This window comes from Streptomyces sp. NPDC019937 (assembly GCF_040631655.1).
Classification (GTDB): domain Bacteria; phylum Actinomycetota; class Actinomycetes; order Streptomycetales; family Streptomycetaceae; genus Streptomyces.
Genome location: NZ_JBEYAL010000005.1, coordinates 55,972 through 170,533, shown reverse-complemented (window position 1 = coordinate 170,533; position 114,562 = coordinate 55,972). Strand labels below are relative to the sequence as shown.

Sequence of the window (114,562 nt, the reverse complement as noted above, 5' to 3'; positions counted from 1 at the left end):
TGACGGCGGTGGTCTTGCCCGCGCCGTTCGGGCCGAGCAGGGAGAAGACCGTTCCGGTCGGCACCGCCAGGTCGATGCCGTCGAGCACGACCTTGTCGCCGTAGGACTTGCGCAGCCCGTTCGCCGCGATGGCCAAGCTGGTCATGAAGGGGGCTCCTTCCAGGGACCGCGGATCAGAGGTCGCGGGTCAGAGGCTGCGGGCGGTGATGTCGCCCCGGGAGGTGGTGGCATGGATGTCGAGCTGGGCGGTGCCGTCGTTCCTGAGGTCGTTGCTGACGCGGCCGGAGGCGGTACCGGCGTCCAGGGAGGCCGAGATTCCGGCGGCGGCGCCGACCGAGATGTCGCCGGACTGGGTGCGGAGCACGACCGTGCTGCGCACGGCCTCGGCGATCCGGATGTCGCCCCTCGCGGTGCTGATCTCCGCGGGGCCGTTGAGCCGGCCGACCTCGACGTCGCCGTCGACCGCGGTGAGGCGGACGCTCGCGGCCTCGTCGATCTTTATCTGGCGGTACGCGCCGTCGAAGGCGATGTCGCCGAGGCGTCCGACGGCCCGGAATTCGGTGCTGGCCGCTCTCGCCTCCACGCGGGAACCGGCGGGCAGTTGGACCGTCACCTCGATGGTTCCGGAGGGGCCGACGTACTGGTTCTTCGCCGGGACCGCGATCCGCAGGACGCCGTCGGCATAGTCGACCCTGGTCCGCTCCGCCGCCTTCACGTCGCGGTCCTTCGAGGCGTTCGTGGGCAGGACCTCGACCGCGGTGTCGGACCGGTCGGCGGCGATGATCTGGACGCGCCCCGCGGGGATGTCGAGGACGGTGGAGATCGGGGCGGGGGTGGCGAACTTCTGCATCGTGCTCTCCTTGCGGCTCGTCGTTTCTGACATGAGAAAAGCTACGTTGCGTTCGACATTACGGCAACGCACTTGTTGCATCGAATCATCATCGACACAGCTCAGAGGCATTAAATCGTTGCAGTGACCTTGAATGTAATGCAACAGACCATCCCCCTTGCGTTGCAATAGATTGGGGGTGAACGCTATGCTGACGGCCCCAGGGAACACGAAGGAGGCTGCGATGCCGGGAGGCAGGCTCACCCAGCAGGACCGTCAGCAGATCGCGCTGGGGCTCGCCGACGGCCTCGCTTACGCGGAGATCGCCAGAGGTCTGGAGCGTCCGACCTCGACGATCACGCGTGAGGTGATGCGCAACGGCGGCCCCACCGGCTACCGCGCGGACCTGGCCCACCGCGCCACGGAACGGCGCGCCCACCGGCGCAGGCCCGCCTCGTCCCGAGGCGCGGACCCGGCTCCCCTGCCCCACGGACGCGACGCCGACGCCGTCCGCGAGTACGAGGAGCTGTTCACCACCGTGATGATGCAGTCGGGCCTGCCCAAGATGATGGCGCGGGTGATGGTCTGTCTCCTCACCACCGATACCGGAAGCCTGACGGCGTCCGAACTCGCCCAGCGCCTTCAGGTCAGCCCGGCGACCATCTCCAAATCGATCACGTTCCTGGAGGGCCAGGCCCTGCTCCGCAGGGAACGCGACGAACGACGCCGCGAGCGCTACGTCGTCGACGACGACATCTGGTACCAGACGACGGTCGCCAGCATCCAGTCCCTCAACCAGCAGGTCGAGATCGCACGGCAGGGGGTCGGCATCCTCGGCCCCGGCACTCCGGCCGCCGTCCGCCTGGAGAACGTGGCCCGCTTCCTCGACTTCGTCGGCGAGAGCCTCGGCCGCGCCGCGGAGCAGGCCCGCGAGGTCCTCTACACGAAGGCCGAAACGACCTCGGGCGGGACCGCCACGTCAGGCGCGGATCGCGAATGACGCATCGTTGACGGCAGTCCTGCGTGGCGTCCCCCACATGGCGTCAATTCCTGCGGCGACGCCCCTGTCCATGGGGCCCGTGGCGATCGTGTGCCCGCCGCTCCTCCTCGTGGATGTCGCGGTTTCTCACCGTTCTGCTTCCGCACCCGCGTGACCCGTACGACCTGATGGGCCCTGCGGGGCCGAGCAGCCATGGGAGGCAACCCGATGAATCTCGCTGACATCGCTCCCGACGAGCCTGACCTGCCCGTTCCCGGCATAGGCGACGGCGCCATGGGCGTCGTGCTCCCCTGACCTGCCGCTTTCGTCACCGTTCCGCAACAGACGTGAACCACCCCGGCAGGTGCCCCGTAGAGCCCGGTGTACGCGGCCCAGCGGCCGCCACGACGGAGCGACGGAAGGAATCGGCATGGCCGGCGGCAACATCAAGATCAGCCCGGAGGAGATGCAGGAGGCCTCGACCTGGCTGCAGCACCAGAAGGAGCTGATGCAGCAGAGCCTCGAGGAGGCCAACACCAAGATGGACGAGATGGTCGAAGCGGCCTACGCCACCCCGGGCTCCGAGAGCAAGTTCCGTCCGTACTGGGAGGAGTACAAGAACGGCACCGAGAAGGCCATCGAGGGTCTGCAGGGTGTCAGCGAGTTCATCAAGCAGGTCGCCGACGCGTTCGTCGACACCGACGACCAGACCGCCGGCTCCATCGGCTGAAGCGCTCCGCATCGTCCGGCCCCGCTCTCCCTGTGAGGGCGGGGCCGGGCGGCCGGGACAGGAGAGGAGACACCGGTGGGCAACATCAGCGTGCCTGTGCAGGACCTCAAGGACACCGTCAAGGAGCTCCAGAACATCGGGGATCTGATCGGGAACTCCGCGACGCTCTACAACGCCACCGGCGGTGCGGGGGACTTCAAGAGCCTGGCCGGCGACAGCACGCTCGCGGACGCCCTCGACGCGTTCGACAAGGCGTGGGTGGCGGGTCACGAGCGGGTTCACGACAACGTGAAGACGTTCGCCGACAACACGGACACGATCGCCGAGAACTTCACGCAGACGGACGACGAGACCATCAAGTCGCTCGACGAAGACAAGCAGGACGCGTGACGGAGGAACGTCGCGCCGAAGGGAAAAGCGCCATGACGGAACCGGCCACGGAGCAGTCGGAGGCGGCCGCGCCCGCGGAATACAGCCTGAGATTCCCCGACTCGTGGTGGCAGCTCGACCTCGACCCGAGTACCCGGGATGCGTCGATCCGTCGCCGTATCGAGGAACAGGTCGAGAAAGCCCCGCAGCTGACCCGCGAGCAGGTGGACGGGCTGATCCGCAGCACGCGGCGCACCGCCCGCGAGGCGCACGCGAAGGGCGCGCTGCGGGCGTCCGGAATGATCAGGATCCTGCGCGCGGGCAGCGGCCCGCTGGTGCTCAGCGCCACCACGGTGGTGCTGCGGATCACCGTTCCGGAGGGCGAGTCGGAGGATCTGGCGGACCTCGTCATGGCCGCAGGCGTGCAGCTCGGCACCGACGCGGAGGGCACTGGACTGCCGCCCGGCGAGGTGGAGTTGGTGGAACTGCCGCATGCCGGGGCGGCCGGGCGGATCTCCCGCGTCGAGGACGTGGACTACCAGGGGAAGCGGGTTCCCACCGCGGTGCGGCACACCCTCGTCCCGGTGCCCAACACCCACGACTACCTGGTGATCGCCAGCTCCACTCCCAACGTGGATCTGGCGGAGCAGTTCTACGAGGTCTTCGACGCGATCGCGGAGTCGCTCCGCTTCGACGGCCAGGCCGACACGACCGACGCAGCAAAGGGAAAGTGAGGTCGCGGCCATGGCGCGTCCGGCGGTGTCCGATTGGGAAGACGTCTTCGGGTTCTCGGACGACCCGACCCCGGGTGATGCGGACATGCTCGGAGACCTGGCCCGCCAGTACCGCTCCGTGGCGGACAACGCGGGCGATGCCCTGCCCCTCGTCTCCGCCCTGGAGAACAACCAGGTCGGCGAGGGCAAGACGATGGACAAGCTCCGGGACAAGCTGGGCGACCTGGCCAACCAGGTCCGCAAGCTGCACAGTTCCTACGACCAGGCCGCCGGCGCCCTGGACACGTACGTCAACTCGCTGCGCGACCAGCAGCGCAACGCCGACAACGCCCTGGAAAAGGGGCGCGAGGCCAAGGACCGGCTCGAATCCGCCACCGATGTGGTCAAGGCGGTCACTGCTGACATCAGTCATCTCGACGGCCAGAAGCATCCGCCGGACGACAAGGAAGCCCGGGCCAGCACCCGCCGCGCCCTCGACGAGGCCCACAGCAAGCAGTCCGGCGCGCAGGCGCAGGCCGACGACGCCCAGGCCGACCTCGACGCCGCCCGCATGCTCGCCGAGGACGCCCGCCAGGTGCGCGAGGAGGACGCCGCCGTCGCCGCCCAGAAGCTGGACGACGCCCGCGACGAGTCCGTCGACGGCTACAGCCTCTGGGACAAGATCAAGAAGGCGTTCAGCAAGGCTCTCGGCATCATCAGCGCGGTGCTGGGTGTGCTGGCGCTGCTCATCCCCGGACTGCAGGGTCTCGGCATCGCCCTGACGATCGGTGCCATCGTGACCGGTGCGGTGTCACTGGGCATCAATATGTCGATCATGGCCGAGACAGGCGACTGGGACATCGGCGAGATCGTCCTCGGCGTCGTCGGCCTCGTCGCGGGCGGCGGCGCACTGTTCAAGGGGCTCGGAAGCGTCGGCTCGGCGCTCAAGGGCATCAAGCCCGGCGCGATGAAGAACATCGGTTCCGGCGCCACCCGTTCCGTCAGCCGGGAGGGGATCGGCAAGAAGTGCGCGACCGACCCGGTCGACGTGGCCACGGGCGAGATGCTGCTGACGCAGACCGACCTGGAACTCCCCGGCGAACTGCCGCTGATGCTCGCCAGGACGTACCTGTCGACCTACCGCTACGGGCAGTTCTTCGGCCCGTCCTGGGCCTCCACGCTGGACGAACGCCTCGAAGTCGACGATCGGGGCCGGGTGCGGTGGGCGCGGGAGGACGGGTCGATCCTGACCTACTCGCGGCTCCCCGAGGCAGGCTCGGACGACCTGGTGTGGCCCGAAGAGGGCCCCCGCCTGCCGCTGGCGGCCGAGGAGACGGCCGAGGGCGGGGTCGCCCACGTGGTCCGCGATTCGCGCACCGGCCTCGTCCACCACTTCGCGGACCGCGCCACGGACGGCGCCGACGAGACCGCCGTGCACTGGCTGGTCCGCCGGCACGACCGCAACGACAACGAGGTGCGGATCGAGCGGGAAGAGGACGGCACCCCGACGGCGATGGTCCACTCCGGCGGCTACCGCGTGGAGTTGAACTGCGTCGCCGGACTGCTGCTGGACACCTCCGTGGCCACACCCGAGGGCCCGGTGAAGGTGACGTCCTACGAGCGCGACACGGAGGGCAACCTCAGCCACGTCGTCAACTCCTCCGGCAAGGCGCTGGTGTTCGGCTACGACGAGCACTCCCGCATCGTCTCCTGGACCGACCGGAACAACTCCATGTACCGGTACGTCTACGACGAGAACCACCGCATCACCGAGACCATCGGCCCGGACGGGTACCTGTCCTCGCAGTGGTCCTACGATCCGGTCGAGCAGCGCACCCACTACACCGACGCCACCGGCGCCCTCACCGTCTACCAGCTCAACGACCTCCACCAGGTCATCGGCGAAACCGACCCCCTCGGCAACACCACCACCTCCGAGTGGGACCGCTACGACAAGCTCCTGTCCCGGACCGATCCACTCGGGCGCACCACCCGCTACGAGTGGAGCCGCGGCGAGGACCTCACCGTCGTCGAGCACCCCGACGGCCGCCGCACCGAGGCCACCTACAACTCCCTGCACCTGCCCACCGAGATCGTGCTGCCGGACAGGACGACCTGGCGGCAGGAGTACGACGCCCGCGGCAACCGCACCGCCGTCACCGGACCCGACGACGCCGTCACCCGTTACACCTACGCTCCCACCGGCGCCGTGGCCACCCACACCGGGCCGGACGGCACCGAGACCCGGATCGACAGCGACCCCGCGGGCCTGCCGGTGCGCGTCGTGGGCCCTTCGCCGGTCTCCGGCCGGGGAGAAGGTCCCTCGGACGTCGGGACGACGTGTGTCCGGGACGCGTTCGGCCGCCCGGTGAAGGTGACCGATGCCCTGGGCGCGGCCACCTGTCTTGAGTGGACGGTCGAGGGCCTGCTGTCCCGGCGTACGGCCGCGGACGGCAGCGTCGAGACGTGGCAGTGGGACGGGGAGGGCAACTGCCTCTCCCACACCGACCCGGGCGGCGGCACGACCGCCATGCGCTACACCCACTTCGACCTGCTGGCCGAGCGCACCACCCCCGACGGCGTCACGTACGCGTTCGCCTACGACGCCGAACTGCGCCTCACCAGCGTCACCAATCCTCAGGGGCTGACCTGGGACTACACGCACGACAGCGCGGGGCGGGTCATCGCGGAGTCGGACTTCGACGACCGCCGCTTCAGCTACACCTACGACGCGGCCGGTCAGCTGACGGCCCATTCGACCCCGCTGGGTGAGGAGATCCGCCTCGAGCGGGACGTGCTGGGACAGGTCACCGCGAAGGACGCCGCCGGTGCCGTCACCCGTTACACCCACGACGCGGGCGGACGCATGATCCGCGCCGAAGGCCCCGGGACGACGCTGGAAAGGGCCTACGACGCCGAGGGCCGGCTGCTGTCGGAGACCGTCGATGGCCGCACCATGCGCTACGGCTACGACCCCGTCGGACAGCTCGTCTCCCGCACCACTCCCACCGGCGCCACCTCCACTTACACCTACGACGCCGCCGGCAACACGACCGGCGTGTCCACCGACGGACACCAACTGACATTCGCACACGACGAGTTGGGACGGGAGACCGAACGGTTCTTCGGCGCGGACGTCCGGCTCTCCACCGCCTACGACTCCCTGGGCCGGCTCACCCGCCAGCACCTGACCTCAGGTCACGAGCTGCGCCGCGGTCGCTCCTACGGCTACCGCCCCGACAACCGCCTCACCGCGATCACCGAGGAGGTCACCGGCCGGACCCGCCGCATGGACCTCGACCCCGTGGGGCGTCCACTCGCGGTGACGGCGGAAGGCTGGTCGGAGGCTTACGCCTACGACGCCGCCGGCAACCAGACCGCGGGCGACTGGCCCGGCCGGCGGGCCGACGACGACGGTGCGCGCGGCGAGCGCACCTACCAGGGCATGCGGCTCCTCTCCGCGGGTGGTGTCCGCTACGAGTACGACGCCGCCGGGCGCGTGACGCTGCGCCAGAAGACACGGCTCTCGAAGAAGCCGGACACCTGGCGCTACGAGTGGGACGCCGAGAACCGGCTGACCGCGTGCACCACCCCCGACGGCACCCGCTGGACCTACACCTACGACCCGCTGGACCGCCGCACGGCGAAGTACCGCATGGGCGAGGACGGGGCGCCGGTCGAGGCGGTCCACTTCACCTGGGACGGCACCAGCCTGGCGGAGGAGTCCACCTCACGCACGGGCGTCACCGTGACCTGGGACTACGACGACCAGCGGCCGCTGACGCAGTACGAGCGCCGGCTGACCGCGGCCGACGGGCAGGCGCTGCCGCAGGACGAGATCGACTCCCGCTTCTTCGCGATGGTCACCGACCTCGTCGGCACCCCCACCGAACTCGTCGACGAATCGGGGGAGATCGCCTGGCACACGCAGGCAACCGTGTGGGGCACCACCAGCTGGAATCGCGGCGCCACCGCCTACACGCCGCTGCGCTTCCCCGGCCAGTACGCCGACTCCGAAACCGGTCTTCACTACAACGTTCACCGGCACTACGACGCGGACGTCGGGCGGTACATATCGCCCGACCCCCTGGGGCTCGTGCCGGACCCGAACCCCTACGGGTATGTGAACGATCCTTTCCAGGTATGCGACCCCCTCGGGCTGGCTCCCTGCACCACCGTATTCAGGAACCTGAACGACAAGGACAACCCCGCCGAAGGACTGGTGGCGAAGAACCCGGACGCCAATTACAGGCCGGCGGCGCACGTCATGATGGGAAGCAAGGAGGGCTTCAAATCGCAGTTCATTTCCACGACGAACAGCATGGAAGTCCTCAATAAGTGGAAGAAGCAATACGGCCAGGTCAAAATCGACCTGACCAAGTTCGACGGAACGGTCCACGACCTCACGACGGATGCGGGACGCAGGGCCGCTGGAATCAAGCCGCGAGGCAGGCCGATCAATTACGCCAAGTCTTCGCAGGAAGTACTTCTCGTGGGACGCGTACCCCCGGAAGCAATCACTTGGATCAAGAAGCCTGGAGAATGATGACTGAATCCGGTCCGGCGGATGAGCTGACCGAAGCTCTCAACTCGCTCACATTGCCTCTTCAGTCCAACGAGGGCCTTGACGAGGAAGCGCTGGAGAAAGTATTCGACACAATCCGACAGTGCGAACAGGAGTGGGACGGGTCTTCCCTGATTCCCAGAGACGCGCTGGCCGAACTCGTGGACGTGTACGCGGCGCTCGACGGGTTGGCCGATGCGTACCCGGAGCCCGCACGCTCGGCGATCGGCCGTGCGGCCCGCGAACTCCAGGGACTGGCCCTGTCGGCGGTGAAGAAACAGCGGGTCGAGGACGAGGTGAACCTGCCGCCCGAAGCGCTCTCACTGGCCGACAGGTGGGACAGCGTTCTCCGTGAAACTCGGGATCGCCAGGAGGTCCCGTCGGAGAAGCTGTCCGACTTCCTCGGCGTGCTGGACGCCCTGGCCGAAGAATTTCAGGACCAGGACGGCATCCCTCGCACCGTCGCACGCACATTGATCACCGCATACCCTTCGCTCATCGAAATCGCCGCCGAATGTGATTCCGCGGCGAAGCAGGAAGTGCTGAATTCCGCGTTCGAGGTCCAGGAGCACGTCTGGGACTTCGTGAACGCGGACGACGACGAGGACGATTCCTGACAGAAAGCGAGGTGACGTCCACGGCGCGTCCCCCGGCGTCCGACTGGCAGGACGTGTTCGGGTTCTCCGACGACCCGACCCCGGCGATGCGGAGATGCTCGGCAGACTCGCGCGCAGCTACCGCTCGGTGGCCGACGACGCGGGGGACGCCCTGCCCCTGCTCGCCGGGCTGGAGGGCAGCGCGCGGCGAGCAGTCCTCGGCGCAGGGACCCGCACGGACGTGGCCGGCTTCGCCCTGGGCGTGGTCGGCCTGGGCCACGGGCCGCTGGCCTACACCGGTCACACCACCCCGCCGGTGAACGACGACAGCTACCTGCCCGGCACCCCCCTGACCGAGACGCGTGCACGGGCGCCCGCACCCGCGCACCGTCCCGCACACAGCGCGAGGGCCCCGCACCGGCTTCGGCCGGTGCGGGGCCCTCGCGCATGCCGTCCCCGTCGGGTCAGCTGCCGGGCTCCGGCAGGACCGTCTCCGGGACCTGAACCGTCCGCAGCACCCCGTCGCCCAGGTGCAGGATGGCCCGGCCCGGGCGGGTCGCGCCCAGGCGGCTGCGGGGCACCTTGACGCCGATCAGTTCTCCGTCGCTCATGTTCTGCGGCTTCAGCAGCAGTCCGCACCGGTTGCGGCGGGCCTCGGTGTGCCAGCCGGAGAAGCCGGAGGAGAGCCGGTCGGTCTGCCCGGCGATCACCAGGCCCCGGCCGTTCTCGGCACCGGACTTGGCGATCGAGGTGAGGACGGACTCGGCCTTCGACTTCAGCAGCAGGTCGGCGTCGTCCAGGATCACCACGGCCCCGTCGGGCGCGGAGGACAGCGCCTCCTCCAGGGCCGTGGGGTCGATGTCGGACTCGTCGAACACCGCGAGCACGCCCGGCCGCCCGGCCAGGGCGCGCAGCGGCGAGCGGGCGGGGGCGCCGATCACGACCGGGGTGCCGGACGCGAGCAGCGACAGCGCGACCGTCGACAGGACGGTGCTGCGCCCGGACCGGGCCGGGCCCGCCACCAGGAAGGTCGGCGTCACCGAGAAGTCCGGTCCGAAGGCGGTCAGTTCATCACCGCCGACGCCGGCCACCGCCCACCGCGGGTGCGGCCACGGCTGCGGCGCGTACCCGGCGGCCTCCTCCCAGGTGAGCCGGTCCGGCAGGGTGTCGACGCGGAACGGCCGGGTGGCGGCGGGCAAATGAGCCGACCGTTCACGGCACTGCCCGGCGATCTGCTGGAGCGCCGCGGCCTGCGCCTGGCCTTCCGGGTTCTCCGTGAGCAGCGCGATCTGTACCTCGGCCTTGTCGGCGGCGCGGAACGCGCGGCCCGGCGGGATCTCGTCGGGCACGTTCCGCTGGGTGATGCCGATCATGCCGTACTCGGACTTCTCGTTCAGCTTCAGCACGAGCTTGTCCTCGGTGGAGCCGTTGACCCGGCTGGAGAACAGTGCCCGGTCACCGGTCATGACCAGGTGGATGCCGGCGCTCGCGCCGTCCCGGAGCAGGGTCTGCACCCCGGACAGCAGGTTCCCGGAGTCGTACTCGCCGAGCTGCTTGTCGAAGACCTCCCACCGGTCGATGAACAGCACGATGTGCGGCGGCCGTTCGTCCTCGGGCAGTGCGCGCCGGAGTTCGGGGAGGTCGGCGCTGCCGCGGGCGGCGAGCATCTCCTGCCGCCGGGCGAGCTCCCCCGTCAGCCGGGCGAGCAGCCGGGCCACCCGGTCCGGCTGGGTGCGCTGGGTGACGGCGCCGGCGTGCGGCAGCCCCTCCATGGCCAGCAGTGCGCCGTTGCCGCAGTCGATGCCGTACATGTGCAGCTGGGCCGCGGTGTGGGTACGGGCGAGCATGGCGGCGAGCGTGCGCAGCGTCTGCGACCGGCCCTGCCGGGGCGAGCCGACGATGTGCAGGTGCCCGAGCGTCGCCGGGTCGATCACCAGGGGGAGCCGGGCCTGCTGGGCGGGCAGATCCACCACGCCGTAGGCGACGGGCTGGAGGTCGTAGTCCGAGGGCGGGGCCGGCGGCAGTTCGCCGGTGACCAGCTTCTCGGGCAGCGGCGGCAGCCAGGGGCTGTGCTGTGCGGGGATGCCCAGCTCCCGGTCCGCGTCGCGGATCGCCTTGACGAGTCCGGTGAGGTCGGTCTCCACCTCCGCGGGGGCGGCCGCGGCCCGGGGCCGTGCCGGGAGCGGTTCGCCGAGCCGTTCCCAGCCGACCGCCACCGCCCAGGGTGCCGGCAGCGAGGCCGCCGCGGCGCCGGGCCGGCGGCCACCGACCCGTCCGGACTGGAACGGCACGAGAGAGTTCTGACCGAAGCGCACATAGGCGCGGCCGGGTGTGCTCTGCGCGATTCCGGCGGCCTCGGGGGAGTTGATGACGTCCTGGCTCTCGCCGGAGTCCGTCACCCGGAGCGCGATGCGCAGGTTGGTGTTGGCGCGGATCTCCGAGGAGACGACGCCACTGGGGCGCTGCGTCGCCAGGATCAGGTGGATGCCGAGGCTGCGGCCCCGCTGAGCGATGTTGACCAGGCCCTTCACGAAGTCCGGCAGGTCACGCACCATCGAGGCGAACTCGTCGATGACGATGAGCAGCCGGGGCATCGGGGTGCGGCCTACCGGGTTCCGCTCCAGCGACTCGACGTAGTCCTCGATGTCCTTGGCGCCGGCCGCGGCGAGGATGTGCTCGCGCCGGGTGAGTTCCGCCGTCAGCGACACCAGGGCCCGCTCGACGAGGTGGGCGTCGAGGTCGGTGACCATGCCGACGGTGTGCGGCAGGTGCTCGCAGTCCTTGAACGCGGAGCCGCCCTTGTAGTCGACGAGGACGAACGTCATCGCGTCCGGACGGTTCGCCACCGCGAGCGAGGCGACCAGCGTCTGGAGGAGTTCGGACTTGCCTGAGCCGGTGGTGCCGGCGACCAGCCCGTGCGGGCCGTCGCGCCGCAGGTCCAGGTAGAACGGGCCGTCCAGGGAGACGCCGACGGCCGCCCGGGTCGAGCGGCCCCCGGCGTTCCAGCGCGCCCGGATGCCGTCGGCCCGCGGCGGGTCGAGGGCGATGACATCGAGCAGCCGCGCGGCACCGGGGAGCACCGCGGCCTCCTCGTCGGCCCCGCCCGGGTCCCGCAGCGGGCCCATCGCGCGGGCCAGCGAACGGCACCAGTCCAGGGACACCGCGTCGGGCCGGATGCCCCCGACGGTGCCCCTCCCGGAGCGTCCCACCCGTACGGTTCCGCCGGGCTCCTCGACGACGACGGCGTGGCACTCCTCGGGCAGCAGCCGTTCCTCGGCGTCCAGGCAGACCGCGCGGACGCCGACGGACGGTCCGTCGCGCAGGATCTGCGCCACGCCGGGCAGCGAACGCAGGCTGCGGGCTCCGTCGAGGACGACGAGCACGTCGGGCCCGGCGGACCGGCTGCGCCGGTCCTCCCGTCCGGCGCGCTCGGCGATCAGCGTGGTCAGTTCGGCGACTCGCCGGGCGCAGGTCTCCGTGCCGTAGCCGATGCTGGCCGGGGTGTCGCCGGCCTTCTTCCGCACGTGCGGCAGCCAGCGCAGCCAGGACCAGCCGTCCCGGCCCGGGCCGCCGGTCGTCAGCAAGTGGATCTGGAGGTCACGGGGGCTGTGCAGGGCGGCGGCCTGGGCGACCGTCCACCGTGCCACGGAGCGCGCGACCGGGCCCTCGCCGGCGATTCCCAGTACGTCGTGCTCACGCAGCGGAACGGTCACCGGGACGTCGTACGCGGTCCACGGGTCCTGGCGGCGGTGTTCGTCCTTGGTCGGGTCCTGGAGCACCACGTCGGAGGGCAGGTCGGCGGTCCCGACGCGCAGTTCCAGGAAGTCGGCGTCCGAGGTGCGGCGTTCCCACAGGCGGTGCCGGGGGCCGACGGCGGTCAGGACGACCTCGGCCGGGTCCGGGAAGCCGCGTCGCCGGGCGGTGCGTTCGGCCGCCAGGGCCTTCTCCGCGTCGCCCTCGATGCGCTCCTTCTTCTCCTCGTAGGCGGCGACCGCGTCGGAGTGGGACTGGCGTCCGTTGCGCCGGCTCATCACGTAGTTGCCGATGATCGCGACCGGGGAGAGCAGCCCGAACAGCAGCATCGTGTAGCGGCCGAAGATCAGCGCCGCGGCCACCGCCATCACCACCGGGGCGGCCGCGGTGATCCACGGGAGCGGCCGGGCACCGGGCGGCGCGGGCGGGAAGGGCAGGGAGAAGCGGGTGGCGTTCTCGGCCGGCCGCAACCGCGGCGGCCGGTTGTAGTCCCAGCCGGTGCCGTCCTCCGAGGGCTCCACGGCCGCGTCCGGCCGCTGCGGAAGGACGAGTTCGAGCAGGCAGCCCCCGACGAGGAGCTGCGCGCCGGCCGGCCAGGCGGTGGCCTCGGTGAGGTCCTCGCGGTCCAGCTGCACGGTGCCGCCGTCCGGCGCGGACGGGTCGGGAGCCACGCGGCAGCGTCCTCCGGGGCCCACCGCCAGGACGGCGAACGGACGGCTCGGTACGGAGCGCAGCACCTGGGCGGTCCCGTCGTGGGCCAGTCCGATCCGGTACTCGCCCATGTCGAGCCGGTGCACCGCGCCCGCCCCGGTCCCGCCGACCGCACGGACCTCCACCAGCCCGTCCGGTTCGGCCGACGAGGTACCGGCCGGGCGGCCCAGGCCCACGACGGCCGCGTGGTGGAGCGGCGAATCCCGCAGCGGCATGTCCGCGGGCAGCAGCCGGTCGCCGACGTACAGGCCGATGCCTTCCGGGGGCCGGTGGACGCCTCCCGCTCCGGCCAGCGCCTCCGCGACGCCGCCCACGGGCGTGTCGGGGTCGGCGTCGAGGTGGACGTCGAACGCGTCACTCTCCCCATCGACCACGGTCAGCATCAACGACACGAAAGGTCCTCCAGCTTGCGCGATTGCGGGGGCGCGGGAGCCGTGCTCGGCGGCTCTCGCGCCACTGACGGGACCTACGGCGCCCACCCGCAGATGGTTCACGGAAGGGTGCTCCGACGTGCGGGTGAACCGTCCGGGGCCGCGCCCCGTAGTGGCCTTCGGGTGCACGGCGCCGCGACTCCGCCGCGGTCCCGCCCCTGATTTCGACCGTCCCGGCTCCACCGCCGGGGCGTCCCGACAAGGAGTAAGAAGATGATCTGGTACGTCCTGGCCGTGGTGCTGGGGCTGGCGCTGATCGGAGCGGTGGCCGCGCTGATCGTCACCGAGCGGCGGCCCCGCCCGCCGAAGCCCGCCGCCGCCTCGGACGCCGTCGTGGAGCGGGGGGCTCTGGACGTGGTCGACGCGGGCCTGCGCCGGCTGACGGGCGAGTGCCTGCGCTCCGGCCGGTCGCTGCCCGACGTGTACGCCGTCGTCTACTCCGAGGAGCGGCTCGGACTGCTGCTGGCCGGCGCGGAGGAGGACGCCCCCGCGCCCTGGACCGCCGAGGCGGACGGTGAGCGCTGGACGGTCTCGCCCGACGCCCTGCGCCGCGGTCCCGAGGGCGAACCGGCCCTGCCGTACGCACTGACGGTGACGGTGGGGCTGGACGGCGCCGACCGGGTGCTGGTCGACCTCTCCCGGGCGTCGGGGCCCGTGTCCGTGGCGGGACCCGACGAGGAGGTGCGCAGCCTGGTGCGGGCCGTCGTCGCCGAGGCGCTCTCCGGCCCGGTGGGCGCTCCCGCCGAGGTCACCCTGGTGGGATCCCTGGCCGGCGACGGGCTCGTCGCCGACGACGTGCCGGCCTCCCGTCTGCACACCGCGGCCAGCGTGGAGGAGGCGTTCGCCAGGGCGGCTTCGGCGGACCCGGTGCCGCCGGAGCCCGGATCGCCCGACGTCACCCAGATCTTCCGGCTGATCGAGGGCAGCAGCCAGGTCGACGTCCAAGACGGGGTGTCGCACCTGTTCGTCGTGGACGCCTCACAGCTCCCGCGGCGGGAGGGCGCGTTGGACGGCCTGCGGCGCGGGGACGCGCTGCTGGTGCTCGGCGAGGCGCCCGCGGGGTGGCGCTGGCGGGCCGATGCGGACGGATCGCTCCACACCGGACCGCTCGGCCTGGAGATCACCCGGCACGTGGGTCGTCTCGCGTGAGTCTCATCCGGCGTCGCGGTACCGGCCGTCCGCGTACAGCCCTCGGCGGTACAGCGCCTCCCGCAGGTCGCGGGAGGCGTAGAACGTCCGCGACTTGACCGTGCCCGGCGGCACGCCGAGGACCCTGGCCGCCTGGTTGACACTGCGCCCCAGGTAGTGCACGTGCAGCAGCACCTCGCGCTGCTGCGGCCGCAGGTCCCACAACGCCTCGAAGAGCACCTGGGAGGTGAGCATGTGGTCCACGTCGTCGGACACCGGCCGGTGGACGAGTTCCGGGTCGCCGGTCTCCGCCGGTCTGGCCTGGCGGGCCCGGAGATCGTCGATGACGAGATTGCGCAGCACGGTGAACAGCCACGGCCGCGCCGAATCCGAGGTCGGGTCGAGCTTCCCGGCGTGGCGCAGGGCGCGGATCGCGACCTCTTGGAGGACATCCTCGGCACGGTGCCAGTCGCCCTGCAGTCGCCGTGCGGCGAATTGCAGCAGGGCATGGCCGTGAAACTGGTAGAGGGCTCTGAGGAATTCCTCTGGGCGGAGTTCCTCGGTAGGGGGGCAGGGTATTCCGTCTTCGGTCGACGTACTGGCCGACAAAGGCCTTTCCTCTCCGGTCACCCGTGGGGGCTCTCCGGTCGCCTGTGGGGGGAGACTGTGCAGCCGACTGCGGGAGGGCCTACGGGCGCCATCGCGAGCAGTCGCCGACGCCGTTCGGTGTGTCCGCCGGCACGCGGCGACGGTGAACGCGCCCCGGTACCACCGTGGTTCCGGCGGCCGAGGCGCATCATCCGGGGGCACTTCCGGCAGGGCACGACACGATGTGCGGCCGGGCCGTGCCGGTTTGCACGTCCCGGCCCGCTCGGTGCGCGACCCGCCGGCGGCGGCCGACGCCCCTGGCAGGGGCGTCGGCGCCCGCCGTCAGTCGGGTTCGCCGGCGGAAAGCGAGCCCACCTCGTCGGGCGTCAGTTCGCGGTCGTAGACGTGCACGTCGGCGATGTCGCCCTTCCACTGGTCGGCCGCCTCCCCACGAAGCTGGCCGCGTCCCATCACGATGTCGCCGGTGCCCTTCTGCTTGCTGGATGCCTCTCTGCTTCCCGCGAGTTTGCCGTCCACGTAGATCCGCATCTGGTGGTCCTTCTGGTCGTACGTGCCGGTCAGGTGGTACCAGCGGTCGGCCTGCGGTGGCTCGGCCTTCTCCGCGACGGTACGGGCACCGGGGAAGCTGAACGCGAAGTTCTCGTCCTGGCCGGAGTACTGGAGGAAGAAATTGCTGATCCGGTCGCCGTCCTGGGACAGGGCGGTGTGGAATCCCTTCATGCTCTCCGCGGTGAGCCGCACCCGTGCGGCGACCGAGTAGTCCCCGGTGGTGTCGATCCGGGTGCCGGCGTCCGCGTATGCGCTGGTGCCGTCCAGCCGCAGGGCGCCACCCTCGGGACCGTCGGTCCACTCCACGTCACCTCTGACGAGGGCATCGTGCTCACCCGCCTTCGCGGTGCCGGACTTGTGCAGTGGCCACCATCCGACGCCGGCCAGCGACTCGGTGCCCGTGCTCGGCGAGGCCTGCTTCTCCCCGGAGTCACCGGAGTCACCGGAGTCACCGGAATCCTGGCCGCGCACCAGCTGGGCGACGACGAAGGCCAGCGCGACGGTCAGTACGGCGATCGTGGTGATGAGCGACCATCTGCGCGTCATAATGCCCCCTAGGACGTGCGGTACAAATACGTCACTGCTGATCACATATCCGATCCGGAAGCAGTTTGACGTTCCCCCAAATTGTGACAGGCCGATAAGACAACGAAGATGGGCCCCTAAATGTGCTGCCGCGCGCATAACGTGCGGCGACGCCCGGGTATGGGCCCAAGGGCGCTCCCCTCGCGCCGGGGCGCCCGTACCGGAAGGATCGGCTCCCATACCCACCACTGGCGCGAACCGCACAAGAGCAAAGGTGTACCCCCTGAGCACGCAGCACCTCATCGAGTGGTCCGAGGACGGCCGGACCCGAACCGCCCAGTGGCGCTCCGAGAGCGGCGCGCCGCCGCCGCGGCGGGTGGTGGTCGCGGACGACCGGATGACGGCCGACGCCGCGTACCGCCTCGTCTGCGAGGGCACCGCGCTGCTGTGGCGCGGCGACTACCAGGGCGCCCGGCAGCTGCTCACCGCGCTGGCGCGGCGGGTCGACCGGGGGCCGCGGCGGCCCCGGGGGCGGCGCGGACCGGCGGAGAGCACGGCGGAGGCGTTCCACCGGCACCGGCAGGAACAGGGGCGGCGGGCCCGGCTGCTGGGCATGCTGCTGGTGCCGCTGGACGCCGACCTCGCCGTACCGCTGCGCCGCGCGCCCGACGTACGGGAGGCGTGTGCGCGGGTGTACGGCGCGGCGCAGGGCCCCTCGGTGATCTCGCTGCGCGAATTGCTGGGACTGATCGGCGCGCACGAGTGGCGGGAGAAGGGCGTCGAGATCCCGGCGCTCGGCGGCGACCGCGTCCATCCGTACTACGGGGTCTTCTCGCCGGTGCGCGGCGAATACGTCGACCTGGTGGCCGAAGCCCCGCTGCCCGCGTCCCCCACGGCCGCCTTCGACATCGGCACCGGGACGGGCGTGCTGGCCGCCGTGCTGGCGCGGCGCGGTGTGGAGCGCGTGGTGGCCACGGACCAGGACGAGCGGGCGCTGGCCTGCGCGCGGGAGAACGTGGAGCGGCTGGGCGTCGCCGATCGGGTGGAGGTGGTCCGCGCGGACCTCTTCCCACCCGGCCGCGCCCCCCTGGTGGTGTGCAATCCGCCCTGGGTCCCGGCACGCCCCAGCTCGCCGGTCGAGTACGCGGTGTACGACCCCGGCAGCCGCATGCTGCGCGGCTTCCTGGACGGGCTCGCCGACGCCCTCACCCCCGGCGGCGAGGGCTGGCTCATCCTCTCCGACCTCGCCGAACACCTGGGGCTGCGGACCCGCGAGGAGTTGCTGGGCGCCTTCGAGACCGCCGGTCTGCGGGTCGTCGGCCGGCTCGACGCCCGGCCCGTCCATCCCCGCGCCACCGACGCCGCCGACCCACTGCACCGGGCCCGCGCGGCGGAGGTGACGTCCCTGTGGCGGCTGGCCACGGGGTGAGGGAACGCCCACGCGCCCGGGAGGACCGCCGGGCGCCGGGCGCCCGTCAGGCGTCGAAGCGGTGGCGCGCGCCCTCGATGTGCCCGAGGTACCGGTGCGTCCAGCCGCAGAGGGCGTCGACCGTGGCGCGCAGGGCCCGGCCCGGCTCGGTGAGGGTGTACTCGACCCGCGGCGGCACCGTGGGGTGCACCTTCCGGTCGACCAGGCCGTTGCGCTCCAGCATGCGCAGGTTCTGGGTGAGCATCTTGTGACTGACGCCCTCGACCTCGTTCCTCAGTTCGCTGAAGCGCAGGGTGCCCTCGCCGAGCGCCTCGATGATCAGGAGCGCCCACTTGTTGGCGACATCGGAGAAGATCTCCCGCGCCAGGGAGTCCGCGCGCCGCAGGTCCGCGTCCTCGGGCAGGCCCTTGAGCTGCTGTTTGGTCACCATGAGGTTCCTCAGTCACCGAAAAGTGCGTTCTTCCAGGTCAGCCTTCACTCTCCTACAGTCTCCGAGTAACCACAAGAGAGTGATACGGAAAGGGCGAGCCCTGTTGGCCACCATCGATGTCTTCAACCATGACGTGCCGGCCGAGAGCGACTTCGGCTACTCACAGGCGATCAAGTCCGGCGATCTGATCCACGTTTCCGGACAGCTCTCGCTCGACGAGGCGGGCGAGTTCCGCCACGCGGACGACTTCGCCGCCCAGCTCACACGGACCTACGACGCCATGGACAAGGTCCTGGCCCACTACGGCGTCACCCGGAACCAGATCGTCTCGCAGACGCTGTACGTGGTGAACCTGTGGCGGAACGCCGAGGCGGCGGCGGAGGGCAACCGGGCGTACTTCGGCGACCACCGCCCGGCCAGCACGGTCCTCGGCGTCACCGAACTGACCTTCCCCGGCCAGCTCATCGAGATCAGCTTCGTCGTCGACACGAAGCTGCCCGCCTGAGGTCTCGCGGTCAGAGCCGGAACGCCGCGGTCACCTGCTCGGCGAGTTCGTCTTCCGTCGTCGTGGTGTCGACCTGAAGGGCACGCAGCCCAAGACGCCCGGTTTCCTCCCGAAGGCGTCGCGTGAACATGTGGTCCCGTTCGGCGACGTTGCGGTCGGCCCTCGCCGGATCGCTGGTCCTCCACACGAACCCCTCCCCCGGTACCGACCGGCTCCGGAAGGCGGCCCGGCGGAAACCGGGGGAGGGAAGAAGCCACACGGCGCGCTCGGGAGCGGCGAGCAGAGGCTTCACCAAGCGCGGCAGCAACCGGAATCCCTCGACGATGACGCACGGCTCCCGCGGCAGGCGAAGGAGGTCTTCGACGATCAGGCCGAAGCCCTCACCCCGAAACCAATGGAAGGTCTCGAGCATGAGTTCCGGAGAGCGGTTCACCCATCGCTCGTCCATGTCCATGGCCATGAACGCGTGCAAGTAGGGGGCCTCCTCGGGGGTGGCCCGCCCGGCGTGATCGCGCATCACGTCGTCGGTCGCGTAGAGGCGCCAGCCGTGGCGCTCGGCGAGCCGGCCGGCGATCGTCGACTTTCCGGCGCCGCTGCCCCCGCCGATCCAGTACACGTGCCGCAGCCGGGCGGCAAGCTCCGCCGCGTCGGCCATCCCTCCACCATGTCCGGGCCGCATCCCTGTCCTCCCTCTCCTCATGCCTCTCCGCCGCCCAGGTGAGGCGGACCGGTCCATCGTGCCCGCTGCATCGGCACCCGAAGGCGCCATCCGTCGGCGCGAGGGAGGGTTTGGGGTCGCCGGTGCCGGGTTACGGGTCTTCGGCACGGCAGGATTGACCCCGCCGGATCATCCCCGCCCCCTGCTGAGCGCCCCCACAACCCACGGAGTCCGCCATGAAGCTCGCCTTCTCGACCCTCGGCGTCCCCGGTATGCCCATGACCGATGTCGCCCGGCTCGCCGCCGGGAACGGGTATCACGGCGTCGAGCTGCGCGCGCACCCCGAGGAGCCGGTGCATCCCGGAATCGGGGCGGACGAACGCGCCCGGGTGGCCGGGGAGTTCCGGGACGCCGGGGTGGACATCCTGACCGTCGCCGGGTACGTACGGGTCGCGGCCGAGGGCCCCGACGAGTCGGTGTGGACCGGGCTGCGGGAGCTCCTCGCGCTCGCCCACGACCTGGGCGCGCGGTACGTCCGCGTCTTCCCCGGCGGCGGCGACCAGAGCCCCGAGGAGGCCGACGCGACGGCCGCACGCCGCCTGGGGGCCGTCGCGCCGCACGCCGCCGATCTGGGCGTACGGCTGCTGCTGGAGACCCACGACTCGCACCGCACCGGCGCCGCCGCGGCCCGCGTCCTCGGGCCGGTCGGGCACGGCAGCGTCGGCGCGATCTGGGACGTGATGCACCCCTGGCTGGGCGGCGAGGACCCCGCCACCAGCTACGCGGCGCTCTCCCCGCACCTGGGCTACGTCCAGGTCAAGGACATCGCCTCCGCCGAGGACACCACCCCGCTGCCCCTGGGCGCGGGCGTGCTGCCGCTGACCGAGTGCGTGGAGCTGCTCAGCCGTGAGGGCTGGGACGGCTGGCTGTGCTGGGAGTACGAGAAGCGGTGGTACCCGGCGGCCCGGGAGCTGCCGGAGCTGCTGGCGCCGGGCCGGGACCACCTGCTGCGGCTGCTCGCCGACGCGGCCTGAGCCGGGGTCGTACGGACGGGAGCGACGTCAGCGCCACGCCGCCCACCAGCAGGGCCGCCGCCAGCCACCGCAGCGGGCTGATCCCCTCCCCCAGCACCAGCGCCGCCGAGGACATGCCGAAGACCGGTACCAGCAGGGAGAAGGGGGCCACCGCGGAGGCGTCGTACGTACGCAGCAGGAAGCCCCAGAGGCCGAAGCCCAGCACGGTGGCCACCCAGGCGACATAGACGATGGCGCCCGCCCCGGCCCAGTCCAGCGCGGCCAGCGCGTGCAGGCCGGGGGCCGCGCCCTCGAAGATCAACGACAGCCCGAGCAGCGGCAATACGGGCACCACGCTCACCCACACCATGAAGCTCAGCGGGTCGGGCGGGGCGGCCTTGCGGGTGAGGACGTTCGAGACGCCCCAGAAGGCGGCGGCCGCGACGACCAGGACGAAGCCGAGCAACGGGCCCGAGGTGCCCTCGTCGACGGCGGCCACGGCGATACCGGCGAGCGCCACCGCCATGCCCAGCAGCCGTCGGCAACCGGGACGTTCGGCGAGGACGGCGGCCGCGAACAGCGCGGTGAACACCGCCTGGATCTGCAGCACCAGCGAGGACAGCCCGGCGGGCATCCCCTCGTGCATCCCGATGAACAACAGCCCGAACTTCGCCACCCCCAGCGCGAGTCCGACGCCCACGATCCACTGCCAGGAGACCCGCGGCGGGCCGACGAAGAAGATCGCGGGCACCGCCGCCACCAGGAAGCGGAGGGAGCAGAACAGGAGGGGCGGGAAGTGGCCGAGGCCGACGTCGATGACCACGAAGTTGACGCCCCACAGGGCCGTGACGAGCACGGCGAGGCCGATGTGCGCAGGTCGCATAGGACGAGGATCGGGTGCCAGACCTTTTAGCACCAGCGCGGATGACTTCATGGTTGGATGCAGAAAACGTGAAACGAGGGAGGTGGGGGCGATGCTGGATCTGTCCCGGCTGCGGGCGCTGCACGCGGTGGCCGTGCACGGTTCGGTCAGCGCGGCCGCCATCGCGCTCGGCTACACCCCTTCCGCCGTATCGCAGCAGATCGCCAAGTTGGAGCGGGAGACCCGGACCACGCTGCTGGAGCGGCAGGGCCGCGGCGTCGTCCTGACCGACGCGGCCCAGCACCTGGCCGCCACCGCCCAGCAGCTCCTCGCGATCGTCGAACAGGCGGAGACCAGCCTGGAGGAGCGGCGGGGCCGGCCCACCGGGCGGCTGGTGATCGGCGCGTTCGCCTCCGCGGCGCGGGGGCTGATGCCCGCCGTCCTGGCCCGGCTCGCCGCCGAGCACCCCTCACTCGACGCCCGGCTCGTCGAGGTCGACCCGCATCTGTCGGTGGACCTGGCGGCGCAGGGCGTCATCGACCTGGCCGTCGCCCATGACTGGGACATCGCCCCGCTCCCCGCACCGGACGGGCTGGGGCGGGCGGTGATCGGGGACGACCTGTGCGATGTCCTCGTACCGGTGGGGCATCCGCTGGCGGGGCGGGGGACGTTGCGGCGGGAGGATCTGACGGGGCAGCGGTGGATCTGCCAGCCGCCGGGGACGGTGTGCCACGACTGGCTCGTACGGACGCTGCGGGCGTCGGGCAGCGAACCGGACCTGGCCTACCAGGCGGCGGAGAACCACACCCAGATCGCCCTGGTGGCGGCGGGCCTGGGCATCGCCCTGATGCCGCGCCTGGGGCGGGGCCCCCTGCCGGAGGGGGTGCGGGCGGTGCCCCTGGAGCCGGTGCCGGTACGCCGCCTCTACGCCCTCTGGCGCGAGGGCGCCGCGCGCCGCCCCGCGATCACGGAGACGGTCGCGGTGCTGGGCGACGAGTGGCCCCGCCGCGCCGCCCCTGCCTGAGCCCCCTGCCCGTGCTCCGGGGAAGCAGCGGGACCGGTCCGCGATGCGTCGCCCCGTGACGACTCATCACGACCGAAGGCGCCCATTCATGAACGAAGTTGAACCGAATCACCGGTTCCCATTGACCGGGCCCCACCCGGCCCACCAGCGTGTCATATGAACGCCAGTCACCCCCTCCGAAGCTCATGGAAGGAGTGCGGGTGCACAAGCCGACCTCGCGCCGCGCCCTGCTCGCCGCGGCGACCGCCGCCGTCGCCACCGCCTGCAGCCCGCGGACGCTCAGTTCCGGTTCTCCCGCGACATCCGCGTCCGCGTCACCGTCGGCGCCCTCCACGTCCCCGCCGGCGCACCGGCCCGCGCCCACCCGGCCCAGCGATCGGGACCGCGCCGCGGACCTGCTCGGGCGCATGACGCTGGACCAGAAGATCGGCCAGCTCTTCGTCCTGTCGGTGTACGGCCACTCCGCCACCGCGCCCGACCCCGCCGACGCCGCGGCCAACGCCGAGAAATACGGCGTCGGCAGCGCCGCCGAGGTGGTGGCGAGGTACCACCTCGGCGGGATCATGTACACCGAGTGGGCGCACAACATCCGCGGCCCCCGGCAGATCGCCGCGCTCTCCAACGGCCTGCAGAAGGCCGCCCTGGACGGTTCGGCGGGCGTGCCGCTGCTCATCGCCACCGACCAGGAGCACGGCATGGTGGCCCGGATCGGGGCGCCCGCCACGCTGCTGCCGGGGGCGATGGCGCTCGGCGCGGGCGGCAGCGTGCCGGACGCACGGGCGGCGGCCCGGATCGCCGGGGCGGAGCTGGCCGCGCTCGGCGTCCGGCAGGACTACGCGCCGGACGCGGACGTCAACGTCGACCCGGCCAACCCGGTGATCGGCATCCGCTCCTTCGGCGCCGACCCCGAGGCGGTCGCCCGGCTGGTCGCGGCCCAGGTCCAGGGGTATCAGGGCGCCGGGGTCGCGGCCACCGCCAAGCACTTCCCGGGGCACGGCGACACCTCCGTGGACAGCCATGTCGGGCTGCCGACCATCACCCACTCCCGCAAGGAGTGGGAGCGGCTGGACGCGCCGCCGTTCCGGGCCGCGATCGCCGCCGGGATCGACTCGGTCATGACCGCGCACCTGCTGTTCCCCGCGCTCGACCCGGCCGACGACCCGGCTACGCTCTCCCGCCCCATCATCACCGGCGTCCTGCGCGACGAACTCGGCTACGACGGCGTCGTGATCACCGACTCCCTCGGCATGCGGGGCGTGCGCGAGAAGTACGGCGACGGCCGGGTCCCGGTGCTCGCGCTGAAGGCGGGCGTGGACCAGCTGCTGACCCCGCCCGATCTGCCCGCCGCCTGGAACAGCGTCCGCACGGCGGTGCGGAAGGGGGAGATCAGCGAGGCCCGGCTCGACGCGTCGGTGCTGCGCGTCCTGCGGCTCAAGGCGCGCCGGGGGCTGCTGGACGAGCCGTACACCAGCGACCGGGAGGTGGACCGTACGGTGGGGACCCGGGCGCACGCCGCCACCGCCGCCCGGATCGCGGACCGCACCACCACACTGATCACCAACCGCGGCGGGCTGCTGCCGCTGTCGCCCCGCCGTCACCGCAGGCTGCTCGTGGTCGGCGTGGACCCCGCCGCCCCGACCGGCACCGGCGGTCCGCCGACGGCCGTCCTCGCCCGCGCCCTCGGCGGGCTCGGCTTCACGGCGAAGGCGCTGTCCACCGGCACCGGCGGCGCGCCCGATCCGTCGCCGGGGCGGATCGACGAGGCCGTGGCGGCGGCGCGCGAGCGGGACGCGGTGATCGTCCTGACGCGCGACGTCGACGCCGGGTCCGGTCAGCGGCGGCTGGTCTCCGAGCTGTCCGCGACCGGGATGCCGGTGGTGCACCTGGCGGTCAAGGACCCTTACGACATCGCCCAGTTGGGCAATGACCCCGGCGCGTCGCTGGCCACCTACGGCTGGACGGACGTCGAGGTGCGCGCCGCCGCCCGGGTCATCGCAGGGAAGCGGGACCCGCGCGGCCGGCTGCCGGTGGCGGTGCGCCGCGCGGACGCCCCGCACCGGGTGCTGTACCCGATCGGGCACGGGCTCTCGTACTAGAAAAACCTCCCGCCCCGCCCCGGACGGAACCTGGGGCGGGAGGCCGGTCAGGAGCGTTACGGCCGCAGGGCCGGCTCGCGCTCCATCTCCCGCCGGTCCAGCTTCGCGTCGTGGCGGGCCAGCGGCTTGGACGAGGCCGGGACGCCCGCCCACCTCTGGACCGCGGCCGTGGCCTTCGCCTTCTCGTCCGCCGTCAGCTGGGCGATGTTGGAGCCGTGGTTGCCGCCGGGGGCGGTGTAGACGTACGAGTCGCGCGCGGCCTTGGCCAGTCGGAACGGTTCGGCGCCCCACGGGTCGTTCTCCCCGTAGACGAACAGCATCCGCCGCGCGTCATGGCGCACCCAGCGGTCCACGTCCCGCATCGCGCCCGGCTTGAAGCGCATCGGGATGTCGCGCGGGACGTAGTTGCGCGGGTTGTAGATGCCCGGGTAGCGCAGCAGGCCGTCCAGATGGGGGGTCTTGAAGGTGGGGGCGCCCAGTTCGGTGCCCGCCTGGTAGTAGTACGGCGTGTAGGTCTCCAGGCCCTGGTCGGTGTAGGCGGAGAAGCCGGAGATGTCGTCGATGAACGTGTACAGCTCATCGGTGGAGGCCGTGGTGGCGGGGACGTCCGCGCAGTCCTTGAGCAGGTGGTACTGCCAGAAGGCCCACACCAGGTCGAGGACGACGTTCTCGTACGCCTTGTCGGCGCTGCCGACGACCGTGAAGGTCTGCTTCTCCTCGTCGGCCCACTTCTGGTAGCGCGCCACGATCTCGTCGCGCCGCACGAGCGCCTCGCGCTGGACCGCGTTCAGCTTGGTGCGGCACTCGGCGGTGCCGACGCCCGCGAAGAAGCGGTCGTAGGCCGAATCCTCGTCGTTGACGACGTCGTTGGGGGCGACGTAGGCGATGGTGCCCGCCATGTCGTGCGGGTAGAAGCGGCGGTAGTAGGTGGCGGTCATGCCGCCCTTGCTGCCGCCGGTGGCGAGCCAGTTCTTGCCGTAGACGCGGTGCAGGGCCCGGTACAGCCGGTGCTGGTCGCTGGCGGCCTGCCAGATGTCCAGCTTCGACCAGTCGGCGGGCTGGGGCCGCGACGGCGTGAAGAACCGATACTCCATGGACACCTGGTTGCCGTCCACCAGCTGCGTGGGCTCGCTGCGGCGCGGCGCGGTGGTCACGTTGTAGCCGGAGGTGTAGAAGACCGTCGGCCGGTCGGTGGCCTTGTGCAGCAGGGTGAACCGCTGCTCGAAGGTGCCCTTGGACGGATGCCGGTGGTCGACCGGCTGCCGGTAGGTGAAGACGAGGAAGCGGTAGCCGTCGTACGGCTGCTCCTCGACGAAGCTCATCCCGGGTATCGCCAGGACGCGTTCCTTGATGTCCGGCCCGCTCGCGGGGGCGGCCGCTGCCGCCGGTGCGCTGCCCGCACCGGCGCCGACCGCCCCCACGATTATCACGAGCGACAACAGCCATCTGAGCGCCTTGCCCATTCGCCCTCCCCTTGGGTGCGCATCACCTGTGTGCACATCAATCGCACAGGTCGCCGAGAACCTATCGGGGCACGGACAACAGTGGCTAGAGCCGTCCGATCACGCCAACCGGCCACCGAATACGGAGAGTTGTTACCGTCACCCTCTTTCGTAGCGGGCTGTGATGGCGCATCCTGCTGACATGGACCGAGACGAACGGCACGACCGGAGCGAACGGGCCGAGCGGCTGACGCAGTATCTGACCGAATTGCAGGAACGAATCGATCCGCGCTCGCTGGAGCTGCTCATGCGGCTGCTGCGCGAGCTGAGCACCTCACCGGCCGTCCGCGGGGGGACGTACGAACTCGGCATGGGGCCCGAGGAGAAGGAGCTGTTCACCCCCGCCCTGCAGGCCGAGCTGCTGGTGCTCTTCGGCCTGCTCACCTCCCAGGACGAGCGGGTGGTCGTCGACCTCGGCGACAGCCCGCACGCCAAGGGCATGAAGGTGCTGGTGCCCCAGGACCGGGCCCAGGACCCCGACTTCCTGCACCGCCACAAGCAGCGCGTGGCGGCCGAGGCGGAGCAGCGGGAGGCGGACCGGCGGGAAGTGGAGGGCATCGCGAGGGCGAGCGGCATGGAACCGTGACGTCACGGTATGTGACGAGTGGTGAACGCCGAGAGTTACCGGCCGTATAGTTCACGGCCGGACGGCGCACTCCTGAGGCGGCCGGACCCGCCCCGACGGCGGGGGCGTCACGCCCCCACCGGGGCCGTCTCTCCCGTGAAGGTGCGCCACAGCTCGGCATACCGGCCGTCAGGCCGCGCCACCAGCTCCTCGTGCGTACCGTCCTCGACGACCCGTCCGTGGTCCAGGACCACCACCCGGTCCGCGCGGGCCGCGGTGGTCAGCCGGTGCGCGACGACCAGCGTGGTGCGACGGCCCGCCAGCCGGTCCGTGGCCTGGTTGACCAGGGCCTCGGTGGCCAGGTCGAGCGCGGCCGTGGCCTCGTCGAGCAGCAGGATGTCCGGGTCGACCAGCTCGGCGCGCGCGAGCGCGATCAGCTGGCGCTGCCCGGCCGACAGATTGCGCCCGCGCTCGGAGACCGCGTGCAGATAGCCGCCGTCGAGCGAGGCCACCATGGCGTGGGCGCCGACCGCCCGCGCGGCCGCCTCCACTTCGGCGTCGCTCGCGTCGGGGCGCCCGTAGGCGATGGCGTCGCGCACGGTCCCCGGGAAGAGATACGGCTCCTGCGGGACGACGCCCAGCCGGTTGCGGTAGGCGGTGAGGTCCAGCTCGCGCAGGTCCGTGCCGTCGACCCGTACGGCGCCGCCGGTGGGGTCGTAGAAGCGGGCGACCAGCTTGACCAGCGTGGACTTGCCCGCGCCCGTCTCCCCCACGAACGCCACCGTCTGCCCGGCCGGGATCGTGAGGTCGATGCCCGACAGGGCCTCCTCGGCGGTCCCCGCCTCGTCGCCGCCGTACCGGAAGCGCACGTCCTCGAAGGCGACCTCGCCGCGGACCGTCCGCACCGCGCGCGGGTTCTTCGGCGCCGGGGTGGTGGTCGGCTCGCGCAGCAGCTCCTGGATGCGGCCCAGCGACACCGTGGCCTGCTGATAGCCGTCGAACACCTGGGAGAGCTGCTGCACGGGCGCGAAGAACAGGTCGATGTAGAGCAGATAGGCGACCAGCGCGCCCGCCGTCAGCGTCCCGTCGCTCACCCGCCCGGAGCCGACGATCAGCACCAGCGCCGCGGCGGTGGACGACAGCAGCTGCACGAACGGGAAGTACACCGAGATCAGCCACTGGCCGCGCACCCGCGCCTGCCGGTACGCGTCGCTGCGCGCGGCCAACCGCTCCCGGCCGACGCGCTCGCGCCGGAACGCCTGCACGATCCGCAGCCCCGCCACGCTCTCCTGGAGGTCGGCGTTGACGGTGCCCACGCGCTCGCGGGCGAGTTCGTACGCCTTGACGCTCTTGCGGCGGAAGACGAACGTGCCGATGATCAGCGGCGGCAGGGTCGCGAACACCACCAGCGCCAGCTGGACGTCGATCACCAGGAGCGCGACCAGGATCCCGAAGAAGGTCAGCAGGCTGACGACGGCGGTGACCAGACCGGTCTGCAGGAACGACGACAAGGCGTCCACGTCGGTGGTCATCCGCGTCATGATCTTGCCGGTCAGCTCGCGCTCGTAGTAGTCGAGCCCGAGCCGCTGCAACTGCGCGAAGATCTTGACCCGCAGGGCGTACAGCATGCGCTCGCCCGTGCGCCCGGTCAGCCGCGTCTCGCCGAACTGCGCGGCCCACTGGGCGAGGACGACGACCAGCGCCAGCCCGGACGCCGCCCACACCGCGCCGAGCGCGAGGCGCTGGACGCCCTGGTCGATGCCGTGCCGGATGAGCACGGGCAGCAGCAACCCGGACACCGCGTCGACCGCCACCAGCAGCAGGCAGAGCAGCAGCGGCGCCCTGAACCCGCGCAGCAACTGCCGCAGGCCGTAACTCCCTTCGGGCCGCGCGGCCCGCTCCTCGTCCACCTCGGGCGTGTCGGTGGCGGGCGGCAGGGCCTCCACCTTGGCCAGCAGGTCCGGGGTGGCGGGCATCCCGGCCAGCGCCCCGGCCATCCCGGGGGCGGGCGTGGCGGTGGAGCGCGCCTCGGGGGCGGTCCGGTCGTCCCCGTCGCGCCGCACCCACAGCTCGGGGGTCACGCTGTCCGTGCGCGGTGCGGCGTGCTCGGGGTCGTCGCCGCCGCGCGCCACCGGCCGGTCGGCGTTGACGGTGCCGTCGCCGTTCCCGTGCGCCGCGCCGTCGCGGCACGGCTCGACCAGCCCGGTGGCGGCGGCCTCGCCGCCGAACGACCCGGCGAGCCCCGCCACCGCCGGACCCGCGTGCTCCGGGTCGTCCCCGCCGCGCGGCCGCACGGCCAGGCGCCCGGCCGGGTCGCGGGCGATGCCGCTCAGCTCGTCCGGGTCCGTCAGCAGACGGCGGTACAGCGCGCAGCGCTCGCGCAGTTCCTCGTCCGTGCCGAGGTCCACCAGGCGGCCGCCGTCCAGGACGGCGATGCGGTCGGCGAGGGCGAGGGTGGACAGGCGGTGGGCGATGAGGAGGGTCGTACGGCCCGCCATGACGCCGCGCAGCGCCTCGTGGATCTCGTGCTCCACGCGCGCGTCGACCGCCGAGGTGGCGTCGTCGAGGACGAGCAGCCGGGGGTCGGTGAGGATCGCGCGGGCCAGGGCCATGCGCTGGCGCTGGCCACCGGAGAGGGTGAGGCCCTGCTCGCCGACCTGGGTGTCGTAGCCGTCGGGGAGGGCGGAGATGAAGCCGTCGGCCTGGGCGGCCCGGGCGGCGGCCCTGATCTGCTCGTCGTCGGCGTCGGGCAGCCCGTAGGCGAGGTTGGCGCGCACGGTGTCGGAGAAGAGGAAGCTGTCCTCGGGGACGAGCCCGATGGCGGCGCGCAGCGAGGCGTACGTCAGCTCGCGGACGTCGTGGCCGCCGATCCGCACCGCGCCGTCCGTCACGTCGTAGAAGCGGGGCAGCAGCATGGACAGGGTGGATTTGCCGCTGCCCGAGGCGCCGACCACGGCGACCGTCTCGCCCGGTTCGATGCGCAGCGACACCTCGGAGAGCACGGGCCGGTCGGCGTCGTAGCCGAAGCTGACGTGATCGAATTCGACCGTCGCGGGTGCGTCGGCGGGCAGTTCGCGCGCGTCCGGGCGCTCCTGGATGACCGGTTCGGTGTCGATGAGTTCGTAGACCCGCTCGACTCCGGCCCGGGCCTGCTGGCCGACGGTCAGCATCATGGTGAGCATCCGCACCGGGCCGACGAGCTGCGCGAGGTAGGTCGAGAAGGCGACGAAGGTGCCGAGGGTGATCTGCCCGCGGGTGGCCATCCAACCGCCGAGCGCCAGCATCGCGACCTGGCCGAGGGCGGGGACGGCCTGGAGGGCGGGGGTGTAGCGGGCGTTGAGGCGGACCGTGCGCAGCCGGGCGGCGAAGAGCTTGCGGCCTGTCTCGCGGAGCTTGCCCGCCTCCTGGGCCTCCTGGCCGAAGCCCTTGACGACGCGCACGCCGGTGACGGCCCCGTCCACGACCCCGGCGACGGCGGCGGCCTGCCCCTGGGCGTACCAGGTGGCGGGGAAGAGCCGGACGCGGCTGCGCGAGGCGATGACCCACAGGGCGGGGGCGACGGCGAGGGCGACGACGGTGAGCAGCGGGGAGAGCACGGCCATCACGACGAGGGAGACCAGGAAGAGCAGCACGTTGCCGATCATCATCGGCACCATGAAGAGCAGGCCCTGGACCAGCTGGAGGTCGCTGGTGGCGCGGCCGACGATCTGGCCGGTGGACAGCTCGTCCTGGCGCCTGCCGTCGAGGCGGGCGAGCGAGTCGTACATCTCGGTCCGCAGATCGTGCTGCACGTCGAGCGCGAGCCGTCCGCCGTAGAAGCGGCGGACATAGGTGAGGACGTAGACGACGAGTGCCGCGACGATCAGCAGGGCGGCCCAGGGCGCGAGGGCCCGGTCGTGCCGGACGATCACCTCGTCGATGATCAGCTTGGTGACGAGCGGGACCAGCGCCATGACGCCCATCCCGGCGAGCGAGGCCCCGAGCGCGAGCAGCACATTGCGGCGGTACCGCATGCTGTGGCGGATCAGCCGCCGCGCCCAGCCGGACCCCGCGCCGGCATCCGTTGCGCCACTTTTGCCGCCTGTGTCGCTCTTACCGCCCTTGTCGCCCTTGCCGTCCGCCACGCGTGACCTCCCGGTTCTCCACTGCTACCGGAAGGCCCAACACACAGGTGTGCGGATTTCATCCTTCCGCAACAACCGGACCCGGGGCCGGGGCCCTCACGCCGCCTCGTCGCGCGGCACCTCCTGCGGGATGGTGACCGCGGCGCAGCGGGCCGCGATGTCGTCCAGCCGCAGGCCGAGGGCGGTGGCCAGGGCGGCGATGGTGAAGAAGGCGGGGGTGGGGGCTCGTCCGGTCTCGATCTTGCGGAGGGTCTCGGCCGAGATCCCGGCCCCGGCGGCGACGTCCGCCATGCTGCGTTCACCGCGGGCCTGTCGCAGCAGGGCGCCGAGGAAGCGGCCGCGTTCGCGTTCCAGCGGAGTGAGAGGAGTGCGCACCATGACCGTGATACTAATGCCGGTATAAGAATTGGTCCACGTTCCGTGGGTCCACGCTCAGGAGGACCGCACCGTGACGCCACGCGGCGCCGGCGTACCGCGGTACGCCGGCGCCGCGCTGCCCGGTCCGCCGGGTCACCGGTCCCGCGTCACCTTCAGTTCCTCGATGCCCGCGCGCTTCTTGTCGTCCGCCGAGCGCAGCGTGACACGGACGTAGCGGGCCGGGCCCGTCGTCCCGTCGCGCCAGTGCCTGCCGTCGCGCGAGGTCTCGACGCGGTGCGCGGCGGGCCGGGTGGTGGTCCACCGCGGGGTGACCTCGCCGATCCGTACGGTCCGGCCGAGGTCGGCGGTGAGCGTGCCCCGGGCCGCGTCGGGCACCCAGGCGGTGGCCGCGTTGCCGTCGAGGGCGGCGCCCGGCTCCATGCCCGGCTCCCGCGAACTCGCCGTCGCCTCCTGGCAGCGGGCGAGGTTGGTGGTCGGGGTGAGGTCCGGGCGGCGGGTCTTGAGGACGGCGGGGGCGCCCTCGCTCACGACCTGCTTCCCGCCCTGCGGCGTCTCGATGCCGAACGGCGCGCCGGCGGTCAGCCGCACCCTCGTCTCGTGCGGGCCGATCGCCACGTCGTACGTACGGCCCTGCCAGCGCAGGCCGCGCAGCGTGACGCCGTCGCGCAGCTGCGGCGGCAGCGTGGGGTCGAGCCGTACGGCGTCCTCGCGCATCCGCATCCCGGTCAGACCGTGGGTGAAGACCTGGAGGAAGCCGCCCTTGCCGGTGAGGAAGTCCTGCGCGGGCGACCCGGCCAGCGGGTCCTCGGCGCCCGCCTTCTCGCCGCGCGCCTCCGAGAACTGGTCGAACGGGCCGCGCACGAACGGCTTGATGGAGCGCATCAGGTACGTGTACGAGGAGCAGCCGGGCTCCCCGATGGACGCGGCGTCGATCGCGTGGACCGAGTCGGTCATGGCCGGGCCGTCCGGGTCGGTGCGCGCCGCGTAGTAGTCGAGCGTCTTGGCGGCGGCCTCCCGGGACATCGGCCACTCCAGCGGGTGCATGAGCAGCACGGTGTCCGCCTGCTTGATCAGCGAGCCCTTGTAGCCGTCGTACTGCTGGAAGACCTGCTTCTTCTTGTCGTACGGGATGCGCAGCTTGTCCGCGATCCGGGTCCAGGCGGCGGGGGGCTTCTCGCCGAGGACGCGGGCGGCGCGGGCGGCGTCGCGCAGGGCGGTGGCGGCTCCGGCGTTGGTGAACACCGCGTCGTCCACACCGTTGCTGTACTCGTCGGGGCCCGCGACGTTTTTGATGGAGTAGCTGCCGTCGGCGTTGTGGGTGACCCGCCCGGCCCAGAACTCGGCGATGCCCTTGAGCACCGGCCAGCCGCGCTCGCGCAGCCAGGTGGCGTCGCCGGTGGCCTGGAAGTACTGCCAGGCCGCGAGGGCGATATCGCTCTGCAGGTGGTTCTGGGTGCGGCAGTGCGGCGGGTCCCAGCTGTGGCACTCGGTCCATAGCCCGCCCTTGCTCGCGCTGGTCCAGGGGTAGAAGAGGCCGGGGTAGCCGAGCTTGCGCGCGTTGCCGCGGGCGCCCGCGCGGGTCTTGTAGCGGTACTCCACCACGGACTTGGCCAGTTCGGGGTGGCTCGCCAGCAGCCCCGGGTACATCCAGGTCTCGGCGTCCCAGAAGATCAGGCCGCCGTAGTTGTCGCTGGTCAGCCCGGTCGGGGAGATGCTGTTGCGGGAGCCCGCGCGGGTGGCGGACAGCAGCCCGTACTGCGCGGAGCGCACCCAGCCCTGGAGGTCGCGCTGCCTGCGGCCGCCGATCTCGATGTCGGAGCGCCAGAGCTTCCGCCAGGCGGCGGTGTGCTCGGCGAACAGCGCGGGCCAGCCGCGGTCGGCGGCCCGCCGGGAGGCGGCGACGGCGTCGGCGCGCGGGGCGTGGGAGGTCAGCGCGGTGTCGACGCCGACGTACTTGGTGAACTCGTACGCGCGGCCCTGCCGCACCGGGAAGCGCACCCCCTGCCGGGCGCTCAACTTCGCGTCCTCGTCGGCCCGTTCCGCGTTCGCGTCTTGTACGTTGCGGCCGGGCCGCAGGGTGGACGCGACGGCGCCGTCGGTCTTGGTGCCGTCCGTACGGAAGGCCACATCGACCGTACGGCCGCCGTGCGTTCCGCCGCCGGTCTGCGTCATGCGGCGCGCGCCGCGCCCGTCGATGCGGTCGGTGACGGTGGCGTCGCCGCTCCAGTGCGGGGTCATGCGCAGCCGTACGGCGCCCACGTGCGCGTCGTTCCGGTCGGCGAGCACGTCGTAGGTGAGGTCGGTGGCGCGGCCGTCGGACGCCGTCCAGGTGAGGGACGTACGGACGAAGCCGCAGCGCATGAAGACGGTCTGCCGGTAGTCCGAGACGCGCCCCGCGGACGTCCCCGGGCCGAAGGTCTCCGAACCCTTGCCCCCGGTGGCCACGTTCAGCGTGGACCAGTTGGGGATGGCGGCCGCGACCTGCCGGTTCTCGGTGGTCTTCTTGTTGTGCGCGTACAGACCGGAGACGAACGCCCCGTCATAGCGGGGCGTGAACAGCGGCCATCCGGTCTTGTCGCCGCCGCCCGTATAACCGGTGCCGTTCGGCGGCACACGCTGCCCGAGATAGCCGTTCCCCACGTACGCGTGGTAGCTGTCCTTGGGATCGATACGGTCCGAGGTCAGCGCCCAGCCGCCGGACGGCCCACGCGCACAGCCCCCGGCGCCGGCCCGGGCCGCCGCTGAGGAGTCGGATTCGGGAGCGGCGGACGCCGGAGGCACGGCGGCGATCAGCCCGCAGACGAGCAGCGGTGCGACCAGCCGGGCGGTGCGCGGCAGCCGGGGGGTGGAGTACGTCATTGTTCTCCGTCGGTGGTTCGCCGGTGACGGTCGCAGTGACGATAAAGAGGTGAACACAACAGGTCAATGGATCGCGCAACGCCTTCACTGCCTGAACACACGTTCACGAGTTGGAACGGCCGGGAGGCGACATCAGAACGCGCTCGGGCGCACCAGGCCCGTCTCGTACGCGAAGACCGCCGCCTGGGTGCGGTCGCGCAGGTTCAGCTTGAGCAGGATCCGGCCGACATGGGTCTTCACGGTCTGCTCCGCCACCACCAGCCGGGCGGCGATCTCCGCGTTCGACAGCCCCTGGGCGATCAGGGTCAGCACTTCGGTCTCGCGCTCCGTCAGATCGCCGATGCGGTCCTTGAGGGGAGCGCGCGGGGCGGCGGCGGTCACCCGGGAGAACTCGGTGATGAGGCGCTTGGTGATGTTCGGGGCGAGCAGCGCGTCCCCGGCAGCCACCACCCGTACCGCATGGGCCAGTTCCTCCGCCGACGCGTCCTTCAGGAGGAACCCGGACGCGCCCGCGCGCAGCGCCTCGTACACGTACTCGTCGAGGTCGAAGGTGGTGAGGACGAGGACCCTGACGGTGGCGCCGTCCGGTTCGGTGAGCCGACGGGTCGCCTCGATGCCGCCGAGACCGGGCATGCGGATGTCCATCAGGACGACATCGGGGGCGAGGCCTGCGACCTGGGCGATGGCGTCCTCCCCGTCCACGGCCTGGCCGACGACCTCGATGCCGGGTTCGGCGTTCAGCAGCACCGTGAAGCCCTGACGGACCATGACCTGGTCATCGGCGATCAGGACGCGGATGCTCGTTGTCATGCGATGTCCTCGGCGGTCTCGGTGGCCGTGGCGGCCTCGGCTCTGGCGGCTTCGGGCACGAGGTACGCGGGCAGTACGGCGGCCACCTCGTAACCCCCGTCCGGAGTGGGGCCGGTGGCCAGCTCGCCCCGCAGCATCGCGGTGCGCTCCCGCATCCCGAGCAGCCCGTGCCCGGTGCCCGGCGTCGGCAGGGCCGACCGGTCGGGGGCGGTGTTGAAGACCCGGACGGTGAGCCCGTCCGGGTGATACCCGATCTCCACCTTCACCTCCGCCCCCGGCGCGTGCCGCATCACATTGCTCAGCGCCTCCTGCACGATGCGGAACGCCGACAGTTCGAGGCCCGGTGGCAGCGGCCGCCGCTCGCCGCAGATCTCGACGTCCACAGGGATCCCGGTGCCGCGCACCGTGTCCACCAGCTCGTCCAGCCGATCGAGGGTGGGCTGCGGGGCGTGCCGTACTCCCTCGGCGAGGGTGTCCTCGGAGCGCAGCACCCCCAGCACCCGGCGCAGTTCGGTCAGCGCCTCGACCGCGCTGCGGCGGATGCCCGCCAGGTTCTCCTTGAGCTCGTCGGAGGGGTTCTCGGCCAGATGCGGGGCGACCTGTGCCTGGATGGAGATGACCGACATGTGGTGCGCGACCACGTCGTGCAGCTCCCGGGCGATCCGGTTGCGCTCCTCCAGCAGGGTGCGCCGGGCCCGCTCCTCGGCGGTGATCTCCTCCTGCTCGACCAGCCGCGCCCGGGCCACCCGGCGGCCGCGCAGCGCGGTGCCGACCACCACGGCGGTCGCGTAGGACACGGCGACCACGTTGGGGTCCCCTCCACGGTCCACGGGCATGAGGGCCAGATTGACCACCGCCGCCAGTAGGGTCAGCGCCAGCGCCTCGGCCGCGATCCGAGGGCGCACCCGCAGGGCCAGCAGGAACAGCACGAGGGTGTGCAGCACGATCTGCGCGATGCTCCAGGGCCCCACTCCGCCGAGGCTGAACCCGTTTCCAGGGAGCGCCGCCGACACGAAGAGCACGGCTGTCGAGAGCCACCAGCCGGGTATCGGGCGGGACAGCACGAGGAGGACGGCGGCCGACTGGAGCACGACGAGCAGGGACACGAGGGTGACGTTCGGGCTGTAATGCCCTTGGCGCTCCGCCGCGTTGAGCCAACCCATGATCACCGCGAAGGCCACCACGTGGCCATGGGGCAGCCGCCCCAGCCAGGGCATCCGCGGCAGCGGATCGCGGGCCACCGTCCACAGGTCATCGCGCAGGGTGCGTGGTACCACGAGCAGGCCGTCCGCCAGCCGACGCAACAGCCCGGACGCCGCCTCCCGTTCCGTCACGGCACTCGCCCTAGCCACGCCGCGCCACCGCCCCCTTCGCCATGTTTCCGGCCGGACGCCCCTCGCGGACCACTCGGCCGCCACCCTTGCGCGGTTCGTCCCGTTCGTACGTACCGAACGCCGCCCGGCACACCAGGAGCGCCGCCGCGAACGCCGGCAGCCACAGCAGCCGGGCCGCCATCCAGCCCGGGTGGTCGGGCAGGGTGTGCAAGCCGGGCAGCGGGCCGGTCAGTCGCAGGACCGTCGAGGTGACCGCCATCATCGCAGTCTGGTGCCAGAGAAATATCGTCATCGCGGAGAGGTTCAGCAGCGCCACCCCCGCCCAGACCGCGGGCCGCGCCAGCGCCCGCCGCAGTGGTCCGAGCAGCAGCAGGGCCGCCCCGCACTGGGCCAGGCCGAAGGTGACGGCGGCCAGGGTCGGCGGGTTGAGGTTGGATATCGCGGCGCCCGGGACCCCGACCATGGCCGCCGGATAGCCGCCGAACCGGACGAGCCCGGCCGTGACCGCACCGCCACCGAGCAGCAGCACCCAGCCGGTCGTGCGCCCCCGCAGTCCGCCACGCGCCCACGCCGCGCCCAGGCAGTACGGGACCAGCCAGCCCGCCGCCAGGTTGATCCAGCCGAGCCGGGCGGGCCCGCCGAGGCCGAACCGGACCAGGTCGACGTGGAGGACGACGGCGAGCGGCCACAGCGGATGCAGCCGCGCCACCAGCGGGGTCGCCGCCGTGAGCGCCGCGAAGACCAGCAGGAACCACAGCGGTGACAGCACCAGCTTGAGCAGGGTGTGCAGGGTCGTCAGGCCGACCCCGGAGGCCAGCATCGCCCCCGCCGCCAGGGTCCACACCACCAGCAGCGCGGCGACCGGCCGGAACAGCCGGGCCATGCGGGCGCCCAGCCACTGGCGGTACGTCACGCCCCGGGCGCGGGCGGACTCGTGGCTCTTCACGCTCATCTGCCCGCCCACCAGGAAGAAGACCGCGAGGGTCTGCAACGCCCAGGAGAGCGGAACGAGATGGGGCTGATAGAGCAGCAGGCTCGCCGTCCGCACGGTGCCGCTGTCGGCGACGAGGGCGGTCACCAGCCAGTGGCCGAGCACCACGCCGAGGATGGCGAAGGCGCGCAGCGCGTCCACGGCGCGGTCGCGGCCGGGCGGGGTGGCGGCGTCGATGCGCCGGATCAGCTCACGCACGGCCGTCCCCCACGATCCGGGCCAGGCTCCGCAGGCTGACGGAGCCGGGCTTGAGGTAGTCGCTGTGGCCGCCGCCGCCCGCGTCGAAGATCCGGGCGCCGAAGCCCTTCGAGACGGGGTCGGTGCCCAGCCCGACGGTGGTGAACAGCAGCGGGATCCGCACATGCGGGACGTGACCGATCCAGTCGTGCGCGCCCCGGCCCGCCCAGACGGCGGCCCGGGTGCGCAACTGACCGACGCCGGAGGCGCCGACGCCGGGACTGCCGTACAGGACGATGTCCGCGACCGCCAGCCCGTGCGCGGCCCTGGCGCACACCAGCGAGCCGTAGGAGTGGCAGAGCAGCGAGATCCGGGCCCGGGGCGCGGCGGTGGCCAACTCCCCGACAAAGGAGGCGAGTCCGGGCGCCGCGCGGTCGGCCAGGCCCGCCGTCAGCACCTCGGGGCTCACCGTGCCCGGCGTCTCGTAGCCGAGCCAGGCGACGACGGCGCCCCGCCGCCCCAGCTGGTGCTCCAGCGCGACGGCCCCGGCGCGCAGGCGCCCGTACCGGTCGAGGCTGGTGTCCGAACCCGGCACCAGGACGGCGACCCGCGCGGCGCGCGACAGATCCCCGAAGACCTCGGCGGAACGGCCCCCGTCCCGCCCGTCGAAGGAGAGGAACCGCCGGGACGGTGCCGCCATCTCCCGCAGCGCGGCCGCCCGCCGCCGGTCCCCGTGGCCGGCGGCCATCCGCTCGGCGGCCCGAATGTCCGCGCGGTGGGCGGCGTACCGCGCGCCGAGGACGGCGGGCGTCGCGGCGGTCAGCGGGGGCAGCGCCGACGGCGCGGGCGCCGGGACCGCCGCGGGCCGCGCGGCGCCCGCCACCGGCACGGCCACCGAGGCGGCGACGAGCATGCCGAGCAGAGTGCGGCGGAGGCGGCCGCGCACACGGGATGCCATCGATGTCCCCTTCCGTACCGGATGTCGTATGTACGGAAGGTAGGGAGCGGGGCGGGTAGTTGGCGTCACTCCAGGGGGTGCACTCGCCGCGTAGCTCTCAGGTATGACGGGTACGAGGCGGGCGCGCCCCTCAGGGCGTGGCGGGGGCGGCGGTCGGCGACCAGGCGGTCGTGCGCCCCGCCGGGCAGGAGCAGCTGCGACGATCAGCCCATGCCTGAAATCACCTTGATGTCCGACCCGAGGGTCGCGGCCGTGCCGGTCAGGGAGTGCGGGGAGCCGCTGACGGACGTACGCCGCGCACCGCGGCTGCTGGTCGACGGCCGGGCGGCGGACCCCGCCGGGGCGTACGCCTTCCTGCGGCAGGGTCTGCTGGAGCGGCTGCTGACGGCGCAGTCGGCGCTGCCGCCGGGGCTGCGGCTGCTGTTCATCGAGGGATACCGGCCGCTCGAGCTGCAGCGGCACTACTTCACGCGCTACGCCGCCCGGCTCCGCGCCGCGCACCCCGGCTGGTCCGACGGGGAGATCCGGGCGGCGGCGAGCCGCTACGTATCGCCGCCCGAGCTCGCCCCGCACAGCGCCGGCGCCGCCGTCGACCTCACCCTCGCCGACGCGGACGGGCACGAGCTGGATATGGGCACCCCCTGGGACGCGACCCCGGAGGAGAGCGCCCGAGCCTGCTACACGGGGGCGGCGAACATCCCCGCCGGGGCCCGCGCCCACCGGGACGCCCTGGGCGCGGCGCTGACCTCCGCCGGGCTCGTCAACTACCCGACCGAGTGGTGGCACTGGTCCTACGGCGACCGCTACTGGGCCCTCCACACCGGCGCCCCGGCGGCGTTGTACGGCCCTCGGGAGCTAGCGGAAGGGCCCTGATGGGCGCGCTCAGGCGGTGCGGGAGGCGGCGATCTGGCGGGCCATGATCGTCGTCAGTTCGTACGCGGTGTGGGAGGCCGCCACGGCTGTGATCTCCGCGTGGTCGTACGCCGGGGCGACCTCGACCAGATCGGCGGAGACCAGGTGGCAGCCGGCCAGGCCGCGCAGGATCTCCAGCAGCTCGCGGGAGGTGAGACCGCCCGCCTCGGGGGTGCCGGTGCCGGGGGCGTGGGCCGGGTCCAGGACGTCGATGTCGATGGAGATGTAGAGCGGACGGTCGCCGATGCGCTGCCGCAGCTGGTCGGTGACCTCGTCCACGCCGCGCCGCATGACATCGGCGGAGGTGACGATGCCGAAGCCCATCTTCGCGTCGTCGTCCAGGTCCTGCTTCCCGTACAGCGGGCCCCGGGTGCCGACGTGCGAGAGGGCGGCGGTGTCGAGGATGCCCTCCTCTACGGCGCGCCGGAAGGGCGTGCCGTGGGTGTACTCGGCGCCGAAGTAGGTGTCCCAGGTGTCCAGGTGGGCGTCGAAGTGCAGCAGGGCGACCGGGCCGTGCTTGCGGGCGACGGACCGCAGCAGCGGGAGGGCGATCGTGTGGTCGCCGCCGAGGGTCATGAGGCGGGCGCCGCTGTCGAGGAGGTCGTCGGCGGCGGCCTGGACGGTCTCCACCGCCTCGTTGATGTCGAACGGGTTCGCGGCGATGTCCCCGGCGTCGGCGACCTGGGCGAGGGCGAAGGGCGCCGCGTCCTGCGCCGGGTTGTACGGGCGCAGCAGCCGGGACGCCTCGCGGATGGCGTTGCCGCCGAAGCGGGCGCCGGGGCGGTAGGAGACGCCGGTGTCGAAGGGCACGCCGACCACGGCGACGTCCGCGGTGCCGCCGACCTCGTCGACGCGCGGCAGCCGGGCGAAGGTGGCGGGGCCCGCGTAGCGCGGGATGCGGGATGAGTCGACGGGGCCGACGGGGGTTCCGGTGGGCTCACGGTCTGCTGCGGTCATGAGTTCGAGCGTAGGCAGAGCGGCCGTTCCCCCACATGTACGATCCCCAGCACGCGGCCCGGGCGATTTGGACACCGCGTCCATTGGCCCGCCGGCCCCGCCGGTGTCGTGCCTGGTGGCGCCGGGCGGCGTCCCGTCCGTTGGCGCAGCCGGTGGCGCGACCCTGCCGCGTGATCGGCGTCTCCCCCCGCCCGGGCCCCTCGCGTGTTAAGCTCGTGACAGTTGCAGTTTTGGTACCCATGAACGTTATGTGCGCCTGACGGGATGTAGCGTCAGGCGCATTTTTGTTTTCACCGGTCATGTCCGGATGGGGTCAATGCGGCGACGCGGAATCCGTCGAACGCGGATTCCGGTTCGGCCCCCATTGAAGGAGAAATGACATGGCTACTGGCACCGTGAAGTGGTTCAACTCGGAAAAGGGCTTCGGTTTCATCGAGCAGGACGGCGGCGGCGCCGACGTCTTCGCCCACTACTCGAACATCGCGACCCAGGGCTTCCGTGAGCTGCAGGAAGGCCAGAAGGTGTCGTTCGACGTCACGCAGGGCCAGAAGGGCCCGCAGGCCGAGAACATCGTTCCCGCCTGACGCAGCGCATACCGCGAGCCGGGGCCCGCACCTGATGAGGTGCGGGCCCCGGCTCGTGCCCGCTTTCCGCGGGCCGATCCCCGCCCGTTACAGGAAGGCGCCGCATGAGCCGTTACGCCCGCTCGCCCCGCAAGCCCCGGTCATCACACTCCCGGCCACCCGTTCGTAGCAGCCGTCCCTCCGACGGCGGCAACGAGTTCGCCCTGCCGCGCGGCACCACCCCGGTACTGCCCGCCGTCGCCACGTTCGCCGAGCTGGACCTTCCGGACGGCCTCGCCGCGGAGCTGACGCACCAGGGCGTCACCGTGCCGTTCCCGATCCAGGCGGCCACCCTCCCCAGCGCCCTCACCGGCCGCGACGTCCTCGGGCGCGCGCAGACCGGCTCCGGCAAGACCCTGGCCTTCGGCCTCGCGCTGCTGGCCCGTACCGCAGGGCAGCGCGCCGAATCCCGCCGTCCGCTCGGCCTGGTCCTGGTGCCCACGCGGGAGCTGGCCCAGCAGGTCTCCGACGCGCTCACGCCCTACGCCCGCCGGCTGCGGCTGCGCCCGGCCACCGTGGTGGGCGGCATGTCGATCAACCGCCAGGCCGACGCCCTGCGCAACGGCGCCGAGGTGGTCATCGCGACCCCGGGCCGCCTCCACGACCTGATCGACCGCGGCGACTGCCGACTGGACCAGGTGCGCATCACGGTTCTCGACGAGGCCGACCAGATGGCCGACATGGGGTTCCTCCCCCAGGTGACCCGGCTGCTGCGCCAGGTGCCCGCCGACGGCCAGCGCATGCTGTTCTCCGCGACGCTGGACAACAACATCAGCAAGCTGGTGCGCGAGTTCCTCACCGACCCGGCGCTGCACTCGGTCGACCCCTCGGCCGGCGCGGTCACCACGATGGAGCACCATGTGCTGCACATCGCGGACACCGACAAGCGCTCCGTCGCCACCCGGGTCGCCGCCCGGGACGGCCGCGTCATCATGTTCCTGGACACCAAGCACGCCGTCGACCGGCTGACCCGCCATCTGCTAGCCAACGGCGTACGGGCGGCGGCGCTGCACGGCGGCAAGTCCCAGCCGCAGCGCACCAAGACCCTGGAGCGCTTCAAGACCGGCGACGTCACCGCGCTCGTGGCCACGAACGTCGCGGCCCGCGGCATCCACGTCGACGACCTGGACCTGGTCCTCAACGTGGATCCGCCCGCGGACCACAAGGACTATCTGCACCGTGGCGGGCGCACCGCCCGCGCGGGCGGCTCCGGCAGCGTCGTCACCCTCGTCCTGCCCGACCAGCGCCGTGCGATGACCCGGCTGATGGCCGACGCGGGCATCACCCCGAACACGGCCCGGGTGCACTCGACCGACGACGAGCTGACCCGTATCACCGGCGCGCAGGAGCCCTCGGGCGTCCCGGTGACGATCAGCGCCCCCGCACCCCGGCAGGCCCCCGGGCCCCGGCAGGCGCGCCGCGGTGGCGGCGGCGGTGGCTCGGGCCGCGGCTCCCGGGGCGGCTCGGGGCGCGGCGCCGGGGCGCAGCGCGCCACCGGCAACGGGTCGGGCGGCGGGACGCAGCGCGGAGCGGGCAGCGGGTCGCAGCGCGGGGCCGGCGGGACCGGGCGCGGGACCGGTGGTGGAGCAGGGCGGGGCTCCGGCGGCGGGATGGCCCGTAGCCGCCGTTCCGGACGCTAGGGGCGGTCCGGGACCGTTGTGGCCGGGGCGCGTCCGGGTCTCCCCGGGGCGCCCCGTACTCGCCATGACCGCGTCACGCCTTCCCTCCCGCCCCGCCGCGTCCGCGGCACGTCCGCACAGCGGGCAATGCCCCCCATTCCCCGGGCACAGGGGCGACAATGGGCCACATGCCGATACCCAGTACCGTGCCCAGCCGTACCGAGCTGATCGACCATCTCGTCCGTACGCGCATCGCGGGTGACGTCGCCACTCCCCGCGAGAACAACCTCTCCCACTACCGCAAGCTCGCGAACGGCGACCGCCACTACTGGCTGGGGCTGGAGCTGGAAGACCGCTGGGTGGACGAGCAGGACGTGCTGGCCGTCATGGCGGAGCGGTGCGGGGTGATCGACGACCCGGAGCACCGCACCGGGCAGGACACCATCGACCCGGAGCTGACGGTCGGCGCGCTGGACCGGATGGCGTCGGTGCTGCGGAAGGCGGCCGAGGCGCGGCAGCGGGTGCTGTTCGCCACGGGGCACCCGGGCGGGCTGCTGGAGGTGCACAGCGCGACGGCGTCGGCGCTGTACGCGGCGGGGTGCGAGATCGTCGAGATCCCGGGCGGGCTGCACGCGGACGAGGGGTACGTCTTCCAGTTCTGCGACGTGGCCATGCTGGAGCGCGGCGCCACCCTGTGGCACACCCACTCCCCCGCCCCCATGGCGGCGATCCTGGACGGGCTGGCCCGGGAGGGGCGGCCGCTGCCGGACCTGGTGGTCGCCGACCACGGCTGGGCCGGGTGCGCGGGGCAGCGCGGCATCGACGCGGTGGGGTACGCGGACTGCAACGACCCGGCGCTGTTCCTCGGCGAGGCGGAGGGGACGCTGCAGGCGGTGGTCCCGCTGGACGACCACGTGACCAATCCGAGGTTCTACGCGCCGATGACGGCCTATCTGCTGGACGCGGCGGGGCTGACGGCCCAGTTCTGACGCGCGTCGCCCGGGACGCGCGTCAGACCGGCCGTACGCCACGGTGGACGCGCGTCGCCTCGTCCCTCCCGGGGGTTACTTCTTCGGGCGCGGGACCCGCATGACCCCTTCCTGGATCACCGAGACGGCCAGCCGCCCGTCGGCGGTGAAGATGCGGCCCTTGGCCAGGCCCCGGCCGCCGGACGCGGACGGGCTCTCCTGGTCGTACAGCAGCCAGTCGTCCACCCGGAACGGCCGGTGGAACCACATGGCGTGGTCGAGGCTGGCGCCGACGATGTCCCCGACCGCCCAGCCGCCCCGGCCGTGGGCGAGGAGCACCGAGTCCAGCAGCGTCATGTCGGACACATAGGTGGCCAGGCAGACGTGCAGCAGCGGATCGTCGGCGGCGCCGTCCAGTTTGCCGTCGGTCCGGAACCACACCTGCGACTTCGGCTCGCGGGGCTTTCCGACGCTTCCGTACGGCGGGGCGTCCACGTACCGCAGGTCGACGGCGGCCCGTGCCTGCAGCATCCGGTCGACCACCCCCGGACCGGCGAACAGGTGCTCGTACCGGGGCAGCAGCTCCTCGGCGGTGGGCAGCGAGAGCGGATCCGGCACCTCCGGCATCGGCTCCTGGTGCTCCAGCCCCTCCTCGTGCAGCTGGAAGGAGGCGGACAGGTGGAAGATCGGCTGCCCGTGCTGGACGGCGACCACGCGGCGCGTGGTGAAGGAGAAGCCGTCGCGGATCCGGTCGACCGTGTAGACGATCGGCGCCCCGGGGTCGCCGGGCCGCAGGAAGTAGGCGTGCAGCGAGTGCGGCGGACGGTCCTCCGGGACCGTGCGGCCCGCGGCGACCAGGGCCTGGGCGGCCACCTGGCCGCCGAAGACCCGCGGCACGAGGGGTGCGGCATCACTGGTGCCGCGGAACATGTCCTCTTCGATCCGCTCCAGGTCGAGCAGATCGAGGAGGCTCTGTAGTGCGTCATTCATGGTTCAAGCAGTCTTGCAGACCCGTGTTGCGGCGCCGTTGCCGATACGCGTGCGCATGGCGACCGTCACAGCCCCATCGACTTGGCGACGATGGACCGCATGACCTCGCTGGTCCCGCCGTAGATGCGGGTGACGCGGGTGTCCGCGTACAGCCGGGCGATGGGGTACTCCATCATGTAGCCGTAGCCGCCGTGCAGCTGCAGGCACTTGTCGATGACGACGGCCGCGCGCTCGGTGGTGAACAGCTTCGCCGAGGCGGCGTCGGCGGCGGTCAGCTCACCGGCGTCGTGCGCGTCCAGGGCCCGGTCGACGACCGCCTGCATCGCGTCCACCTCGGCCTTGCAGTCGGCCAGCGTGAACTTGGTGTTCTGGAAGGACGCCACGCTCTTGCCGAAGACCTCGCGGTCCCGGACGTAGGCCTTGGCGAACTCGACCGCCGCGGCGGACTGCGCGTACGCGCTGACGGCGATGCCCAGGCGCTCCTGCGGCAGGTTGTGCGCGAGGTAGCCGAACGCCTTGCCCTCCTCGCCCAGCAGGTCCTCCACCGGCACCTTGACGTCGGTGAACGACAGCTCGGCGGTGTCGGAGGTCTTCAGCCCCAGCTTCTCCAGCTTGCGGCCGACCGCGTACCCCTCGCTCTTGGTGTCCACCACCAGGATCGATATGCCCGCGCGGCGGTCCTCGGGGGTGGCGGGGGCGGTGCGGGCGCAGACCAGCACGCGGTCGGCGAGCACGCCGCCGGTGATGAAGGTCTTGGCGCCGTTGAGCACGTAGTGCGTGCCGTCCTCGGACAGCTTGGCGGTCGTCTTCATGCCCGCCAGGTCCGAGCCGGTGCCCGGCTCCGTCATGGCGATGGCGGTCATCATGTCGCCCGAGACGAAGGAGGGCAGCCAGCGCCGCTTCTGCTCCTCGTTGGCGTACTTGAGGATGTACGGGAGGCACAGCGCGGTGTGGACGCTGCTGCCGCCGAAGCTCACCCCGGCGCGGGCGCACTCCTCGGTGATGACCGCGTTGAACTTGAAGCTGGTCTCGCCCGCGCCGCCGTACTCCTCGGGGACCTCGATGCCGAAGACGCCCAGCTCGCCGAGCTTCTTGTAGAAGTCACGCGGAGCCTGACCGGCCTCCCGCCACTCCTCGTAGTACGGCACGACCTCGGCGGCGATGAAGTCGCGGATGGTCTCCCGGAACGCCTCGTGATCCTCGTTGAACACCGTGCGACGCATCTCTGCGGCCTCCCTCTGGCTAAGCGCTTGCTCAGCCGAAGTTACCGCCCAGTCACTGAGCCTGTCCAGAGCCGTCCGCATCATGGGCCGCGCCGAACGCTCCGAGCGCCAGGCGGTGCAGCAGGGCGGCGGTCGCCGCGCGGCCGGGGAGGGCGCCGGGGCGGCCCAGGTGCGGGGTGGAGTTGAGCAGCCCGAACACGGCGTGGACACAGGCCCGGGCGTCCGCCTCGACGAGCCCGGGATAGACCTCCCGCACGACCTCGACCCACAGCTCCACGTACTGCCGCTGGAGCGAGCGCACCAGCTTGCGGTCGGTGTCCCGGAGCCGGTCCAGCTCACGGTCGTGGAGGATGATCAGCGGGCGGTCGTCCAGGGCGAAGTCGATGTGGCCCTCGATGAGCGAGTCCAGCACGGCCGCCGGGGTGTCCCCGGCCTCCGCCGCCTCCGCGGCGCGCCGCTTGCCGCCGGTCAGCAGCCGGCCGCTGATGCCGACCAGCAGCTCCGCCAGCATCGCCTCCTTTCCGGCGAAGTGACGGTAGAGACCGGGGCCGCTGATGCCGACCGCCGCGCCTATCTCGTCGACGCCGACGCCGTGGAAGCCACGCTCGGCGAAGAGCCGGGCGGCCTCCTTGAGGATCTGTTCGCGGCGGGTCGGTGCAGGGGCTTGCGTGCTCATGGAAGCAATTCTAGACAGCGGGGTTAGTGGTCGTTAACCTGGTGGGTATCAGGTTAACGACCACTAACCGCAGGACAAGAGGGGGCCCGTGGCGATGGAGCAGGCACCGGTGCTGCGAAGCGGCGCCGACCCGGGGTCGGACGCCTGGAAGGCCAATGAGGCCGCCCACCGCGAGCTGGCCGCGCGGCTGCGCGAGAAGCTCGCCGCGGCCCGGCTGGGCGGCGGCGAGAAGGCGCGGGCCCGGCACACCGCGCGCGGGAAGCTGCTGCCGCGCGACCGGGTGGACACCCTGCTGGACCCGGGCTCGCCGTTCCTGGAGCTGGCCCCGCTCGCCGCCGACGGGCTGTACGGGGGCCAGGCCCCCGCGGCGGGAGTGATCGCCGGGATCGGGCGGGTCGCGGGCCGCGAGGTGGTCGTCATCGCCAATGACGCCACCGTCAAGGGCGGCACGTATTACCCGATGACGGTGAAGAAGCATCTGCGCGCCCAGGAGGTCGCGCTGGAGAACCGGCTGCCGTGCGTCTATCTGGTCGACTCCGGCGGCGCCTTCCTCCCGATGCAGGACGAGGTCTTCCCGGACCGCGACCACTTCGGGCGGATCTTCTACAACCAGGCCCGGATGTCCGGCGCCGGAATCCCGCAGGTCGCGGCGGTGCTCGGATCCTGCACGGCGGGCGGGGCCTATGTCCCGGCGATGAGCGACGAAGCCGTCATCGTGCGGGGGCAGGGCACGATCTTCCTGGGCGGTCCGCCGCTGGTGAAGGCGGCCACCGGCGAGGTCGTCACCGCGGAGGAGCTGGGCGGCGGCGAGGTCCACTCCCGCGTCTCGGGCGTCACCGACCACCTCGCGGAGGACGACGCCCACGCCCTGCGCATCGTCCGTACGATCGTCTCCACCCTGCCGCCCTCCCCCGCCCAGCGGGGCGCCCCGCCCTGGCCGCTCACGCCCTCCGAGGAGCCCGCGGTCGACCCCGCGGGGATGTACGGGGCGGTCCCGGTCGACTCCCGCACGCCGTACGACGTGCGCGAGGTGATCGCGCGGGTGGTGGACGGCTCGCGGTTCGCCGAGTTCAAGGCCGAGTTCGGGACGACGCTGGTCACCGGCTTCGCCCGGATCATGGGCCATCCGGTGGGCATCGTCGCCAACAACGGCATCCTGTTCTCCGAATCGGCCCAGAAGGGCGCCCACTTCATCGAGCTGTGCGATCAGCGCGGCATCCCGCTGGTCTTTCTGCAGAACATCTCGGGCTTCATGGTCGGCCGCAGCTATGAGGCGGGCGGCATCGCCAAGCACGGCGCCAAGATGGTCACCGCCGTCGCCTGCACCCGCGTGCCCAAGCTGACGGTCGTCATCGGCGGCTCCTACGGCGCGGGCAACTACTCGATGTGCGGCCGCGCCTATTCGCCGCGCTTCCTGTGGATGTGGCCCAACGCCAAGATCTCGGTGATGGGCGGCGAGCAGGCCGCCTCCGTCCTCGCGACGGTCAAGCGCGACCAGTTGGAGGCGCGCGGCGAGGAGTGGAGCGCGGAGGACGAGGAGGCGTTCCGGGCGCCGGTCCGCGAGCAGTACGAGACCCAGGGCAGCGCGTACTACGCCACGGCCCGGCTGTGGGACGACGGGGTGATCGACCCGCTGGAGACCCGTACGGTGCTCGGCCTCGCCCTCACCGCGTGCGCGAGCGCACCGCTGCCCGACCGCACGGCCAAGGAACCCGCGGCGCCCGGCTACGGCGTCTTCCGGATGTGAGGGGATGCACCCGATGAGCGCGGCGCATGCGATGTTCGACACCGTCCTGGTGGCCAACCGCGGGGAGATCGCGGTGCGGGTCATCCGCACCCTGCGGCGGCTCGGCGTCCGCTCGGTCGCCGTGTTCAGCGATGCCGACGCCGACGCCCGGCACGTCCGGGAGGCGGACACGGCCGTGCGGATCGGCCCGGCGGCCGCGGCGGAGAGCTATCTGTCGATCGAGCGGCTGCTGGAGGCGGCGGACCGCACCGGCGCCCAGGCCGTCCACCCCGGCTATGGCTTCCTCGCGGAAAACGCGGCGTTCGCCCGCGCCTGCGCCGACGCCGGGCTCGTCTTCATCGGCCCGCCGGCCGGGGCCATCGAGCTGATGGGCGACAAGATCCGCGCCAAGGAGACCGTGCGGGCCGCCGGGGTGCCCGTGGTGCCGGGCTCGTCCGGCAGCGGGTTGACGGACGCCCAGCTCGTCGACGCCGCCCGGGAGATCGGCGCGCCCGTGCTGCTCAAGCCGTCCGCGGGCGGCGGCGGCAAGGGCATGCGGCTGGTGCGGGACGAGGCGCTGCTCGCCGACGAGATCGCGGCCGCCCGGCGCGAGGCGCGCGGCGCGTTCGGCGATGACACGCTGCTCGTCGAGCGCTGGATCGACCGGCCGCGCCACATCGAGATCCAGGTGCTGGCCGACGGCCACGGCCAGGTGATCCACCTCGGCGAGCGCGAATGCTCGCTCCAGCGCCGCCATCAGAAGATCATCGAGGAGGCGCCCAGCCCGCTGCTGGACGACACCACCCGGGCGCTGATGGGTGAGGCCGCGGTCCAGGCGGCCCGCTCGTGCGGCTATGTGGGCGCGGGCACGGTGGAGTTCATCGTGCCGGGCACCGACCCGTCCGCGCACTTCTTCATGGAGATGAACACCCGCCTCCAGGTCGAGCACCCCGTCACCGAGCTGATCACTGGGCTGGACCTGGTGGAGTGGCAGCTGCGGGTCGCCGCGGGCGAACCGCTGCCGTGCGGACAGGACGAGGTCTCCTTCCGCGGCCATGCGGTGGAGGCCCGGATCTGCGCCGAGACCGCCCGCGCGGCGGGCGACGGCCGGGTGGACTTCCTCCCGTCGGCCGGTCCGGTGCTCGCCCTGGACGAGCCCACGGGCGAAGGGGTGCGCGTCGACTCCGGGCTGAGCACCGGCACCGAGGTCGGCACGGTGTACGACCCGATGCTCGCCAAGGTCGTCGCCCACGGCCCGGACCGCCCCACGGCGCTGCGCCGGCTGCGCGCCGCCCTCGGTTCCCTGACCGTCCTCGGCGTCGACACCAACACGGGCTTCCTCCGCCGCCTGGCCGCCCACCCGGAGGTCGCCTCGGGCGAGCTGGACACCGGTCTGGTCGACCGCGCGGCGGCCTCGCTCCTCCCCGCCACCATCCCCGACGAGGTCCATGTGGCGGCGGCGCTGCTGCGCCAGGCGGCGCTGGAGCCGCCCGGCGCGCAAGGCGGCCAGGCCGGCGGGGGCGGCTGGGTCGATCCGTTCTCCGTGCCCACCGGGTGGCGGATCGGCGGTGAGCCCGCCTGGACGGTCCACCGGCTGCGGGTCCCCGGCCACGACCCGGTGACGGTCCGGGTGCGCGGCCGGGCCCACGAGGCGCGGGTGCGGATCGAGCGCGCGGACGGCACCGGCGGCCCCGCTCCCGAGGCGGCGGCGCGGCTCGTGGCGCTGGAGGACGGCTCGGTGCTGCTGGACCTCGACGGGGTCACCCACCGCTTCCGGTATGTCGCCCACGGCGCGAGCCATTGGCTGGGGCGGGGCGGGGATGCCTGGCGCGTAGTGGGGCATGACCCCATCGAGGAGGCGCTGCGCGGCGGCGCCGCGGCGGCGCACGCCGGGGAGCTGACGGCTCCCATGCCCGGCACCGTCACCGTCGTGAAGGCGGCCGTAGGGGACGAGGTCACCGCGGGCCAGGGCCTGCTGGTGGTCGAGGCGATGAAGATGGAGCACCTCATCTCCGCCCCGCACGACGGGACCGTCACCGAGCTGGAGGTGACCCCCGGCAGCACGGTCGCCATGGACCAGCTGCTGGCGGTCGTCACCCCGCGCGAGACCCGCGAGACCGAGGAGCGTGTGTGATGTCCCTCCCCATGACCGTTCCGGCCCCGGGGCTGCCCGCCCGGGTGCGCATCCATGAGGTGGGGCCGCGGGACGGGCTGCAGAACGAGAAGGCGCTCGTACCGGTCGCCGTGAAGGCCGAGTTCATCCGGCGGCTGGCCGGCGCGGGGCTGACCACCATCGAGGCCACCAGCTTCGTCCGCCCGGAGTGGGTGCCCCAGCTGGCCGACGCCGAGCAGCTGATGCCGCTGATCGACGACGTGCGCGCCCGGCTCCCGGTGCTGGTGCCCAATCAGCGCGGGCTCGACCGCGCGCTCGCCCTCGGCGCGCGCGAGATCGCCGTCTTCGCCAGCGCCACCGAGTCGTTCGCCAAGGCCAACCTCAACCGCACGGTGGACGACGCGCTCGCCATGTTCGAGCCGGTCGTCACCGCGGCGCGCGAGGCGGGCGTGTCCGTCCGCGGCTATCTGTCGATGTGCTTCGGCGACCCCTGGGAGGGCCCGGTCCCGATCTCGCAGACCGTCTCGGTCAGCCGCCGCCTGATCGACATGGGATGCGACGAGGTGAGCCTCGGCGACACCATCGGCGTGGCCACCCCCGGCCATGTGCTGGAGCTGCTGGCCACGCTGAACGAGGCGGGGATCGCCACCGACCGGCTCGCCGTCCACTTCCACGACACCTACGGCCAGGCCCTCGCCAACACCCTGGCCGCGCTCCAGCACGGCGTGACCACCGTCGACGCCTCCGCGGGCGGCCTGGGCGGCTGCCCGTACGCGAAGAGCGCCACCGGCAACCTCGCCACCGAGGACCTGGTCTGGATGCTCGACGGCCTCGGCGTCGAGACCGGGGTCGATATCCGCCGTCTCACCGCCACCAGCGTGTGGATGGCCCGGCACCTGGGCCGACCCAGCCCGTCCCGCACCGTCCGCGCCCTCTCCCAGAAGGAGATGTGAGTCATGGCGATCGACCATCGTCTCTCCCCCGAGCACGAGGAACTGCGCCGCACCGTGGAGGAATTCGCGCACGATGTGGTCGCCCCGAAGATCGGGGAGTACTGGGAGCAGCATGAGTTCCCGTACGAGATCATCCGCGAGATGGGCCGGATGGGGCTGTTCGGTCTGCCCTTCCCCGAGGAGTACGGCGGGATGGGCGGCGACTACCTCGCGCTGTGCCTGGCCCTGGAGGAGCTGGCCCGGGTGGACTCCTCCGTCGCGATCACCCTGGAGGCCGGGGTCTCGCTCGGCGCGATGCCGATCTTCCTCTACGGGACGGAGGAGCAGAAGCGCCGGTGGCTGCCCGGGCTGTGCTCCGGGGAGACCCTGGGCGCCTTCGGCCTGACCGAGCCGGGCGGCGGCTCCGACGCGGGCGCCACCCGCACCACGGCCCGGCTGGACGAGACCACCGACGAGTGGGTGATCAACGGCACCAAGTGCTTCATCACCAACTCGGGTACGGACATCACCGCCCTGATCACCGTCACCGCCGTCACCGACCGCACCGAGGACGGCCGCCCCAAGATCTCCTCCATCATCGTGCCCTCCGGCACCCCCGGCCTCACCGTCGCAGCCCCCTACTCCAAGGTCGGCTGGAACGCCTCGGACACCCGCGAGCTGTCCTTCGCCGACTGCCGCGTCCCGGCCGCCAACCTGCTGGGCGATCTGGGCCGCGGCTACGCCCAGTTCCTCCGCATCCTCGACGAGGGCCGCATCGCCATCTCCGCCCTGGCCACCGGGCTCGCCCAGGGCTGTGTGGACGAGTCGGTGTCGTACGCCAGGACCCGGGAGGCCTTCGGCCGCCCGATCGGTGCCAACCAGGCCATCCAGTTCAAGATCGCCGACATGGAGACCCGCGCCCACATGGCCCGTGTCGCCTGGCGCGACGCGGCCTCCCGCCTGGTCCGCGGCGAGCCGTTCAAGAAGGAGGCGTCGATCGCGAAGCTGTACTCCTCGGAGGTCGCGGTCACCAATGCCCGCGAGGCGACACAGATCCACGGCGGCTACGGCTTCATGAACGAATATCCGGTGGCCCGGATGTGGCGGGACTCCAAGATCCTGGAGATCGGGGAGGGGACGAGCGAGGTGCAGCGGATGCTGATCGCACGGGAGCTGGGCTTCGCGAGCTGATCCCCGCCCGGGTGGTTGAGGGGGCAACCAGCGTGGCGCGAAAGGGCGTTGTGACCCGAGCAGCGCACCGTCACCATGTCGGAGCATGGGGAGCCAGGGGGAGTACGAGCCGGGAGCGGTGCGCAGTGCCGGGGAATTCATGGCCTTGCTGCGGGCCCTCAAGGAACGGTCGGGGCTGACATACCGGCAGCTGGAAAGCCGGGCGGCCGAGCGCGGGGAGGTGCTGGCGCGCAGCACGCTCGCCGATGCGCTGCGGCAGGACGCGCTGCCACGGACCGAAACGCTGGTGGCGTTCCTGCGCGCCTGCGGCGAGGAGCCGCGTATCGGGCAATGGCTGGAGGCGCGGGACAGGATCGCGGCGCAGCAGCCACCGCGGAGCGACCCGGCGCAGCAGCCGGAGGCGCCGTCCCGGCCGGAGCCGGCGGAGCGGCGGGCCGCGCCCGGCGCGGCCGACCGGCCGCGCCGGGGCATCCCCAGAGGGCGGCTGATCGAGGTGGCACTGGCGGTGCTGGTCGTCGGCGCGGCCTCGCTCGTCGTGGCGATGACGGCCGACGACGAGCCGAAGACACGGGACACCGCCGCGTCGTCCGCGGAGCCCGCTTCGGCCGCTCCCGCGCCGGGCACCTATCGCATCCGTTCGGTCCTCTCCTCGCTGTGCCTGTCCGAGCTGGAGAGCCAGGACGGCGGCGATGTCTTCCAGACCGACTGCCGGAGCGCCATTCCGACGTACGCCCTTGAGGGGGCGCAGGACTCCGTCTACCGGATCCGGTCCCTCCACCCCGCCCTCGGCTACGGATGTCTCGGCGTGGGGAAGGCGAGCTCCGAGGGAGGCGCGCAGATGATGGACGACTACTGCGGGCACCGGGGCGCCGCCGAGCGGTTCCGCATCCAGCGGGTCACGAAGCCGGTGCCCGGCTACCGGATCAAGCCGGTGCACACGGGCCAGTGCGTTTCGCTGCCCGGCGGTTCGACCCGGAAGGGGGACCCGGTGGTCCAGCTGCCCTGCACCGCCGGCGACACGGGCCAGATCTTCCGCTTCGATCCGGTCCGGGCGCCGACGGCGATTCCCTCGATCACCAGCAACTGAGCACCGGGGCCCGGCGGCTCATCCCGTGGCGGGCCAGGGGATCTGCGGGGAGCGGTGATAGTCGATGCCCAGGGCGTCCCAGCGGGGCGCCTGCGCGGCGAGCCGCACCCGGTAGTCGTCCCAGTCGTGCGTGGACCGGGGCGACCAGCCCAGTTCGGCGATGCCGGGGAGGCGGGGGAAGGCCATGTACGCGATGTGGGCGCTGGTGGAGAGCGTCTCCGACCACATCGGGGCCTCCACGCCGAGCACCGAGGACGGCGGGGCACCGGCGATGTAGCTGCCCGGGTCCCAGTCGTAGGACTGCTTCGCCTCGACGTATCCGGCCCAGCTGAGCCCCAGCGGGGTGCTCGGGTCGTACTTCATGTCGAGGTAGGCGCGGTTGGCGGGCGAGAGGACGAGCCGGGTGCCGTTCCTGGCGGCGTCGGCGACCTCCTTCTCGCTGCCGTCCGTCCCCCAGTACTGGGCGATCGCCCCCTTCGCGGGGCGGGCGCCGGTCAGCTGGTGCCAGCCGACCACGGTCTTGCCGTACTTGGCGACGATGGGCTGGACCCGGTCCATGAAGGCCACGTAGTCGGCGTGGCTGGTGGAGTGCGCCTCGTCGCCGCCGATGTGGAGGTAGCGGCCGGGGGTGAGGGCGGCGAGTTCGCGGATGACGTCGTCGACGAAGTCGTACGTCACCTCCTTGGGCACGCACAGCGAGCTGAAGCCGACCTCGGTGCCGGTGTAGAGCGGCGGTGCGACGCCGTCGCAGTTGAGGCCGGCGTAGGAGGCGAGGGCCGCGTTGGTGTGGCCGGGCATGTCGATCTCGGGGACGACGGTGAGGTGGCGGGAGGCCGCGTACCGCACGATCTCCCGGTAGTCGGCCTTGGTGTAGTAGCCGCCGGTCCCACCGCCGACCTGGGTGGAGCCGCCGTACGTCGCCAGCCGGGGCCAGGAGTCGATGGCGATCCGCCAGCCCTGGTCGTCGGAGAGGTGCAGATGCAGTTTGTTGATCTTGTAGAGGGCGAGCTGGTCGACGTACGTCTTGACCTGGTCGACGGTGAAGAAGTGCCGCGAGACGTCGAGCATCGCGCCCCGCCAGGCGTAGCGCGGCACGTCGGTGATGGTGCCGCCGGAGATCCGCCAGGGGCCGGGCTGCCGGGTGGCGCGTTCGACGGACGCGGGCAGCAGCTGCCGCAGCGTCTGGATGCCGTGGAAGAGCCCGGCGGAGGTGCGGGCGCTGATGGTGACGGCACGCCGGGTCACCTCCAGCCGGTAGCCCTCCGCGCCGAGCCCCTTCGCGGCGCGCTGTCGTACGGGCACGATCCGCAGCCGGATGCCGTCCACGCCCCCGCGCGCGGTGACCGGCAGCCGGTAGCCGGTGGAGGGGCGCAGCAGGCCCGCCAGATAGTCGCCCGCCGCGCGCGCGGCGGGCGAGCCGGGCGCCACCCGGATCGGGGTCGTCGGGCGCAGCGTGTACGGGCTCTTGCCGGGCCGTACGGAGGCGGGCGCGGGCACGACCCGGTCCAGCGGCACCGGCGCGCCGGCGGCGTCCGGGCTGGAGACCGGGGCCGCCGCGGAGGGCGGCGAGGCCGTGGCGGCGGTTCCCGCCCCCGCCGCCACGGTCAGCAGGAGGGAGCACAGCAGTCGAGCACGGCGTCGTCTCACAGGGGTTCCCTTCAACGAAGCGTCGCATCGTGGGTACCGCGACATCTTGCGTACCGCGCCGCCCAGTTGGGGTCAAGGTGTAGACCAATGTGTCGCGAGATCCGGCACGGCTGCGCGAACTCGGCGATCTTCATCGGGGCGTGGTCCTCACGGAGGAGAGTCCACCACCGCCGAACAAGCCGCACTCCGTCGGCTTTCCCGCCATTGAGGCCGGAGTCTGCCCGATATCGGGCAGGAATTTTGCGAAACACCCCGAGGAGCCGCAGTATCAACGGATGCTCGATCGCCGGATGTCCCACGATGACCTCATCGACCACCTGGTCCGCAGCACGCCGCTCAGCCGCGGCGAGGCGGCCCGGGTGGTGCTGGACGTCCTGGCGTACTTCGACGAGACGACCGAGGAGTTCGTCCGGCGGCGCCACCGCGAGCTGCAGTCCGGCGGACTGACCAACGCGGACATCTTCGAGCGGATCACGGCCGAGCTGCCGTACCGCGCGGTGGCACCGCCCGAACTCTCGCTGCGCCAGCTGCGCCGCATCGTCTACGGCTGACGCCGCCGCCTACGGCCGACGCCGCCGAAGTCGGCGAGCATTCATGATCGATTCAATCGGGAGGGCCTGAACACCATGTGCGGAATCGTCGGCTACATCGGAAAACGCGACGTGGCACCGCTGCTGCTGGAGGGGCTGCAGCGGCTGGAGTACCGCGGTTACGACTCCGCGGGCATCGCGGTCCAGGCCAAGCCGGGCAAGGGCGCACAGAACGGGCAGTCCGCCGCCGGGCTGAAGACCGCCAAGGCCAAGGGCCGGGTCCGCGATCTGGAGGCCAGGCTGCCCAAGCGCTTCGCGGGCACCGCCGGTATCGCGCACACCCGCTGGGCCACCCACGGCGCGCCCAACGACATCAACGCCCATCCGCACCTCGACGCGGACGGCAAGGTCGCGATCGTCCACAACGGCATCATCGACAACGCCGCCGACCTGCGCGCCAAGCTCGCCGCCGACGGCGTGGAGCTGGTCTCCGACACCGACTCCGAGGTCCTCGCCCACCTCATCGGCCGCTCGCAGGCGACCACCCTGGAGGAGAAGGTCCGCCACGCGCTCGCCCTGGTCGAGGGCACGTACGGCATCGCCGTGCTGCACGCGGACTTCCCGGACCGCATCGTCGTCGCCCGCAACGGCTCCCCCGTCGTGCTGGGCATCGGCGAGAAGGAGATGTTCGTCGCCTCGGACGTCGCCGCCCTGGTCAGCCACACCCGCCAGGTGATCACCCTGGACGACGGCGAGATGGCCACCATCAAGGCCGACGACTACCGCACCTACACCACCGAGGGCAGCCGCACCGCCCCCTCGCCGACGACGGTGGAGTGGGAGGCCGAGTCGTACGACATGGGCGGCCATGACACGTACATGCACAAGGAGATCCACGAGCAGGTCGACGCCGTGGACCGGGTGCTGCGCGGCCGGATCGACGACCGCTTCTCCACCGTCCGGCTGGGCGGGCTGAACCTGGACGCCCGCGAGGCGCGCGGCGTCCGCCGGGTGAAGATCCTCGGCTGCGGTTCGGCGTACCACACGGGCCTGATCGGCGCGCAGCTGATCGAGGAGCTGGCCCGCATCCCCGCGGACGCCGAGCCCGCGAGCGAGTTCCGCTACCGCAACCCGGTCGTGGACCCGGACACCCTCTACATCGCGGTCAGCCAGTCCGGCGAGACGTACGACACGCTGGCCGCCGTCCAGGAGCTGAAGCGCAAGGGCGCGCGGGTGCTGGGCGTCGTCAACGTCGTGGGCAGCGCGATCGCGCGCGAGACGGACGGCGGGGTGTACGTCCACGCGGGGCCGGAGGTGTGCGTCGTCTCCACCAAGTGCTTCACCAACACCGCCGTCGCCTTCGCCCTGCTCGCCCTCCACCTCGGCCGGATCCGCGATCTGTCGGTCGCCGACGGCAAGCGGATCATCGCGGGGCTGCGCAAGCTGCCCGAGCAGATCGCCGAGGTGCTGCGCGGCGAGGAAGAGATCAAGAAGCTCGCCGCGGAATACGCGAATGCAAAGAGCATGATGTTCGTCGGACGGGTGCGCGGCTACCCGGTGGCGCGCGAGGCGTCCCTGAAGCTGAAGGAGGTCTCCTACGTCCACGCCGAGGCGTACCCGGCCTCGGAGCTGAAGCACGGACCGCTCGCGCTCATCGAGCCCGAGGTGCCCACCGTCGCGGTCCTCCCGGACGACGACCTGCTGGAGAAGAACCGCGCGACGCTGGAGGAGATCAAGGCCCGCAGCGGCCGGATCCTCGCCGTCGCGCACCGGGAGCAGGAGAAGGCGGACCACACGATCGTGGTACCGCGCAACGAGGTCGAGCTGGACCCGATCCTGATGGGCATCCCGCTGCAACTGCTGGCCTACCACACGGCGCTGGCGCTCGGCCGGGACATCGACAAGCCGCGCAACCTGGCGAAGTCGGTGACCGTGGAGTGACCTCCGGCTGACCCCGGCTGCCCCTGGATTCGGCGGTCCCCCGCGTGTGCCACCACGCACGCGGGGGCCGCCCCTGGGCCGGCGTCGCCCTTACGCCGGCGCTGGCCACCGCGCGGGAACCGTCACTTCCCGCCCGGCGCCACGCCGAACGGTTTATGCCCCGCACACGTGCCCAATTCACCTCTACGCACGGGTAGTTTCCGCGGGTGTCAAGACGGTCTTGGGACCATCTCGGCTGCGGGGAAAGGGAGTTGAGGCTGTCCAGTTCTGAACGTCCGGCCGCGGCGGTGCCCGCCCGGAGGTTTCAGCGCGGGACCACTGGAGAAAAGCTCGGGGCCCACAACCGGGCCCGGGCCCGGGGGATGCTCAGCGGATGGACCGGGGGATGGACCGGAGGATGCCGAGGGGATGCTCAGGGGATGACGATCACGGGCCGCTGCGCGCGGCGCGCGAGCCGTCCCGCGACCGAGCCGAAGATCCGTCCCACCAGCCCGTGCGTGGAGCCGACCACGATCGCGTCGGCCGCGTACTCCCGGCCGACCTCCTCCAGCTCATGACAGATGTCGCCGCCCCGCTCGACGAGGATCCACGGCACCTCGGTGAGGTGATCGGCGCAGGCCAGTTCAAGGCCCAGCACCTCGGTGCGGTGATCGGGAACGTCGACGAAGACGGGGGGCTCACAGCCCGCCCAGACGGTTGTCGGCAGCCGGTTGGCCACATGGACGATGATCAGACCTGAGCCGGAGCGCCGGGCCATGCCGATGGCGTAGGCGAGGGCGCGCTCGCTCGATGTGGAACCGTCGAATCCGACCACGACGCCGTGCTGGAAGGCGGGATCGCAGGAATGACGTGTTTCTTCCGCCGCTTGGGGGTGCGCCAGGTGATCGGCGACCCGCTTGCGGTCCGCGGGTTCGGGGATTTCGTGACCGGCCATCGGTGTCTCGGCGAAGGGTGTCCTCGTGCGGAGGGATACGGCGGGGGCTCAGGTTGAAGTTGGCGGGGGACTAGAGCTCCGCTAGAGCTCGAGACGAGTATCGAACGAAGAAAATCCGTCCGGGATTCATCTTTCCAAGCCCTTACCCTCCAGGGTACGGCGCCATTCCTCGCCCGCCCAGAGGTGGCCCCGGCAGCGGAGCGGCCGAAGCGTTCCCCGGAGCATGCCGGAGGGCGGCCCGTAACGCAATGCCCCAAGTGGTCCCGACTCGGGCCGCGCCGACCCCTCGCATACGCCGCGCGGACGCCCGGCAGTGACCTGTCGGCAGGCCGGACGTTGTAGTAGCCGCGGAGCGATCACCTCCGTACGGAACGGGCCCGGACGGTCCGTACCGGCCGCCGTCACGACCTCCCCGCGGGGCCCTCCCGGACGCCGGGAACGACCCGTGTTCGAGCCCCGCTCCACCGCTCTTCCAGCGTCCGCCGACCCGCCCTCTGCTCACCCGTCAACCGTCCGTCCACCCGCCCGTCCCCCCGTTCGTCCACCGCGCGAGAGGAGCCGCCACCGTGCCAGGCATCCGTGAGTACGACGCCCCCGGCAGCGCCCCCGGGCACTCCCCCGGCCGGGGCCCCGGCCGGGACCCGGTGAACGAGGTCGTCCGCTGGTCCGCCTTCGGCTGCGCCGTGGTCCCCGCCGTCCTCCTGCTCTGCGGATCACCCCTGAGCGGCGCGGCGGGCGCCGCCCTGGGCCTCGGCGCCGTGACCGCCGCCAGCCACTCCTTTCTGCGCTACTACGAACGCGCGGCCGCCCGGCTGGGCGGCGGTGCGGCGAGCCCGCACCGGGGGCGGCACGGGCGCACCGGGATCGGGACGCACCGGGGCGGCCGGCGGAGCTGACGCCGGGGCCGGGGCGGCGCGCCCCGGAGGGGACCCGGACGGCTCCGTACGCGTGCCACGTCGTACTCCGTACGGACAACCGCGACGCGGGATGAGCCGGTCGTACGCCGGTCGAAGGACCCGTCCGCACGTCTGCGCCCGCTGGTTTTCAGCCAACTTCGCAACGCAGTTCTTCCCTTGGCAAACGCCATGCTCAACCCCCTTCCGGCCAGCGTGGAAAGGGGTACGAGCCACCCGTACCCCCTACGGGAAGTGGGCGCTAGCAGGAGGCCCACTTCACAGCGAGGGCTACGAGTGCAACGCTTCGTGATCGAATGCTTCGCGCCAAGTTGTCATGTCGACATAGTGGCGGGTGGTGAACTGGTCACGGCGACCACACGCGACACAGTAGATTCGATCTTGGCCATGACCGGCGGGGGAACCGTTCAGGACCGAGGGGAAACGTGCAGGACCGAGAGGACGCGACCACCGAGGGGGGCTTAGAGCCATGAGCCAGGACTCCACGACCGTACCGGAGACCTCGCGCAAGCTCTCCGGACGCCGGCGACGAGAAATCGTCGCGGTGCTGCTGTTCAGCGGCGGACCGATCTTCGAAAGCTCCATCCCGCTCTCCGTCTTCGGTATCGACCGGCAGGACGCCGGTGTCCCTCGGTACCGATTGCTGGTGTGCGCGGGCGAAGATGTGCCACTGCGAACGACTGGCGGACTGGAACTGACCGCACCGTACGGCCTGGAGGCGCTGTCCCGGGCCGGAACCGTCGTCGTACCGGCCTGGCGGTCGATCACCCAACCGCCACCGGCCGCCGCGCTCGACGCGCTACGGCGCGCGCACGAGGAGGGCGCGCGCATCGTGGGCCTGTGCACCGGGGCCTTCGTACTGGCCGCCGCGGGGCTGCTCGACGGCCGCCCGGCGACCACGCACTGGATGTACGCGCCGACGCTCGCCAAGCGCTACCCATCCGTCCACGTGGATCCGCGTGAGCTGTTCGTGGACGACGGCGACGTACTGACCTCGGCGGGCACCGCCGCCGGGATCGACCTGTGCCTGCACATCGTGCGCACCGACCACGGCGCGGACGCCGCGGGGGCCCTGGCCCGCCGGCTCGTCGTGCCACCGCGCCGCAGCGGAGGGCAGGAGCGCTACCTGGACAGGTCGTTACCAGAGGAGATCGGCGCGGATCCGCTCGCCGAGGTCGTGGCGTGGGCGCTCGAGCATCTGCACGAGCAGTTCGACGTCGAGGCCCTGGCCGCCCGCGCCTATATGAGCCGACGCACCTTCGACCGCCGGTTCCGGTCGCTCACTGGGAGCGCTCCACTGCAGTGGCTGATCACCCAGCGGGTGCTGCAGGCCCAGCGGCTCCTGGAGACCTCCGACTACTCGGTCGACGAGGTCGCCGGGCGCTGCGGCTTCCGGTCCCCGGTCGCGCTGCGCGGGCACTTCCGGCGGCAGCTGGGGTCCTCCCCGGCCGCCTACCGGGCCGCGTACCGGGCCCGCAGACCCCAGGGCGGCGCCCCGGACCGCGTCCCGGACCGGCTGGAGCGGGCCGAGCGGCTCGGCGGCGGCGACCGCACCGAGGTGCTCGAACAGCGCGCCGGGGAGCACACCATGCCGCTGCGCCGGCCCGGAGGCCCCGTCACCCATACGGGACACCACCATCACCCTCCGCACCCGCCGCATCCACCGGGCGGTACGGAACCGGGCAAGCCGGAATCCGATGCGTACGCCCCTCGCCTGCCCGAGCAGGCCACGGGTCGCGCCCCGGGCCGTCCGACCCTGCCCGGCCAGCGGGAACGCCCCGTAGGGTGAGACGCATGAACGATCGCATGGTGTGGATCGACTGCGAGATGACCGGGCTCTCGCTGATCGACGACGCGCTCATCGAGGTGGCCGCGCTGGTCACGGACTCCGAGCTGAACATCCTGGGCGACGGAGTGGACATCGTTGTCCGGCCGCCCGCCGAGGCGCTGACCACCATGCCCGAGGTGGTGCGGGAGATGCACACGGCCTCCGGGCTGCTCGCGGAGCTGGACGACGGGACCACGCTGGCGGATGCCGAGGCGCGGGTCCTGGCGTACATCCGCGAGCACGTCCCGGACGCCGGCAAGGCCCCGCTGTGCGGAAACTCGGTCTCCACCGACCGCGGTTTCCTCCTGCGGGACATGCCGACGCTCGAGGCGTACCTCCACTACCGGATCGTCGACGTCTCCTCGATCAAGGAGCTGGCCCGCCGCTGGTATCCGCGGGCCTACTTCAACAGTCCGAAGAAGAACGGCAATCACCGCGCACTCGCCGACATCCACGAGTCGATCGCCGAACTGCGCTACTACCGGGAGGCCGTCTTCGTCCCCCAGCCCGGCCCGGACTCGGACACGGCGAAGTCCATCGCGGCCCGCCACGTCCTGCCCGCCCGGCAGCCGTAGCGACTCGCTCCCGGCACGCGTGACAGCCGGGAGCGAGCACCCCCGCCGAGCCTGTATACTTTTTCTCGGCCGGTGCGGAAAGCACCGGTCATGGTGGGTATAGCTCAGCTGGTAGAGCACCTGGTTGTGGTCCAGGATGTCGCGGGTTCAAGTCCCGTTACTCACCCTCTGCGGAGCGGCCGCTGACCTGCGAAAACAGGTCAGCGGCCGCTTTCGTCCCCGGTCAGGACGCCGGGCAGCCGTCTGAAGGCCCTACCCCAGCGGCAGCTCCGCGAGCATGACCGCGAAGACCGGAGAGTCCGGGAAGGGCTGGTCCTCGCCCACCTTACGGAAGCCCCAGGACTCGTACAGCGCCTGCACCCGGGGGTGCTCCGTGTCGACCAGCAGAACCACAAGGTCCTCGTCCCGCTTTTCCAGCAGCGCGCGGGTCAGTCGCTCGGCCACGCCCTGCTTCCGCCACGCCGGGATGACGGCCAGCTCGGAGTACGAGAAAGTCAGATCCTTCTCCGGCGCCGGGTCGAGGTGCTCGCGCCACCACTCGCGACCGGGGGTGCCCGGGGCGCCGTAGGCGAAGCCCACTGCCTTGTCGCCGTCGAACGCGATCACGCAGGCGAACCCCGGACGGCCGCCCCAGTGGTCCACGAACCAGGGGAAACGCTGATTGAACTCGTCCTCCATCGCGTCCCCCTCAGCGATGGCGTGCAGGTCGATCAGCGTCTGACGGATCTCCGGGAGATCGACGTGGGTGAAGTGGCGGACGTTCAGATCGGCGGCGCTCAAGCTCGGCTCCATTCGGTTCGGTAGCGGTCGCCCCACTCCCGGGCGACGCTCGCGTCTGGGGCAAGGGTGATCAGGTCCCGGTAGTAGTCGCCGAGGAGGGAGCGCATGCGTCCGGGGATGGGGTGCCCGGCCATCATCGTGAAGACCGTGGAAGCCGTGGCGCACGTCTGGTCGATGTCCCGCTGGTGGAGCTGGGCCAGGGCGAGTCGTGCGGTGGCCAGGGCGCGGTTGCGGCGGAACTCCTTCGGGATACCCGCCAGGGCCCGGTGGGAGGCGGCCTCGGCCTCCGCGGGTTCGCCGATCTTGTCCCGCACGATGGCTGTGAGGGCCAGCAGCTCGCCAGGTCCGTAGAAGGCGGTCCAGCTCGGCCGGGGATCATCCAGGGACGCATTGCCCAGCGCCTCCTGGGCGCATCCGAGGGAGCGTAAGGCGGCCTGCCGTTCGCCCAGGTTGGAGTGGCCGAGTGCCGTCCGGGCGTGGGCCAGAGAGGCATAGAACGGGTCCCGCCGGGCGATGGCCGTCGCCTGGGCCGCATGACCGGAGTCGACGGCCTCGGCATACGCACCACGGTGGTGGGCGAGAATGGAGTACATGTTCCAGGCATCCAGCTCGGCGACGGAGTCCTTGGCCATCCCGGCCAGATAGAGCGACCGGTCCAGCAGGCTCTGTGCCCGATTGGTCCGCTTCGCGTCGATTGCGGACCAATCAGCCATGGACGTGTAGTCGGCGGCCACGCTGAACAGCCGCCGGCGGATGCGCTGGGAGGCGCCCAGCTTCTGCTTCTCCAGCGCCTCGGCCGCCCCGGCCAGGGCCGTGCGCTCCAGTTCGTCGTGGCCTCCTCGTGTGGCATCCAGCGCCACCAGGGCATCCACACCGGAACGGAGCCGGATCACGTCGGAGGTGCCTACGGAGTGCTGTGCGACGAGGGGTACGACGACCGCGGCCGTCGTACCGGTGGTTGCGGTCAGGAAGTGCCTGCGCCTCACGGGCTCCTCCGGTTCTGTGGCGGAACGCTTTCGGGCCGGTCGGACGAATCCCAGTTCTTCGGTGGTACATCCGGATACTGCCTCTAACGCCGCCCGCTGCCGAGAGTGCGGCCAGCCGGTTTTCCGGTCAGCCAATGACGGACCGTCCGGTCGCTCACCGTGCCCTCGTAGCCATGCGGATCAGGTGAGTGTTCACCGCGTCGGCCAACTCGTTCTGCGTGAGCCCGCTCTCGCGCATGGCGTTGATGAGGCGTTCGCTCCCCTCCATGTACCCAAAGTAGCCACTCAAGCTCCCTCGGTGAGGAGGGTCGGCCGATAATTTCCGCGTGGGCGATTTGCATATCCGGGTGGCATTTCCTCCACCGGCCCGGCGGTTGGTCGTTCACTCGGGCAAGGCCGTTCACTTCGCACTCGCCGAGGTCCTGTTGACCGTGACCGCCACACCTCGCCCCAAGGGGCACCCCGGATACTCCGAAGTCCTGCCACGCGTGCCGGAGAGCGCTGAAGTCGCCCGTCGCCTGGTACGTGCCGCACTGGCCGCGTGGGGTCAGGAGGAACTGATCGAAGACGCCGCGCTGGTCGTCACCGAGCTGGTGTCCAACGCGGTCCGTCACGCCCCCCTCAGCGTGATCCGGGTCATCGTCACCCGGCCCACCGACACGTTGATCCGCGTCGGCGTAGTGGACCGGGCCCACAGCGTTCCCCTCTTGCGAACGGACTCCAACGGTGACGACACCAGGGGCCGGGGCCTCCTGCTGGTCGAGGCGTACACGGACCAGTGGGGAACGGAGGTGTACCCCTGGGGCAAGCAGGTCTGGGGCGAGCTGAAGTGCAAGGGCGGGTCATGAAGGGTTTGGGTGGGCGATCGGGTCCACGACGAGGACACCGGCCGGGACGCGGTCGTCTCGGACGTACGCGGGGGGAAAGACATACATCCTCCGGGCACTCGCCGGGGGCACGGAGTGGACCTCGGAATGCCCCGAGCGACTGACGGTGATCGTGCCACGCAGAGAACAGGCACGCGGGCCTGCGGTGCCGACGCCGCGTGCTGCCGCCAGGCGCGCGCACCCTGCGGGCCGCCCATCTGAAGCCTCCGTACGCCCTGCCACGGACCCCGGGCCGGCGTCACCATGGACGCTCACACCCGACGACGGAGGGGACCAAGCCGTGGGGAAGCACGAGAAGCCCCCGCCGGGCAATTCCGATGGGCAGGTGCCGCCGCCGCAGCCCGGGAACGGGACGCACCGGAAGTGATCGATCAAGAGGAGCTGCGCGCCGCGTTGGATGCCGCCATGGACCAGCGCGGCGCGTGGCCCGGACGGTCCCCATGGATCCGTGCTGCCGTCGCGGCCACGCCGCGGCACGCCTTCGCGCCGGACCGGCTCTGGCGCTGGACCGGCCGGGCGTACGTGCCCATCGACCGCGGTACCGCCTTCGAGGAGTGGGCGGGCGAGGTGTACGGGTCGCCGGATACGGCCGCGGTCACCGAGATCGGCGGTGGCGTGCCGTCCTCCAGTCTGTCCGCGCAGGGCATCGTGGTCGACATGCTCGACTCCCTGCTCTTGGAGCCCGGTCAGCGGGTGCTGGAGCTGGGTACCGGTACCGGTACCGCTTGGAACGCGGCGCTGCTCGCCCGGCGGGCGGGCTCCGTGGTCAGCGTCGAGGTGGACCCCACGTTGGCGGCGGCCGCAGGCGAGCGGCTCAAGCGGTGCGGCGCGGACGTGGACGTGCGAGTGGCCGACGGCGCCACGGGCTGGCCGGAGGCTGCGCCGTACGATCGGATGATCGCCACCTACGCGGTCGACCGCATCCCGTGGGCATGGGTCGAGCAGACCCGGCCGGGCGGCCGGATCGTCATGCCCTGGGGGCGGCTGGGGCACGTCGCGCTCACCGTCGCCGACGACGGCCGGTCGGCGCGCGGATGGGTGCAGGGCCTGGCCACGTTCATGCTCGCCCGGGGCACGGACACCAGCCGACCCTTCGAGCGGGTACGCGGGGCCGCGCCGCGCGAGGACGAGCGGCCGTTCACAGGGACGTGGCGCCCCTTCGCGACGGCTGGCACCTGCGGTTCGCCCTGCGTGTCACCGTGCCGGACGTACAGATCACCACCGGCAAGGACGACGACGGGCTGAACGCCTGGCTCCACGACGGCTCGACGTCGTGGGCGATGCTCGCCGCGGTCGGCGACGGCACCACGGTGGCCTGCCAAGGCGGGCCCCGGCGCCTGGCGGACGAGGTGGAGCGGGCCTGGGACTGGTGGCTGGCCGAGGAGGGTCCCGAGCTGTACGACTTCGGCCTGACGGTGACGCCTGACCGGCAGTACGCATGGTGCCGGGACCCGGAGACGGGCCCACGCTGGCCGGCCGCGTAACGCCCGCACGCCGCCGAGCAGGGGCCGACCGCACCAGCGGTACCGCGAAGGGCTGGCCTGACAGGGCAGGTCAGCCCTTCGTGGTGCCCTACGCGGTGCCTGCCATCTGCCGCTGCCGTTCCCCGTCGGCGTGCGCCTTGCCCATCAGCGAGCCCTCTTCCTGCTCGTAGTGGGACAGCGCGAGGCCGAGGCCGAAGAGGGTGGGCGCCCACTCCCCGACGAAGATGCCCCACCGGTCGGCCCGGTCCAGGCCCCGGCCGGGCTCGGCGCGGAGCGAAGCAGTCCACGTCAGCACGGACAGTCCGATGGAGGTGACGGCGGCGGTGTAGGCGTGCTCGCTGCGCAGGCCCATGTCGTGCAGCTTCTTGATCACGGCGGTGCTCCTCCGGGAGGTTCCCCCCTCCGGTCCCCCCTTGGGTGCCCAGGTCCGCGCGAGTGACACAGCCCGGATGTGCCTGCCGGGGTCAGCCGCGCCCGGCCGGTCGGCCGACCGGCTCGGTGCCCCAGTGCGTGACGGCCCAGCCGTGGCGGGGGTCGCCCTCCAGGGTCACGACCTGGGTGTTCTCCAGGGGGTTCCGGGCGGCGTAGGCGGAGTCGAGGTTGCGGGCCCGGGCGGCGGTCCAGGTGCGGATGGCCGCGCCGTGGCTGATGACGGTGACGCTCTCCGCTCCCGACGCGGCGATCTCCTCGATCACCTCGTCGTAGTGGGCCAGGGCCTCCTCGCCCGTGTGTCCTCCGGGCATCCGCAGATCCGTCTGGCCGGCGGCCCAGGCCATGACCGTCTTGAGGTAGAGCTGCACGGACTCGGCGTCCTTGCGCATCTCCAGGTCACCGGCGATCAGTTCGCGCACGCCCTCGCGGACGACGACCTCCAGGCCGCGGGCGCGGGCGAGGGGCGCCGCCGTCTGCTGTGCGCGGCGCAGCGGGGACGCGTACAGGGCGTCGATCCGTTCGTCCGCGAGGCGTTCCACCAGCCCCTCCGCCTGCTGCTGCCCCAGCGCGGTGAGTTCCGCGCCCGGCATGTCGGTGTCGAGGGCGTGGATGACGTTGGACGTGGTCTGACCATGGCGGACGAGCAGGAGACGCATGTGCGGCGGGCGTCCTCTCGGGGAGCGGGCACGGGGAACGGCGCCCGGTCACGGAGGCCGGGGCGCCGTCCTCATCGTCGCTCAGCGGGTCCGGGGAGGGAACACGCGGCGGGGTCGCGCACCTCACACCGCACGGGCCGCCGCGCGCCCGCCTCAGCCGTCGGCCGGGGCCGGGTGCCGCACGGCCTTCTTCACCGCGGACTCCAGCGCGGCGCGGCTGAGCCCCGCTTCCCGGGCGTGCTCGGTGACGGCGGCCTGCACGGTGACCGCGGCGTCGTACCAGTGCTTCCACTGGGTCTCGCGTTCGGTGTCCGCGAGTCCGGTCAGCTTGGCGTGCTCGGTGTCCGCGGCCTGCTGGAGGGCGATGAGTCTGTCGGGGATGTCCACGCGTTGGATCATAAGTCCGACGCTTCGGGCGTATGTGCGTACCTCTCGGCCTACGCCGCCCGTACGACCCGTTCGGCGGCCGGGGTGCCGACTGCCCCGCGGGCGCGGGGCAGCCGGGTCGCACAGGGGATTACGCCTCCTTCTCGGGGAAGGCCGTCTGGATCTGCTCCAGCATCCGGGCGAGGGTCGCCTCGACACCGGCCTTGTCGATGCCGAGGTCAGCGAGGACGCCGGAGCCGTCCTCGTGCTCGAGGAGGGCCAGCAGGATGTGCTCGGTGCCGATGTAGTTGTGGCCCAGGCGCAGGGCCTCGCGGAAGGTGAGTTCGAGGACCTTCTTGGCGCCCGCGTCGAAGGGGACGAGCGCGGGCATGGAGTCGGCGGCGGGCGGGAGGGTGGCGGTGGCGGCCTGGCGGACGGCGTCCAGCTGGACGCCCTGGGCGACGATCGCCTTGGCGGCCAAGCCCTCGGGCTCGGCCAGGAGGCCGAGGACGAGGTGGGCCGGGAGGATCTCGGCGTTGGTGGCGGCGCGGGCCTCGTTCTGGGCGGAGACCACCACGTTCCGGGCGCGCGGAGTGTAGCGGGTGAAGCCCTGGCTGGGGTCGAGGTCCGGCGCGGCGGATCCCTTGGGGACGAAGCGCTTCTGGGCCGCCTGCCGGGTGACCCCCATGCACTTGCCGATGTCCGTCCAGGACGCGCCCGAGCGGCGGGCCTGGTCGACGAAGTGACCGATCAGGTGGTCGGCCACCTCGCCGAGGTGATCAGCGGCCAGGACGGCGTCGGTGAGCTGCTCCAGTGCGTCCGTGTGGACCTTCTTGATGGCCTCGATCAGATCGTCGAGGCGTACGGGATTCGTCATGCGCTCGGGGTTCGAGTTCGTCATGTGTCAACTATGGGTTGACACTCCCCTCATGTCAACTCGCGGTTGACGATAGACAGTGTCTACTCCTCACTGGTAGACACTGCCCATGAGCGAAGAGGACACCGGCCTGCGGGCCCGACTGGTCGACGTGGGCGTCGAGTTGGTGGACCGCGAGGGCGTATCGGCCCTGTCGCTGCGCGAGATCGCGCGGCGGGCCGGGGTCTCGCACGGGGCCCCGCGGCGCTACTTCCCGACGCATCTGTCGCTGCTGTCGGCCATCGCGCGGAGGGGATTCGAAGCGCTGGCCCGGGAGGCCGCGGCGGCGGCCGAGGGCGAGGGGCGGGAGCCCCGGGAGCAGGTGGTGGCGCTGGGGCGGGTCTACCTGGAGTTCGCGCGGACCAACCGCGGCATGTTCGAGCTGATGTTCCGTCACGACCTGCTGGAGAGCAACCGGCTGGGGCTGCGGGAGACCAGCCTGCCGCTGTTCGAGGTGCTGGTGGGGCTGGTGCGCCGGGTGCGTCCCGAGGCCGAGGCGGGCGTCGTCGCGGGGGCCCTGTGGGCCAATCTGCACGGCATCGCGCAACTGCGGCAATGGGGCAGCCTCCAGCTCGCGACCGGTACGGAGGACGTCGAACCGCTGCTGCGGGCGGCGATGGACGCCCATCTGGGGGCGGTGTGACGACGCGGCAGCGGATCACCCTCGCCGGCAGCATCACCGGCGCCGTGATCGTCGCCCTCGACGGCACCGTGCTGACCGTCGTCCAGCCCGCCCTGCAGCGCGATCTGCACGCCTCGTTCGTACAGGCCCAGTGGACCAGCACGGGCTATCTCATCGCTGTCGCCGGCCTGCTGGTGTTCGCCGGGCGGCTCGGCGACCGGTACGGCCATCGCCGAGTGTTCGCCGTCGGCACGCTGGGCTTCGCCGCCGCCTCGGCGGGGATCGGGGTGGCGCCCGGCATCGGCTGGGTGATCGGACTGCGGGTCGTCCAGGGCGTGTTCGGCGCGCTGCTCCAGCCCGCCACCCTGGGGATGCTGCGCGCCGCGTATCCACGGGACCGGCTCGGGATGCCGATCGCCTTGCGCACCAGTGCCATCGGGGTGGCGGCCGCCGCGGGGCCGATCGTGGGCGGGGCGCTGGCCGCGCAGTACGGCTGGCGGTCGGTCTTCTTCCTGAGCGTGGCCCCCGCCGTCGTCGTCGGCGTACTGGCGCTCGTCGTACGCCTCCCGGCGGACGGGCCGCGCACCGGCGTGGCGCTCGACCTGCCGGGCGCCTGTCTGCTGGCGCTGGCCCTGGTGTGCCTGGTCCATACGCTCGCCGGGATACCGGAGACCGGCTGGACGGCGGCCACCGCGCTCGGGTTCCTCGCCGTGGCGGCCGCCGGGGGCGCGTTCGTACGGCACGGGCGCCGTACGCCGAGCCCGCTGGTGCCGCTCGGCGTGCTGCGCTCGGCGACGGTCGCCTCGGCGCTGGGGGTGCTGGTGACGGCGTCGGCGGCGCTGTCCGGGGCGCTGTTCGTCGGCACGTACTTCCTTCAGGACGTCCTCGCCCTGGACCCGCTGGAGAGCGGGCTGCGGGTGCTGCCGCTGGCCGCGACCATGGTGCTGGGCGCGCCGGTCTCGGCCGTCCTGCTGCGCCGGTACGGGCCGCGGCGCATGGCGGGCGCGGGGATGGTCCTCGTGGCGCTCGGCATCCTGCTCTTCTCCCGGCTCGACCGGGCGGCGACCGCCCCGGAGATCGGCGGCTGCTTCTTCGCGATCGGGGCCGGTTTCGGCACCGTGATGGTCACCGCGACGGCCGTCGTCGTGCATCACGCGTCGCTGGAGCACGCGGGGGTGGCGGGCGGGCTGCAGCAGACCGCCATGAACATCGGGCCGGCGCTGGGGGTGGCCTCCGCGACGATGCTGCTGCGGCTGCCCGGCGGCGGGGCCTTCGCCTCCGCGATGGGGCCCGCCCTGGCCGTCCTCGCGGCGGTCGCGGCGCTCGGGGCGCTGCTCGCCGCCGCCCTGCCGGGCCGCGCGCCGAGGAGCGAGCCGGTGGCGGCGCTCAGGCGGGATGCTCGCGCTTGTGGGGGTGGTGGGGCCACCACGGGGTCCAGGTGAACTTGTCGCCGCCGACCCAGCGGACCACGTCCGGGTCGTCCAGGTCGATGTCTTCGATGCCGAGCTGACGGGCGAGTCCGATGATGTCCAGGACCGAGTGCGCCTTGCCGACCAGCTCCCCCGCCACCTCCACCAGACGGTAGGGGGGTTCGCCCTCCTGGACGCCGAGCACCACCATCGTCGGCCGGGTGACGCGCGGGCTCTCGCTCTCGGTCATGGCTCCACGCTGCGGCCCGGGGAGCGTCCGCGCACCCCGCGAGGCCCCGGACGGGCGACTCCGGCTCGCCCGCCGGCGGGCGGCCCCGGACGATGGGGCCGTGGACCGAAGGCACTTCCTCGGAGCCGCCGCAGGGGCGGCCGGGGCCACGGTGGCGGGCTGTGACGCGGACCGGAAGGAACGGCCCGCGCCCAGGGCCCGTGCCTCGCGCCGCGCGCGCGAGGCGGCCGAGCGGGCCCGCCCCGGCAACCCCGACTGGCGCGTCCGGTCCCTCGGACCGGACGCCGCGGTCCAGGGGTACGCGGACCGGGTGAGCGTGGTGCCGGGCGAGGAGTTCGGGCTGTACGTATCGACGACGGCGCCCGGCTTCCGGGTCTCGGCCTACCGGGTCGGCTGGTACGGCGGGGCGCAGGCGCGGCTGGTGTGGCGCTCGGGGCGGGTCGCCGGAGTGCGGCAGGGCGCCTCGGACTTCATCACCGGCACCCGTACGGTCGTGGCGGGCTGGAGGCGGTCCCTCACCGTCGACACCACCGGCTGGCCCGAGGGCGCGTACCTGCTGCGGCTGGACGCGGACCACGGCCATCAGCGGTACGTGCCGATCGTCGTCCGCTCCCGCCGGGCGCGCGGCCGGACGCTGCTGATGCACGCGGCGGCGACGTGGCAGGCGTACAACACGTGGGGAGGGTTCAGCCTCTACCAGGGGCAGGACGGCGCGTACGGGACGCGTTCGCTGGCGGTGAGCTTCGACCGGCCGTACGCGGGCAACGGGGCCGAGAAGTTCCTGGTGTACGAGCGGGCGGCCGTGGTGCTCGCCGAGCGGCTGGGGATTCCGCTGGCGTACACCACCGGGGTGGACGTCGCCCTGGACCCGGCCGTGCTCGACGGGGCGACGGCCGTGCTCTCCCTCGGCCATGACGAGTACTGGACGCCGGAGCAGCGGGCGCACGTCACACGGGCGCGCGACGCCGGGACCAATCTGGCCTTCCTCGGCGCGAACGCCTGCTTCCGCCGCATCAGGCTCGCGCCGGGACCGGACGGGACGGCCGGGCGCACGGTGATCTGCTACAAGACCGCCTATCGCGACGACCCCTATCTGGTCGCCCACCGTGACATGGCGACCACCGACTTCCGGCTGCCCCCTGCGCCCGCTCCGGAGTCGTCGCTGATCGGCGTGATGTACGAGGGCTATCCGACGGACGCGCCCTATGTCGTCCTGGAGAGCGGCCACTGGCTGTTCGAGGGGACGGGAGTGGAGCGCGGTACCGCCTTCGACCATCTGGTGGGCGTGGAGTACGACCGGGTCACCCCGGGCGACCCCACCCCGGAGCCGCTGGAGATCATCGCCCACTCGCCGCTGGTCTGCCGGGGCAGGCACAGCCACTCCGACTCCGCGTACTACACCGTGGACAGCGGGGCGGGCGTCTTCGCGAGCGGGACGATGCGCTGGGTCGAGGCGCTGATGGCGGGGACCCGGGAGAACGGTCGCGACCACGGCATGGACGCCCGCACCCGCGTCTTCGTCACCCGCACCACCGAGAACCTGCTGCGCGCCTTCGCGGCGGGGCCGGCCGGGAAGACCCGGCCGCGGCCGAGGGACAACGTGCGCAGCGTGTACCGCGCGTCGGCCCCGGCGTGACGATCGCCAAAGGGCGCGGATCTTCCGTACGGCCGGAAAAGGGCCGAAGATCAGGTCTACGGGTGAGGGCGGTGCCCTCGGCCTGACACGAAACGGGAGGCTCCCATGCGGAGAGCGGAGAAGACCCGGCGCGGTGCGTTACGCCGCCGGATGACCTGGCCGGTGGCGGTCGCGGCGATCGTCGCCGCCGGTGCCACGCTGTTCACGGGCGCGGCCTCACAAGCCGCCGTGGCCGACAACCCCGGTGCGCTGAAGCGGCTCACCACCTCCGCGGAGCTGGCGAAGCTGACGCTCACCGAGAACACGGTGTCGCCGGACACCCTCGCCGAGCTGGACTCGCGGCTGCCCAACGTCGGCGTCGACACGGTGCTGAAGAACGCCAACCACCCCATGACCAGGACCGACGCGGGGTGCCGCGCCTCGGAGAAGGCCGCGCTGCCGATCAAGCCGCAGGCCGCCTCGGGATACTGCTTCGACGACGGTGACGCACTCACCCAGCAGTGGCTGCCGCAGTCCGTCACCTCCTCCGGGGACGCGGACGACGACGGCGTGTGGGGCACCAACAAGGTGATCCTGTCCGGCTGGACGCACAACGACCACCTCAACGAGGAGTACCCGTCCGAGCCCGACGAGGACAAGGCCCTCGCCCGGGTCGCCTTCATCGACGCCAATGACCCGGCGGCCCTGAAGTACCGCTGGGTGCTGCTCACGGTGCCGACCGAGGGCGGCGCGAACTTCGCCAAGCTGGGCTCGCACCTGGGCGGCATGGTCTGGTACGGGGACAAGCTGATCGTCACCGCGTCCAACGGCGACGCGCACGACAACGCGCTGTTCGTCTTCTCGATGAAGCACATCCTGCAGGCCACGAAGAACGGCCATGAGATCGGCAAGGTCGACGGCGGCTACTCGGCGCACGGCTACCAGTACCTGATGCCCGCCATCGGCTCGTACAGCCTGAACGGGAAGTGCTCATCGGCGAACGATGACGCGATCCCCTGCTTCGCCTCCATCTCGCTGGACCGCTCCAGCACCCCGAACCGCCTCGTGGCGAACGAGTGGTTCTCCTCGGGCGGTACGGAGCCCGCGCGGCTGTTCCGCTACGACCTCGCGCCGGTGACGAACGACATGCCGCTGGCGGTGAGCGGGGCGAAGAAGGCCGCCGCCGCGGACGCGTACGAGACGAAGGCGGTCGGCGTCCAGGGGGCGCTGTCGTACCAGAACACCTGGTACGTGCCCAGCGCGCGCGGCGGGCCCGGCCAGCACGGCATCATGTGGCGGCAGGACGGGAACGGGGCCGCCTCGACGAGCTGTTCGGGTACGAGTCCGGCCATCGCCTGCTGGGCCAAGCACTCGGAGTCCATGTCGCTGTGGTGGCAGACGAAGACCGTGTGGTCGGTGACCGAATGGGCCGCCGACGCGAACGGGAAGTGGCAGGACCCGGCGTCCAGCGGCTGGGAGGACCGGGTGGTGCCCGAACGGGTGCTGTTCTCGGTGCCGTTGTCCTCGCTGGGCTGAGCCGGAGCACGCGCCGGAAGCCGGGGCCCTGCCGGGCCAAAGTTCGCTGCTCCGGACAGGTGAAGCCTCCGGCGCTTCCGCAGCCTCCTCCCACCGGGCTCGTTGGACAGATGCCCGCGGGTGTCCCCGCGGAGAGTCCACGAGGAGGCTATTGATGAACATCGGTAAAACGGCTGCCCTGGTGACGGCGACCGCGGGGGCGGTCGCCTTCGGCGGCGGTGCCGACGCCACCGCGCTCGCTCCCGAGGCTTCCGTCCCTCCCGGCAATCACATCCAGCGGCTCACCCCCTGCGCCGTCGGCGACTGCCTCGACTTCACACGCGTCTTCGGCGACGGGAAGAGCGTGGTACAGAAGAACCAGTGCGACTCCAGCGCCAGCAGCACCGGCAATGTGGTCATCGTCCCGATCAACGGCGGGCAGTGCGCCAACATCGCCGTCGACAGCTGGTCCGCGCCGGGCGCCAGCCCCTTCGGAGACCGATGACACCGTCCACGGCCGACGTGGGCAGCGGCCCCCGGGAGACGGGTCTCCCGGGGGCCGCGGTCTCGGTGGTGATCCCCTGCCACGGCTACGCCCGCTATCTGCCGCAGGCCGTGGCCAGCGTGGTGGCCCAGACGTACGACGACTGGGAGCTGATGATCGTGGACGACGGCAGTCCGGACGACACGGCGGAGGTGGCCCGGTCACTGATCGCCCGCCATCCCGGTCGGCGGATCCGGCTGCTGCGGCAGGCCAACGCGGGGGTCTCGGCCGCCCGCAACGCCGGTATCGCGGCCACCGGTGGGCGCTACGTCCTGCCGCTGGACGCCGACGACGTGATCGCGCCGACGATGCTGGAGAAGACGGTCGCCGTGCTGGACCAGGACCCGGACATCGCGATCGCCTCCACCGACGTCTCGGCGTTCACCGATGACGAGGATCTGCCCGCGCAGGTGCTGGAGCTGCCCGCGTACCGGCCGGAACTGCTCCTCCAGCGACTGATCATGTTCTACTGCTCGCTCTACCGCCGCGAGGTGTGGGAGGCGGTCGGCGGCTACGACGAGTCCATGCGCGCCGGCGAGGACTGGGACTTCTGGATCGCCTGCGCCGAGCGCGGCTTCACCGCCCACCACCTCCACGAACCGCTGTTCGGCGCGCGCAACAAGGACGACGGGCTGCACGTGGAGGCGGCCGAGAACGACCTGGCGGTGCGGGCGCGGATCGTGGCCAACCACCCGGGGATGTTCAAGCCGGTCACCCGCGCCTGGGCGCACGCGGTGCTCGCCCCCCGGGGGCAGGCCGACGAGCGGATGCCGGACGACATCCTCACCCGGGCCGCCGACATGGACGGCTTCCTGCGGGCGGTGCTCTCGCTCCAGCGCACCGCCCGCCTCCAGCACCGTTACATCCAGCGGCTGGAGGCGGCGCTGGCCGGGCACTCCGGCGGGGCCCCCGTCCCCGGGAGCCCCGCCGTGGTGCCGTAGCCGCTGGTGGTGCCGTAGCCGCTATTCGAAGAGTTCCGCGTACGAGCCCATCGCCAGGGCGATGTCCGCCTGGGCCCAGAAGCGGTGGTACGTGAAGCTCGGCACCGCGCCGCCCTTCAGGTACGCCTCGACCTTGGACCAGGCCGGGTCGTTCTTGTAGAAGGAGCGGATCGACAGGAAGGTGGAGCTGGAGTCGATCTTGTCCCCGTTGGGCATGGTGCCGGTCCAGCCGCTGGGCACGTAGACCGGGTCGTCGAAGCGGTTGTAGTCGGCGCGGGACTCGGGCACCGCGATGCCCAGTGCGTCCTGGTAGTGGTCCCACATGCCGTCCAGCAGCGCCTTGGCGGTGTTCTTCGCCGAGGTGTCACCGGACTTGGCCGCGTAGTACGACAGCGTCTTGGCGTACGCGGCGGCCACGCCCACGTCGTTGGTGTAGTCGGCGACGGTGACGTGCAGGCCCGTGTTGGCGCCGGGGCTGGAGGCGTTCCAGGTGTCGGGCTGGCCGGACCACTGGAGGGTGGACGGGAACTGGTAGGTGCCGTCCGGGTTGATCGTGGTCTTGGACAGCGCCCACTTCACCCACTTGTCGAGCACGGTCTTGGCGCTCGCGTCACCGGTGCGGTTGTAGTACTCGGCGACGCGCTCCATGGACCACGCCTGGAAGCCGAACCACTGGTTGGACGGCGGGTCGTGGTAGACCGGCGCCTCGTCGTAGTACATGCCGTAGAAGGTCGACTTGCCCGCCGGCGGGGTGGCGTAGCGGCCCTGCCAGCTGTTGGTGGCGCCGCCCGCGATGGCGCCCTCGCTGGACTGGAGCCAGCGGTAGAACTCCAGCTGCCGCTTGAGGCTGGTGGACCAGTCGCTCGCGCCGGTCGCGGACTTGGGCTTGAGGTCGGCGTAGTTGCTCAGCGCCCAGGCCGCCATGGGGTTCTGGTAGCCGCCGTGGGCGTGGGAGGAGCCGATGCGCCAGGCCCAGCCCGCGGAGGTGTCGGTGGCGCCGCCCCAGGCGTAGTACCAGGAGAGCAGATAGCTGGAGCTGTTCTTGCCGCTGCCCGCCGGGCAGGCGGTCTCGCCGACACAGTTGCCGATCTTCTTGAAGTACTTGTCGTACATCGCGTAGCGCAGATAGTCGCCCATCTTGGCGGCCTTGGCGATGTTGCCGGAGATCTGGCTCCCCTTGCCCTGCGCCTTGGCCCACTCCGAGGCCCAGTAGGCGGCCTGGACGACGCGGGCGTCGGCGTCGGGGGCGTTGGTGAACTTCCACTGCTTGGAGTAGGAGGAGTCGCCGGTGAACAGGTCCAGGTAGCCGTTCTTGCCGCCGTACTTGAAAGCGTCACAGGTCGGCTGGGTCACGGTCTCCCAGACGGACTCCTGCGGGCCGCGCTGGAAGGTGTTGACGTAGGACGGGCCGGTGTCGGACGGGCCCGCCTCGCACTTGCCGGGCGCGTTGCCGTAGCCGTAGGTGTTGTCGACGTCCTGGATCCAGTGCATGCCGTAGATGTCGTCGGTGCCGTACGCGCTCTTCAGCTCGCCCGCGATGGGGTCCTGGCCCACGGATACGTTGCCGTCGAGCTTCGACGGATACTGCGAGGGCTGGTCCCACTCGGGCGCGTAGGTGGCGGGCTTGGAGGCGTTGTAGAAGCTGTTGGTCGGCTGGTCGGCGTGGGTGGGGATCATGTACTTCTCCATCGTGTCCCACGCGGAGTTGAACTTGGTCCAGTCGCCGGTGACCTTGCCGTACATCGCCTGGAGCCAGATCAGATAGCTGTACGCCTCGGACGTCGTCTCATGGCCCTGGTCGGGCGCCTCGACGATCAGGGTCTCCACGGAGTGGTACGGGATGCCCTCGGGCGAGAAGTAGCCCGCCGAGGGGGCGGTGATCTTGTTGTACAGCTCCAGGAAGCGGGCGTCGTACGTCTTCGCCGCGGCCAGCTGGGTGACGGTCACCTCGGCCTTGGTGTGGCCGGAGGCGGTCGCGGTGAAGGTCGCGGAGCCGGTGCCGGAGTTCGAGGCGGCAACCGTCACCTGCTGGGCGGTGTTCCAGTTGGCGGGGGTGAAGGTGAGGCTGCCGCCGGAGGAGATGGTCAGGCCCGTGTTGCCGGAGGTGCGGGCCACCGTGACCGTGACGTCGGCGGACGGCTTGATGGACAGCCGGAGGCCGAAGGTGCCGGTCTTGCCCTGCTCCACGCCGAGCTGGGTGGGGCTGGCGACCAGCGCCGGACCGGCCGCGACATGGATGCCGACGGGGCTGGACTCGGCGGACGCGCCCTGGCTGTCGTAGGCCTTGGCGTACAGCGAGAGGTCGCCCGCCGGGACGTCCGCGTAGTCGAAGCTGTACGGGGAGGTGGTGTCGGTGCCCAGCAGCTTGGTGTCGCTGTAGAACTCGACCTTGGTGATGGTCGCGCCGTCGGCGGCCGCGGCGGTGGCCGCCATCGGCACGGTGCCGCCCGTCGTGTAGACGGCGCCCGGGGAGGGGCTGGTGAGGACGGTGATCGGCGGCTGGTGGGCGCCGCGGCAGGTGACGCCGTTGACGGCGAAGGCGGTGGGCGCGGCGTTGGTGCCGCTGTAGCTGAACTGGGCGCCGGTGGTGACGTTGCCGCCGGCCGCGATGGTCGCGTTGTGGGCCGCGTTCTTGACCGTGACGGTCTTGCCGGACTGCGACCAGGTGCCGTTCCAGCCGTTGCCGAGCTTCTGGTTGCCCGCGTAGTCGTAGGTCAGGGTCCAGCCGTTGATGGCCTCGGTGCCGGGGTTGGAGATGGTGAGATCGGCGGTGAAGCCGGAGCCCCAGTCGTTGGTCTTGTAGTCGACGTTGCACTGCACGGCGGCGTCGGCATGGGCGGGGGCGGCCCCGCCGGCGGCGGTCATGGCCACGGGCAGCGCGAGGGCTGCGGCCAGCGCGGTCACCAGCCGTCTCATCCGCCGACGCGCTCCTGACAAGGGTGAGCCTCGCTGTACGCGCATGGGGGTCCTCCACGCGGGTTCGGAAATGAGGGGGGATGTGCGAACCAGTGGGAGCGCTCCCAAGCGTCCGTTCCGTCTGAGGAAGTGTCAAGTCTTTGAACAAGATGGGCCGGTCGAACGTCTTCGACCGATAAATCTGTGAACGCCTCTGTTGACATGTACGCCTCTGGCGCTACCGTCAGCTCAACCAGTGGGAGCGGTTCCAGCAGTCAGCGCCGCACGGGACGGCGCGTGCACCCGAGGAGTCGCTCCATGCGAGCACCACCGCGCCTTTACGCCTTGGCGGCCGCCGCGTCTCTCACCCTCGCGGGCATGGCGGGCACCGCCGCCGCGGTGCCCACGATGCCCGGCGCGTCCGCCGCTGCCTGCACCGTGGCGTACACCGCCACCGGCCAGTGGGGCACCGGCTTCCAGGGCAACGTCACGATCACCAACAACGGGGCCGCACTCGACCGCTGGACCCTCACCTTCGAGTTCACCGCCGGACAGAAGGTGAGCCAGGGGTGGAACGCCACCTGGTCGCAGTCCGGCACGACGGTGACGGCGGTCAACGCCCCCTGGAACGGGAAGCTCGCGACGGGCGGCAGCCTCAGCGCCGGATTCACCGCCTCCTGGTCCGGGTCCAACCCGGCGCCCTCCGCGTTCAAACTCAACGGCGTGGCGTGCGACGGCGGCTCCGGCCCGACGGACCCCACCGACCCGACCGACCCCCCGCCGGGCCAGGGCGGCACACCGCCGAAGCTGCGCGTCTCGGGCAACACGTTCATGGACGAGAACGGGGCCACCCGGCGGCTCCTGGGCGTCAACCGCTCGGGGGGTGAGTTCATGTGCGTCCAGGGCCGGGGCATCTTCGACGGGCCGGTGGACGACGCGTCCGTCAAGGCCATCGCGGGCTGGAAGGCGAACGCGGTCCGCGTCCCCCTCAACGAGGAGTGCTGGCTCGGGCTGTCGCATATCGACTCCGCGTACCGCGGCGCCACGTACATCAACGCGGTCAAGGAGTTCGTGACCCGGCTGGAGGCCCACGGCATCACGCCGATCCTCGAACTCCACTGGAGCCACGGTAAATACACCGGCGGCGACGCCCACTGCCCGGACACCGAGTACGCCACCTGCCAGAAGCCGATGCCGGACGCCCAGTACACCCCGGCGTTCTGGTCCTCGGTCGCCCAGACCTTCAAGGGCGACCAGGCCGTGGTCTTCGACCTGTTCAACGAGCCGTTCCCGGACCGCGCCACCTCGGACCTCACCGCGGCGTGGAAGTGCTGGCGGGACGGCGGCAGCTGCCCCGGCATCGATTACCCGGTCGCCGGCATGCAGAGCCTGGTGACCGCGATACGGAACACCGGCGCCCGCAACGTGATCCTGCTCGGCGGCCTCGCCTACTCCAACGACATGCGCCAGTGGCTGACGTACAAGCCGAGCGACCCGGCGGGCAACCTCGCCGCCGCCTGGCACACGTACAACTTCAACACCTGCTCCAGCGAGAGCTGCTTCAACGAGCAGCTGGCCCCGGTGATCGCCCAAGTGCCGTTCGTGGCGGGCGAGATCGGCGAGAACACCTGCTCACACGGCTATATCGACCGCGTCATGGCCTGGCTGGACGCCAAGCGCGCCTCGTACCTCGGCTGGACCTGGAACACCTGGGACTGTTCCTCCGGCCCCTCCCTCATCAGCGATTTCAACGGCACCCCGACCGCCTTCGGCATCGGACTCCGCGATCACCTGAAAGGACTGTGATGAGCCGCATCAGCTCACCTCCCCCACCCTCCGCCACGCCCCGCACCCGCACCCGCACCCACACCCGCGCGGCCGCGTTCGCGGGCGGCTCGCTGCTGGCCGCCACCGCCCTGACCGTCGGATCGCTCGCGGGCACCGCCACCGCGCAGCCGTCCGCGGCGGCCGCCAAGGTCGACAACCCGTACGCGGGCGCCAAGGTGTACGTCAACCCGGAGTGGTCCGCCAACGCCGCCGCCGAGCCCGGCGGCTCCAAGGTCTCCAACCAGCCCACCGGCATCTGGCTGGACCGCATCGCCGCGATCAACGGAGCGAACGGCAAGATGGGACTGCGCGCCCACCTCGACCGCGCCCTGTCGCAGTCGGGCGGCTCGCCGACCGTCGTCCAGCTCGTCGTCTACGACCTGCCCGGCCGTGACTGCTCGGCGCTCGCGTCCAACGGCGAACTCGGCCCGACGGAGATCGACAAGTACAAGACGCAGTTCATCGACCCGATCGCGTCGATCCTGGGCGAGTCGAAGTACGCCAACTCCAACCTGCGGATCGTCACCACCGTCGAGCTCGACTCGCTGCCAAACCTGGTCACCAACACCGGCGGGCGGGCGACCGCCACGCCCGAGTGCGACACCATGAAGGCCAACGGCAACTATGTGAAGGGCGTCGGCTACGCGCTCAACAAGCTGGGCGCCATCGGCAACGTCTACAACTACGTGGACGCCGGTCACCACGGCTGGCTCGGCTGGGACGACAACTTCAACCCGAGCGCCCAGATCATCAAGCAGGCCGCGACCGCCGAGGGCAGCACGGTCGACAAGGTGGCCGGCATCATCGTCAACACCGCCAACTACAGCGCCCTGAAGGAGAACAACTTCACGATCAACGACAGCGTCAACGGGACGACGGTCCGCCAGTCCAAGTGGGTGGACTGGAACCGCTACGTCGACGAGCTGTCCTTCGCCCAGGCCTTCCGCCAGGAAATGGTGAACGTCGGCTTCCCGTCGAACATCGGCGCGCTCATCGACACCTCCCGCAACGGCTGGGGCGGCTCCGCCCGCCCGTCCGGCCCGGGCGCCAAGTCCGACGTCGACACGTACGTCAACGGCGGCCGCTACGACCGCCGCATCCACGTCGGCAACTGGTGCAACCAGTCCGGAGCCGGGCTCGGTGAGCGGCCCAAGGCATCGCCCGCCGCCGGGATCGACGCGTACGTGTGGATGAAGCCCCCGGGCGAGTCGGACGGCGCCAGCTCCCAGGTCCCGAACGACGAGGGCAAGGGCTTCGACCGGATGTGCGACCCGACGTACACGGGCAACGCGCGCAACGGCAACAACCTGTCCGGCGCGCTCCCGAACGCGCCGCTGTCGGGCCACTGGTTCTCGGCCCAGTTCCAGCAGCTGCTGAAGAACGCCTACCCGGCGCTGTAATCCCTCGCCACCCGGTCCCGCTCGTGTTCGAGGCGAACGCGAGCGGGACCCTTTGCGCTCACGACGACGCGCGGCGCACCAACTGGGTCGGCAGCACCACCTGCGGGCGCTTGGAGGGGCGCTCCGAGGGGCCCTCGATCTCCTCCAGCAGCACCCGCACCATCGCCCGGCCCATCTCCTCGGTCGCCTGCCGCACGCTGGTGAGCGGCGGGTCCATGTGGCGGGCGACGGCGGAGTCCTCGAAGCCGACCAGCGCGACGTCGTCCGGGACGCGCCGCCCGGACTCGCGCAGCACCTGGCGGGCGCCCGCGGCCATGACGTCCGAGGCCGCGAAGACGGCGTCCAGGCCCGGCCGCAGCTCCAGCAGCTGGCGCATCGCCCGGCGGCCGCCCTCCTCGGTGAAGTCGGCGGCCGCCATCAGCTCCGGTTCCGGCTCCCGGCCCGCCGCCCGGACCGCTGCGCGGTACCCGTCCAGACGGCACTGGGCGACGTACATGTCCAGCGGTCCGGTGATGGTGGCGACGGTGGTGCGGCCGCGCCCGATGAGGTGCTCCACGGCGGACTGCGCGCCGCCGGTGTTGTCCGAGTCGACGTACGGCACCGACTCGTGCGCCGAGCGGCGCCCGCTGAGCACCGCGGGCATCTCTATGCGCTCCAGCAGGTCCGGAAGCGGGTCGTCCGCGTGGACGGACACCAGCAGGACGCCGTCGACCCGGTGCGCGGAGAGGTAGTCGGCGAAGCGCTGGCGCTCCTTGGGGGTGCGGATGAGGGTCAGCAGCAGCTGCAGGTCGGTGTCGGCCAGCTCGGCGCCGACGCCGCGGATGATATCCGAGAAGTACGGCTCGGCGAACAGCCGGGTCTCGGGCTCGGGTATGACGAGCGCGACGGCGTCGGCCCGGTTGGCGGCCAGCGCGCGGGCCACCCGGTTGGGTACGTAGCCGAGTTCGGCGACGGCCTGCTCGACGGCCGTACGGGTGCGGTCGCTGACCCTCGGCGAACCGTTGATCACCCGGGAGACGGTGCCGCGGCCGACGCCGGCGCGGGCCGCGACCTCCTCGAGCGTGGGCCTGCCGCGCCCCGCGCCATGCCGCCGGGTTCCTGCCATCTCGCGCCTCCAGCCTCCGTACCCAGCAGATCCGCCCACGTGGGCGGCTGCGGTGGACATTCAACAGCAGTGCGGTTTCCGGAAGTTGTCCCGCGCGGTCCCTTGACACCCCGGCAGGGAGCCGCGACCCTTCAACACATCAACCTGGGAGCGCTCCCACAGTACCTGAGTCATACACAACCCGCACGCTGCCCGCCCGTGCCGATGCATCTCAAAGTCCCATGGATTCCCCCTTTTTGGCCGGGAGCGGTACGTCAGGGCGCTAGGAGGACGGAATGCGCAGGATCACTGGTACGTACCGCGGCAGAGCGGTGGCCCTCGCGGCCATCGCCGCGTTAGGGGCCGGGCTGCTCAGCGGATGCGCCGACGACGGCGATGACGGAACCGACAACTCGTCCGGTGGCGGAGACAGCAAGGGCAAGACGGTCGTCACCGTCGGCACGTACGGCGTCATGGGCTTCAAACAGGCCGGGCTCTATGCCGAGTACATGAAGCAGCACCCGAATATCAAGATCGAAGAGAACGTGATCGACCCGGCCTCGAACTACTACCCGCAGCTGCTCACCCACCTCGGTTCGGGCAGTGGACTCGCCGACATCCAGGCGGTCGAGGTGGGCAACATCAATGAGGTCACCACCACCCAGGCCGACAAGTTCGTTGATCTTTCGAAGGCGGACGGCGTCAAGAAGGAAAACTTCCTCGACTGGAAGTGGGCGCAGGCCACCGCCAAGGACGGAAAGACGATCGGCCTCGGCACGGACGTGGGCCCGATGGCGATCTGCTACCGCAAGGACCTCTTCCAGCAGGCCGGGCTCCCGGCCGACCGTGACGCGGTCTCCCAGCTCTGGGCGGGCGACTGGCAGAAGTACCTCGACGCCGGCAAGGACTACGCGAAGAAGGCACCGGGCGGGGCCGCGTTCCTGGACTCGGCCGGCGGACTGTTCAACGCGGCGGTCTCCGGCAGTTCGGAGGTCTATTACGACAAGGGCGGGAAGCCCATCTACAAGGACAGCCCGGCCGTCAAGAAGGCGTGGAAGCTGGCGACCGACGCGTCCGCGTCCAAACTCTCCGCCAAGCTCCAGGAATTCACGAAGCCCTGGCAGCAGGCGCTCGCCAACGGCAAGTTCGCCACCGTCTCCTGCCCGGCCTGGATGCTCGGCCAGATCAAGGAGTACGCCGGGGACAAGTACAAGGGCAAGTGGGACGTCGCCGCCGCCCCCAAGCCCGCCAACTGGGGCGGGTCCTTCCTCTCGGTGCCGCAGGCGGCGAAGCACAAGGACGAGGCGGTCAAGCTCGCCACCTGGCTGACCGCGCCCGAGCAGCAGGCCACCCTCTTCGAGAAGCAGGCGAGCTTCCCCAGCGCCCAGGCCGCGTACAACCTGCCCCAGGTGGGCGGCGCCAAGCTCCCGTACTTCGACGACGCGCCCATCGGCAAGATCTTCTCCGAGGCGGCGAAGCAAAGCCCGACGCAGGTCCTGGGCCCGAAGGACGCCGTCATCAAGCAGAACTTCACCGATGTCGGCCTGCTCCAGGTCGAGCAGCAGGGCAAGTCCGCCGACGAAGGCTGGAAGGCCGCGATCAAGACGAACGACAACGCGCTGGACCAGTGACCCGGACATGACCGCACCTTCCGGTTTCACCCCTGATACGGCCGCGCCCCCCGCAGGGCAGGGGGGCGCGGCCCCGCGCGCCGCGACCACGCCGGCGCCCGATCCGGCCGAGCAGCGGCGCCGCGACCGGCGCAGCCGCCGCTACCGCTGGGATCGGCGCTGGAGCCCGTACGCCTTCGTCGCCCCCTTCTTCATCTTCTTCGCCGCCTTCGGCCTCTTCCCCCTGCTCTACACGGGGTGGGCCTCGCTGCACCAAGTGGAGCTCACCAGCCCCACCCATATGGAGTGGGCGGGGTGGCGCAACTTCTCCCGGCTGTGGGAGGACGAGTTCTTCTGGAAAGCGCTGCGGAACACCTTCACCATCGGGGTGATCTCCACCGTTCCCCAGCTCATGATGGCCCTCGGGATCGCGCATCTGCTCAACTACCGGCTGCGCGCCTCGATGTTCTTCCGGGTGGCGATCCTCACCCCGTACGCCACCTCCGTCGCTGCCGCCACGCTGGTGTTCGCGCTGCTCTTCGGGCGTGACTACGGCATGGTCAACTGGTCTCTGGGGCTGGTCGGCCTGGACGGCATCGACTGGCAGAACGGCACCTGGACCTCGCAGATCGCGGTCTCCACGATCGTCATCTGGCGGTGGACCGGCTACAACGCGCTGATCTACCTGGCCGCCATGCAGGCCGTGCCGAACGATCTGTACGAATCGGCGGCGCTGGACGGGGCGTCGCGCTGGAAGCAGTTCCTGCATGTCACCGTCCCGTCGCTGCGGCCCACCATCCTCTTCACGGTCGTCGTCTCCACGATCGGGGCCACCCAGCTCTTCGGTGAGCCGCTGCTGTTCAACACCGCCGGGACGGCCACCGGCGGCGCCGACCACCAGTACCAGACGCTCGGCCTGTACATGTACGAGCAGGGCTGGGTGAACCTGCACCTGGGCCGGGCCTCCGCCATCGCCTGGACGATGTTCCTGATCCTGCTGCTGATCGCCGCGGCCAACGCGCTGTTCGCGCGACGGCTGCGGAAGAGCCAGTGAGGGAGACGAGGAGAACCATGAGCGCCACTGTCTCTTCCCGGCAGACACGCGATCCGGCAGCTCCCGCGCGCACCGCTCGGGAGGGCGGAAGGGGCCGCGGCCAAGCGGGCAGGCAGCTGCACGGGGGCAGGATCACCTACGCCGTGCTGATCCTGCTCACCGTCGGCTCGCTCTTCCCGCTGGTGTGGACCGCCATCGCCGCCTCCCGCACCAACACCCGGCTGGCCCAGACACCCCCTCCCCTGTGGTTCGGCGGCAACCTCCTCAACAACCTGGACAAGGCGTGGAACGGCGCCAACATGGGCACCGCGCTGCTCAACACGACGGTGGTGGCGGGCACGGTCGCGGCGTCAACCGTGCTGTTCTCGACCATCGCGGGCTTCGCCTTCGCCAAGCTGCGCTTCCGCTTCAAGAACGTCCTGCTGATGCTCACCATCGGGACGATGATGGTGCCGCCCCAGCTGAGCGTGGTGCCGCTGTACATGATGGTGGCCAAGCTGGAGTGGACCGACCAGCTCCAGGCGGTCATCGTGCCGACGCTCGTCAGCGCCTTCGGGGTCTTCTTCATGCGGCAGTACCTCTCCCAGGCGCTGCCGACCGAGCTGATCGAGGCGGGGCGGATGGACGGGGCGAGCAGCGTCCGGATCATCTGGCACATCGTCTTCCCGGCCGCGCGTCCGGCGATGGCGGTGCTGGGGATGCTCACCTTCGTCCAGTCGTGGAACGACTTCTTCTGGCCGTTCATCGCGCTCACGCAGAACGGCAACCCGACCATGCAGGTGGCGTTGACCGGCCTGAGCCGGGGGTATACCCCCGATCAGTCGCTGATCATGGCGGGGGCGCTGCTCGGCACCCTGCCGCTGCTGATCGCGTTCGTGCTCTTCGGCAAGCAGATCGTGGGCGGCATCATGCAGGGCGCGGTCAAGGGCTGAGCCCGGACCGCCCGCCCGCACCGTCCGCACCGCCCACTCCACCCGTACAGAATTCGTCTCCCTCTCCCCCGTCCCTCCCCGCACCACGACCTCGTATGGGAGCGCTTCCATGACCCTTTCCTTCCCGCCCGGATTCCTGTGGGGCGCGGCCGCCGCCGCCTATCAGGTCGAGGGTGCCGCGCAGGAGGACGGCCGCACCCCGTCCATCTGGGACACCTTCAGCCACACCCCCGGCAAGGTGCTCGGCGGCGACACCGGCGATGTCGCGGTCGACCACTACCACCGCTTCCGCGACGACGTCCGGCTCATGGCCGACCTCAACCTCGCGGCCTACCGCTTCTCCGTCTCCTGGTCACGCGTCCAGCCCACAGGGCGTGGTCCCGCCGTGCAGCGCGGGCTGGACTTCTACCGCGGACTGGTCGACGAGCTGCTGTCCGCCGGGATCCAGCCGGTGCTGACCCTCTACCACTGGGACCTCCCGCAGGATCTGGAGAACACCGGGGGCTGGCCGGAACGCGAGACGGCCGATCGGTTCGCCGAATACGCCGGGATCGTCGCGGAGGCGCTGGGCGACCGCGTCGAGTACTGGACCACCCTCAACGAGCCGTGGTGCAGCGCCTTCCTCGGCTACGGCTCAGGGGTGCACGCCCCGGGCCGCACCGAGCGGCTGGCCCCGCTGCGCGCCGCCCACCACCTCAACCTGGCCCATGGCCTCGGCGCCCAGGCGCTGCGGGCCGCCCTCCCGGCCCGTGCCCAGATCGCCATCAGCCTCAACCCGTCCGTGGTCCGCCCGCTCACCCAGGACCCCGCCGACCTGGACGCTCAGCGCCGTATCGACGCGCTGGCCAACCGGGTGTTCAGCGGGCCGCTGCTGCGCGGCGCGTATCCGAGCGACCTGATCGAGGACACGGCGGCTATCACCGACTGGTCCTTCGTCCGCGATGGCGACCTGGCCGTCATCAAGCACCCCCTCGACGCGCTGGGCATCAACTACTACACGCCCTCCTTGGTATCAGCCGCCACCGACAACGGGGGCCGGCCCGCCCGGCACGACGGCCACGGGGCCAGCGACCACTCCCCCTGGCCGGGCTCGGAGCGGGTCGCCTTCCACCAGACGCCGGGCGAGCGCACCGAGATGGGCTGGACCGTCGACCCGACGGGGCTGTACGACCTGCTGATGCGCTACACGCGGGAGGCGCCGGGCGTACCGCTGTACATCACCGAGAACGGCGCCGCGTACGACGACAAGCCGGACGCGGACGGCCAGGTCCACGACCCGGAGCGGATCGAGTACCTGCGCGCCCACCTGGCCACCGCCCACCGGGCCATCGCGGACGGCGCCGACCTGCGCGGCTACTTCCTGTGGTCGCTGATGGACAACTTCGAATGGGCGTACGGCTACAGCAAGCGCTTCGGCGCGGTCTACGTCGACTACCCGACCCAGGCCCGCATCCCCAAGGCCAGCGCGCGCTGGTACGCGGACGTCGCCCGCACCGGAGAAATTCCGGACGCGTAAGCGGTTCGGGCCGGGGAAAAGACCGCGGCTCCGCCCAACCTGGGGGGTGGGCGGAGCCGCGCTTTCCGCCCCGCTCGCAACCGGGATTCCCCCGAACGGATCACGGCGTGGTCCACACGCCCGGCCGACGGAGCGGACGGCGGACGGGGCTGGTAAATGCATGAGATATGAGCGACACAAAGGGCGAGGCACTCGCCGGGTGGTTCGACGGACGGGTCGGCCTCTTCAAGATGGCCAAGGCCAATCTGCGGAAGGTCTTCCCCGACCACTGGTCCTTCCTGATCGGCGAGATCGCCCTGTACACGTTCGTCATCATCATTCTGACGGGCGTCTATCTGACCTTGTTCTTCGAGCCCGCCATGAACGAGGTCGTCTACCGCGGTTCGTACGCGCCGCTGAGCGGCATCCGCATGTCCCAGGCGTTCGCGTCCACGATGGACATCAGCTTCGACGTGCGCGGCGGCCTGCTGATCCGGCAGATCCACCACTGGGCGGCCGTGGTCTTCATCGCGAGCATGCTCGCCCACATGATGCGCACGTTCTTCAACGGCGTCTTCCGCAAGCCGCGCGAAATCAACTGGCTCTCCGGCGCCGGACTGCTGATCCTCGGCATGTTCGACGGCTTCATGGGCTATTCGCTCCCCGATGACCTGCTGTCCGGCACCGGGCTGCGCTTCATGGAGGGCGCGATGCTGTCGGTTCCGATCGTCGGCACGTATCTGTCGTTCTTCTTCTTCGGCGGGCAGTTCCCCGGGACGATCATCGTCTCCCGGCTCTTCACCCTCCATGTGCTGCTCATCCCCGGTATCATGCTCGGCCTGCTGGCCGTCCACATGATTCTGCTCGTCTATCACAAGCACACCCATCACCCGGGCCCCGGCAAGAAGAACATGAATATCGTGGGTCCGCCGCTGTGGCCGGTCTATGTCGCCAAATCCGGCGGATTCTTCTTCCTCGTCTTCGGAATCATGGCCCTGATGGCGGGCATCGCCCAGATCAATCCGATCTGGATGTACGGCCCCTACCGGCCCGACCAGGTCTCCACCGACGCCCAGCCCGACTGGTACATGGGCTACTCCGAAGGGCTGATCCGGCTGATGCCGGGCTGGGAGATCCATCTGTGGGGCCACACCCTGGTCCTCGGCGTCTTCATCCCCCTCGTGATCTTCCCGACGGTGCTGCTGATCATCTGGCTCTACCCGTTCCTCGAAGCGTGGATCACCGGCGACAAGCGCGAACACCATCTGAACCAGCGCCCGCGCAACGCCCCCACCCGCACCGCCTTCGGCGCCGCCTGGATCGGCCTCTACGCGGTCCTGCTGATCGGCGGCGGCAACGACCTCATCGCGACCCACTTCCATCTGTCGATCAACGCGATCACCTGGGCCTGCCGGATCGGTTTCTTCGTGGTGCCGGCCGTGGTGTTCGCCGCCACCCGGCGGATCTGCCTCGGGCTGCAGCGGCGCGACCGGAACACGGTGCTGCACGGCCGCGAGTCCGGCGTCATCCAGCGGCTGCCGCACGGCGAGTACATCGAGGCGCACGAGCCGCTGTCACCGGGCGAGCGGTACACCCTGATGGCCGACGAGCAGTACGAGCCCCTGGAACTGCCACCGGCGGTGGACGAGGCCGGGGTCGAACGGAAGCTGTCCCGCTCGGTGCGGCTGCGGACGCGGCTGTCCCGCTTCTACTTCGGCGACCGCGGCCAGATCGCCAAGCCGACGGCCGAGGAGTACCGGGAGCACCAGGAGACCCCGCACCCCTAGGGCGTGCGGGCTCAGCCCTGGTAGCCGCCCAGGGCCTTGGTGAACGCGAGCGCGTCCTGCTCGATCGAGCTGCAGGTCGCCGACGCCGACTTCCGGGCGCCGCCCGGGCACCGCTGGTCGCGGGTCGCGGACCACATGGACAGCCGGGCCAGCCCCTTGGTCCTGGCGAACGTCACCAGCTGGTCGGCGTCGTCGACCGTGAATATCTCGTTCTTGACGTCGTTGACGCCGATCATCGGGGTGACGGCGACGGTCTTCCACGCCGCCTCGTCGCTCAGCCCCAGGGCGCGCTTGAGCTGCTTCTGGGTCGCGGTGGCCGCGTCGATCGCGTACTGGCCCATGTCACCGTCGAAGAAGGTGCCGTAGTCCATGGCCATGATGTTGACCGCGGAGACCTTCACCCCGTTCTCCCTGGCGTCGGCGACCAGCTCGGCGCCGTCCCGGGTGAGGCCGGTGGGCATCACGGGCAGGGTGAAGGAGACGTCCAGGCCGGGGTTCCGCTTCTGCAGCGCGGTGATGGCCTGCGCCCGGCGGGTACTGGCCTCGGCGTTCTTCAGCGCCTTGCCCTCGATGTCGAAGTCGACCTTGGTGAGCTTGAACCGGTCCACCACCTCGCCGTAGGCCGCCGTCAGCTCCTCCACCGAGGAGCAGGCGAGGGCCAGTTCGGACCCGGCCTGGCCGCCGAAGGAGATGCGGATGTCGCCGCCCTCCGCCCGCAGCGCCTCCGCCTGCGGGGCCACCTTGTCGCCGCCGAGGGCGGTCCTGCCGCCCCACTTGGGGGTGCAGCCGCCGCCGGGGGAGACGAAACCGAGCGTGAACTCCTTGACGCCGGTCCTCTTCGCGGTGGCGACCATGTCGTAGGGGACGTGGAGCGAGGTGTCGATGTACGGGGCGAAGCGGGCGTCCGCGGCCTCCACGGGGGGCTTCTGCGATTCCGTCCCCGGCGCCGTGCCCGGTGTCGTCCCCGGCGCGGCTCCCGGCCCCGTGCCCGCTCCCATGTCCGGTGGTGCCTCGTCCACCGCTTCCCCGCCGCCGACCGCGCTGCTCAGCGCGAACGCCGCCCCGCCCGCCACGAGGACGGCGGCGGTCGCTCCGATCGCCATCGTGCTCCGGCCCACGGTGCGGCGGCGGCTCCTGCGGCTCATCATGTGCCTGCCCTGCGTACGAAGTCGGGGGTGGTGTACGGGGGGCACGCTAGCGAGCGGATCCGGGGCACACGACCGGATCTGTGGAATGCGACAGATTTTCGCGGCTCAGTCGAAAACGGCCGCCGGAGGTGCCGGGGACCGCGTGGCGGTCGCGTCGGTGACCGGCGCCGCGCCGCCGGTGAAGTCCGCGAGCGCGCGGCCGTGTTCGACCCGGGCGGGGTGCGGGTCCCCGGCGGCGCGGCGGGTCAGCTCGGCCAACGGCAGCTCGTGGTCGGCGGCCAGCAGGACGGCGTTGCCGAAGCGGCGGCCGCGCAGCACGGCGGGGTCGGCGGTCAGGCACACCTCGGCGAACGCGGCGCGGGCGGTGGCGATCTGGGCGCGCAGATGGGCCAGCGGCGGCCCGTCGGCGACGTTCGCCGCGTACAGCCCGCCGGGGCGCAGCACCCGGCGGACCTCGGCCAGGAACTCCGCGCTGGTCAGGTGCGCGGGGGTGCGGGCCCCGCCGAAGACGTCCGCGATGACCAGATCGGCCCACCCCTCGGGCAGCTTGGCGAGCCCGGCCCGGGCGTCGGCGCCCCGCACCCGTATCCGGTCGCCGGGGTCGAGCGGCAGCTCACGCCGTACGAACTGGACGAGCGCGGCGTCGATCTCGACGATCTGCTGGGTGGAGCGGGGGCGGGTGGCCGCGATGTAGCGGGCGAGGGTGAAGGCGCCGCCGCCCAGATGGACGGCGTGCAGCGGGCGCCCCGGCGGGGCGGCGAGATCGGCGGCGTGGCCGAGCCGCCGCTGGTACTCGAAGTCCAGATGAGCGGGGTCGTCGAGGTCCACATGGGACTGCGGTTTGCCGTCCAGCAGCAGCGTCCAGCCGCGCGGGCGGTCGCGGTCCGGCACCAGCTCGGCGAGGCCCCCGTCGACGGGTGCGGTGATCGGCTCGGGGGTGCGCCCCCGGCCCGCCGCGCGCCCGCGCGCCGCCGCTCGCTTCTTCGTGCCTTTCGCCATGTGCCCCAGTATGGGCCGGGCCGCCGACAGCCGGTCCGGCACCCTCCTGACCAGCGATTACTGGCAGCGGTCGACGGCCTCGATCGTGCGGGCCGCCTCACCGAGCGCGGCCCGCAGCTCCGCGGGGTCGGTGGCCCCGGTGTACGCGGCGTCCGGCGGCACCAGCCAGTGGGTGGCGGCCTGTCCCGGGGCGCCGCCGTCGCTTATCCGCATGCCGCGCCCGGCCGTCTGGGTGCAGGCGCTGCCCGGCATGTCCCAGCCGTCCGCGGTGCCGGGAGGCACCAGGAAGCCGAGGGTGTCGCAGGCGTTGTCGTGCATCACGGGGCCGAGGCCGTCGCAGCCGCGGCGCAGGATGTCCACCGCCTCCAGCCCTTGGCGGGCGGGCACGGTGACCAGATCGCAGTCCTGGCGCGGGTGATGTTGGGCAGTCGTCCGCGAGCGGCTGATGTCCACTCCGGCCTCCCTCTTCATCGGGTTGCACAGGGTTCAACGCTCGGCAGTGTCAACGGCTACGGCCGAATGCCGCCGTAAAGGATGGCAGTTCATGGCAGATCGCAGGCGACTTGTCTTTATTGCCGGAAACATCCCAATGTCAGGAACGTCTTAACCGGTACGGTTCTCCCCCGCCGACACGGCAGCACCGTAGGGAGGGTCACCATGAGGCCGCTTCCGGAATCGTCGTCTTCTCCGTCTCCCCGGCCGAACACCGCGTTCCGGCTGTTACGCGGGCAGCTCTCACCGGCCGAGTTCGCGGCGTCCGTACGGCGCGCGGCCCGCGAGATCGGCGAACAGGTCTCCTGTGACGCGCGCTACATCGGCCGCGTCGAGTCGGGGGCGATCCGCTGCCCCAACTACGCCTACGAGCGCGTCTTCCGCCATATGTTCCCCGGCCGCACCCTCACCGACCTGGGGTTCACCCCGCGCGAAGCGGTCCGGGGCCGCCCGGTCGGACCCGCCGCCGTACCGGCGCCCCGCCCGGAGCCGGAGCCCCGCGCCCCGGCCGACATCGACGTCTTCGAGGAGAGCGAACTGCTACGGCGTGCGTTCATGGCCGGCGGGGCGGCGGCAGCCGCCGAGGCCGTGCGAACCCCCCGGCGGGCCGGGCAGGCCGAGGCGGCCGCCGTGGAGGAGGCCGTGCGCCGGATCCGGCTGCTGGACGACCGGCACGGCGCGGACAGCCTCTACGTCCACACCGCCCGCCCGCTGAGCGCCGCGTACACGCTGCTCGACGCGGGCGGCCACAGCCGCTCCGTCGCCGAGCGGCTGTACGCGGGCGCGGGCGAGCTGGCCATCTCGGTGGGCTGGCTCGCCCATGACTCCGGGCGGCTCACCGACGCCCGCTCGCACTACGCGGAGGCGCTGGCCACCGCGCGCGTCACGGGCGATCCGGCCCTGGAGGCCCACGCGTTCTGCAACACCGCCTTCCTGGCCCGCGACGCGGGCCGCCCCCGCGAGGCCGTGCGCGCCGCCCAGGCCGCGCAGCGGGCCGCACGGCGGCTCGCCTCGCCCCGGCTGCTGTCGCTCATCGCGCTGCGCGAGGCGGGCGGCCGGGCCTGGCTGGCGGACCGCGGCGGCTGCGAACGGGCCCTGCTACGCGCCCAGGCGCTCTTCGGCCGCGGCCCCTGCGACGACGACCCGGAGTGGATGACCTTCTTCGGCGAGGCCGAACTGGAGGGCCTGGAGGCGCAGTGCTGGTCGGCACTGGGCGACTGGGGGCGCGCGGCGAAGCACGCGCGCCGCGCGGTCTCCCTCCAGAAGCCCCACTTCACCCGCAACATCGCCCTGTTCACCACGGAGCTGGCGAGCGACCTGGTAGCGGACGGCGAGCCGGAGGCGGCCGCGGTGGCGGCGGACCGCGCCCTGGGCCTGCTGAACCAGGTCACGTCCTCCCGGATCCGCCGCATGCTGGAGGACACCGCCCGTCTGCTGCGCCCGCACGGCCGCAACGCGACGGTCGCCGGCTTCCTCGCCCGCTATCAGCAGACCGGACGCGAGAGCCCGGTCTGACGGTGGGCCTGCCCGGCCGGCCGCCGTGGCCGGTGTGCCGGCGGGGGGTCAGGCCAGGTGTCCGGTGTCGTTCCAGCGCTCGATGGCCGGTTCGCCGTAGGCCCAGCCCAGGATCGACAGGGACGTGGGGTCCAGGCGTATGCGGGCCGCGAAGGAGGCGTCGTAGCCGAGCCAGCGGGCCCCCAGGGTGCGCAGGATGTGGCCGTGCGCGAAGACCAGCACATCGCGGTCGGCGGAGCGCGCCCACTCCACCACCGCGTCCGCGCGGGCGGTGATCGCGGCCAGGGACTCGCCCTCGGGGACGCCGTCGCGCCAGATGAGCCAGCCGGGGCGGGCCGCCTTGATCTCGTCGGGGGTCATCCCCTCATAGGCGCCGTAGTCCCACTCCAGCAGGGCGTCCCACTCCCGCGCCCGGTCGCCGAAGCCCGCCAGTTCGCAGGTCTCCTTGGCGCGTACGAGCGGGCTGGTGCGCACCTCGACGTCCGGCAGGCCCGCCCACGGGTCCTGGTGCAGCCGCTCACCGAGCAGTTTGGCGCCGCGCCGCCCCTCGTCCAGCAGCGGAATGTCCGTACGGCCGGTGTGCTTGCCCAGGAGCGACCACCGCGTCTGTCCGTGCCGGGCCAGGAGGATGCGTGGTGCCATGGGGGTCGCCTTTCACCGGATACGTGCCTGTCGCGCGCCCCGCGCGCCGTGACACGCGGCCGCCCGCGGATACCTGCGCTGTACGCGCCCCGGGGAACAGAACTCTGTCCGTCCGCCGTCCATCCATCATCGCGCACGTGATCGAGAGGCAACCTCGGGGGGACTCCCGGCGTCTTCTCCCTCGCGCGGTCAAGGGCCGTGGGTCCCCGGGGGCGGTGCGGGGGCCGCCTCGACTACACCGTACGGTTGATCGCGCGCCATATCGTGGCCGCCTGACTTTTAACTGGGAGAGCGTCCGGATGCCCCAAACCGCGCCCCGTGCCGGAATGACACTGGGCAGTCGGCCCCGTTGGTGGACCGAGCTGCCGCTGATCGCGGTGGTGTACCTCGCGTACGCGGGCGGTCGGCTTCTGGGCCAAGGCGATGTGTCCACGGCCGTCGAACACGGCCTGGCCATCCTCCGTTTCGAGCGGCGGTTCAACATCGACTTCGAGTCGCCGCTCAACGACGTGTTCACCAGCCACGCCTGGATAGGCATACCGGCCGACTTCGTGTACGCGTCGCTGCACTACGCGGCCACCCCCGCGGTCCTGGTGTGGCTGTGGAAGCGCGGCCGGTCCGCGGACTACCGCTTCGCCCGCACCTGGCTGCTGATCACCACGATGATCGGACTGATCGGATTCGTCGTGGTGCCGACCTGCCCGCCGCGGCTGCTGGAGGCGAGCCAGGGCTTCGTCGACACGATGGCCCAGTACAGCTCGTACGGCTGGTGGGGCGGTGAGGCGAGCGCGCCGCGCGGCATGGGCGGGCTCACCAACCAGTACGCGGCGATGCCGAGCCTCCATGTGGGCTGGGCGCTGTGGTGCGGCATAGCGCTGTGGTGGCAGGGGCGCTCGGTGTGGTCGAAGATCGCCGCCGTGGTCTATCCACTGGTCATCGCCCTCGTGGTGATGGGCACCGCGAACCACTACTTCCTCGACGCGGCCGCCGGCGCCGCCGCCGTGGGGGTCGGGGCGCTGCTGACCCGGCCCGCGCTGCGGCTCGCGGACACCGTCCGCGAGCGCTTCCGCCCGGCCCGCGCCGCCACCGCGACCGGCGCCGCGGCCCGTACGGCCGACACCTCCACGGACGTCTCCACGGACGTCTCCACCGAGGCGGGCGCCGCCGGAATCACCGCCGGGAACCCGGTCGGAAACGCCGGCGCGGCCGCGAATGTCAGTGACAAGTGCGAAACTTCGGCCCGTGAACGGGAACGGATCCCCCGACAGCAGGGCAGGGGCGCGGACAGGCAACGTACGGATGGCGGCGACGGCCTCGGACGGCAAGCCGGTGCCGGTGCCGGCCGCGCCCGGGGCACCGGCGCGGGCGGCAGCGGCTCCGACAGCGCTGCGGCACCGGCTCGCTGAGCTGCGCGGCCCGTCCGCCGTTCCGCACCCGATGGACGCCCGCGCGCTGGCCGCGCTGGCGGCCAACCCCGGCTGCCGCCGCCGCGCGTTGCTCGACGGCGCCGGGGTCGACAAGGGCGCGCTCGCGCGGGCGCTCGGGGCTCCCGCGCCCTTCGGCCAGTCCCAGTTCGCGCACCAGCGCGGCAACACCTTCGAGGCCCGGGTCAAGGCCGACCGCGGCGCGCTGCTCATGCGGCTGCTGCACGAGCGGCTGGCCGACGGTTCGACCGCGCCCGACCCGGACACCACCGCGACCCCCGATCTGACGGCGGCCGGTCCCCAGGGGCGCACGGCCCGTACGGCGCTGGCGCTGCGGGAGGCCACGGCGGCCGGGCGGTGGGCGCTGCTCGACCATCCGATGGTGAGCCTGGACGTCGCGGGCTCCCCCGCCTTCCTGGAGCCGGACGCGGTCGTGGTGCACCCCGACGGCTCCTGGACGGTCATCGAGATCAAGTCCTTCCCCATGGTGGACGGCGCCGCCGACCCCGCCAAGGTCGGCGCGGCGGCCCGGCAGTCGGCCGTCTACGCCCTGGCCCTCGAGCGGGTCGCGGCGCACCTCGGGGAGGTCACGGAGGGCCCGGAGGGCAAGGAGGACGGCGTCCCGGCCCGGGTGCGGCACGAGGTGCTGCTGGTCTGCCCCAAGGACTTCTCCAACCTGCCGACCGCCGAGCTGGTCGATGTGCGCAAGCAGCTGGCCGTGACCCGGCGGCAGCTGGGCCGGCTCACCCGGATCGAGGAGATCGCCGCCGCCCTCCCCGAGGGCACCACCTTCGACCTGCGGCTCACCGAGGACGGCCGGACCCCGACCCGGCCCGTCGAGGAACTGACCGCCGCGGTCGAGTCGGTGGACGCGGCGTACGCGCCCGAGTGCCTGTCCACCTGTGAGCTGGCCCTCCACTGCCGGGCGCGGGCCCGGGCGACCGGCGCCGTCGAGTCGCTGGGGCGCGGCGTCCGGGGCGAGCTGGGCGGGCTGACCACGGTGGAGGCCGTGCTCGCGGCCGCCCTGGAGGGCGGGGACGACCCGGCGCCGACCGGCGACCCGGCCGTGGACACCCTGCGGCGCGCGGCGGCGCTGCGCGCCGAGGCCCTGGCCCTCGCCCCGGGACCTGCGGAGGCGGTATGTCGCTGATCACCACGCTGGCCCGGATGGAGGCCGTCCGGGAGGGCCGGGCGCGGCCCGTCGCCACGGTGCGGCACCGGCATCTGTCGCGGCGCCCGCTGGCGTTCGTCCCGCTGACCACCGCGGGCGAGACGGGCGCGCCGCTCGGGGCGCTGGTGGGCACCGACCGGGACGCGCCGCGGCTGCTGGTCGTCTCGCAGCCGCGCAACCGTGATCTGCGGTTCGCGTTCCTCTCCGAGCTGGCGGAGGAGATGCTGCCGTATCTGGAGGGGTACGGGGACGACGTCGAGTTCGAGGAGCGCAAGGAGACCGATCCGGAGACCGGGAAGAAGGTGCCGGTCCAGGTCGAGCTGTGTGCGGACGCGCCGCAGCTGCTGGTGCCCAGCGGCGCGGGCGTGGCGTTCGTACGGCTCCTGGGGCGGTCGATGCGGTTCCGGCGCACCGCCGAGCAGGACCCGGAGACGCCGTTTCCGGCGCCCGCGCGCGTACCGCTGCTCGGCCGGTGGCTGACGCACTACGGGGAGCGGTCCCGGGTGCCCGGATCCTCGCTGCTGCTGTCGCTGACCGAGCTGCTGGGCCGCCACTGGGCGACCGGGCAGAGCAACCTGGAGGATCAGCACCTGGGGTCGCTGCTGGCCTGGATCGATCCGCCGGAGGGCGTCCCGGGCGCGGAGGCGGCGCTGCACACCGAGTCGGCGCGGGACGGGGACGGGCAGCTGCTCCACCCGCCCGCGGGCCCCGCCACCGATCCGGCGTTCGACAACAGGCTGCTGGCCCCGGCGATGTCCCGGTACGACGCGGCGCGGTCCGAGGTGACCGGCGGCGTGGCCGGAGGGGAAGCACGGCTGCGGGTGGCCGAGGCGGAGCTGCGCGAGCTGATCGCCTCCCAGCTGCGCCCCACCTGGGACGCGCTGTGGCGGGGCGTGGATCTGCTGCGGGAGCTGCCGGAGGGGGCGCGGGTGGCGGACCGCTGGAAGCGGGACCGCTGGTCGTACACGGCCCACCGGGACCGGCTGCGGGCCGGTGAACCGCCCCAGCCGAAGCGGGACGACGCGGTGACGGCGGCGCAGAAGCTCGCGGCGCGCGAGACGGCGCAGGCCCAGCTGGACGCGCAGGAGGCGCTGGACGATCCGCTGGTCATGGCGGGGCGGCGGCTGCCCGGGGAGGCGTTCGCGGGCGAGGTCACCGAGGTGGAGATGGCCTGGTCGGAGGCGAAGGTGCCGCGGCCGAGGCCGCTGGTGACGGTGCGCACCGAGGACCGTCCGCATCTGGCGGAGCGGATGAAGCTGTACCGGCTGATGGACGACGGCCGGACGCAGACCGGGGAGTTCGCCGGGGAGGACGCCCCGGGAGTGCTGGTGGTCCGGCTGACCGGCGGGATGGGCCGGGGCAAGGAGCCGGAGCCGGGTTCGGTGCCCGAGCCGGGCGACCGGGTGTGCTGGACGCTGTTCGAGCACGCGCCCCGGGGTGGGCCCGAGCTGCCCGGCCCGGAGAGCACGCCCTGGACCCACGGCGGCCCGCCGGACGCCGCCGCTCCCGATCAGGCCCCCGACCCCGTGACCGAGGAGGACTACCTGTGATCGCCACGGACCGGGCGGCCCGTACGGGGAGGAGCGAGCCGTTCGACCCGTCGGCCGCGGCCGCGCGCGCGACCGACGCGATCCTGCACGACACGCTGCACGGCACGCACCGCGGTGTCGTCGTGGACTCCCCGCCCGGTGCGGGCAAGTCGACGCTGGTCGTCCGGGCGGCCCGGGAGCTGGCCGCCGCCGGGCGGCCACTGATGGTGGTCGCGCAGACCAACGCGCAGGTGGACGACCTGGTGGACCGGCTCGCCACGGCGGACCCGGACCTTCCGGTCGGCCGGTTGCACAGCAGCGATCCGCATCCGTACGACCCCGTGCTCGACGACCATCCGGCGGTGCGCTGCTCCGCGAAGGTCGCCGACCTGGCCGGGCTCGGCATCGTGGTGTCCACGGCCGCGAAATGGGCGCACGTCAAGAACGTCGAGCCGTGGAGCCACGCGATCGTGGACGAGGCGTACCAGATGCGCTCGGACGCGCTGCTGGCCGTCGCGGGGCTCTTCGAGCGGGCGCTGTTCGTCGGCGACCCCGGGCAGCTGGACCCGTTCAGCGTGGTCGGCGCCGATCAGTGGGCGGGGCTGTCGTACGACCCGTCGGCGAGCGCGGTGACCACGCTCCTGGCGCACAACCCGCGGCTTCCGCAGCACCGGCTGCCGGTGTCCTGGCGGCTGCCCGCGTCGGCCGCGCCGCTGGTCTCGGACGCGTTCTATCCGTACACGCCGTTCCGCAGCGGCACCGGCCACGGCGACCGGCGGCTGAGCTTCGGGGTGCCCTCGGACGGTTCGGGGCCGGACCGGGTGCTGGACGAAGCCGCCGTCGCGGGGTGGGGGCTGCTGGAGCTTCCGGCCCGCCGTACGCCGCGCACCGACCCGGAGGCGGTGGCGGCCGTGGCCCAGGTGGTCCGGCGGACGCTGGACCGGGGCGGCGCGGCGGTCAGCGAGCGCGCCGACGAGCCGGTGCCGCTGACGGCCGACCGGATCGCCGTCGGCACCGCGCACCGCGACCAGGCGGCGGCCGTGCGGGCGGCGCTGGCGGGGCTGGGGGTGTCGGGCGTCACCGTGGATACGGCGAACCGACTCCAGGGACGTGAGTTCGATCTGACGGTGGTGCTCCACCCGCTGTCCGGCCGCCCCGACGCGACCGCCTTCCACCTGGAGACGGGCCGGCTGTGCGTGCTGGCCTCGCGCCACCGGCACGCGTGCGTGGTGGTGTGCCGGGCGGGGGTGGCGGAGCTGCTGGACGAGCATCCGTCGACGGAGCCCGTGCAGCTGGGCGTGACGGTGAAGTTCCCGGACGGATGGGAGGCGAACCACGCGGTCCTGTCGCACCTGGCCGAACACCGCGTCTCCTGGCGGTCCTAGGGACCTCCTGGCCGTCGGCCGGGGTCCGGGCCCCGGCGCTGGGTTCGGAGGAGGGGCCGGTGGGGAGACACCCCTGGTGGGGGCGGCGGTCTTGCCCCTCGCGCGACAATGGGAACAGGACGCACCGCGAACCGAACGTGTCTCACGACCCAGGAGGAGAGATCACATGCCCGAGCCGGATGCGGCTCAAGGCCCGCACAGCGCCGCGCCACGGCGAATGAAACCGGCCGCGCTGCTCTTCGAACCGGCCGCCGCCGTCAAGGACGAGGCGCACTTCTTCGACCTGGAGTCGATCGAGGACCCCCGCGAGCTGCTCACCCGCTCGACCGAGCTGGTGCTCGCCTTCCGCGCGGCGACGGACCGGGCCATGGAGTTCCAGGCGATGGCGGCCGCGCAGCTCGCCGATCCCAGACGGTTCGACCGGCTGACCCCCGCCGTGATCGCCGAGCGGGCGGAGTGGACCGAGGACTACGCCAAAAAGATGATCGAGTTCGGTCGCGAACTGATACAAAGCGGCGAGCTGCCGGACTGATGGGCGTACTCGGCACGAGAAACCCCCATGATCGGGCGGCGTCCTGCCGCGATCACGCGCCGGGGGCATATGCGAGCGGAAGGTACCCCATCGCCCCGCGCCATGTCCCGGTTTTGCCGCATCCCCCGACACCTCCCCCGCTGACGGTAATTGTAGAAACATGAGCAGAACGCCTCGGGACTCACTTCACACCGCCTCCTACGTCACCCCGGCCGGTGCCGACTGGCTCGCCTCCGCCAGCCGGTCCCCCCGCGGCGTCCACGCGCTCTGGGCGGAGGATCCGGCGGCCTCGGTCCCGCTGCCGTGCGGCACCGCGTTCGACGTCGTCAGCATGGACCCGCTCTTCGGGCGCCGGGTGGTCAGCCGGTTATGGACCGACGGCCCCGGCACGGGTCCGGTGGCCGCCCAGGGCGGCCGGGTCATGCTGTTCGCCACCCCCGGCGCGGCCCAGCGGCTGCCCGCGCTGCTCGGCTGGGAAGAGTGGAGCGGCACGGCACCACCGCTGCTCTGCTACGGCTGGGGGGACACGGTCACCGTGCCGCCCCTGTACCCCCTGGACCCCGGCCCGGGGGAGCCCGAGCCCCCGGCGGAGATCGCCTCGTACGACGCCCCCTCGCCCCGCTGGCTCGTCGCCCCCGACGTCCGCAGCCCCTGGCTGCCCGGCCCCGAGGCGCTGCTGTGGGCCTGTGTACGGGCGGCCCGCACGCTGCGCGCCCCGGTCGGCACGGACGCCGACGACACGGCTGTGACCAGCGCACCTGCCCTGTTTCCGGGCTGAGGGCGGGCGGAATCCGGGCGGACAGCGGGCCGAAGGACATCGATTTTCACTTCGCCTGACCCGGGTGCTAAGGTCTTCTACGTCAGCAGGCGCCGCTAGCTCAGTTGGTTAGAGCAGCTGACTCTTAATCAGCGGGTCCGGGGTTCGAGTCCCTGGCGGCGCACCGACATACGGAAGGCCTCTCACCACGCGTGAGGGGCCTTTCGTATGTCCTCCGGGCGGGTGGTCAGCCGCACCACCGCCGCCTCCGGGCCGGGCATCGACCGGGCCTCCTCCCGCAGCGCTCGGGCCGCGACCACGTACGAGGGCTGCTCCAGCAGCGCGAAGAGGTCCCGGGCCAGCTGGGCACCGGCCGCCCGGGCGGTGCGGGGCGAACCGGCGAGGAGGTCGGCGGAGGTGTGCGCCCCGGCGCCCGTGAGGGCCACCCGCGCACCGTTGAGCCGCTGCTCGGGCCGGGGCGCGACGATCAGCTGCGGCACCCCGGCCACGGCGGCGGCCAGCACGGCGGCCCCGCCGCCCTGGTGGAGCACCGCGCGGCAGCCCGGCAGCATCCGGTGCAGCGGTCCGGCGGGCGGCCGCCCCTCGGCGGCGCCGCCCAGCCGGACGACCTCCACCCCCCGCGCCTCGGCCGCCCGCAGCGCCGCCCGGACGGCTTCGGGCGGGCCCGCGGGGTCCTCCCACACGGCGCAGATCCGGGTGGGCCCGGTGCCCGGCCCGGGGCGGACCGGATCGTACGAGGAATCGCCCGCCGCGTCGTACGCCCCCTCGTACGCCCCGCCGCGCGGCGACTCGTGCGGCGGCTCGTACGGGACGAACCGCACCGGAAGCCGCCGCTCCGGCGAGGGCAGCGCCAGGCTCGGCGGGCAGGGATCGAGCCACAGCTCCGGTTCGCGCGCCGGATCCGCGCCGTAACGCCGCATCAGGCGGGCCAGACCGGGCAGCGGCGGCCCGGACAGCCGCTGCCGGTCCAGGCGCAGCAGCGCCGTGCTCCCCCACAGCTGGCCGACCGCGGGCACGCCCAGCGCCGCAGCGGCCACCGTGCCCGCGTACGTGCTCGCGTCGTGCACCACCAGCTCCGGCTGCCAGCAGCGGGCGTAGGCCACCAGACCCTGGGCCATCGCCTCGGCGATGGCCACCCACCGGTCCCCGAGGGCGCGCAGCGCCCCGTGCTGCTCCGGGCCGAGCACCGTGGGCCGCACCGGCCAGTCCGCGGGCCAGACGCCGCGCGCGCCGCGCGCCACGGACGGTGGCATGCCGAGCGCGCGGGGCAGCACCCCGGCGGGCACCGGCATCAGCCCGGCCCGGGCGACCGCCGCCGCGCAGCCGCCCGGGACCGCGACCCGCACCTGGTGCCCCGCCGCGAGGAAGGCCCGGGCGAGCGGCACCAGCGCGACCAGATGCCCGCCCGGGGCCCAGGTCGTGAACAGGACGCGCACGATCCCTCCCCGGTCAGCCGCCTGTGAGCGTGAGGGCGTGGCCGGTGAGCTGGGTGTTGGCCGCCGAGCAGAGGAACAGCAGGGTCCGGGCGGCGGCCCCGGCCACCGAGGGCGCGCCCTCCGGGCACACCGCGTTGACCAGCACGCCGTCCGCCGCCACCTGCCCGCTCAGGCCGCGGGCCAGGCCCTGCAGCCCGGCCTCGGCCGCGCCGTGGAACTCGTCGGGCACCCGGCGCGAGGACACCAGCGCGATCCGGCCCCAGCCGCGCTCCCGCATCCCGACGACGGCGCACTGCACCGTGCGGATCACCGGGGCCAGGCTGTCGGCGACGACCGGCAGCCAGTCCCCCTCGGGAATGTCCTCGAAACGGGCGCGCGGATCGCATCGCGCGCCCCGCCGCCAGGCGTTCGCCACCAGGACGTCGAGCGCGCCCCAGCGCTCCTCGACGGCGGCCACGACCCAGCGCGGCGACGCGGAGTCCTCCAACGCGTACGGCACGGCGAAGGCCTGGTTGCCGTCCGGGCCCGCCAGCTCGGCGGCCAGCTCCTCGGCGGCCTCGCGGCGGTTGCGGAAGGCCAGCGCCACCCGCGCGCCCTGCGCAGCGAAGGCGCGGGCGGCGGCCCGGCCCACGACACCGGTGGCGCCGGTGACCAGGACCGTGCGCCCGTCCAGGCCGAGGTCCATCATGGGCGCGCCACCACCACGCGGTCCGGCGCCCCCGCCTCGGCCAGCTGGTCGCGCAGCGACCGGACCGTGCCGAACCGCGGCCGCCAGCCCAGCAGCAGCCGGGCCCGGGAGATGTCCACCCGCTGCCAGGCGGGGCCCGCGGGGTGGTCACCGGTGCCCGGCTCCTCCACCAGCGGCACGCCGAGCCCGCTGAGGACGATCATCCGCTCCACCAGCCGCCGCACGCCGAGCGCCTGGCCGCAGCCGATGTTGACCACCTGTCCGCTCACCCGGGGCGCCGTCGCCGCCGCGAGGGCCGCGGCGGCGACATCACGGATGTCCACGAAGTCCCAGCGCCCCTCCAGCGGTTCCAGGCGCAGCGGGCCGGGGCGGTGGGAGGCCAGATGGCGGGCGACGGTGCCCAGGAGGCCGGCGCGGGGCGCGCCGGGGCCGAAGAGATGGGCGATCCGCAGCACCGTGCCGTCCACCGCACCGGCCCGGGTGGCGCGCAGCAGGGTCTGCGCGCCGAGCAGCTTAGTGCGGCCGTACGCGCTGACCGGCGCGGGCGGCAGGTCCTCGGTGATGCCGACGCCGCGACACACCGGACCGTACTCGTGGACGGTGCCCAGCTGCACCAGCCGGGGCCGGTACGGCAGCGCCGCGGCGGCCTCCACCAGGGTGCGCACCACCCCGGCGTTGGCCGCGGACAGCTCCTCCTCGGTGCTGCCGTGGGTGAGCCCGGCCGCGTTCACCACGATGTCGGCCGCGGCCCCGGCGAGGACGGCGGCCAGCTGTCCGGACGGAGCGCGGGTGAGGTCCAGCCCGGCCCAGGAGACGGGCTCACCGGGCTCCGGCTCCCGGCGGGAGACCACCAGCACCCGGGCGCCCACGGCCTCGAACGCGCGCCGGACCGCGCCGCCCAGGGAGCCGGTGCCGCCCAGCACCACGACGGACGGCCCGGCTGCGTCTGACACCCTCGGCACCATCGGCACCTCCTCGCGGTCGTACCAGGCGGTCGTTCTCATGAGAACGCCATGGTCGCCGCCGTGACTTGAGGCCGCCTCGACCCGCCACCGGCGGCCGCCGCGCGCCGCCCGCTCATGGGCGCCCGCACACCCTGGCGTCCATGACGCGGATCGACGGGCCGCCGAACGCGATGCGTTGCAGCATCACGCGGTGCAGTGGGGTGTGGCGCAGCGCCCGCGCGAGGTGGGGGCGCACACGGGTGGCGAACGCGCCGCCCGAGAGCAGGGCCCGGCTCTGCCGGGTCTGCATCCTTATGACGGCCGCGACCTCGGGCCCCCGGCGCCCCTCGAAGGCGGCGAGGCGGTCCGCGCCGAGGTCACCCGCGGCCAGCGCGCCGGCCAGCACGGGGTGCAGCACCACCGCGTCCTGGATGGCGAGGGTGATGCCCTGGGCGGCGATCGGGCCGTGGGTGTGGGCGGCGTCGCCGATCAGCACCAGCCCGTCGTCCACCCAGCGCCGGGCGCGGGCCGAGAAGATGTCCAGCAGCCGGAGGTCGCCCAGGGCCCGGACCTGTTCGCGGATGGCCGTGGCGTACGGCGGCACGGCACGCGCGAGCCGCTCCCTGATCCGGTCCGGGCCGAGCGCGGTGAGGGCGCGGTGGCCGTGCTGCGGCAGCGTCCAGCCCAGCTGGACGCGGTCCGGCCAGGAACCGTAGACCACCACCGGGCCGTCCCCGGTGCGGAACACCCGCACCTCGCGGAGCGGCGGGGCGTCCGCGCCGCCCGCCCTGAGGGTGCACCACAGCAGCACCTGGTGAAGCGCCTCGGTGCGGCCCGCGCCGATTCCGGCCAGCCGCCGGACCCGGGAGTAGCGGCCGTCCGCGCCGACCACGGCGCGGGCCCGCACGGTGCAGCGGCCCGCCGGGCCGTCGGCGGTGACCCCGGCGATCCGCCCGTCCCGCCACACCAGACCGCCGACCCTCCGGCCGGGCAGATAGCGGAATCCGGGCCGGCGGCGGCAGTGGGCGAGGAGTTCGTCCAGCAGATGCGTCCGGGGCAGGGACAGCAGATGGTCGTACGGGGCGGGCAGGAGCCGGTAGTCGGCCTCCAGCAGCATCCGGTCTCCCTCGAACAGCCGGAACCGGTCGAGCTCCTGGGCGCCGCGCGCCCGCGCCCCGGCGAGCACCCCCAACTCGTCCAGCAGCGCCAGCGCGCCGGGCTGCAGGATCTCGCCACGGGACTCCCGCTCGTGCGCGCGGGCTCGCTCCAGCACCGTCACCCGCGCCCCGGAGCGCAGCATCAGCAGCGCCAGGACGAGACCGGCCGGGCCGCCGCCGACCACACAGACCTCGGTGTCGACTTCCTGATGCGCCGTCACCACCGGACTCACACCTCGTCGAGCAGGGCCACCGCGCGGGTCCAGCCCGCGCCCGCACCCGCCGTCCGCACGGGGAAGCAGGCGACCCGGAACCCCGTGGGCGGCAGGGTGTCCAGCCGCGCCAGCCGCTCGATCTGGCGGTACTCCCGGCGGCGGCCCGCGAAGTGCGCGGGCCACAGCGCCGACCGGTCGCCGGTGGCGTGGTAGCGGCGGATCATGTCGTGGAAGGGGGCGTCGAGGCTGAAGGCGTCGGTGCCGATCACTCGGACCCCCAGGTCGAGGAGGTAGTCGGTGGCGGGGCCGTCGAGGCCGGTGAAGTCGGTGAAGTAGCGGGGGGTACCGGCCCAGCAGGCGGCGCCGGTGTACAGCAGGACGATGTCCCTCGGGCGCGGACGGCAGCCGGTCCGGGCGAGCGCCTTCTCGATGTCCTCGACCCCGGCGGTGCGGGTGTCCGGGCCGGCGCATGTGATGTCCAGGACGTGCGCCGGGCGCGGGAACCATTCGCGCGGCATCCGGTCGATGACGCGCGAGGCTCCGTACGCACCGGTGGCGCCGCAGGGCACGGGGGCGTCCACCGGTGTGGACAGATCGACGATGCGCAAGGCGCCCCCTCGGCTGGTGTCGGACGGGCGGGGTACGGACGGACGGCGGACGGCGGACGGCGGACGGCGGACGGCGGACGGGACAAGGCGGAGCACGGAACGGGCGGCGTATCGGACCGGCCGACGGGAAATGCACTACGGCTCCGCTTGCCCGCGCGGGGGGATCGGGCAGCGGAGCCGTAGCAGACCCGGCTGAAGGGCGGCGCCGGGCGTTGGGGGGAGGGTCGCCGGGCGGGCCCAGGGGAGGTGACGGGACCTGTGCGGCGGGTCGGGCGGTCGAGCGGGGCAGGGCGTCGGACGGACCGTCTCGGGGCGGCGGGTCAGGCGGCGAACAGGTCGAGCACCGGCCGGCGCCAGTGCCCCTCCAGGTCGAGGTCGAGCGCGGGGTCGGAGGCGAGCACCGCCTGCTGGAGCTTCTGCAGCCGCGGCGACGGCTCAAGCCCCAGGTCCTCGACGAGCCGGGTGCGCAGCCCCTGGTAGACCTCCAGCGCCTGCCAGGGGCGGCCCGCCCGGTACAGCGCGGCCATGCACTGGGCGTGCAGCCCCTCGTGCAGCGGATGGCGGGCGGTCAGCTCGGTCAGCTCGGTCAGCAGCTCGGCGTGGCGGCCGAGCCGCAGGTCGGCCTCGATCCGGCGCTCCAGGACGCCGAGGCGGCTCTCCTCCAGCCGGGCCAGCTCGATCTCCAGGACCGGACCGACCCGCACATCCACCAGCGCCGGACCGCGCCAGACCGCGAGCGCCTCGCGCAGCAGCAGGGACGCCTCGACATCGTCCCCGGCGTCGAGCGCGTCGCGCCCGGCGGCCACCAGCCGGTCGTACTCATGGATGTCGACCGCGCCCGGCTGCGCCTCCAGGACATAGCCGCCGTACCGGGTGGCCAGCACGTCCTTCGAAGCCTGCGGCGCCTGGGGGCCGTAAGCGGCGGCCAGCCTGCGGCGGAGCTGAAGGATGTAGGTCTGCAAGGTGGTGGGCGCACTGCGCGGCATCTGCGTGCCCCAGATTTCCTCCATAAGAGTGGGCACCGGCAGCATCTGGTTGGCGTAGACGGAAAGCAGTGCAAGGATCTGCCGCGGCTTGCCCGCGCTGGGCACGATCGACTGACCGCACGCCTCGACGCTCAGCGGCCCCAACACCTTGATGTCCATGGTCCTGTACCTCCGTCAACGGTCCGTCAGGTGCCTCCTGGCCGCGCGGCCGTGCCATCGAGGCACAGAAAAGACTCGCGGGTGAGCGGTGCATTCGACCAGTGCCGGAATACCGAAGTCGGTATGAGTCCTGGGAGTTCGACCCATGACAAATTCACACCCTGGCGATGACGGCGGCACTGGCCCGCGGCGGCGGCCTCGCCGCGGCCCCCGGTCCACGACCGCCTCCCACCCCGAGGAGAGCCTGTGATGACGGAAGCCTCCATCCCCCCGCAACCCACGCGGTCCCTGCCCGGCACCGCCGGATGGCTCCCGGTCGGCGGGGAGGCGGCCGACGGCGGCCCCCCGGCCGTTCCGGACTCCGACCCGGACGACCTGGTCATCGAGGACCTGACCGACGCCGCGTGGCCGACCGTCGCGCCGCGCATCTGCATCTGCACGTTCAGCGGGGAATGAGGGACGGGGACACATGGCGGGCGAACTGGGCTTCACCCCGCACCTGCGGGTCGAACCGGTGCCGGGCGAGGCCGTCTACCTGGTCTCCGAGCACGGCGTCACCGCGCTGCACGGGCGGGCGATCGCGGCGCTCGCGCCGCTGCTGGACGGGTCGCGGGACCTCGCGCACATCCTGACCGAGGCGGCCCGCGCGCCCGGGCCGCCGGGCGCGGTGCCCGCCGGGCAGGCCGAACGGGTCATCGCGCGGCTGCGGGCGGCCGGGCTGGTGTCCGAGCGGGAGCCCACGCACTCCCCCGGGCCCGAGGAGGCGTACTGGGAGCTGGCCGGGCTGGGCGGCGGCGACGGCCGCTCCATACGCCCGGCCGACCGCCCGGCCGGCGCCTCCGTGGCGTCGGTCATCCTCGGTTCGGCCGACCCCGCCGAAGTCGTCCGGGCGCTGCGGGCGGCGGGGCTGCGGGCGGCGACCTCGGCGGTCTCGGCGGACGGGGAGCCGGACGACCGGGCGGCGGCCCCGGCCGCGCAGGGCCGGGAGTGCCGATGGGCCGTACGTCAAGTCGGCCCCCGTCAACACGGCGCCGCAGAACTCACCCTTGTGGTGTGCGACGACTACCTCGATCCGCGGCTCGCCGCGGTCGACGCCGCCCATCGCGCCGCGGGCCGCCGCTGGCTGCCCGTCAAACCGGTGGGCACCCGGGCCTGGCTCGGCCCGTTCCTCGGCGCCCCCGACGACCCGTGCTGGGCGTGTCTGGCCGACCGGCTCTGGCGCGGGCGGCAGGCCGAGGCGTACCTCCAGCGCAGGCTGGGCCGCCCGGGGCCGGTGCCACGGCCGCCCGCCTCGCTGCCCGCGAGCCGCGCGGCCGCGCTCCAGCTGGCCGCGCTGGAGGCCGCCAAGTGGCTGGCCGGGCACCGGCATCCGGGGCAGCGGGCGCTGTGCACCCTGGACAGCCTCACCGCCACGGTGGACCGCCATCCGCTCTCCCGCCGCCCGCAGTGCCCCGGGTGCGGGAATCCGGCGCTGGTCGCGGAGCGGATACGGGCGCCGCTGGCCCTGCCGTCGCCGCGGAAGCCGCACGACGACCGCGTGAACAACCCCGAGGACGCCGCCTCGCCGCGCGACGTCATGGAGCGGTACGGCCATCTCGTCGACCCCGTCACCGGGCTGGTCACCGAGATCCGCCGCGACCCGCGCGGCCCGGCCTTCCTCAACTGCTACCACGCCCGGCACCCCTCGTACGCGTCGTACGCCACCTCTCCCGGCGGGCTGGACGCGGTGCGGGCCGGGCTGCGGGCCGCCGCCCACGGCAAGGGGCGGACCGCCGAACAGGCCCGGGCGAGCGCCCTGTGCGAGGCGCTCGAGCACTACAGCGGCCACTTCCAGGGGGACGAGCCGCGCCAGCGCGCCCGCTACCGCGCGCTGGACCCGGCGGACGCGGTGCATCCGGACACCGTCCAGCTCGTGCATCCACGGCAGTTCGCGCGGCCGTTCACGGACCGGGCCGCGCCCGCGCGCCACCGGCCCCCCGACCCGTTCGACGAGGACGCCGAACTCGACTGGACGCCGGTGTGGTCGCTCACCGCCGAGCGGCACCGGCTGCTGCCCACCGCACTGCTGTACTACGACGCCCCGCAGCCCCCGGGACGGCGCTGCTGCCGGGCGGACTCCAACGGCGCGGCGGCCGGGTCCACCCTGGCCGACGCCGTCGTACGGGGCTTCCTGGAGCTGGTGGAGCGGGACGCGGTCGCCCTGTGGTGGTACAACCGCACCCGTCAGCCCGCGGTCGCCCTGGACGCCTTCGACGACCCGTGGCTGGCCGAAGTGCGCCGCGCCCACGGCGGACTGCGGCGCGAGGTGTGGGCGCTGGACCTCACCACCGACTTCGGCATCCCGGTGGTCGCCGCGCTCTCGCGCCGCACCGACAAGCCCGCGGAGGACATCACGCTGGGCTTCGGCGCCCACTTCGACCGGCACACCGCGCTGTGCCACGCCTTCGCCGAGCTGAACCAGATGCTGCCCGCGGTGGTCGAGGCCCGCGCGGACGGCGGCGGCTACGGCGCGGCCGACCCGGTGGCGCTGCGCTGGTTCCGTACCGCGACCACCGCCGGCCGGCCCTATCTGACGCCCGGCCGGGACGCGGCGCCGCCGCCCGCGGTGGCCGCTCCCCCGGACGGTGACGCCCTGGCCGCCGTACGGGAGGCGGTCCGCGCGCGGGGGATGGAGCTGCTGGTGCTGGACCAGACCCGGCCGGATGTGGGGCTGCCCGTGGCCAAGGTGCTGGTGCCCGGACTGCGCCCGCACTGGCCCCGGTTCGCGCCCGGCCGGCTCTACGACGTCCCGGTGGCCCTGGGACGGCTGCGGCGGCCGACCGCGTACCGCGACCTGAATCCCGTTCCCCTTTTCCTGTGATTCTTCCTGTGATCGTCGGTGACAACCCGTAACTCTGTGTACACCATGAGCCTTCGCCGCACCCCCTCCTTCCCCGCAAAAGATCGGATACTCTCGGGCAAGCCGCCCAATCCGGCCCGACCATCCGGAGGACGAGTGCAGGGGAGCCTCTTGCCCGACGATGCCGGGAAAAAGCCGCCGCGCGACCACGACGACCTGGCACCGCGCCTGGCCGTGGTGATCACGGTCGTGGTGCTCCTGGGGTACTTCTCCGTCGCCGTGACGTACGTGGTCGAAGGGCTCCCGCCGGGGAGCGCGGTGGACGCGGTGGTGCGGATGCTGGAGATCCTGCCGGTGCTGGCCGCGCTGCTGGGCATCCAGCTGACGCACTCCTTCCCCGGTCTGGTGCCCCGGATGGCCGCCGCCCGGCACTGGACGCTGCTGCTCCAGGCCACGCTGACCTTTCTGCCGTTCGCCGTCTTCGAGCAGGCGTGGCTGGGCATGCCCGGCTTCCTGGCGGGTTCCGCGCTGCTGGTGCTGGTCCCGGCGGTGGCCTGGCCGACGTTCGCCGCGATCCTGGTGATCACCGATGTGCTGCTGTTCCAGGTGGGGTTCGGCTGGGACAAGGTCGCGTACACCACGGTGTCCACCACGATCACCGGGCTGGTGGTCTTCGGGCTCTCCCGGCTCTCGGGGCTGGTCGCCGAGGTCTCCCGGTCGCGCGCGGAGCTGGCCCGGCTGGCGGTCGCGCAGGAGCGGCTGCGGTTCTCCCGGGACGTGCACGATCTGCTCGGCCTCAGCCTCTCCACCATCACCCTCAAATGCGAGCTGGTGCACCGGCTGGTGCCCCGGCAGAACGACCGGGTGCGGCAGGAGCTGGCCGAGATCCTGCAGACGTCCCGTCAGGCGTTGGCGGACGTCCGGGCGGTGGCCCGGGGGTACCGCAAGATGTCGCTGTCCGCGGAGGCGGAGACGGCCCGGTCCATGCTGGCCGCGGCGGGCATCCGGGCCACCGCGGACATCGACTGCGGGCCGCTGCCCGAGCGGGTGGACACGGTGCTGGCGAGCGTGTTGCGCGAGGGGCTGACCAATGTGCTGCGGCACAGCAAGGCCGAGCACTGCGCGATCACGGCCCGGCGGGCCGGGCCCACGGTGCGGCTGACGCTGGTGAACGACGGGGTGGGCAAGCCGTCCACCCTCCTGCGTGCCGACGGCGCAGCCGGGTCCGCCGGGACCGCGGGCGGCAGCGGGATCGGCAACCTCCGGGTGCGGCTGGCGGGGCTCGGCGGCCGGCTGTACGCGGACGTACGGCCCGACGGCTGGTTCGAGCTGCGGGCCGAGCTGGAGGTGTCCGCGGAGGCGCCGAGGAACGGGCGGGGGCGCGGTACGGAGGAGGAGTTCGGCCCCGCCGTGACGGCGTGACGCCGGGCCGCTTTCCCTCTAGCGTCCGCTACAGCCAGCCCGCCTCGCGGGCGATCCGGATGGCGTCGACCCGGTTGCGCGCGTTGAGCTTGGTGACGGCGGAGGTCAGGTAATTGCGCACCGTCCCCACCGACAGAAAGAGCCGGGCCGCGATACGGGCGGCCTCCTCACCCTCGGAGGCCATCCGCAGCACCTCCAGTTCGCGCGGGGTCAGCGGCTGCGGGCCGTCGTCCAGGGCGGCCAGGGCGAGTTGTGGGTCGATGACCCGCTCGCCCCGCGCGACCGCGCGAATGGCATCGCACAGGGTCGCCGGGCTGCTGTCCTTCAGCAGAAATCCGACGACATGGGCCGCGAGCGCGCGCCGCAGGTTTCCGGGCCGGCCGAGGCTGGTGAGCATCATGGTCCGGCATTCGGGAACGGCGGTGTGCAGCTCGGCGGCGGCGGTCAGACCGTCCACCCCGGGCAGGTCGATGTCGAGAATCGCGACATCCGGGCGGAGCTGACGGGCCCGCGGCAGAATATCGGCGCCGCTGGAGAATTCGGCCACGACCTCGATATCGGGTTCGAATTCCAGCAGGGCGACCAGCGCTTTGCGCAGCATATGCATGTCTTCGGCGATCAGCACCCTGACCATGTCGCCCCGCCCTTTCCCCCACCGGCCCCCGCATGATGATTATTCCCAAGCGTTTCCGGGCCTCGCAGCCTTTTCCGCCCGATTCCCCGTGTCGAACAGAGGTATTACTCCGGGGCCGCCGTTCAGGCCGCGCCGCCCCGGGCCCGTTCCCTCAGCGCCCTCGGCCGGATTCGCGTGTCGGGGGCGCGGGCGGCGGCGCCGATGTGCGGACCGGTCTAGGGGTGTCGTGTGGATCATGCCGGGCTCCCGACGCCGCTGTGACATCAGCCGCTGCCGCGGCGGGCGGCACCTCGCGGCCCCGCACTCGTCGCACGCAGCGCCGCTGCGCTCTCCTCACGCGGGTTGCGAGGCTCCCCCAGCTACCGCTGGGAGGTGCCCCCTGCACCAGACGCCGCTCGCTGATCCGGCCTGATCCACACGACACCCCCTCAAGCCTCCCGCACCCCTCGAAGGCCTCTCAGCGGCTCACGCCGCCACGGCCTCGTACAGGCTGAAGGCGCCCAGCGCCAGCATCACCAGCGCCGCGACCTTCGTGATCAGCCGCAGCGGTACGTGCTTCATCAGGGTGCGGCCGCCCAGGATGCCCAGCCCCGCGACCGCCCACAGCGCCAGCACCGCGCCCACGCCGACCGACAGCGGATCGTCGTAGCGGGCGGCGAGGTTGGCGGTCATGATCTGGGTGAGATCGCCGAACTCGGCGACCAGGATCAGCGAGAAGCCCGCCCCGGCGACCTTCCAGAAGGACTGGTCGGCGGGCTTGCTGATCTCCTCCTCCCCGTCGTCCTTCTTCAGCAGCAGGATCGCCGCGCCACCGAGGAAGAGCACACCGACGACCGCCTGCAGCAGGCGGTGCGGCAGCAGGCCGAGCACGCTGCCCGCCGCGATGGCGATCCCGACGTGGATGGCGAAGGCGGCGGCGACGCCGGCGAAGACGTACGAGGCGCGGTAGCGGGTGCCGAGCATCAGCCCGGCCAGGGCGGTCTTGTCGGGCAGCTCGGCGAGGAAGACGACGCCGAAGACCACGGCGGCGACGGTGAAGCTGAACACGGGCTGGATACCTCATAGGGTCGGGCCGCGCCGAGGGGCCCTTGGGGAGGGGTCGCTTCGGCACGGCAGCGTCGGACACTGCGGCCGAAGGTCTCGCTGGCGTACGCGGCCCACCTGACCGGCGGTGCCTCGTACGCTCCGGGCGCCGGCCCGCACCTCATGGGGCGGGCAGTATGTCGACGGTCCGGCGAGGAGCTACTCCCCTTCTGCTGCCGACCAGCCTACGGGACGCCTCCGCTACGCCCTCCCCCGGGGGTGGAACGGCGGCACACGGCCCCGGAACGGCGGGCGACGGCGACGCCGGGGCACACTCACCCGCCCCTTCACTTTCTGAAGCCCCTTGCGTTGACATGACCGCGTCGCCACTCTGTTACCTGGCGCCTGCCCCACGTCCACCCGGCGCCACCACGATGGCCCCGTTGCCGTGGCCAACGACCCCCCACTCCTAGGGAGTTCGCATGTCGCACATGCACGATCGCCCGCGCGTCTACGCGCGTCGCGCCGCCGTCTTCGGTGGCTTCGCCGGACTGCTGGGCACGCTGGTGCTCAGCGGACCGACCGCTCAGGCGGCCCCGCCCACCCCGCCGAGCGCCGCCACCGCCCGCACCCAGCTGGCCGGGCTGACGGTGAAGGCCGAGGGGTCGTCCGACGGCTACAGCCGGGACAAGTTCCCGCACTGGATCACCCAGAGCGGCTCCTGCAACACCCGGGAGGTGGTCCTCAAGCGCGACGGCACGAACGTCCAGACCGACTCCAGCTGCGCGGCCACCAGCGGCACCTGGAAGTCCGCGTACGACGGCGAGACCTGGACCGCCGCCTCCGACGTGGACATCGACCACGTCATTCCGCTCTCCGAGGCGTGGAAGTCCGGCGCCAGCGGCTGGACCACCGCGCAGCGCCAGGCGCTCGCCAACGACCTGACCCACTCGCAGCTGATAGCCGTGACGGACAACGTCAACCAGGCCAAGGGCGACAAGGACCCGGCCGAGTGGCTGCCGCCGCTCGCCTCGTACCACTGCATGTACGCGCGCATGTGGGTCTCGGTGAAGTACACCTACAAGCTCACCGTCGACTCGGCGGAGAAGTCCGCGCTGAGCGGCATCCTGAACGGCTGCTGACCCGGCGGAACCGCGAAGCCGCCTCCGTCGTTCCGTACCGTACGACGCGTACGGTACGGACGCGGAGCGACGGAGGAGGGCCGGATGGCCGGGCTGCGCCTGGGACCACTGCTGCGGCACGTGGACTGGGAGACGGGGACGGACGCGACCGTCTGGGTGGAGGCCGACCGGCCCTGCGAGGCGGAGGTGCGCTGCGCCGACGGCGCGGGCGGCACGGCCCGCACCTGGCAGATCGCCGGGCATCACTACGCGCTGATCCCGGTCGGCGGGCTGCGGCCGGGCGCCGAGACGGCGTACCGGGTGCTGCTGGACGGCGAGCAGGTGTGGCCGCTGCCGGACTCCCGCTTCCCGGATTCCACGATCCGTACGCCGGAGGTGTCCGGCCCCTCCGGCCCCGCGGAGCCCGTGCGGGTCGCCTTCGGCTCCTGCCGGTGGGCCGCGCCGCCGTCCGACGCCTCGCACGACCCGGTGGGTCCCGACGCCCTGGACACCCTCGCGCACACCCTCGCCGCCTCGCCGGACGCCCCGCGCCCCGATGTGCTTGTGCTGCTGGGCGACCAGGTGTACGCGGACGAGACGTCCACCGAGACCCGCCGCTGGCTCGCCACCCGCCGCGATCT

The 114,562-nt window shown here is 72.4% G+C and carries 96 protein-coding genes, 2 tRNA genes and 2 pseudogenes (2 of these 100 running past the window's edge); 57 read left to right on the top strand and 43 right to left on the bottom strand.

Features of this window, described 5'->3' with window-relative positions:
* Both ABZ562_RS06520 and ABZ562_RS06515 read right to left on the bottom strand, forming a co-directional pair.
* Nucleotides 1–145, bottom strand: the 5' end (the start) of a protein-coding gene (locus ABZ562_RS06520; protein ID WP_361474846.1) for an ATP-binding cassette domain-containing protein. Its footprint begins 818 nt before the window's first position; the window shows 145 of its 963 coding nt (coding positions 1–145); the start codon lies at nt 143–145; the stop codon falls past the left edge of the window.
* A gap of 42 nt (nt 146–187) precedes the next feature.
* Nucleotides 188–850 carry a DUF4097 family beta strand repeat-containing protein gene (locus ABZ562_RS06515; protein WP_361474982.1) on the bottom strand — a complete coding sequence of 221 codons (663 nt, stop codon included), beginning with the start codon at nt 848–850 and terminating at the stop codon, nt 188–190.
* 223 nt (nt 851–1,073) lie between these two features.
* Here ABZ562_RS06515 and ABZ562_RS06510 point away from each other — a divergent pair, with 223 nt between their 5' ends.
* The 6 genes from ABZ562_RS06510 to ABZ562_RS06485 all read left to right on the top strand — a co-directional run bounded on the left by ABZ562_RS06510 (nt 1,074) and on the right by ABZ562_RS06485 (nt 8,801).
* Nucleotides 1,074–1,829: a helix-turn-helix domain-containing protein gene (locus tag ABZ562_RS06510; protein WP_361474844.1), complete on the top strand. Its 756-nt coding sequence runs from the start codon at nt 1,074–1,076 to the stop codon at nt 1,827–1,829.
* Between the two features lie 409 nt (nt 1,830–2,238).
* Nucleotides 2,239–2,538: a WXG100 family type VII secretion target gene (locus ABZ562_RS06505; protein ID WP_361474842.1), complete on the top strand. Its 300-nt coding sequence runs from the start codon at nt 2,239–2,241 to the stop codon at nt 2,536–2,538.
* 75 nt (nt 2,539–2,613) lie between these two features.
* On the top strand, nt 2,614–2,928 hold the full coding sequence (locus ABZ562_RS06500; protein ID WP_336047345.1) for a hypothetical protein: 315 nt from the start codon (nt 2,614–2,616) through the stop codon (nt 2,926–2,928).
* A 32-nt stretch (nt 2,929–2,960) separates the two neighbouring features.
* Nucleotides 2,961–3,641 (top strand): hypothetical protein, encoded by a 681-nt coding sequence (locus ABZ562_RS06495; RefSeq protein ID WP_361474840.1) that lies wholly within the window; start codon nt 2,961–2,963, stop codon nt 3,639–3,641.
* A 25-nt stretch (nt 3,642–3,666) separates the two neighbouring features.
* Nucleotides 3,667–8,166 (top strand): DUF6531 domain-containing protein, encoded by a 4,500-nt coding sequence (locus tag ABZ562_RS06490; protein ID WP_361474838.1) that lies wholly within the window; start codon nt 3,667–3,669, stop codon nt 8,164–8,166.
* On the top strand, nt 8,163–8,801 hold the full coding sequence (locus ABZ562_RS06485; protein WP_361474836.1) for a hypothetical protein: 639 nt from the start codon (nt 8,163–8,165) through the stop codon (nt 8,799–8,801). The genes ABZ562_RS06490 and ABZ562_RS06485 overlap by 4 nt, the downstream gene beginning before the upstream one ends.
* Before the next feature lie 443 nt (nt 8,802–9,244).
* Here the strand turns inward: ABZ562_RS06485 and ABZ562_RS06480 are convergent, their stop codons facing one another.
* The gene (locus ABZ562_RS06480) at nt 9,245–13,627 is read right to left on the bottom strand and encodes an FtsK/SpoIIIE domain-containing protein (RefSeq protein WP_361474980.1); all 4,383 of its coding nucleotides are present in this window, start codon (nt 13,625–13,627) and stop codon (nt 9,245–9,247) included.
* 261 nt (nt 13,628–13,888) lie between these two features.
* Between ABZ562_RS06480 and ABZ562_RS06475 the strand changes: the two genes are divergently transcribed.
* Complete coding sequence (locus tag ABZ562_RS06475; RefSeq protein WP_361474834.1) at nt 13,889–14,824, top strand: hypothetical protein; 936 nt, start codon at nt 13,889–13,891, stop codon at nt 14,822–14,824.
* Between the two features lie 3 nt (nt 14,825–14,827).
* Here the strand turns inward: ABZ562_RS06475 and ABZ562_RS06470 are convergent, their stop codons facing one another.
* Nucleotides 14,828–15,412, bottom strand: a complete 585-nt coding sequence (locus ABZ562_RS06470) for a sigma-70 family RNA polymerase sigma factor (protein WP_361474832.1) — start codon at nt 15,410–15,412, stop codon at nt 14,828–14,830.
* A gap of 321 nt (nt 15,413–15,733) precedes the next feature.
* Nucleotides 15,734–16,507 carry a LamG domain-containing protein gene (locus ABZ562_RS06465; RefSeq protein ID WP_361474830.1) on the bottom strand — a complete coding sequence of 258 codons (774 nt, stop codon included), beginning with the start codon at nt 16,505–16,507 and terminating at the stop codon, nt 15,734–15,736.
* A 262-nt stretch (nt 16,508–16,769) separates the two neighbouring features.
* Between ABZ562_RS06465 and ABZ562_RS06460 the strand changes: the two genes are divergently transcribed.
* A complete protein-coding gene (locus tag ABZ562_RS06460) occupies nt 16,770–17,915 on the top strand; it encodes a class I SAM-dependent methyltransferase (RefSeq protein ID WP_361474978.1) in 1,146 nt (381 codons plus the stop codon).
* A 46-nt stretch (nt 17,916–17,961) separates the two neighbouring features.
* Here the strand turns inward: ABZ562_RS06460 and ABZ562_RS06455 are convergent, their stop codons facing one another.
* Nucleotides 17,962–18,345, bottom strand: coding sequence for a helix-turn-helix domain-containing protein (locus ABZ562_RS06455; RefSeq protein WP_361474828.1), 384 nt, complete (start codon nt 18,343–18,345; stop codon nt 17,962–17,964).
* A gap of 103 nt (nt 18,346–18,448) precedes the next feature.
* Here ABZ562_RS06455 and ABZ562_RS06450 point away from each other — a divergent pair, with 103 nt between their 5' ends.
* The gene (locus tag ABZ562_RS06450) at nt 18,449–18,850 is read left to right on the top strand and encodes a RidA family protein (protein WP_361474826.1); all 402 of its coding nucleotides are present in this window, start codon (nt 18,449–18,451) and stop codon (nt 18,848–18,850) included.
* Nucleotides 18,851–18,860: 10 nt separating this feature from the next.
* Here the strand turns inward: ABZ562_RS06450 and ABZ562_RS06445 are convergent, their stop codons facing one another.
* Nucleotides 18,861–19,505 (bottom strand): hypothetical protein, encoded by a 645-nt coding sequence (locus tag ABZ562_RS06445; protein WP_361474824.1) that lies wholly within the window; start codon nt 19,503–19,505, stop codon nt 18,861–18,863.
* Between the two features lie 239 nt (nt 19,506–19,744).
* Between ABZ562_RS06445 and ABZ562_RS06440 the strand changes: the two genes are divergently transcribed.
* Nucleotides 19,745–20,542 (top strand): sugar phosphate isomerase/epimerase family protein, encoded by a 798-nt coding sequence (locus tag ABZ562_RS06440; RefSeq protein ID WP_361474822.1) that lies wholly within the window; start codon nt 19,745–19,747, stop codon nt 20,540–20,542.
* A 34-nt stretch (nt 20,543–20,576) separates the two neighbouring features.
* Here the strand turns inward: ABZ562_RS06440 and ABZ562_RS06435 are convergent.
* Nucleotides 20,577–21,404, bottom strand: a pseudogene (locus ABZ562_RS06435) (EamA family transporter); the annotation flags it as partial.
* A 91-nt stretch (nt 21,405–21,495) separates the two neighbouring features.
* On the opposite strand from ABZ562_RS06435, the gene ABZ562_RS06430 reads away from it, so the two are divergent.
* Nucleotides 21,496–22,407: a LysR family transcriptional regulator gene (locus tag ABZ562_RS06430; protein WP_361474820.1), complete on the top strand. Its 912-nt coding sequence runs from the start codon at nt 21,496–21,498 to the stop codon at nt 22,405–22,407.
* Nucleotides 22,408–22,607: 200 nt separating this feature from the next.
* Nucleotides 22,608–24,503, top strand: coding sequence for a glycoside hydrolase family 3 protein (locus ABZ562_RS06425; RefSeq protein WP_361474818.1), 1,896 nt, complete (start codon nt 22,608–22,610; stop codon nt 24,501–24,503).
* A gap of 56 nt (nt 24,504–24,559) precedes the next feature.
* On the opposite strand, the gene ABZ562_RS06420 is transcribed toward ABZ562_RS06425, so the two are convergent.
* Nucleotides 24,560–25,966, bottom strand: a complete 1,407-nt coding sequence (locus ABZ562_RS06420) for a S28 family serine protease (RefSeq protein WP_361474816.1) — start codon at nt 25,964–25,966, stop codon at nt 24,560–24,562.
* A 181-nt stretch (nt 25,967–26,147) separates the two neighbouring features.
* Between ABZ562_RS06420 and ABZ562_RS06415 the strand changes: the two genes are divergently transcribed.
* Nucleotides 26,148–26,591, top strand: coding sequence for a hypothetical protein (locus ABZ562_RS06415; RefSeq protein ID WP_039941875.1), 444 nt, complete (start codon nt 26,148–26,150; stop codon nt 26,589–26,591).
* Between the two features lie 107 nt (nt 26,592–26,698).
* Here the strand turns inward: ABZ562_RS06415 and ABZ562_RS06410 are convergent, their stop codons facing one another.
* The 7 genes from ABZ562_RS06410 to ABZ562_RS06380 all read right to left on the bottom strand — a co-directional run bounded on the left by ABZ562_RS06410 (nt 26,699) and on the right by ABZ562_RS06380 (nt 38,201).
* Complete coding sequence (locus tag ABZ562_RS06410; RefSeq protein ID WP_361474976.1) at nt 26,699–30,583, bottom strand: ABC transporter ATP-binding protein; 3,885 nt, start codon at nt 30,581–30,583, stop codon at nt 26,699–26,701.
* Between the two features lie 207 nt (nt 30,584–30,790).
* The gene (locus ABZ562_RS06405; protein ID WP_361474814.1) at nt 30,791–31,072 is read right to left on the bottom strand and encodes a helix-turn-helix transcriptional regulator; all 282 of its coding nucleotides are present in this window, start codon (nt 31,070–31,072) and stop codon (nt 30,791–30,793) included.
* A 132-nt stretch (nt 31,073–31,204) separates the two neighbouring features.
* Complete coding sequence (locus tag ABZ562_RS06400) at nt 31,205–33,931, bottom strand: discoidin domain-containing protein (protein ID WP_361474812.1); 2,727 nt, start codon at nt 33,929–33,931, stop codon at nt 31,205–31,207.
* Between the two features lie 132 nt (nt 33,932–34,063).
* Complete coding sequence (locus tag ABZ562_RS06395; RefSeq protein ID WP_361474810.1) at nt 34,064–34,741, bottom strand: response regulator transcription factor; 678 nt, start codon at nt 34,739–34,741, stop codon at nt 34,064–34,066.
* The gene (locus ABZ562_RS06390; protein ID WP_361474808.1) at nt 34,738–36,075 is read right to left on the bottom strand and encodes a sensor histidine kinase; all 1,338 of its coding nucleotides are present in this window, start codon (nt 36,073–36,075) and stop codon (nt 34,738–34,740) included. Before ABZ562_RS06390 ends, ABZ562_RS06395 begins: the two co-directional genes overlap by 4 nt.
* Before the next feature lie 10 nt (nt 36,076–36,085).
* Nucleotides 36,086–37,264: an acyltransferase gene (locus ABZ562_RS06385; RefSeq protein WP_361474806.1), complete on the bottom strand. Its 1,179-nt coding sequence runs from the start codon at nt 37,262–37,264 to the stop codon at nt 36,086–36,088.
* On the bottom strand, nt 37,257–38,201 hold the full coding sequence (locus ABZ562_RS06380) for an alpha/beta hydrolase (protein WP_361474804.1): 945 nt from the start codon (nt 38,199–38,201) through the stop codon (nt 37,257–37,259). The genes ABZ562_RS06385 and ABZ562_RS06380 overlap by 8 nt, the downstream gene beginning before the upstream one ends.
* A 210-nt stretch (nt 38,202–38,411) precedes the next feature.
* Between ABZ562_RS06380 and ABZ562_RS06375 the strand changes: the two genes are divergently transcribed.
* On the top strand, nt 38,412–39,074 hold the full coding sequence (locus tag ABZ562_RS06375; protein WP_361474802.1) for a M15 family metallopeptidase: 663 nt from the start codon (nt 38,412–38,414) through the stop codon (nt 39,072–39,074).
* 9 nt (nt 39,075–39,083) lie between these two features.
* On the opposite strand, the gene speB is transcribed toward ABZ562_RS06375, so the two are convergent.
* On the bottom strand, nt 39,084–40,070 hold the full coding sequence (speB, locus tag ABZ562_RS06370) for an agmatinase (protein WP_361474800.1): 987 nt from the start codon (nt 40,068–40,070) through the stop codon (nt 39,084–39,086).
* A gap of 380 nt (nt 40,071–40,450) precedes the next feature.
* Here speB and ABZ562_RS06365 point away from each other — a divergent pair, with 380 nt between their 5' ends.
* The 3 genes from ABZ562_RS06365 (at nt 40,451) to ABZ562_RS06355 (ending at nt 43,301) form a co-directional block, all read left to right on the top strand.
* Complete coding sequence (locus ABZ562_RS06365) at nt 40,451–40,654, top strand: cold-shock protein (RefSeq protein WP_015607926.1); 204 nt, start codon at nt 40,451–40,453, stop codon at nt 40,652–40,654.
* Nucleotides 40,655–40,758: 104 nt separating this feature from the next.
* Nucleotides 40,759–42,333, top strand: a complete 1,575-nt coding sequence (locus tag ABZ562_RS06360) for a DEAD/DEAH box helicase (protein WP_361474798.1) — start codon at nt 40,759–40,761, stop codon at nt 42,331–42,333.
* Between the two features lie 167 nt (nt 42,334–42,500).
* Complete coding sequence (locus tag ABZ562_RS06355; protein ID WP_361474796.1) at nt 42,501–43,301, top strand: phosphatase; 801 nt, start codon at nt 42,501–42,503, stop codon at nt 43,299–43,301.
* A gap of 75 nt (nt 43,302–43,376) precedes the next feature.
* On the opposite strand, the gene ABZ562_RS06350 is transcribed toward ABZ562_RS06355, so the two are convergent.
* From ABZ562_RS06350 to ABZ562_RS06340, 3 genes are all read right to left on the bottom strand, one after another.
* Nucleotides 43,377–44,270, bottom strand: a complete 894-nt coding sequence (locus tag ABZ562_RS06350) for an acyl-CoA thioesterase II (RefSeq protein WP_361474794.1) — start codon at nt 44,268–44,270, stop codon at nt 43,377–43,379.
* A 65-nt stretch (nt 44,271–44,335) separates the two neighbouring features.
* On the bottom strand, nt 44,336–45,493 hold the full coding sequence (locus ABZ562_RS06345) for an acyl-CoA dehydrogenase family protein (protein WP_361474792.1): 1,158 nt from the start codon (nt 45,491–45,493) through the stop codon (nt 44,336–44,338).
* 52 nt (nt 45,494–45,545) lie between these two features.
* Nucleotides 45,546–46,169: a TetR/AcrR family transcriptional regulator gene (locus tag ABZ562_RS06340; RefSeq protein ID WP_361474790.1), complete on the bottom strand. Its 624-nt coding sequence runs from the start codon at nt 46,167–46,169 to the stop codon at nt 45,546–45,548.
* Nucleotides 46,170–46,263: 94 nt separating this feature from the next.
* Here ABZ562_RS06340 and ABZ562_RS06335 point away from each other — a divergent pair, with 94 nt between their 5' ends.
* From ABZ562_RS06335 to ABZ562_RS06315, 5 genes are all read left to right on the top strand, one after another.
* The gene (locus ABZ562_RS06335) at nt 46,264–47,916 is read left to right on the top strand and encodes a carboxyl transferase domain-containing protein (RefSeq protein WP_361474788.1); all 1,653 of its coding nucleotides are present in this window, start codon (nt 46,264–46,266) and stop codon (nt 47,914–47,916) included.
* Nucleotides 47,917–47,947: 31 nt separating this feature from the next.
* Nucleotides 47,948–50,029: a biotin carboxylase N-terminal domain-containing protein gene (locus ABZ562_RS06330; protein WP_361474974.1), complete on the top strand. Its 2,082-nt coding sequence runs from the start codon at nt 47,948–47,950 to the stop codon at nt 50,027–50,029.
* Nucleotides 50,029–50,961 carry a hydroxymethylglutaryl-CoA lyase gene (locus tag ABZ562_RS06325; RefSeq protein WP_361474786.1) on the top strand — a complete coding sequence of 311 codons (933 nt, stop codon included), beginning with the start codon at nt 50,029–50,031 and terminating at the stop codon, nt 50,959–50,961. Before ABZ562_RS06330 ends, ABZ562_RS06325 begins: the two co-directional genes overlap by 1 nt.
* A 3-nt stretch (nt 50,962–50,964) precedes the next feature.
* Nucleotides 50,965–52,131 carry an acyl-CoA dehydrogenase family protein gene (locus ABZ562_RS06320; RefSeq protein WP_361474784.1) on the top strand — a complete coding sequence of 389 codons (1,167 nt, stop codon included), beginning with the start codon at nt 50,965–50,967 and terminating at the stop codon, nt 52,129–52,131.
* An 85-nt stretch (nt 52,132–52,216) separates the two neighbouring features.
* Nucleotides 52,217–53,218, top strand: coding sequence for an RICIN domain-containing protein (locus tag ABZ562_RS06315; RefSeq protein WP_361474782.1), 1,002 nt, complete (start codon nt 52,217–52,219; stop codon nt 53,216–53,218).
* Nucleotides 53,219–53,236: 18 nt separating this feature from the next.
* Here the strand turns inward: ABZ562_RS06315 and ABZ562_RS06310 are convergent, their stop codons facing one another.
* Nucleotides 53,237–54,910 (bottom strand): beta-N-acetylhexosaminidase, encoded by a 1,674-nt coding sequence (locus tag ABZ562_RS06310; protein WP_361474780.1) that lies wholly within the window; start codon nt 54,908–54,910, stop codon nt 53,237–53,239.
* Nucleotides 54,911–55,140: 230 nt separating this feature from the next.
* On the opposite strand from ABZ562_RS06310, the gene ABZ562_RS06305 reads away from it, so the two are divergent.
* Together ABZ562_RS06305 and glmS are read left to right on the top strand one after the other, a co-directional pair.
* The gene (locus ABZ562_RS06305; RefSeq protein WP_055552634.1) at nt 55,141–55,416 is read left to right on the top strand and encodes a hypothetical protein; all 276 of its coding nucleotides are present in this window, start codon (nt 55,141–55,143) and stop codon (nt 55,414–55,416) included.
* Nucleotides 55,417–55,491: 75 nt separating this feature from the next.
* Nucleotides 55,492–57,336, top strand: coding sequence for a glutamine--fructose-6-phosphate transaminase (isomerizing) (gene glmS, locus ABZ562_RS06300; protein ID WP_361474778.1), 1,845 nt, complete (start codon nt 55,492–55,494; stop codon nt 57,334–57,336).
* Between the two features lie 412 nt (nt 57,337–57,748).
* Here glmS and ABZ562_RS06295 read toward each other — a convergent pair whose 3' ends face one another.
* Nucleotides 57,749–58,270, bottom strand: coding sequence for a universal stress protein (locus tag ABZ562_RS06295; protein ID WP_055552630.1), 522 nt, complete (start codon nt 58,268–58,270; stop codon nt 57,749–57,751).
* Between the two features lie 566 nt (nt 58,271–58,836).
* Here ABZ562_RS06295 and ABZ562_RS06290 point away from each other — a divergent pair.
* The 4 genes from ABZ562_RS06290 to ABZ562_RS06275 all read left to right on the top strand — a co-directional run bounded on the left by ABZ562_RS06290 (nt 58,837) and on the right by ABZ562_RS06275 (nt 61,753).
* Nucleotides 58,837–59,166 carry a hypothetical protein gene (locus tag ABZ562_RS06290; protein ID WP_361474776.1) on the top strand — a complete coding sequence of 110 codons (330 nt, stop codon included), beginning with the start codon at nt 58,837–58,839 and terminating at the stop codon, nt 59,164–59,166.
* Nucleotides 59,167–59,653: 487 nt separating this feature from the next.
* Entirely contained in the window at nt 59,654–60,973 is a 1,320-nt protein-coding gene (locus tag ABZ562_RS06285) for a helix-turn-helix domain-containing protein (RefSeq protein ID WP_361474774.1), read from the top strand.
* A gap of 5 nt (nt 60,974–60,978) precedes the next feature.
* The gene (gene orn, locus ABZ562_RS06280; RefSeq protein ID WP_361474772.1) at nt 60,979–61,587 is read left to right on the top strand and encodes an oligoribonuclease; all 609 of its coding nucleotides are present in this window, start codon (nt 60,979–60,981) and stop codon (nt 61,585–61,587) included.
* A gap of 93 nt (nt 61,588–61,680) precedes the next feature.
* Nucleotides 61,681–61,753: transfer RNA gene (locus ABZ562_RS06275), tRNA-His, on the top strand.
* Between the two features lie 86 nt (nt 61,754–61,839).
* On the opposite strand, the gene ABZ562_RS06270 is transcribed toward ABZ562_RS06275, so the two are convergent.
* Both ABZ562_RS06270 and ABZ562_RS06265 read right to left on the bottom strand, forming a co-directional pair.
* Entirely contained in the window at nt 61,840–62,379 is a 540-nt protein-coding gene (locus tag ABZ562_RS06270; protein WP_361474770.1) for a GNAT family N-acetyltransferase, read from the bottom strand.
* Nucleotides 62,364–63,353 (bottom strand): hypothetical protein, encoded by a 990-nt coding sequence (locus tag ABZ562_RS06265; RefSeq protein WP_361474768.1) that lies wholly within the window; start codon nt 63,351–63,353, stop codon nt 62,364–62,366. Before ABZ562_RS06265 ends, ABZ562_RS06270 begins: the two co-directional genes overlap by 16 nt.
* 431 nt (nt 63,354–63,784) lie before the next feature.
* On the opposite strand from ABZ562_RS06265, the gene ABZ562_RS06260 reads away from it, so the two are divergent.
* From ABZ562_RS06260 to ABZ562_RS06250, 3 genes are all read left to right on the top strand, one after another.
* Nucleotides 63,785–64,201 carry an ATP-binding protein gene (locus ABZ562_RS06260; protein WP_361474766.1) on the top strand — a complete coding sequence of 139 codons (417 nt, stop codon included), beginning with the start codon at nt 63,785–63,787 and terminating at the stop codon, nt 64,199–64,201.
* A gap of 402 nt (nt 64,202–64,603) precedes the next feature.
* Nucleotides 64,604–65,485 (top strand): methyltransferase domain-containing protein, encoded by an 882-nt coding sequence (locus ABZ562_RS06255; RefSeq protein ID WP_361474764.1) that lies wholly within the window; start codon nt 64,604–64,606, stop codon nt 65,483–65,485.
* Nucleotides 65,440–65,724 carry a hypothetical protein gene (locus ABZ562_RS06250; protein WP_361474762.1) on the top strand — a complete coding sequence of 95 codons (285 nt, stop codon included), beginning with the start codon at nt 65,440–65,442 and terminating at the stop codon, nt 65,722–65,724. The genes ABZ562_RS06255 and ABZ562_RS06250 overlap by 46 nt, the downstream gene beginning before the upstream one ends.
* An 88-nt stretch (nt 65,725–65,812) precedes the next feature.
* Here ABZ562_RS06250 and ABZ562_RS06245 read toward each other — a convergent pair whose 3' ends face one another.
* From ABZ562_RS06245 to ABZ562_RS06230, 4 genes are all read right to left on the bottom strand, one after another.
* A complete protein-coding gene (locus ABZ562_RS06245) occupies nt 65,813–66,097 on the bottom strand; it encodes a hypothetical protein (protein ID WP_361474760.1) in 285 nt (94 codons plus the stop codon).
* A 91-nt stretch (nt 66,098–66,188) separates the two neighbouring features.
* Nucleotides 66,189–66,812 (bottom strand): histidine phosphatase family protein, encoded by a 624-nt coding sequence (locus tag ABZ562_RS06240; RefSeq protein WP_361474758.1) that lies wholly within the window; start codon nt 66,810–66,812, stop codon nt 66,189–66,191.
* A gap of 153 nt (nt 66,813–66,965) precedes the next feature.
* Nucleotides 66,966–67,199, bottom strand: a complete 234-nt coding sequence (locus tag ABZ562_RS06235) for a hypothetical protein (protein ID WP_361474756.1) — start codon at nt 67,197–67,199, stop codon at nt 66,966–66,968.
* Nucleotides 67,200–67,329: 130 nt separating this feature from the next.
* Nucleotides 67,330–68,079: a Clp protease N-terminal domain-containing protein gene (locus ABZ562_RS06230; protein WP_361474754.1), complete on the bottom strand. Its 750-nt coding sequence runs from the start codon at nt 68,077–68,079 to the stop codon at nt 67,330–67,332.
* An 85-nt stretch (nt 68,080–68,164) separates the two neighbouring features.
* Here ABZ562_RS06230 and ABZ562_RS06225 point away from each other — a divergent pair, with 85 nt between their 5' ends.
* Both ABZ562_RS06225 and ABZ562_RS06220 read left to right on the top strand, forming a co-directional pair.
* Complete coding sequence (locus ABZ562_RS06225) at nt 68,165–68,737, top strand: TetR/AcrR family transcriptional regulator (RefSeq protein ID WP_361474752.1); 573 nt, start codon at nt 68,165–68,167, stop codon at nt 68,735–68,737.
* Nucleotides 68,734–70,158: an MFS transporter gene (locus tag ABZ562_RS06220; protein WP_361474750.1), complete on the top strand. Its 1,425-nt coding sequence runs from the start codon at nt 68,734–68,736 to the stop codon at nt 70,156–70,158. The genes ABZ562_RS06225 and ABZ562_RS06220 overlap by 4 nt, the downstream gene beginning before the upstream one ends.
* Here the strand turns inward: ABZ562_RS06220 and ABZ562_RS06215 are convergent.
* Nucleotides 70,103–70,375, bottom strand: a complete 273-nt coding sequence (locus ABZ562_RS06215) for a hypothetical protein (RefSeq protein WP_361474748.1) — start codon at nt 70,373–70,375, stop codon at nt 70,103–70,105. The genes ABZ562_RS06220 and ABZ562_RS06215 overlap by 56 nt on opposite strands.
* Nucleotides 70,376–70,475: 100 nt before the next feature.
* Between ABZ562_RS06215 and ABZ562_RS06210 the strand changes: the two genes are divergently transcribed.
* From ABZ562_RS06210 to ABZ562_RS06195, 4 genes are all read left to right on the top strand, one after another.
* Nucleotides 70,476–72,011, top strand: coding sequence for a N,N-dimethylformamidase beta subunit family domain-containing protein (locus ABZ562_RS06210; RefSeq protein ID WP_361474746.1), 1,536 nt, complete (start codon nt 70,476–70,478; stop codon nt 72,009–72,011).
* A 105-nt stretch (nt 72,012–72,116) separates the two neighbouring features.
* Nucleotides 72,117–73,526, top strand: coding sequence for a hypothetical protein (locus tag ABZ562_RS06205; RefSeq protein WP_361474744.1), 1,410 nt, complete (start codon nt 72,117–72,119; stop codon nt 73,524–73,526).
* A gap of 154 nt (nt 73,527–73,680) precedes the next feature.
* On the top strand, nt 73,681–74,010 hold the full coding sequence (locus ABZ562_RS06200) for a hypothetical protein (RefSeq protein ID WP_361474742.1): 330 nt from the start codon (nt 73,681–73,683) through the stop codon (nt 74,008–74,010).
* Nucleotides 74,007–74,990: a glycosyltransferase family A protein gene (locus tag ABZ562_RS06195; RefSeq protein ID WP_361474740.1), complete on the top strand. Its 984-nt coding sequence runs from the start codon at nt 74,007–74,009 to the stop codon at nt 74,988–74,990. Before ABZ562_RS06200 ends, ABZ562_RS06195 begins: the two co-directional genes overlap by 4 nt.
* Nucleotides 74,991–75,011: 21 nt before the next feature.
* On the opposite strand, the gene ABZ562_RS06190 is transcribed toward ABZ562_RS06195, so the two are convergent.
* Nucleotides 75,012–77,906: a glycoside hydrolase family 48 protein gene (locus ABZ562_RS06190; protein WP_361474738.1), complete on the bottom strand. Its 2,895-nt coding sequence runs from the start codon at nt 77,904–77,906 to the stop codon at nt 75,012–75,014.
* A gap of 297 nt (nt 77,907–78,203) precedes the next feature.
* Between ABZ562_RS06190 and ABZ562_RS06185 the strand changes: the two genes are divergently transcribed.
* Together ABZ562_RS06185 and ABZ562_RS06180 are read left to right on the top strand one after the other, a co-directional pair.
* Entirely contained in the window at nt 78,204–79,691 is a 1,488-nt protein-coding gene (locus ABZ562_RS06185) for a cellulose binding domain-containing protein (RefSeq protein WP_361474736.1), read from the top strand.
* Nucleotides 79,691–81,112 (top strand): glycoside hydrolase family 6 protein, encoded by a 1,422-nt coding sequence (locus ABZ562_RS06180; RefSeq protein ID WP_361474734.1) that lies wholly within the window; start codon nt 79,691–79,693, stop codon nt 81,110–81,112. The genes ABZ562_RS06185 and ABZ562_RS06180 overlap by 1 nt, the downstream gene beginning before the upstream one ends.
* 58 nt (nt 81,113–81,170) lie before the next feature.
* Here the strand turns inward: ABZ562_RS06180 and ABZ562_RS06175 are convergent, their stop codons facing one another.
* Nucleotides 81,171–82,217, bottom strand: a complete 1,047-nt coding sequence (locus ABZ562_RS06175; protein ID WP_361474732.1) for a LacI family DNA-binding transcriptional regulator — start codon at nt 82,215–82,217, stop codon at nt 81,171–81,173.
* A gap of 275 nt (nt 82,218–82,492) precedes the next feature.
* Between ABZ562_RS06175 and ABZ562_RS06170 the strand changes: the two genes are divergently transcribed.
* The 5 genes from ABZ562_RS06170 to ABZ562_RS06150 all read left to right on the top strand — a co-directional run bounded on the left by ABZ562_RS06170 (nt 82,493) and on the right by ABZ562_RS06150 (nt 89,074).
* A complete protein-coding gene (locus tag ABZ562_RS06170; RefSeq protein WP_361474730.1) occupies nt 82,493–83,827 on the top strand; it encodes an extracellular solute-binding protein in 1,335 nt (444 codons plus the stop codon).
* 7 nt (nt 83,828–83,834) lie between these two features.
* Nucleotides 83,835–84,860 carry a sugar ABC transporter permease gene (locus tag ABZ562_RS06165; protein WP_361474728.1) on the top strand — a complete coding sequence of 342 codons (1,026 nt, stop codon included), beginning with the start codon at nt 83,835–83,837 and terminating at the stop codon, nt 84,858–84,860.
* A 17-nt stretch (nt 84,861–84,877) separates the two neighbouring features.
* Nucleotides 84,878–85,792, top strand: coding sequence for a carbohydrate ABC transporter permease (locus ABZ562_RS06160; RefSeq protein ID WP_361474726.1), 915 nt, complete (start codon nt 84,878–84,880; stop codon nt 85,790–85,792).
* A 109-nt stretch (nt 85,793–85,901) separates the two neighbouring features.
* Nucleotides 85,902–87,308: a GH1 family beta-glucosidase gene (locus tag ABZ562_RS06155; protein WP_361474724.1), complete on the top strand. Its 1,407-nt coding sequence runs from the start codon at nt 85,902–85,904 to the stop codon at nt 87,306–87,308.
* Nucleotides 87,309–87,475: 167 nt separating this feature from the next.
* Nucleotides 87,476–89,074, top strand: a complete 1,599-nt coding sequence (locus tag ABZ562_RS06150) for a ubiquinol-cytochrome c reductase cytochrome b subunit (RefSeq protein ID WP_361474722.1) — start codon at nt 87,476–87,478, stop codon at nt 89,072–89,074.
* Between the two features lie 11 nt (nt 89,075–89,085).
* Here the strand turns inward: ABZ562_RS06150 and ABZ562_RS06145 are convergent, their stop codons facing one another.
* From ABZ562_RS06145 to ABZ562_RS06135, 3 genes are all read right to left on the bottom strand, one after another.
* Nucleotides 89,086–90,222 carry a chitinase gene (locus tag ABZ562_RS06145; protein ID WP_361474720.1) on the bottom strand — a complete coding sequence of 379 codons (1,137 nt, stop codon included), beginning with the start codon at nt 90,220–90,222 and terminating at the stop codon, nt 89,086–89,088.
* 105 nt (nt 90,223–90,327) lie between these two features.
* Nucleotides 90,328–91,221 carry a fused MFS/spermidine synthase gene (locus tag ABZ562_RS06140; RefSeq protein WP_361474718.1) on the bottom strand — a complete coding sequence of 298 codons (894 nt, stop codon included), beginning with the start codon at nt 91,219–91,221 and terminating at the stop codon, nt 90,328–90,330.
* Nucleotides 91,222–91,278: 57 nt separating this feature from the next.
* Complete coding sequence (locus ABZ562_RS06135; protein ID WP_361474972.1) at nt 91,279–91,704, bottom strand: hypothetical protein; 426 nt, start codon at nt 91,702–91,704, stop codon at nt 91,279–91,281.
* Nucleotides 91,705–91,878: 174 nt separating this feature from the next.
* Between ABZ562_RS06135 and ABZ562_RS06130 the strand changes: the two genes are divergently transcribed.
* Nucleotides 91,879–93,228: a tetratricopeptide repeat protein gene (locus ABZ562_RS06130; RefSeq protein WP_361474716.1), complete on the top strand. Its 1,350-nt coding sequence runs from the start codon at nt 91,879–91,881 to the stop codon at nt 93,226–93,228.
* A gap of 48 nt (nt 93,229–93,276) precedes the next feature.
* On the opposite strand, the gene ABZ562_RS06125 is transcribed toward ABZ562_RS06130, so the two are convergent.
* Nucleotides 93,277–93,870, bottom strand: coding sequence for a histidine phosphatase family protein (locus ABZ562_RS06125; RefSeq protein ID WP_361474714.1), 594 nt, complete (start codon nt 93,868–93,870; stop codon nt 93,277–93,279).
* A 326-nt stretch (nt 93,871–94,196) separates the two neighbouring features.
* Between ABZ562_RS06125 and ABZ562_RS06120 the strand changes: the two genes are divergently transcribed.
* From ABZ562_RS06120 to ABZ562_RS06090, 7 genes are all read left to right on the top strand, one after another.
* On the top strand, nt 94,197–95,276 hold the full coding sequence (locus ABZ562_RS06120; RefSeq protein ID WP_361474712.1) for a phosphatase PAP2 family protein: 1,080 nt from the start codon (nt 94,197–94,199) through the stop codon (nt 95,274–95,276).
* 31 nt (nt 95,277–95,307) lie between these two features.
* Nucleotides 95,308–96,444 (top strand): hypothetical protein, encoded by a 1,137-nt coding sequence (locus ABZ562_RS06115; protein ID WP_361474970.1) that lies wholly within the window; start codon nt 95,308–95,310, stop codon nt 96,442–96,444.
* On the top strand, nt 96,435–98,015 hold the full coding sequence (locus ABZ562_RS06110; protein WP_361474710.1) for a hypothetical protein: 1,581 nt from the start codon (nt 96,435–96,437) through the stop codon (nt 98,013–98,015). The genes ABZ562_RS06115 and ABZ562_RS06110 overlap by 10 nt, the downstream gene beginning before the upstream one ends.
* The gene (locus tag ABZ562_RS06105; protein WP_361474708.1) at nt 98,012–99,379 is read left to right on the top strand and encodes an AAA family ATPase; all 1,368 of its coding nucleotides are present in this window, start codon (nt 98,012–98,014) and stop codon (nt 99,377–99,379) included. The genes ABZ562_RS06110 and ABZ562_RS06105 overlap by 4 nt, the downstream gene beginning before the upstream one ends.
* A 166-nt stretch (nt 99,380–99,545) precedes the next feature.
* Nucleotides 99,546–99,911, top strand: coding sequence for a hypothetical protein (locus ABZ562_RS06100; RefSeq protein ID WP_361474706.1), 366 nt, complete (start codon nt 99,546–99,548; stop codon nt 99,909–99,911).
* Nucleotides 99,912–100,071: 160 nt separating this feature from the next.
* Nucleotides 100,072–100,689, top strand: coding sequence for a bifunctional DNA primase/polymerase (locus ABZ562_RS06095; protein WP_361474704.1), 618 nt, complete (start codon nt 100,072–100,074; stop codon nt 100,687–100,689).
* Between the two features lie 89 nt (nt 100,690–100,778).
* Nucleotides 100,779–100,852 (top strand) — tRNA-Lys (locus tag ABZ562_RS06090).
* A gap of 19 nt (nt 100,853–100,871) precedes the next feature.
* Here ABZ562_RS06090 and ABZ562_RS06085 read toward each other — a convergent pair.
* The 6 genes and pseudogenes from ABZ562_RS06085 to ABZ562_RS06060 form a co-directional block, all read right to left on the bottom strand.
* The gene (locus ABZ562_RS06085; protein WP_361474702.1) at nt 100,872–102,125 is read right to left on the bottom strand and encodes a nucleotide disphospho-sugar-binding domain-containing protein; all 1,254 of its coding nucleotides are present in this window, start codon (nt 102,123–102,125) and stop codon (nt 100,872–100,874) included.
* Between the two features lie 13 nt (nt 102,126–102,138).
* Nucleotides 102,139–102,813: an SDR family NAD(P)-dependent oxidoreductase gene (locus ABZ562_RS06080; protein WP_234357026.1), complete on the bottom strand. Its 675-nt coding sequence runs from the start codon at nt 102,811–102,813 to the stop codon at nt 102,139–102,141.
* A complete protein-coding gene (locus ABZ562_RS06075; protein ID WP_361474700.1) occupies nt 102,810–103,817 on the bottom strand; it encodes an NAD(P)-dependent oxidoreductase in 1,008 nt (335 codons plus the stop codon). Before ABZ562_RS06075 ends, ABZ562_RS06080 begins: the two co-directional genes overlap by 4 nt.
* Before the next feature lie 73 nt (nt 103,818–103,890).
* On the bottom strand, nt 103,891–105,135 hold the full coding sequence (locus tag ABZ562_RS06070; RefSeq protein ID WP_361474698.1) for an FAD-dependent monooxygenase: 1,245 nt from the start codon (nt 105,133–105,135) through the stop codon (nt 103,891–103,893).
* Between the two features lie 8 nt (nt 105,136–105,143).
* Nucleotides 105,144–105,716, bottom strand: a pseudogene (locus tag ABZ562_RS06065) (cyclase family protein); the annotation flags it as partial.
* Between the two features lie 341 nt (nt 105,717–106,057).
* The gene (locus ABZ562_RS06060; RefSeq protein WP_361474696.1) at nt 106,058–106,882 is read right to left on the bottom strand and encodes an AfsR/SARP family transcriptional regulator; all 825 of its coding nucleotides are present in this window, start codon (nt 106,880–106,882) and stop codon (nt 106,058–106,060) included.
* Nucleotides 106,883–107,131: 249 nt separating this feature from the next.
* Here ABZ562_RS06060 and ABZ562_RS06055 point away from each other — a divergent pair, with 249 nt between their 5' ends.
* From ABZ562_RS06055 to ABZ562_RS06045, 3 genes are all read left to right on the top strand, one after another.
* Complete coding sequence (locus ABZ562_RS06055) at nt 107,132–107,338, top strand: hypothetical protein (RefSeq protein ID WP_361474694.1); 207 nt, start codon at nt 107,132–107,134, stop codon at nt 107,336–107,338.
* A 13-nt stretch (nt 107,339–107,351) separates the two neighbouring features.
* Entirely contained in the window at nt 107,352–109,742 is a 2,391-nt protein-coding gene (locus ABZ562_RS06050) for a TOMM precursor leader peptide-binding protein (RefSeq protein WP_361474692.1), read from the top strand.
* A 150-nt stretch (nt 109,743–109,892) separates the two neighbouring features.
* Nucleotides 109,893–111,143, top strand: a complete 1,251-nt coding sequence (locus tag ABZ562_RS06045) for a histidine kinase (protein ID WP_361474690.1) — start codon at nt 109,893–109,895, stop codon at nt 111,141–111,143.
* A gap of 28 nt (nt 111,144–111,171) precedes the next feature.
* Here the strand turns inward: ABZ562_RS06045 and ABZ562_RS06040 are convergent, their stop codons facing one another.
* Together ABZ562_RS06040 and ABZ562_RS06035 are read right to left on the bottom strand one after the other, a co-directional pair.
* Nucleotides 111,172–111,777, bottom strand: coding sequence for a response regulator transcription factor (locus ABZ562_RS06040; RefSeq protein WP_361474688.1), 606 nt, complete (start codon nt 111,775–111,777; stop codon nt 111,172–111,174).
* 465 nt (nt 111,778–112,242) lie between these two features.
* On the bottom strand, nt 112,243–112,824 hold the full coding sequence (locus ABZ562_RS06035; RefSeq protein ID WP_361474686.1) for a TMEM165/GDT1 family protein: 582 nt from the start codon (nt 112,822–112,824) through the stop codon (nt 112,243–112,245).
* A 467-nt stretch (nt 112,825–113,291) separates the two neighbouring features.
* Between ABZ562_RS06035 and ABZ562_RS06030 the strand changes: the two genes are divergently transcribed.
* Nucleotides 113,292–113,942 (top strand): HNH endonuclease family protein, encoded by a 651-nt coding sequence (locus ABZ562_RS06030; RefSeq protein ID WP_361474968.1) that lies wholly within the window; start codon nt 113,292–113,294, stop codon nt 113,940–113,942.
* A gap of 84 nt (nt 113,943–114,026) precedes the next feature.
* Nucleotides 114,027–114,562 carry the 5' portion of an alkaline phosphatase D family protein gene (locus ABZ562_RS06025; protein ID WP_361474684.1) on the top strand. The gene runs 1,144 nt beyond the window's last position, so the window shows 536 of its 1,680 coding nt (coding positions 1–536); its start codon is at nt 114,027–114,029; the stop codon falls past the right edge of the window.

Coding starts and splice junctions, on each gene's coding strand:
- ABZ562_RS06080 (WP_234357026.1), bottom strand. CDS start 102,813: ATGATGGACCTCGGCCTGGACGGGCGCACGGTCCTGGTCACCGGCGCC.
- ABZ562_RS06350 (WP_361474794.1), bottom strand. CDS start 44,270: ATGAATGACGCACTACAGAGCCTCCTCGATCTGCTCGACCTGGAGCGG.
- ABZ562_RS06140 (WP_361474718.1), bottom strand. CDS start 91,221: ATGGCGAAAGGCACGAAGAAGCGAGCGGCGGCGCGCGGGCGCGCGGCG.
- ABZ562_RS06375 (WP_361474802.1), top strand. CDS start 38,412: ATGCCTGAAATCACCTTGATGTCCGACCCGAGGGTCGCGGCCGTGCCG.
- ABZ562_RS06475 (WP_361474834.1), top strand. CDS start 13,889: ATGATCTGGTACGTCCTGGCCGTGGTGCTGGGGCTGGCGCTGATCGGA.
- ABZ562_RS06455 (WP_361474828.1), bottom strand. CDS start 18,345: ATGGTGACCAAACAGCAGCTCAAGGGCCTGCCCGAGGACGCGGACCTG.
- ABZ562_RS06060 (WP_361474696.1), bottom strand. CDS start 106,882: ATGGACATCAAGGTGTTGGGGCCGCTGAGCGTCGAGGCGTGCGGTCAG.
- ABZ562_RS06160 (WP_361474726.1), top strand. CDS start 84,878: ATGAGCGCCACTGTCTCTTCCCGGCAGACACGCGATCCGGCAGCTCCC.
- ABZ562_RS06310 (WP_361474780.1), bottom strand. CDS start 54,910: ATGTCGCGGTACCCACGATGCGACGCTTCGTTGAAGGGAACCCCTGTG.
- ABZ562_RS06230 (WP_361474754.1), bottom strand. CDS start 68,079: ATGACGAACTCGAACCCCGAGCGCATGACGAATCCCGTACGCCTCGAC.
- ABZ562_RS06380 (WP_361474804.1), bottom strand. CDS start 38,201: ATGGCATCCCGTGTGCGCGGCCGCCTCCGCCGCACTCTGCTCGGCATG.
- ABZ562_RS06410 (WP_361474976.1), bottom strand. CDS start 30,583: ATGCGGTACCGCCGCAATGTGCTGCTCGCGCTCGGGGCCTCGCTCGCC.
- ABZ562_RS06100 (WP_361474706.1), top strand. CDS start 99,546: ATGCCCGAGCCGGATGCGGCTCAAGGCCCGCACAGCGCCGCGCCACGG.
- ABZ562_RS06170 (WP_361474730.1), top strand. CDS start 82,493: ATGCGCAGGATCACTGGTACGTACCGCGGCAGAGCGGTGGCCCTCGCG.
- ABZ562_RS06150 (WP_361474722.1), top strand. CDS start 87,476: ATGAGCGACACAAAGGGCGAGGCACTCGCCGGGTGGTTCGACGGACGG.
- ABZ562_RS06360 (WP_361474798.1), top strand. CDS start 40,759: ATGAGCCGTTACGCCCGCTCGCCCCGCAAGCCCCGGTCATCACACTCC.
- ABZ562_RS06155 (WP_361474724.1), top strand. CDS start 85,902: ATGACCCTTTCCTTCCCGCCCGGATTCCTGTGGGGCGCGGCCGCCGCC.
- ABZ562_RS06485 (WP_361474836.1), top strand. CDS start 8,163: ATGATGACTGAATCCGGTCCGGCGGATGAGCTGACCGAAGCTCTCAAC.
- ABZ562_RS06240 (WP_361474758.1), bottom strand. CDS start 66,812: ATGCGTCTCCTGCTCGTCCGCCATGGTCAGACCACGTCCAACGTCATC.
- ABZ562_RS06445 (WP_361474824.1), bottom strand. CDS start 19,505: ATGGCCGACGCGGCGGAGCTTGCCGCCCGGCTGCGGCACGTGTACTGG.
- ABZ562_RS06055 (WP_361474694.1), top strand. CDS start 107,132: ATGACGGAAGCCTCCATCCCCCCGCAACCCACGCGGTCCCTGCCCGGC.
- ABZ562_RS06175 (WP_361474732.1), bottom strand. CDS start 82,217: ATGGCAGGAACCCGGCGGCATGGCGCGGGGCGCGGCAGGCCCACGCTC.
- ABZ562_RS06165 (WP_361474728.1), top strand. CDS start 83,835: ATGACCGCACCTTCCGGTTTCACCCCTGATACGGCCGCGCCCCCCGCA.
- ABZ562_RS06180 (WP_361474734.1), top strand. CDS start 79,691: ATGAGCCGCATCAGCTCACCTCCCCCACCCTCCGCCACGCCCCGCACC.
- ABZ562_RS06185 (WP_361474736.1), top strand. CDS start 78,204: ATGCGAGCACCACCGCGCCTTTACGCCTTGGCGGCCGCCGCGTCTCTC.
- ABZ562_RS06030 (WP_361474968.1), top strand. CDS start 113,292: ATGCACGATCGCCCGCGCGTCTACGCGCGTCGCGCCGCCGTCTTCGGT.
- ABZ562_RS06095 (WP_361474704.1), top strand. CDS start 100,072: ATGAGCAGAACGCCTCGGGACTCACTTCACACCGCCTCCTACGTCACC.
- ABZ562_RS06335 (WP_361474788.1), top strand. CDS start 46,264: ATGGAGCAGGCACCGGTGCTGCGAAGCGGCGCCGACCCGGGGTCGGAC.
- ABZ562_RS06320 (WP_361474784.1), top strand. CDS start 50,965: ATGGCGATCGACCATCGTCTCTCCCCCGAGCACGAGGAACTGCGCCGC.
- ABZ562_RS06340 (WP_361474790.1), bottom strand. CDS start 46,169: ATGAGCACGCAAGCCCCTGCACCGACCCGCCGCGAACAGATCCTCAAG.
- ABZ562_RS06295 (WP_055552630.1), bottom strand. CDS start 58,270: ATGGCCGGTCACGAAATCCCCGAACCCGCGGACCGCAAGCGGGTCGCC.
- ABZ562_RS06345 (WP_361474792.1), bottom strand. CDS start 45,493: ATGCGTCGCACGGTGTTCAACGAGGATCACGAGGCGTTCCGGGAGACC.
- ABZ562_RS06510 (WP_361474844.1), top strand. CDS start 1,074: ATGCCGGGAGGCAGGCTCACCCAGCAGGACCGTCAGCAGATCGCGCTG.
- ABZ562_RS06365 (WP_015607926.1), top strand. CDS start 40,451: ATGGCTACTGGCACCGTGAAGTGGTTCAACTCGGAAAAGGGCTTCGGT.
- ABZ562_RS06330 (WP_361474974.1), top strand. CDS start 47,948: ATGTTCGACACCGTCCTGGTGGCCAACCGCGGGGAGATCGCGGTGCGG.
- ABZ562_RS06505 (WP_361474842.1), top strand. CDS start 2,239: ATGGCCGGCGGCAACATCAAGATCAGCCCGGAGGAGATGCAGGAGGCC.
- ABZ562_RS06195 (WP_361474740.1), top strand. CDS start 74,007: ATGACACCGTCCACGGCCGACGTGGGCAGCGGCCCCCGGGAGACGGGT.
- ABZ562_RS06205 (WP_361474744.1), top strand. CDS start 72,117: ATGCGGAGAGCGGAGAAGACCCGGCGCGGTGCGTTACGCCGCCGGATG.
- ABZ562_RS06110 (WP_361474710.1), top strand. CDS start 96,435: ATGTCGCTGATCACCACGCTGGCCCGGATGGAGGCCGTCCGGGAGGGC.
- ABZ562_RS06225 (WP_361474752.1), top strand. CDS start 68,165: ATGAGCGAAGAGGACACCGGCCTGCGGGCCCGACTGGTCGACGTGGGC.
- ABZ562_RS06325 (WP_361474786.1), top strand. CDS start 50,029: ATGTCCCTCCCCATGACCGTTCCGGCCCCGGGGCTGCCCGCCCGGGTG.
- ABZ562_RS06430 (WP_361474820.1), top strand. CDS start 21,496: ATGCTGGATCTGTCCCGGCTGCGGGCGCTGCACGCGGTGGCCGTGCAC.
- ABZ562_RS06480 (WP_361474980.1), bottom strand. CDS start 13,627: ATGCTGACCGTGGTCGATGGGGAGAGTGACGCGTTCGACGTCCACCTC.
- ABZ562_RS06040 (WP_361474688.1), bottom strand. CDS start 111,777: ATGGTCAGGGTGCTGATCGCCGAAGACATGCATATGCTGCGCAAAGCG.
- ABZ562_RS06125 (WP_361474714.1), bottom strand. CDS start 93,870: ATGGCACCACGCATCCTCCTGGCCCGGCACGGACAGACGCGGTGGTCG.
- ABZ562_RS06400 (WP_361474812.1), bottom strand. CDS start 33,931: ATGACGTACTCCACCCCCCGGCTGCCGCGCACCGCCCGGCTGGTCGCA.
- ABZ562_RS06440 (WP_361474822.1), top strand. CDS start 19,745: ATGAAGCTCGCCTTCTCGACCCTCGGCGTCCCCGGTATGCCCATGACC.
- ABZ562_RS06465 (WP_361474830.1), bottom strand. CDS start 16,507: ATGACGCGCAGATGGTCGCTCATCACCACGATCGCCGTACTGACCGTC.
- ABZ562_RS06200 (WP_361474742.1), top strand. CDS start 73,681: ATGAACATCGGTAAAACGGCTGCCCTGGTGACGGCGACCGCGGGGGCG.
- ABZ562_RS06190 (WP_361474738.1), bottom strand. CDS start 77,906: ATGAGACGGCTGGTGACCGCGCTGGCCGCAGCCCTCGCGCTGCCCGTG.
- ABZ562_RS06415 (WP_039941875.1), top strand. CDS start 26,148: ATGGACCGAGACGAACGGCACGACCGGAGCGAACGGGCCGAGCGGCTG.
- ABZ562_RS06270 (WP_361474770.1), bottom strand. CDS start 62,379: ATGGAGCCGAGCTTGAGCGCCGCCGATCTGAACGTCCGCCACTTCACC.
- ABZ562_RS06395 (WP_361474810.1), bottom strand. CDS start 34,741: ATGACAACGAGCATCCGCGTCCTGATCGCCGATGACCAGGTCATGGTC.
- glmS (WP_361474778.1), top strand. CDS start 55,492: ATGTGCGGAATCGTCGGCTACATCGGAAAACGCGACGTGGCACCGCTG.
- ABZ562_RS06050 (WP_361474692.1), top strand. CDS start 107,352: ATGGCGGGCGAACTGGGCTTCACCCCGCACCTGCGGGTCGAACCGGTG.
- ABZ562_RS06315 (WP_361474782.1), top strand. CDS start 52,217: ATGGGGAGCCAGGGGGAGTACGAGCCGGGAGCGGTGCGCAGTGCCGGG.
- orn (WP_361474772.1), top strand. CDS start 60,979: ATGAACGATCGCATGGTGTGGATCGACTGCGAGATGACCGGGCTCTCG.
- ABZ562_RS06405 (WP_361474814.1), bottom strand. CDS start 31,072: ATGGTGCGCACTCCTCTCACTCCGCTGGAACGCGAACGCGGCCGCTTC.
- ABZ562_RS06130 (WP_361474716.1), top strand. CDS start 91,879: ATGAGGCCGCTTCCGGAATCGTCGTCTTCTCCGTCTCCCCGGCCGAAC.
- ABZ562_RS06305 (WP_055552634.1), top strand. CDS start 55,141: ATGCTCGATCGCCGGATGTCCCACGATGACCTCATCGACCACCTGGTC.
- ABZ562_RS06215 (WP_361474748.1), bottom strand. CDS start 70,375: ATGACCGAGAGCGAGAGCCCGCGCGTCACCCGGCCGACGATGGTGGTG.
- ABZ562_RS06285 (WP_361474774.1), top strand. CDS start 59,654: ATGAGCCAGGACTCCACGACCGTACCGGAGACCTCGCGCAAGCTCTCC.
- ABZ562_RS06355 (WP_361474796.1), top strand. CDS start 42,501: ATGCCGATACCCAGTACCGTGCCCAGCCGTACCGAGCTGATCGACCAT.
- ABZ562_RS06115 (WP_361474970.1), top strand. CDS start 95,308: ATGGACGCCCGCGCGCTGGCCGCGCTGGCGGCCAACCCCGGCTGCCGC.
- ABZ562_RS06075 (WP_361474700.1), bottom strand. CDS start 103,817: ATGAGAACGACCGCCTGGTACGACCGCGAGGAGGTGCCGATGGTGCCG.
- speB (WP_361474800.1), bottom strand. CDS start 40,070: ATGACCGCAGCAGACCGTGAGCCCACCGGAACCCCCGTCGGCCCCGTC.
- ABZ562_RS06515 (WP_361474982.1), bottom strand. CDS start 850: ATGCAGAAGTTCGCCACCCCCGCCCCGATCTCCACCGTCCTCGACATC.
- ABZ562_RS06420 (WP_361474816.1), bottom strand. CDS start 25,966: ATGGGCAAGGCGCTCAGATGGCTGTTGTCGCTCGTGATAATCGTGGGG.
- ABZ562_RS06145 (WP_361474720.1), bottom strand. CDS start 90,222: ATGATGAGCCGCAGGAGCCGCCGCCGCACCGTGGGCCGGAGCACGATG.
- ABZ562_RS06120 (WP_361474712.1), top strand. CDS start 94,197: ATGACACTGGGCAGTCGGCCCCGTTGGTGGACCGAGCTGCCGCTGATC.
- ABZ562_RS06495 (WP_361474840.1), top strand. CDS start 2,961: ATGACGGAACCGGCCACGGAGCAGTCGGAGGCGGCCGCGCCCGCGGAA.